General features: G+C 69.9%; 108 protein-coding genes and 1 tRNA gene (2 of these 109 only partly in view). 67 read left to right on the top strand and 42 right to left on the bottom strand.

Annotated features, from left to right (window positions below; all coding sequences use genetic code 11):
- Positions 1-485, top strand: partial view of a class I SAM-dependent methyltransferase gene (locus tag RIC31_RS10680; protein WP_350106408.1) — the 3' portion only. The gene continues 85 nt to the left of window position 1, outside the view; 485 of the gene's 570 nt are visible here — the last part of the coding sequence; its start codon lies off the left edge, out of view; its stop codon occupies positions 483-485.
- 114 nt (positions 486-599) lie between these two features.
- On the opposite strand, the gene RIC31_RS10675 is transcribed toward RIC31_RS10680, so the two are convergent.
- Positions 600-785, bottom strand: a complete 186-nt coding sequence (locus RIC31_RS10675; protein ID WP_350106405.1) for a hypothetical protein — start codon at positions 783-785, stop codon at positions 600-602.
- A 193-nt stretch (positions 786-978) separates the two neighbouring features.
- On the opposite strand from RIC31_RS10675, the gene RIC31_RS10670 reads away from it, so the two are divergent.
- Positions 979-1,191, top strand: coding sequence for a hypothetical protein (locus RIC31_RS10670; RefSeq protein ID WP_350106402.1), 213 nt, complete (start codon positions 979-981; stop codon positions 1,189-1,191).
- Between the two features lie 99 nt (positions 1,192-1,290).
- Here RIC31_RS10670 and RIC31_RS10665 read toward each other — a convergent pair whose 3' ends face one another.
- The 3 genes from RIC31_RS10665 to RIC31_RS10655 form a co-directional block, all read right to left on the bottom strand.
- On the bottom strand, positions 1,291-1,764 hold the full coding sequence (locus tag RIC31_RS10665; protein ID WP_350106399.1) for a helix-turn-helix domain-containing protein: 474 nt from the start codon (positions 1,762-1,764) through the stop codon (positions 1,291-1,293).
- 277 nt (positions 1,765-2,041) lie between these two features.
- Positions 2,042-3,379 (bottom strand): NAD(P)/FAD-dependent oxidoreductase, encoded by a 1,338-nt coding sequence (locus RIC31_RS10660; protein WP_350106396.1) that lies wholly within the window; start codon positions 3,377-3,379, stop codon positions 2,042-2,044.
- Positions 3,380-3,463: 84 nt separating this feature from the next.
- Positions 3,464-4,483 carry a fatty acid desaturase gene (locus RIC31_RS10655; RefSeq protein ID WP_350106393.1) on the bottom strand — a complete coding sequence of 340 codons (1,020 nt, stop codon included), beginning with the start codon at positions 4,481-4,483 and terminating at the stop codon, positions 3,464-3,466.
- 112 nt (positions 4,484-4,595) lie between these two features.
- On the opposite strand from RIC31_RS10655, the gene RIC31_RS10650 reads away from it, so the two are divergent.
- The 4 genes from RIC31_RS10650 to RIC31_RS10635 all read left to right on the top strand — a co-directional run bounded on the left by RIC31_RS10650 (position 4,596) and on the right by RIC31_RS10635 (position 7,425).
- A complete protein-coding gene (locus RIC31_RS10650) occupies positions 4,596-5,477 on the top strand; it encodes a helix-turn-helix domain-containing protein (protein ID WP_350106390.1) in 882 nt (293 codons plus the stop codon).
- The gene (locus tag RIC31_RS10645) at positions 5,474-6,295 is read left to right on the top strand and encodes a phosphate/phosphite/phosphonate ABC transporter substrate-binding protein (RefSeq protein WP_350106387.1); all 822 of its coding nucleotides are present in this window, start codon (positions 5,474-5,476) and stop codon (positions 6,293-6,295) included. Before RIC31_RS10650 ends, RIC31_RS10645 begins: the two co-directional genes overlap by 4 nt.
- 72 nt (positions 6,296-6,367) lie before the next feature.
- On the top strand, positions 6,368-6,748 hold the full coding sequence (locus tag RIC31_RS10640; protein ID WP_350106384.1) for a VOC family protein: 381 nt from the start codon (positions 6,368-6,370) through the stop codon (positions 6,746-6,748).
- 11 nt (positions 6,749-6,759) lie between these two features.
- On the top strand, positions 6,760-7,425 hold the full coding sequence (locus RIC31_RS10635) for an HAD family hydrolase (protein ID WP_350106381.1): 666 nt from the start codon (positions 6,760-6,762) through the stop codon (positions 7,423-7,425).
- Here the strand turns inward: RIC31_RS10635 and RIC31_RS10630 are convergent.
- From RIC31_RS10630 to RIC31_RS10610, 5 genes are all read right to left on the bottom strand, one after another.
- Positions 7,422-8,537, bottom strand: coding sequence for a sulfotransferase (locus tag RIC31_RS10630; protein ID WP_350106378.1), 1,116 nt, complete (start codon positions 8,535-8,537; stop codon positions 7,422-7,424). The genes RIC31_RS10635 and RIC31_RS10630 overlap by 4 nt on opposite strands.
- Complete coding sequence (locus RIC31_RS10625; RefSeq protein WP_350106375.1) at positions 8,534-9,262, bottom strand: hypothetical protein; 729 nt, start codon at positions 9,260-9,262, stop codon at positions 8,534-8,536. Before RIC31_RS10625 ends, RIC31_RS10630 begins: the two co-directional genes overlap by 4 nt.
- The gene (locus RIC31_RS10620; RefSeq protein ID WP_350106372.1) at positions 9,259-9,525 is read right to left on the bottom strand and encodes a hypothetical protein; all 267 of its coding nucleotides are present in this window, start codon (positions 9,523-9,525) and stop codon (positions 9,259-9,261) included. The genes RIC31_RS10625 and RIC31_RS10620 overlap by 4 nt, the downstream gene beginning before the upstream one ends.
- Before the next feature lie 44 nt (positions 9,526-9,569).
- Positions 9,570-10,913 (bottom strand): arylsulfotransferase family protein, encoded by a 1,344-nt coding sequence (locus tag RIC31_RS10615; RefSeq protein ID WP_350106369.1) that lies wholly within the window; start codon positions 10,911-10,913, stop codon positions 9,570-9,572.
- A 110-nt stretch (positions 10,914-11,023) separates the two neighbouring features.
- Positions 11,024-12,205: an iron-containing alcohol dehydrogenase gene (locus RIC31_RS10610; protein WP_350106366.1), complete on the bottom strand. Its 1,182-nt coding sequence runs from the start codon at positions 12,203-12,205 to the stop codon at positions 11,024-11,026.
- On the opposite strand from RIC31_RS10610, the gene RIC31_RS10605 reads away from it, so the two are divergent.
- Entirely contained in the window at positions 12,189-12,464 is a 276-nt protein-coding gene (locus RIC31_RS10605) for a hypothetical protein (RefSeq protein ID WP_350106363.1), read from the top strand. The genes RIC31_RS10610 and RIC31_RS10605 overlap by 17 nt on opposite strands.
- Before the next feature lie 179 nt (positions 12,465-12,643).
- On the opposite strand, the gene RIC31_RS10600 is transcribed toward RIC31_RS10605, so the two are convergent.
- Positions 12,644-13,558, bottom strand: a complete 915-nt coding sequence (locus RIC31_RS10600; protein WP_350106360.1) for a fatty acid desaturase — start codon at positions 13,556-13,558, stop codon at positions 12,644-12,646.
- 424 nt (positions 13,559-13,982) lie between these two features.
- On the opposite strand from RIC31_RS10600, the gene RIC31_RS10595 reads away from it, so the two are divergent.
- Positions 13,983-14,528 (top strand): hypothetical protein, encoded by a 546-nt coding sequence (locus tag RIC31_RS10595; protein WP_350106356.1) that lies wholly within the window; start codon positions 13,983-13,985, stop codon positions 14,526-14,528.
- A gap of 472 nt (positions 14,529-15,000) precedes the next feature.
- On the opposite strand, the gene RIC31_RS10590 is transcribed toward RIC31_RS10595, so the two are convergent.
- Positions 15,001-15,738, bottom strand: coding sequence for a hypothetical protein (locus tag RIC31_RS10590; protein WP_350106353.1), 738 nt, complete (start codon positions 15,736-15,738; stop codon positions 15,001-15,003).
- Between the two features lie 190 nt (positions 15,739-15,928).
- On the opposite strand from RIC31_RS10590, the gene RIC31_RS10585 reads away from it, so the two are divergent.
- The gene (locus RIC31_RS10585; RefSeq protein ID WP_350106350.1) at positions 15,929-16,600 is read left to right on the top strand and encodes a Fe2+-dependent dioxygenase; all 672 of its coding nucleotides are present in this window, start codon (positions 15,929-15,931) and stop codon (positions 16,598-16,600) included.
- A gap of 84 nt (positions 16,601-16,684) precedes the next feature.
- Positions 16,685-17,584, top strand: coding sequence for a lysophospholipid acyltransferase family protein (locus RIC31_RS10580; protein WP_350106347.1), 900 nt, complete (start codon positions 16,685-16,687; stop codon positions 17,582-17,584).
- Positions 17,585-17,586: 2 nt separating this feature from the next.
- Here the strand turns inward: RIC31_RS10580 and RIC31_RS10575 are convergent, their stop codons facing one another.
- From RIC31_RS10575 to RIC31_RS10565, 3 genes are all read right to left on the bottom strand, one after another.
- On the bottom strand, positions 17,587-18,900 hold the full coding sequence (locus RIC31_RS10575; RefSeq protein WP_350106344.1) for a phenylacetate--CoA ligase family protein: 1,314 nt from the start codon (positions 18,898-18,900) through the stop codon (positions 17,587-17,589).
- Complete coding sequence (locus RIC31_RS10570; protein WP_350106341.1) at positions 18,897-19,904, bottom strand: hypothetical protein; 1,008 nt, start codon at positions 19,902-19,904, stop codon at positions 18,897-18,899. The genes RIC31_RS10575 and RIC31_RS10570 overlap by 4 nt, the downstream gene beginning before the upstream one ends.
- Positions 19,905-20,173: 269 nt before the next feature.
- Entirely contained in the window at positions 20,174-21,298 is a 1,125-nt protein-coding gene (locus RIC31_RS10565; protein WP_350106338.1) for a hypothetical protein, read from the bottom strand.
- Positions 21,299-21,416: 118 nt separating this feature from the next.
- Between RIC31_RS10565 and RIC31_RS10560 the strand changes: the two genes are divergently transcribed.
- Entirely contained in the window at positions 21,417-22,025 is a 609-nt protein-coding gene (locus RIC31_RS10560) for a winged helix DNA-binding protein (protein ID WP_350106335.1), read from the top strand.
- Positions 22,026-22,028: 3 nt separating this feature from the next.
- On the opposite strand, the gene RIC31_RS10555 is transcribed toward RIC31_RS10560, so the two are convergent.
- The gene (locus RIC31_RS10555) at positions 22,029-22,628 is read right to left on the bottom strand and encodes an NUDIX domain-containing protein (RefSeq protein WP_350106332.1); all 600 of its coding nucleotides are present in this window, start codon (positions 22,626-22,628) and stop codon (positions 22,029-22,031) included.
- Positions 22,629-22,724: 96 nt separating this feature from the next.
- On the opposite strand from RIC31_RS10555, the gene RIC31_RS10550 reads away from it, so the two are divergent.
- The 4 genes from RIC31_RS10550 to RIC31_RS10535 are packed head-to-tail and all read left to right on the top strand — an operon-like array spanning position 22,725 to position 25,966.
- Positions 22,725-23,717 carry a zinc-dependent alcohol dehydrogenase gene (locus tag RIC31_RS10550; RefSeq protein WP_350106328.1) on the top strand — a complete coding sequence of 331 codons (993 nt, stop codon included), beginning with the start codon at positions 22,725-22,727 and terminating at the stop codon, positions 23,715-23,717.
- A 7-nt stretch (positions 23,718-23,724) separates the two neighbouring features.
- The gene (locus RIC31_RS10545; RefSeq protein WP_350106325.1) at positions 23,725-24,123 is read left to right on the top strand and encodes a 6-pyruvoyl trahydropterin synthase family protein; all 399 of its coding nucleotides are present in this window, start codon (positions 23,725-23,727) and stop codon (positions 24,121-24,123) included.
- Positions 24,124-24,131: 8 nt separating this feature from the next.
- A complete protein-coding gene (locus RIC31_RS10540) occupies positions 24,132-25,190 on the top strand; it encodes a glycosyltransferase family 4 protein (protein ID WP_350106322.1) in 1,059 nt (352 codons plus the stop codon).
- Positions 25,187-25,966 carry a methyltransferase domain-containing protein gene (locus tag RIC31_RS10535; protein WP_350106319.1) on the top strand — a complete coding sequence of 260 codons (780 nt, stop codon included), beginning with the start codon at positions 25,187-25,189 and terminating at the stop codon, positions 25,964-25,966. The genes RIC31_RS10540 and RIC31_RS10535 overlap by 4 nt, the downstream gene beginning before the upstream one ends.
- Here RIC31_RS10535 and RIC31_RS10530 read toward each other — a convergent pair whose 3' ends face one another.
- The 3 genes from RIC31_RS10530 to mdoH all read right to left on the bottom strand — a co-directional run bounded on the left by RIC31_RS10530 (position 25,967) and on the right by mdoH (position 29,732).
- Positions 25,967-26,743 (bottom strand): RibD family protein, encoded by a 777-nt coding sequence (locus RIC31_RS10530; RefSeq protein ID WP_350106316.1) that lies wholly within the window; start codon positions 26,741-26,743, stop codon positions 25,967-25,969. It lies immediately after the preceding gene.
- Positions 26,740-27,525 carry a creatininase family protein gene (locus RIC31_RS10525; protein WP_350106314.1) on the bottom strand — a complete coding sequence of 262 codons (786 nt, stop codon included), beginning with the start codon at positions 27,523-27,525 and terminating at the stop codon, positions 26,740-26,742. Before RIC31_RS10525 ends, RIC31_RS10530 begins: the two co-directional genes overlap by 4 nt.
- Before the next feature lie 317 nt (positions 27,526-27,842).
- Positions 27,843-29,732: a glucans biosynthesis glucosyltransferase MdoH gene (gene mdoH, locus RIC31_RS10520; RefSeq protein ID WP_350106311.1), complete on the bottom strand. Its 1,890-nt coding sequence runs from the start codon at positions 29,730-29,732 to the stop codon at positions 27,843-27,845.
- Positions 29,733-30,003: 271 nt separating this feature from the next.
- On the opposite strand from mdoH, the gene RIC31_RS10515 reads away from it, so the two are divergent.
- Together RIC31_RS10515 and RIC31_RS10510 are read left to right on the top strand one after the other, a co-directional pair.
- The gene (locus RIC31_RS10515) at positions 30,004-31,224 is read left to right on the top strand and encodes an OpgC family protein (protein WP_350106308.1); all 1,221 of its coding nucleotides are present in this window, start codon (positions 30,004-30,006) and stop codon (positions 31,222-31,224) included.
- Positions 31,221-32,105: an alpha/beta hydrolase gene (locus tag RIC31_RS10510; RefSeq protein WP_350106305.1), complete on the top strand. Its 885-nt coding sequence runs from the start codon at positions 31,221-31,223 to the stop codon at positions 32,103-32,105. The genes RIC31_RS10515 and RIC31_RS10510 overlap by 4 nt, the downstream gene beginning before the upstream one ends.
- A gap of 7 nt (positions 32,106-32,112) precedes the next feature.
- On the opposite strand, the gene RIC31_RS10505 is transcribed toward RIC31_RS10510, so the two are convergent.
- Together RIC31_RS10505 and RIC31_RS10500 are read right to left on the bottom strand one after the other, a co-directional pair.
- Positions 32,113-32,280 carry a hypothetical protein gene (locus RIC31_RS10505; RefSeq protein WP_350106302.1) on the bottom strand — a complete coding sequence of 56 codons (168 nt, stop codon included), beginning with the start codon at positions 32,278-32,280 and terminating at the stop codon, positions 32,113-32,115.
- 62 nt (positions 32,281-32,342) lie between these two features.
- Positions 32,343-32,921, bottom strand: a complete 579-nt coding sequence (locus RIC31_RS10500; protein ID WP_350106299.1) for an RT0821/Lpp0805 family surface protein — start codon at positions 32,919-32,921, stop codon at positions 32,343-32,345.
- A 141-nt stretch (positions 32,922-33,062) separates the two neighbouring features.
- Between RIC31_RS10500 and RIC31_RS10495 the strand changes: the two genes are divergently transcribed.
- Together RIC31_RS10495 and RIC31_RS10490 are read left to right on the top strand one after the other, a co-directional pair.
- The gene (locus RIC31_RS10495; protein WP_350106296.1) at positions 33,063-34,091 is read left to right on the top strand and encodes a trans-3-hydroxy-L-proline dehydratase; all 1,029 of its coding nucleotides are present in this window, start codon (positions 33,063-33,065) and stop codon (positions 34,089-34,091) included.
- 76 nt (positions 34,092-34,167) lie between these two features.
- Positions 34,168-34,386 carry a hypothetical protein gene (locus RIC31_RS10490; protein ID WP_350106293.1) on the top strand — a complete coding sequence of 73 codons (219 nt, stop codon included), beginning with the start codon at positions 34,168-34,170 and terminating at the stop codon, positions 34,384-34,386.
- 72 nt (positions 34,387-34,458) lie between these two features.
- Here the strand turns inward: RIC31_RS10490 and RIC31_RS10485 are convergent, their stop codons facing one another.
- From RIC31_RS10485 to RIC31_RS10475, 3 genes are all read right to left on the bottom strand, one after another.
- Positions 34,459-35,040, bottom strand: coding sequence for an RNA polymerase sigma factor (locus tag RIC31_RS10485; RefSeq protein ID WP_350106291.1), 582 nt, complete (start codon positions 35,038-35,040; stop codon positions 34,459-34,461).
- Positions 35,041-35,404: 364 nt separating this feature from the next.
- On the bottom strand, positions 35,405-36,031 hold the full coding sequence (locus RIC31_RS10480) for a glutathione S-transferase family protein (protein WP_350106288.1): 627 nt from the start codon (positions 36,029-36,031) through the stop codon (positions 35,405-35,407).
- A 74-nt stretch (positions 36,032-36,105) separates the two neighbouring features.
- The gene (locus tag RIC31_RS10475; RefSeq protein ID WP_350106285.1) at positions 36,106-36,804 is read right to left on the bottom strand and encodes a class I SAM-dependent DNA methyltransferase; all 699 of its coding nucleotides are present in this window, start codon (positions 36,802-36,804) and stop codon (positions 36,106-36,108) included.
- A gap of 111 nt (positions 36,805-36,915) precedes the next feature.
- Here RIC31_RS10475 and arfB point away from each other — a divergent pair, with 111 nt between their 5' ends.
- The 6 genes from arfB (at position 36,916) to RIC31_RS10445 (ending at position 40,564) form a co-directional block, all read left to right on the top strand.
- Entirely contained in the window at positions 36,916-37,341 is a 426-nt protein-coding gene (gene arfB / locus RIC31_RS10470) for an alternative ribosome rescue aminoacyl-tRNA hydrolase ArfB (RefSeq protein ID WP_350106282.1), read from the top strand.
- A gap of 99 nt (positions 37,342-37,440) precedes the next feature.
- Positions 37,441-37,845, top strand: coding sequence for an STAS/SEC14 domain-containing protein (locus RIC31_RS10465; RefSeq protein WP_350106279.1), 405 nt, complete (start codon positions 37,441-37,443; stop codon positions 37,843-37,845).
- Between the two features lie 135 nt (positions 37,846-37,980).
- A complete protein-coding gene (locus RIC31_RS10460) occupies positions 37,981-38,289 on the top strand; it encodes a YkgJ family cysteine cluster protein (protein ID WP_350106275.1) in 309 nt (102 codons plus the stop codon).
- 70 nt (positions 38,290-38,359) lie between these two features.
- Complete coding sequence (locus RIC31_RS10455; RefSeq protein WP_350106272.1) at positions 38,360-39,904, top strand: HAL/PAL/TAL family ammonia-lyase; 1,545 nt, start codon at positions 38,360-38,362, stop codon at positions 39,902-39,904.
- Positions 39,905-39,935: 31 nt separating this feature from the next.
- Positions 39,936-40,178, top strand: coding sequence for a type II toxin-antitoxin system Phd/YefM family antitoxin (locus tag RIC31_RS10450; RefSeq protein ID WP_350106269.1), 243 nt, complete (start codon positions 39,936-39,938; stop codon positions 40,176-40,178).
- On the top strand, positions 40,175-40,564 hold the full coding sequence (locus RIC31_RS10445; protein WP_350106266.1) for a type II toxin-antitoxin system VapC family toxin: 390 nt from the start codon (positions 40,175-40,177) through the stop codon (positions 40,562-40,564). The genes RIC31_RS10450 and RIC31_RS10445 overlap by 4 nt, the downstream gene beginning before the upstream one ends.
- Before the next feature lie 47 nt (positions 40,565-40,611).
- Here the strand turns inward: RIC31_RS10445 and RIC31_RS10440 are convergent, their stop codons facing one another.
- The gene (locus RIC31_RS10440) at positions 40,612-41,148 is read right to left on the bottom strand and encodes a peroxiredoxin-like family protein (protein WP_350106262.1); all 537 of its coding nucleotides are present in this window, start codon (positions 41,146-41,148) and stop codon (positions 40,612-40,614) included.
- Positions 41,149-41,238: 90 nt separating this feature from the next.
- Here RIC31_RS10440 and RIC31_RS10435 point away from each other — a divergent pair, with 90 nt between their 5' ends.
- The 11 genes from RIC31_RS10435 (at position 41,239) to RIC31_RS10385 (ending at position 53,098) form a co-directional block, all read left to right on the top strand.
- Complete coding sequence (locus RIC31_RS10435) at positions 41,239-42,006, top strand: AraC family transcriptional regulator (RefSeq protein WP_350106261.1); 768 nt, start codon at positions 41,239-41,241, stop codon at positions 42,004-42,006.
- 98 nt (positions 42,007-42,104) lie between these two features.
- Positions 42,105-43,709, top strand: coding sequence for an ABC transporter substrate-binding protein (locus tag RIC31_RS10430; RefSeq protein WP_350106258.1), 1,605 nt, complete (start codon positions 42,105-42,107; stop codon positions 43,707-43,709).
- A 58-nt stretch (positions 43,710-43,767) separates the two neighbouring features.
- Positions 43,768-44,709: an ABC transporter permease gene (locus tag RIC31_RS10425; protein WP_350106255.1), complete on the top strand. Its 942-nt coding sequence runs from the start codon at positions 43,768-43,770 to the stop codon at positions 44,707-44,709.
- Between the two features lie 11 nt (positions 44,710-44,720).
- Entirely contained in the window at positions 44,721-45,650 is a 930-nt protein-coding gene (locus RIC31_RS10420; protein WP_350106252.1) for an ABC transporter permease, read from the top strand.
- Positions 45,651-45,675: 25 nt separating this feature from the next.
- A complete protein-coding gene (locus RIC31_RS10415; RefSeq protein ID WP_350106249.1) occupies positions 45,676-47,313 on the top strand; it encodes an ABC transporter ATP-binding protein in 1,638 nt (545 codons plus the stop codon).
- 59 nt (positions 47,314-47,372) lie between these two features.
- On the top strand, positions 47,373-48,014 hold the full coding sequence (locus RIC31_RS10410; RefSeq protein ID WP_350106247.1) for a hypothetical protein: 642 nt from the start codon (positions 47,373-47,375) through the stop codon (positions 48,012-48,014).
- A gap of 259 nt (positions 48,015-48,273) precedes the next feature.
- Entirely contained in the window at positions 48,274-49,404 is a 1,131-nt protein-coding gene (locus tag RIC31_RS10405; RefSeq protein ID WP_350106490.1) for a TRAP transporter substrate-binding protein, read from the top strand.
- A gap of 84 nt (positions 49,405-49,488) precedes the next feature.
- Positions 49,489-50,133 carry a TRAP transporter small permease subunit gene (locus RIC31_RS10400; RefSeq protein WP_350106245.1) on the top strand — a complete coding sequence of 215 codons (645 nt, stop codon included), beginning with the start codon at positions 49,489-49,491 and terminating at the stop codon, positions 50,131-50,133.
- Entirely contained in the window at positions 50,130-51,551 is a 1,422-nt protein-coding gene (locus tag RIC31_RS10395) for a TRAP transporter large permease (protein ID WP_350106242.1), read from the top strand. Before RIC31_RS10400 ends, RIC31_RS10395 begins: the two co-directional genes overlap by 4 nt.
- On the top strand, positions 51,541-52,893 hold the full coding sequence (locus RIC31_RS10390; RefSeq protein WP_350106239.1) for an amidase: 1,353 nt from the start codon (positions 51,541-51,543) through the stop codon (positions 52,891-52,893). Before RIC31_RS10395 ends, RIC31_RS10390 begins: the two co-directional genes overlap by 11 nt.
- Before the next feature lie 31 nt (positions 52,894-52,924).
- On the top strand, positions 52,925-53,098 hold the full coding sequence (locus RIC31_RS10385) for a hypothetical protein (RefSeq protein WP_350106236.1): 174 nt from the start codon (positions 52,925-52,927) through the stop codon (positions 53,096-53,098).
- Here RIC31_RS10385 and RIC31_RS10380 read toward each other — a convergent pair.
- Both RIC31_RS10380 and RIC31_RS10375 read right to left on the bottom strand, forming a co-directional pair.
- Entirely contained in the window at positions 53,095-59,622 is a 6,528-nt protein-coding gene (locus RIC31_RS10380) for a DUF4347 domain-containing protein (RefSeq protein ID WP_350106233.1), read from the bottom strand. The genes RIC31_RS10385 and RIC31_RS10380 overlap by 4 nt on opposite strands.
- Positions 59,623-59,991: 369 nt before the next feature.
- Positions 59,992-60,714, bottom strand: a complete 723-nt coding sequence (locus RIC31_RS10375) for a phage tail protein (protein ID WP_350106228.1) — start codon at positions 60,712-60,714, stop codon at positions 59,992-59,994.
- Between the two features lie 292 nt (positions 60,715-61,006).
- On the opposite strand from RIC31_RS10375, the gene RIC31_RS10370 reads away from it, so the two are divergent.
- The 4 genes from RIC31_RS10370 (at position 61,007) to RIC31_RS10355 (ending at position 67,352) form a co-directional block, all read left to right on the top strand.
- A complete protein-coding gene (locus RIC31_RS10370; protein WP_350106225.1) occupies positions 61,007-61,912 on the top strand; it encodes a polysaccharide deacetylase family protein in 906 nt (301 codons plus the stop codon).
- Between the two features lie 117 nt (positions 61,913-62,029).
- Complete coding sequence (locus RIC31_RS10365; RefSeq protein WP_350106222.1) at positions 62,030-64,072, top strand: hydantoinase/oxoprolinase family protein; 2,043 nt, start codon at positions 62,030-62,032, stop codon at positions 64,070-64,072.
- A gap of 3 nt (positions 64,073-64,075) precedes the next feature.
- Positions 64,076-66,070, top strand: a complete 1,995-nt coding sequence (locus RIC31_RS10360) for a hydantoinase B/oxoprolinase family protein (protein WP_350106219.1) — start codon at positions 64,076-64,078, stop codon at positions 66,068-66,070.
- A gap of 61 nt (positions 66,071-66,131) precedes the next feature.
- A complete protein-coding gene (locus RIC31_RS10355; protein ID WP_350106217.1) occupies positions 66,132-67,352 on the top strand; it encodes an MFS transporter in 1,221 nt (406 codons plus the stop codon).
- Positions 67,353-67,407: 55 nt separating this feature from the next.
- Here RIC31_RS10355 and RIC31_RS10350 read toward each other — a convergent pair.
- Positions 67,408-67,482, bottom strand: a tRNA-Val gene (locus tag RIC31_RS10350).
- A gap of 267 nt (positions 67,483-67,749) precedes the next feature.
- Between RIC31_RS10350 and RIC31_RS10345 the strand changes: the two genes are divergently transcribed.
- Together RIC31_RS10345 and RIC31_RS10340 are read left to right on the top strand one after the other, a co-directional pair.
- A complete protein-coding gene (locus RIC31_RS10345) occupies positions 67,750-68,724 on the top strand; it encodes an N-formylglutamate amidohydrolase (RefSeq protein ID WP_350106214.1) in 975 nt (324 codons plus the stop codon).
- Between the two features lie 60 nt (positions 68,725-68,784).
- Positions 68,785-69,648 carry a lysozyme family protein gene (locus RIC31_RS10340; RefSeq protein ID WP_350106211.1) on the top strand — a complete coding sequence of 288 codons (864 nt, stop codon included), beginning with the start codon at positions 68,785-68,787 and terminating at the stop codon, positions 69,646-69,648.
- A gap of 164 nt (positions 69,649-69,812) precedes the next feature.
- On the opposite strand, the gene betB is transcribed toward RIC31_RS10340, so the two are convergent.
- Complete coding sequence (gene betB, locus RIC31_RS10335) at positions 69,813-71,309, bottom strand: betaine-aldehyde dehydrogenase (protein ID WP_350106208.1); 1,497 nt, start codon at positions 71,307-71,309, stop codon at positions 69,813-69,815.
- A gap of 108 nt (positions 71,310-71,417) precedes the next feature.
- Between betB and bluB the strand changes: the two genes are divergently transcribed.
- From bluB to RIC31_RS10295, 8 genes are all read left to right on the top strand, one after another.
- Positions 71,418-72,068, top strand: coding sequence for a 5,6-dimethylbenzimidazole synthase (bluB, locus tag RIC31_RS10330; protein ID WP_350106205.1), 651 nt, complete (start codon positions 71,418-71,420; stop codon positions 72,066-72,068).
- A 79-nt stretch (positions 72,069-72,147) separates the two neighbouring features.
- Positions 72,148-73,089 (top strand): choline ABC transporter substrate-binding protein, encoded by a 942-nt coding sequence (locus RIC31_RS10325; protein ID WP_350106202.1) that lies wholly within the window; start codon positions 72,148-72,150, stop codon positions 73,087-73,089.
- Between the two features lie 194 nt (positions 73,090-73,283).
- On the top strand, positions 73,284-74,147 hold the full coding sequence (choW, locus tag RIC31_RS10320; RefSeq protein ID WP_350106199.1) for a choline ABC transporter permease subunit: 864 nt from the start codon (positions 73,284-73,286) through the stop codon (positions 74,145-74,147).
- A 39-nt stretch (positions 74,148-74,186) separates the two neighbouring features.
- Positions 74,187-75,257 (top strand): choline ABC transporter ATP-binding protein, encoded by a 1,071-nt coding sequence (gene choV, locus RIC31_RS10315; RefSeq protein WP_350106196.1) that lies wholly within the window; start codon positions 74,187-74,189, stop codon positions 75,255-75,257.
- A complete protein-coding gene (locus tag RIC31_RS10310) occupies positions 75,254-75,964 on the top strand; it encodes an HAD family hydrolase (RefSeq protein ID WP_350106193.1) in 711 nt (236 codons plus the stop codon). The genes choV and RIC31_RS10310 overlap by 4 nt, the downstream gene beginning before the upstream one ends.
- Before the next feature lie 125 nt (positions 75,965-76,089).
- Positions 76,090-76,863 carry a sulfotransferase family protein gene (locus RIC31_RS10305; RefSeq protein ID WP_350106190.1) on the top strand — a complete coding sequence of 258 codons (774 nt, stop codon included), beginning with the start codon at positions 76,090-76,092 and terminating at the stop codon, positions 76,861-76,863.
- 29 nt (positions 76,864-76,892) lie between these two features.
- Positions 76,893-78,158 (top strand): glycosyltransferase, encoded by a 1,266-nt coding sequence (locus tag RIC31_RS10300; RefSeq protein WP_350106188.1) that lies wholly within the window; start codon positions 76,893-76,895, stop codon positions 78,156-78,158.
- A 130-nt stretch (positions 78,159-78,288) separates the two neighbouring features.
- A complete protein-coding gene (locus RIC31_RS10295; RefSeq protein ID WP_350106185.1) occupies positions 78,289-79,389 on the top strand; it encodes a DegT/DnrJ/EryC1/StrS family aminotransferase in 1,101 nt (366 codons plus the stop codon).
- On the opposite strand, the gene RIC31_RS10290 is transcribed toward RIC31_RS10295, so the two are convergent.
- The 6 genes from RIC31_RS10290 to RIC31_RS10265 form a co-directional block, all read right to left on the bottom strand.
- Positions 79,355-80,038 (bottom strand): WbqC family protein, encoded by a 684-nt coding sequence (locus RIC31_RS10290; protein ID WP_350106182.1) that lies wholly within the window; start codon positions 80,036-80,038, stop codon positions 79,355-79,357. The genes RIC31_RS10295 and RIC31_RS10290 overlap by 35 nt on opposite strands.
- Positions 80,035-81,027 carry a GNAT family N-acetyltransferase gene (locus RIC31_RS10285; protein ID WP_350106180.1) on the bottom strand — a complete coding sequence of 331 codons (993 nt, stop codon included), beginning with the start codon at positions 81,025-81,027 and terminating at the stop codon, positions 80,035-80,037. The genes RIC31_RS10290 and RIC31_RS10285 overlap by 4 nt, the downstream gene beginning before the upstream one ends.
- A complete protein-coding gene (locus tag RIC31_RS10280) occupies positions 81,024-81,908 on the bottom strand; it encodes a methionyl-tRNA formyltransferase (protein ID WP_350106177.1) in 885 nt (294 codons plus the stop codon). Before RIC31_RS10280 ends, RIC31_RS10285 begins: the two co-directional genes overlap by 4 nt.
- Positions 81,890-83,341 carry an MBL fold metallo-hydrolase gene (locus tag RIC31_RS10275; RefSeq protein WP_350106174.1) on the bottom strand — a complete coding sequence of 484 codons (1,452 nt, stop codon included), beginning with the start codon at positions 83,339-83,341 and terminating at the stop codon, positions 81,890-81,892. Before RIC31_RS10275 ends, RIC31_RS10280 begins: the two co-directional genes overlap by 19 nt.
- A 29-nt stretch (positions 83,342-83,370) precedes the next feature.
- Positions 83,371-84,075, bottom strand: coding sequence for a class I SAM-dependent methyltransferase (locus tag RIC31_RS10270; protein ID WP_350106171.1), 705 nt, complete (start codon positions 84,073-84,075; stop codon positions 83,371-83,373).
- Positions 84,076-84,208: 133 nt separating this feature from the next.
- Positions 84,209-86,650, bottom strand: a complete 2,442-nt coding sequence (locus RIC31_RS10265; protein ID WP_350106168.1) for a GcvT family protein — start codon at positions 86,648-86,650, stop codon at positions 84,209-84,211.
- 290 nt (positions 86,651-86,940) lie between these two features.
- On the opposite strand from RIC31_RS10265, the gene RIC31_RS10260 reads away from it, so the two are divergent.
- From RIC31_RS10260 to RIC31_RS10235, 6 genes are all read left to right on the top strand, one after another.
- Positions 86,941-88,029 carry an ABC transporter ATP-binding protein gene (locus RIC31_RS10260; protein WP_502990117.1) on the top strand — a complete coding sequence of 363 codons (1,089 nt, stop codon included), beginning with the start codon at positions 86,941-86,943 and terminating at the stop codon, positions 88,027-88,029.
- A gap of 150 nt (positions 88,030-88,179) precedes the next feature.
- The gene (locus tag RIC31_RS10255) at positions 88,180-89,250 is read left to right on the top strand and encodes an ABC transporter substrate-binding protein (RefSeq protein WP_350106162.1); all 1,071 of its coding nucleotides are present in this window, start codon (positions 88,180-88,182) and stop codon (positions 89,248-89,250) included.
- 103 nt (positions 89,251-89,353) lie between these two features.
- Complete coding sequence (locus tag RIC31_RS10250) at positions 89,354-90,619, top strand: ABC transporter permease (protein ID WP_350106158.1); 1,266 nt, start codon at positions 89,354-89,356, stop codon at positions 90,617-90,619.
- A gap of 10 nt (positions 90,620-90,629) precedes the next feature.
- Positions 90,630-91,493, top strand: coding sequence for an ABC transporter permease (locus tag RIC31_RS10245; protein WP_350106153.1), 864 nt, complete (start codon positions 90,630-90,632; stop codon positions 91,491-91,493).
- A 72-nt stretch (positions 91,494-91,565) separates the two neighbouring features.
- A complete protein-coding gene (locus tag RIC31_RS10240) occupies positions 91,566-92,102 on the top strand; it encodes a hypothetical protein (RefSeq protein ID WP_350106149.1) in 537 nt (178 codons plus the stop codon).
- Positions 92,103-92,104: 2 nt separating this feature from the next.
- A complete protein-coding gene (locus RIC31_RS10235; protein ID WP_350106145.1) occupies positions 92,105-93,022 on the top strand; it encodes an NHL repeat-containing protein in 918 nt (305 codons plus the stop codon).
- Here RIC31_RS10235 and RIC31_RS10230 read toward each other — a convergent pair.
- From RIC31_RS10230 to pdxH, 7 genes are all read right to left on the bottom strand, one after another.
- Complete coding sequence (locus RIC31_RS10230) at positions 92,991-93,743, bottom strand: glutamine amidotransferase-related protein (protein WP_350106142.1); 753 nt, start codon at positions 93,741-93,743, stop codon at positions 92,991-92,993. The genes RIC31_RS10235 and RIC31_RS10230 overlap by 32 nt on opposite strands.
- Before the next feature lie 10 nt (positions 93,744-93,753).
- On the bottom strand, positions 93,754-94,494 hold the full coding sequence (locus tag RIC31_RS10225) for an SDR family NAD(P)-dependent oxidoreductase (RefSeq protein WP_350106139.1): 741 nt from the start codon (positions 94,492-94,494) through the stop codon (positions 93,754-93,756).
- Between the two features lie 67 nt (positions 94,495-94,561).
- Complete coding sequence (locus tag RIC31_RS10220) at positions 94,562-94,930, bottom strand: hypothetical protein (protein ID WP_350106136.1); 369 nt, start codon at positions 94,928-94,930, stop codon at positions 94,562-94,564.
- A gap of 21 nt (positions 94,931-94,951) precedes the next feature.
- On the bottom strand, positions 94,952-95,848 hold the full coding sequence (locus RIC31_RS10215; RefSeq protein ID WP_350106133.1) for a putative universal stress family protein: 897 nt from the start codon (positions 95,846-95,848) through the stop codon (positions 94,952-94,954).
- Positions 95,849-95,887: 39 nt separating this feature from the next.
- Positions 95,888-97,480: a bifunctional aminoglycoside phosphotransferase/ATP-binding protein gene (locus RIC31_RS10210; RefSeq protein ID WP_350106130.1), complete on the bottom strand. Its 1,593-nt coding sequence runs from the start codon at positions 97,478-97,480 to the stop codon at positions 95,888-95,890.
- On the bottom strand, positions 97,467-98,417 hold the full coding sequence (locus RIC31_RS10205; protein ID WP_350106127.1) for a cation diffusion facilitator family transporter: 951 nt from the start codon (positions 98,415-98,417) through the stop codon (positions 97,467-97,469). Before RIC31_RS10205 ends, RIC31_RS10210 begins: the two co-directional genes overlap by 14 nt.
- Positions 98,418-98,425: 8 nt before the next feature.
- Positions 98,426-99,022 (bottom strand): pyridoxamine 5'-phosphate oxidase, encoded by a 597-nt coding sequence (gene pdxH, locus RIC31_RS10200; protein ID WP_350106124.1) that lies wholly within the window; start codon positions 99,020-99,022, stop codon positions 98,426-98,428.
- 320 nt (positions 99,023-99,342) lie between these two features.
- Between pdxH and RIC31_RS10195 the strand changes: the two genes are divergently transcribed.
- Both RIC31_RS10195 and RIC31_RS10190 read left to right on the top strand, forming a co-directional pair.
- Positions 99,343-99,822: an RT0821/Lpp0805 family surface protein gene (locus RIC31_RS10195; protein ID WP_350106121.1), complete on the top strand. Its 480-nt coding sequence runs from the start codon at positions 99,343-99,345 to the stop codon at positions 99,820-99,822.
- A gap of 55 nt (positions 99,823-99,877) precedes the next feature.
- The gene (locus RIC31_RS10190) at positions 99,878-100,873 is read left to right on the top strand and encodes a DnaJ C-terminal domain-containing protein (protein ID WP_350106119.1); all 996 of its coding nucleotides are present in this window, start codon (positions 99,878-99,880) and stop codon (positions 100,871-100,873) included.
- A 12-nt stretch (positions 100,874-100,885) separates the two neighbouring features.
- Here the strand turns inward: RIC31_RS10190 and RIC31_RS10185 are convergent, their stop codons facing one another.
- Entirely contained in the window at positions 100,886-102,304 is a 1,419-nt protein-coding gene (locus RIC31_RS10185; RefSeq protein WP_350106116.1) for a YihY family inner membrane protein, read from the bottom strand.
- Between the two features lie 178 nt (positions 102,305-102,482).
- Here RIC31_RS10185 and RIC31_RS10180 point away from each other — a divergent pair, with 178 nt between their 5' ends.
- The 9 genes from RIC31_RS10180 to RIC31_RS10140 form a co-directional block, all read left to right on the top strand.
- On the top strand, positions 102,483-103,067 hold the full coding sequence (locus RIC31_RS10180) for an adenylyl-sulfate kinase (RefSeq protein ID WP_350106113.1): 585 nt from the start codon (positions 102,483-102,485) through the stop codon (positions 103,065-103,067).
- Positions 103,064-105,466 (top strand): PEP/pyruvate-binding domain-containing protein, encoded by a 2,403-nt coding sequence (locus tag RIC31_RS10175; protein ID WP_350106110.1) that lies wholly within the window; start codon positions 103,064-103,066, stop codon positions 105,464-105,466. The genes RIC31_RS10180 and RIC31_RS10175 overlap by 4 nt, the downstream gene beginning before the upstream one ends.
- A 12-nt stretch (positions 105,467-105,478) precedes the next feature.
- Entirely contained in the window at positions 105,479-106,120 is a 642-nt protein-coding gene (locus RIC31_RS10170) for a gamma-glutamyl-gamma-aminobutyrate hydrolase family protein (RefSeq protein ID WP_350106107.1), read from the top strand.
- Positions 106,117-106,887 (top strand): phosphocholine cytidylyltransferase family protein, encoded by a 771-nt coding sequence (locus RIC31_RS10165; protein WP_350106104.1) that lies wholly within the window; start codon positions 106,117-106,119, stop codon positions 106,885-106,887. Before RIC31_RS10170 ends, RIC31_RS10165 begins: the two co-directional genes overlap by 4 nt.
- A gap of 7 nt (positions 106,888-106,894) precedes the next feature.
- A complete protein-coding gene (locus tag RIC31_RS10160) occupies positions 106,895-107,677 on the top strand; it encodes a class I SAM-dependent methyltransferase (RefSeq protein WP_350106101.1) in 783 nt (260 codons plus the stop codon).
- A 42-nt stretch (positions 107,678-107,719) separates the two neighbouring features.
- The gene (locus RIC31_RS10155; RefSeq protein ID WP_350106098.1) at positions 107,720-109,036 is read left to right on the top strand and encodes a hypothetical protein; all 1,317 of its coding nucleotides are present in this window, start codon (positions 107,720-107,722) and stop codon (positions 109,034-109,036) included.
- Positions 109,037-109,139: 103 nt separating this feature from the next.
- Positions 109,140-109,952, top strand: a complete 813-nt coding sequence (gene fabI / locus RIC31_RS10150; RefSeq protein WP_350106095.1) for an enoyl-ACP reductase FabI — start codon at positions 109,140-109,142, stop codon at positions 109,950-109,952.
- 20 nt (positions 109,953-109,972) lie between these two features.
- Positions 109,973-111,067 carry a chorismate synthase gene (gene aroC, locus RIC31_RS10145; protein WP_350106091.1) on the top strand — a complete coding sequence of 365 codons (1,095 nt, stop codon included), beginning with the start codon at positions 109,973-109,975 and terminating at the stop codon, positions 111,065-111,067.
- A 93-nt stretch (positions 111,068-111,160) separates the two neighbouring features.
- Positions 111,161-112,344, top strand: partial view of a S49 family peptidase gene (locus RIC31_RS10140; protein ID WP_350106088.1) — the 5' portion only. It continues 571 nt past the right edge of the window; the window shows 1,184 of its 1,755 coding nt (coding positions 1-1,184); the start codon lies at positions 111,161-111,163; its stop codon lies beyond the right edge, outside the window.

The following is a 112,344-nucleotide window of genomic DNA, read 5'->3' as shown; positions in this document are numbered from 1 at the left end:
TCGTCGCGGACCTGCTGGCTCCGCAGGGACTGCCGTTCGCCGACAACACCTTCGACGAGATGCTGATGTCCCACGTGCTGGAGCATCTCGATAAGCCGCTCTTCATCATGGAGGAGCTCCACCGGGTGGCAAAGCCCGGCTGCACCCTGATCGTGCGCGTCCCCTATGGCTCGAGTGACAATGCCTGGGAAGATCCGACCCACGTCCGATTGTACTTCTTCCGAAGCTTCACCTACTTCGAGCAGCCGGTGTACTCTAAGAACGACTACAAATACCGGGGTGACTGGATGACGACCCGGATTCGCCTCAGCCTGGACAAGCGACGCTTCGAGGGCGTTCCGGATTCCGAATTCTCGAACATCATCCACCGCGAACGGAACAACGTGCGCGAGATGGAGGTTGAGCTCCAATGCGTGAAGCCGATCCGCCCGCGCCTGGCAGCCCTTGCGACGAAGCACACCAAGCTGGAATACCTCATGGTCTAGGACCGGCGCGGCAGTGCCGGTTCCGGCGGGCCGCGACGGGAGTCCGGTCAACCACGATCAGTCGGGGCGGGTCGCAGGTTGCGGCCCGCCCCAACGCTTGTGCCCGGCCTCGGGTCAGAAGAAGTCCGTATAGGACAGACCCGCGGTAACGACGCCCTGGAGGGTCAGGATCTGCCCACCACCCAGCGCGATCTGCACGTCCGAACCGACATCGGTCGCCGCCGCCTCCAGCGCGGCCTGATCCGCAAAGCTGGCATCCGTGTCGATCTGATCGGTCCCCGAGACGAAGTCGGCGATCATGTCGTCACCCGATGTTCCGTATAGGGTGGCCATCCGCCCCTCGATACGTTTGGTCGTATTATTATGGTACCTTTCCAGATCAGATTGGTCGCAGTTGGACGATCGCCGACACTCTGCCGCGAGGCGTCTTAACACCTTGTTCACCTGTCCCGGATAAGCTCACCGGCGCCCAAGCAAGGCACGGAGAAATATGATGGCCATCGACGGAATCAGCAGCGGCGTTGCCGGGCTCAGCGTCGCCGGCGTAAAGGCGCAGAACGAGCAGGTTCGCACGCTCGGGGCCGGGTTCTCGCAGCTGCTCCAGGGTGCGGCCGAGATCGCGGGGGGCGCCGCCGCGGCGACGTCCAGCGGCCCGGCACCGTCGATCGACCCGAATCGCGGCCAGACGGTCGACATCCTCGCCTGACGCGATACCGGCCGAAGCGGCCCCGAGATCGATCCCGGAAAAGCAAAGGGCGCGCCGCAGAATGCGGCGCGCCCGTTTCGCGTGCGAGTGCGAAGAGGATCAGACCTCTTCGGGAATCGCCGTCGCAACCGACTTCACCATCTCGGTGATGCGCTTGCGCAGGTTCGGGTTCTTGATCGAGTAGTAGGCGCGCACCAGCTCGAGGGTCTCGCGGCGGGCCATCGGGTCCGTCGGGTTCTCCTCGTACTCGTCCTTCACGCCGCCGGCCTTCATCCGGCGCGGCGAATGCGCGGCGGTGTCGTCCGACATGTCGTCGAAGAAGAAGCTGACCGGCACGTCGAGAATCTGGCCGATGTCCCAGAGCCGGGAAGCGCTGATGCGGTTGCTGCCGCGCTCGTACTTCTGGACCTGCTGGAAAGTGATGTTCAGGGCATCGCCAAGTTGCTCCTGGCTCATGCCCAGAAGCGTGCGGCGCAGGCGCACGCGGCGGCCGACATGCACGTCGATCGGGTTGTTGTTCGTGATCTGGTAGTTCGGGTCATCACGCCGGTTCTCGGCTTTCGCTTGGGCCATGTGACGGATCTAACCTCCTCGTCGCCAGTGCTATGCAAGTCTAAATACCAGCATATGCCGAAAATTCGGTTAACGGTAGCGCGCCCGGGGTGGGCAACTCATCCGTATTTTCCACAGTTCCGGGCCGACAACGGCTCGACTGTTTTTGCCTTTCCCAAACGGCGAGGGCCCGACCGGCGATCCGGGCGGGCCCTCCTGCAACAACCGTGGCGAGCGCTCTTCGGTTCCCTGATTCAGTGCGCGGCCAGAACGACGTCCGTTGGCCCCGGGATGCCGGTCAGACCCAGGGGCAATGGCTGTTGGAGGCGCCGAAGGTCGCGCCCCCGGCGAAGCGGGACAACGAGAACGGCGCCAGTTCGCCGACGGTCTCGCCGCGCACCAGCTGGCGGGCCAGCAGCTTGCCGACTCCGAGCATCTTGAAGCCGTGATTGGAGTCCGCGACCATGTAGACGTTGTCCGCGACCCAGTCGAAGATCGGCACGTTGTCGGGCGTGAACGCCCCGATGCCGCCGTTGCGGCGGTCGCGGAACTTTCCGCGGTTGCCCTCGAACCGGCCCATGAGCTGGCCCATCGACGCCGTCATGTAGTCGGCGAACCTGGCTTCCGCCTGGTACTCGTCGCTGGCATGGCCGTAGGGCTCGACCGCCGCCCGCGGCCCGATCTTCACCGGGATGGTGCCGCCCTGGATGCCGGGCGCGTCCATGCGCTCGGCGCCGTTCTTCCAGTAGACGTAGAGGTGGTCGTCCAGCTCCTTGCCGGTGCGCGGGTCGATCACCGGGGTGTTCATCAGCTCGACGTGCAGCACCGGCGGGTCGCGGTCGTCGGCAGTCCGATACGGCCCGTCGGTGTAGACCTCGCCCTCCAGCAGCCGCCAGTAGGTCCACATGTCCTTCTCGACGGTGTTGCCGTCCGGATAGGTGCAGGCGATGCGGTCGCCGCGGCCGAGCATCTCCCAGTGCTTGGGCGTCCAGGCGCCCAGGCCCCAGACGATCACGTCGGCCGCCACAGCGCCTTCCGGGGTCAGCACCCTGGTGACCCGGCCGTTGGCGGTGTCGTAGCCGGTCACCTCGACGCCGGCGTAGATCCGCACCCCGCGCTCGCGGCACTTCTCGGCGAGCCCGGAAATCGCCTGCCGGGTGCCGGCATAGCCGCTCGGCTGCTCGAAGTGGCAGACGTCGATGCCGTCGGTCTTGAAGTCCGGCCACAGCTTCTTGAGGAAGGCGCGGGCCTCCTTGCCGACATACAGGTCGGAGCGGTAGCCGACGGCGTTGTGGTGGGCGACCATCTTCTCGTAGTCGGGCAGCTGGTTGCCCTCGCCGGCCGAGATGTAGCCGACCTGCTGGAAGCCGAAGCGCACCGGGTCGGCCATCCAGACGTCGACCGAGTGCCGCAGGATCGCGTGCAGCGGCTCGGTCATGTACATGTTGCGCACGCAGCCGCAGGCGATGCCCGAGGCGCCGGCGCCGGGCGCGGTCTTGTCGACCACGATCACGTCGCGGCCGGAGCCGCGGCCGGTCGCCTCGAGCTCCATCGCCAGGTGCCAGGCGGTCGACAGGCCGTGCACGCCGGCCCCCACCACCATGTATCCGATCGAGGACGGCAGCGCTTCGGTCATGGTCATTCCCCTGTTCGGTTGGCCCCGGCCCTGCGCGGACGGGAGTCGTGATTGCCGGTCGGGCGGTTGCGGACAGGCCGGCTCTCAGTCGGTCCAGCCCGGATGCCGCGGATGATCGCGTGGCGTCAGCAGCCAGCGTCGCGCGACCTCGCGGTAGCCGTCCAGCCGATAGCCGCCGTTGCGGGTCAGAACCGCGTCGCGATTGGCGTCGTAGATCTTCGCCAGCACGAACCACGGCAGGCCCGGCCGCTCGTGATGCAGCGCGTGCAGGTTGTTGGACAGGAACAGCCAGGCCAGCGGTCCGCGGCTCTCGACGATCGCCGAGCGGTGCGCGGGATCCCCGGCCGTCCGGTGCTCCGCGAACGACCGCAGCAGCATCAGCGCGGTCCCCGGCCACGCCACGGCCAGGACGTAGAGCCACACCGGCAGCCCGAGCAGGCCCTGCAGCAGCGCGACGACGGCCGCCGCCTGCAGCAGGTGCCGGCCCCAGGCGCGCCGCAGCGCCCGGTCTCCGCGGCGAATCCCCCGGGCCTCGGTCAGCAGGAAGCGCGCGACCACCCAGGGCGGTCCGAGCAGCAGCCGCCCGGCGAGCGTGTTGAGGGCGTACAGCATGGCCCGGTGCAGCGGGCCGGCGCGGTCCCACGCATCGGCGGTGACGTAGAAGCTCTCCGGGTCGTCCAGCGGATCGGTCAGGCGCTCGTCGACATGGTGCTGAAGGTGGGTCGCCCGGTAGCGCTCGTAAGGCAGCCACAGCGCCAGCGGCGGGCCGGCGATCCAGCGGTTCAGGGCGGCGTTCGGCGTCGGATGGCCGTGCAGCACCTCGTGCTGGAGCGAGGCCTGCCAGGCGACGCACCACGCCGCCAGCGGCGCCCAGGCCCAAACCGGCACCAGTTCCAGACCGCCGGCCAGCACCGCTGCCAGCCAGCCGCCGTAGATCCCGGCCGCCAGCGCCACGGTCCGCCATTCCACCCGCGCCGCCAGGCGCGGCGCCATCGGCACGGCGGCAGTCGCGGCGACGCCGGGGACGCCGGAGAAATGGTCCGCCACCGGCACCGTGGCCGCCGATGGCGCGTCGAACCGGGTCGCTTCACGTTGATGTGACATGCCGTCGACGCTAGTCGTCACGCCGGCGTGGTGGCAACGCGCCTACGCACAACTTGCGTTTACTATGGTGACCAATCATCCTATGCGGTGACTAAACGCAACAGAGGGGATCATGACCTCGACTGCCGGGCCCACCGACAAGCGCTTCACGGTCCAGCTGTTCCGGGAGCGGCTGGAGCAGGCCATGGACCGGGCCGGGACCACCCGCGCCGGCCTGGCCCGCCGGATCGGCGTCGACCGCTCGACCCTGTCGCAGATCCTGTCGCCGGAGAGCGTGCGGCTGCCGCGCGCCGACACCGTCGCCGCCATGGCGGTGGCGCTGCAGGTCAGCCTGGACTGGTTGCTCGGGCTGACCGAGGGCAACCAGCTCGGCGCCGACATCCTGGAGCGCGCGCCCGAGATCTCGCCGCGCCGCCGGGCGCCGGAGGACGAGAACCTGCGACGCTGGTACACCGAGTCGTCCGGCTACAAGATCCGCCTGGTGCCGACCAACCTGCCCGACCCGCTGAAGACCAACGAGGTGGTCGAGCACGAGTACCGGGAGGCCCAGGGGCTGAGCGCCGAGCAGGCGATGCGGCGCTCGATGGACCGGCTGGACTACGCCCGCCAGCCGGAGACCGACATCGAGATCTGCACCTCGATCCAGATGCTGCGCGGCTTCGTGCTCGGCCAGGGCATCTGGGAGGACCTGCCGCGCGAGGTCCGGATCCGCCAGTTGGTCCACATCGCCGACCTGACGGACGAGCTGTATCCGAGCATGCGATGGTATCTGTATGACGGCCGGCACGAATACGCGGTGCCGGTGACGATCTTCGGCCCGAAGCGGGCCGCCCTCTATGTCGGGAACATGTACCTGGTGTTCACCACGACCGAGCATATCCGGGTGCTGACCCGGCGCTTCGACGACCTGATCCGCCGGGCGGTGATCCAGGCCCACGAGGTGCCGGGCTTCGTGCGCCGGCAGATCGCGGAGTTGGAAGGAGCCGAGCAATGACCGGTACCGCAACCGGGGTCGTCGCCCTCGGCATGTACGACCTGCCGGAACTGCGGGCCGCCACCGACGCCTGGTGGGCGGCGATCGCCCGCGCCCTGCGGGCCGAGGGCGTGGCCGGGGTCCCCGAGTCGCTCGACCGGTCGCGGCCCTATCACGAGGTCTGGCGCGATCCGGCGCTGCTGCTGACCCAGACCTGCGGCTACCCGCTGACCCATGGCTTCGCCGACACGCTGACCGCGGTCGCGGTGCCCAGCTATGACGCCGAGGGCTGCGGTCCCGGCCGCTACAGCAGCGCCTTCCTGGTCCGCGACGACGACCCGGCCGGCGATCTCGCCGGCCTGCGGGGACGCCGCGCCGCGGCCAACGGCCCGGATTCGCAGTCCGGCTGCAACGTGCTGCGCTCCGCCGTCGCCCCGCTGGCGGCGGACGGCCGGTTCTTCTCCGAGGTCGTCTGGGCCGGCGCGCACCGCCGCAGCCTCGCCGCCGTCCGGACCGGGGACGCAGACATCGCGGCGATCGACGCCGCTACCTTCGCCCTGATCTCCCGGCACGCCCCGGAGGAAATCCGGGGAATCCGGGTGCTCGGCTGGAGCCCGGCAGCGCCGGCCCTGCCCTATGCCGTCCGCCGCGGTATCGACGCGGGCACCCGCGCGCGGATCGCCGCCGCCCTGCTGCGCGCCGCCGCCGATCCGGACGCCGCCGCCGCTCGCGAGACGCTGCTGATCGCCGGCCTGTCGCCGGTCGACGACGCCGCCTACGCGGTCATGCCGGAGATGCGCCGGGCGGCGGAGCGGCTCGGCTACCCCGAACTCGCCTGACCCCGCCGACCCCGGTTTCGCCGGCGCGCGGCCGGCGCCATACTGCCGGCCGATCAACCGGAGGACGCAGACATGCACAAGAGCCGCCTGGGGGCGCTGGTCATCGACTGCCGGACCGAGGACTTGGCCGAGGCCACGGCGTTCTGGACCGGCGCCCTCGGCTACGACGTGGCCCCGGGCGAGCCGGACCCGGACGACCGCTATGTGAGCCTGGCCGGCCCCGGTGGCGAGGTGAAGATCATCCTGCAGAAGGTCGACCACGACAGCCGCGTGCATCTCGACATCGAGAGCGACGACATCGACGCCGAGGTCGAGCGGCTGGTCGGCCTGGGCGCCACCGAGGTCGCCCGGATCAAGGGCTGGGTGGTGCTGGAGGCCCCCAGCGGCCATCGGTTCTGCGTGGTCAAGCCGCAGCGCGCCGACTTCGCCGCCAACGCCAACCCGCACGCCTGAGGCGCCGGCCCGTGCTGCTGGTATTCGACGTCGACGGCACGCTGATCGACAGCCGGGCCGCCATCGTGGAGTCGGCGCGCCGGACCTTCGCGACCGGCGAGCCGCCGCATCCCGGCGACGCCGCCTTCCTGGCGACCATCGGCCTGCTGCCGGAACGGATGATGGACCGGCTGTTTCCCGAGCGTCCGGAGGCGGAGCGCCGGGCGATCGCCCGGCGCTACGTCGAGCAGGTCCAGGCCATGCGGGGCGAACAGGCAGCCGCCGAGTCGCCCTATGACGGGGTCGACGCGCTGCTGGCCGGCGTCGCCGAGGCCGGGTTCACCCTCGGCATCGCCACCGGCAAGCGGCGCGCGGGCGTCGACCACATGCTCGCGCAGACCGGCTGGTCGGGCCTGTTCCGAACCCTGCAGACCGCCGAATCCGGCCCCGGCAAGCCGGACCCGACGCTGATCCGCAACGCCATGGCCGAGACCGGCCACGGCCCGGAGGCCACCGTGATGATCGGCGACTCGGTGTTCGACATGGAGATGGCCCGGGCCGCCGGGGTAATCGCAATCGGCGTCGACTGGGGTTACAACGGACGCGCCGCCCTCGCGAGCGCCGGGGCCGACCACCTGGTGGACAGCGTGCCGGCGCTGGGGCATCTGATCGCGGCACTGCGGGATCGACTGCCCTAGTAGCCGAAGCGCGCCGCGACCGGCCCGGTATGCTCGCGAATCAGCCGGATCGCCGGCTCCCCGAACGGCGGGCGATAATATGACGGCTCGCGGATCCGTTCCTCCGCCAGGGCCGGCAGCCGCTCGCCGGGCAGCGCCGCGTGCCCCTGGATCCGGCGCATGGTATCGGCCGGCGCCCGGCAGAGATCCTCGAACCGGACCAGCAGCGTGCCGTCGCGCACCGCCGTGTCGCGCTCCAGGAGGTCTGCGACGTAGCCGTAGACCATCGCCCAGTAGCGAGCCCAGGCCTCGACATCCGCCCCCGAGGCCCACAGCCGCCGAATGCGCTGCGTCGCCCCGGAATCGCCGGTGTTGATCGGCCGCAGGTCGAGGCCGAACTCGAAGTGGCCGGCCCGGCGCATGTGCCGCCGGGCCCGCGGGTTGCGCCGACCGACCCGCCGGAACAGGTCGTGCTGGCGCATCAGCGAGGCGACATGCGCGACCGGGTCGCGGATCGGCAGGACGATCCGGGCATCCGGGAACATCCGGCACAGGTAGCCCAGGCGGGTGACGTTGTAGTTGCCCTTCGCGAGATACCGCGTGCCGCCGCGCAGCAGCAGCAGCTTGCGGATGTGGTCGCGGTAGAACGCCTCGAACTCCGGGTGCTCGACGATGCGCTCGAGCACGTTGGGGACGCCGGGCTCGTGGATGTCGGGGAAGAACGACATCCAGATGATCTCCTCGAACGCCTCCGGGCTCTCCGGCGTCACCGCGATGCCGTCGCCGTGGGCCCGTTCGCGCGGTTCGCTGTCCTCGGTCACCGCGGCGTCCACGAACCGATTCCAGGTCCACGGGACGTGCAGCATCGGGAAGTCGCGGTAGCGGTGGGTCGCCACGTCCGGGTGCTGCGACAGCAGTTCCAGCAGCACCGTGCTGCCGGCCCGCGCCAGCCCGGTGACGTAGACCGGCTGCCGGATCGCCGACCCCGCGAGCCGGTCGCGGATCCGCCGGGTCTCGGCATCGCCAAGGCGCCGCCAGGTCTCCGGCCAGTGCTCGACCATGTAGCCCAGAACGTCGAGCCAGCCGGGCACGCGGAACCGATCGTCGGGCGCTCGTTCGGTCGGCACGGTCACACCACCCTCCGCGCCCGCCTGGCGACCAGAGCGAACACCGTGAACAGCAGCAGGAACGGCACCTCCCACCCGCGCATCCACGGCGGCCCGACCCCGACCAGCTCGTTGCGCGGCAGGTCGATATCGACCCGCTCGACCGGTGCCGCCGGCGGCAGGTATCCGGCGGGGTTGCCGACCAGCAGGTTCCACCATCGCCATTTGTGGATGCTGGTCACCGGCGCCTGCACCGCCGCCCGGGCGACCTCGCGCGGCCCGTCGGTCACCACCACCGCGCCGTCGCGGCCGCCGGCGGCATCGACCCAGCGGGCTTCCAGGCCGGCCGGTTCCGCCTTGACCGCTACCGGCTGACCGGGGTCCGGCAGCCTTGCGCCATACGCGCCGTCCAGCCAGACCAGCAGCGCCAGGATCGGCAGGGCGGCCGCGATCGAGGCCGGAAACACCATCGCCAGACGACGTCCCGCCGCCGCCATCGTTCGCCGCATCAGCGGCAGGGCGTCGCGGAACTCGCCGTCGAACGACGCCAGGGCGCCCTGGGCCCGGCGCAGATCGGCCGCCGCGGCGGCGATCCGGCGCTGCGGCGACAGCATCCGGTACAGCTCGATCGAGACGAGCGCGGCCAGCGCCGCCCACAACCCCAGCCGCCACAGCGGCGGGACATGGCCGGCCAGCACCTCCTCGACCGCGCCGAACAGCGGTGCGGGCAGATCCAGCAGCCCGGCGGTCACGACCGGGCCTCGCCGTCGGCGGCCGAGCGGCCGTCGGCCCCGGCCTGGGTACGCTGCGAGGCACGCGCACCGCGCCGGCGCAGCAACCGGCGTATCGGCCACAGCAGGGTGAAGCCGACGATCGTGCCGACCGCCACCAGGATCGCCCAGAAGGCGGCCGCCAGGCTGAGTCCGGCGCCCGGCCCGACATAGGCGTGCGCCACCGACGGCAGGCCGGCTGCCAGAACGGCGACGACGAACGGAACGATGTTTCGGATCCTCATGGTCATACCTCCGTTGCGTGATCCCACCCGCAGCAGCCGGGCGCTCAGGGCGAACCGGGCATCTCGAATTCAGGGCGCAGCCGGCGCGCGGACGCGACGATCGGGATCCACTGGTCGCGGTCCCCGGTCCGCTCCGGATTGACGTATTCCCAGACCACCTCGCCGGCCGGCGTGACCTCCAGTATCCGGCCGCCGCTGGATTCGTTGATCAGGGTGTTGCCGTTCGCCAGGCGCTGCTGGTCGCCGCGGATCTCGCTCTCCAGCGGCCGCTCGGCGGTCCCCTGGTAGCGCCACATGACCGCACCGCTGCGCGGGTCGACCTCGATGACGCGCGTGCGGCCGCCGGGGTTGCGGAATGCGCCGAGGTTGTCGAACACCAGCAGGTTGCCGTTCGGCAGCAGGTCGGGATCGTGCTGCCCGTACCACGGCCCCCGCAGGGCCCACACGATCTCCTCGCGCTCGAGGTCGAGCACCGCGACCGCGCCGATGTCGCGGAACGACAGCAGCACCTGGCCGGGTGCGGTGCCGGGCAGCGCGGCGGCCATCTCGGGCGTCAGGACCTTGAGCGTGTTGGTGTGCAGCGGATCGCCGACCGACGGGGCCGGTACCGTGTAGATCAGGTGCTCGAACCGGGAGCGCGCCAGCGCCTCCAGCAGCGACACCCGCCGCAGCGGCACGCCGTCCGGCGACAGGATGTCGAGGAAGTCGTCCAGCCGGGTCTTAGCGAGGTGATCCATGCGGGCCATCGGCTTGCTGCGGCTCTCCTGGGTCAGCACATAGATCCGGCCGTCGCGGTCGATGTCGAAGTCGTGGTGGGCGTGTCCGAAGTAGCGCCACCTGATCCCGGACTCGCGATCCAGCATGACCATGCCGTAGCCGTAGGGCGTGTCGCCGGCGCCCTCGTAGAGCGCAAGGAGATCGCCGTTCGGAAACGCCTCGACCTTCCGGAAGTAGACGTTGCGGTCCGGCAGCGGGTCGCGCACCGGCGACTGCGATGTCCAGACCGAGCTGTAGGGCCGCCGCCAGGCGTGGACCACGGTGCCGTCAGCGGCCATCAGGAACGCCGCCGCCTCGTGGCCGGAGCTGTACAGGGTGTAGCCGGGCTGGATCCGGCCGGCCTGGTTGACGGTCACGCCGCGCGCGTCGGTCCGCGCCGGCTGCCACAGGTCGGTCCGAGTCACGTCCTGGTACTGGGTCCAGCGGCTGTAGAGCGCCACGCCGCCGCTGTAGGCGTCCTTCAGCAGTTGCGACGGGAAGACGTCCACTATCGCGATCAGCGCCCCGCCCAGGAACAGGAGGATCGCAAGCCCGGCGAACGACAACACGCGCAGCGCGCGGTCGACTCCGGGGTCAGCCTGGTCCGGGTAGCCATCGGTCCGGAAGGACATGGTCGCATCCGCGCAGTTGTCTCCTGCAGCCAACGACCTCTCGAGCCTCGGGTTCGTTCCCGGGAGCCCAGATTTGTCACCGTCTCACGACTTTGACACGCCCCGCCGTCCTACGCGGCGGTCAGGATCGCCCGGGCCAGGGTCACCAGGTCCTCGTCGGTTGGCCGGACCGCGTTGGAGTCGACCATCGGCCGGTTTTCCGGGGCCACCGTCACCGTGACCAGCCGGGCGACGTCGGCCTCGCCCAGGCCGTCGCCGGCAAGCGAGACCGGCAGGCCGACCGACCGCAGCAGGGCCTCGAAGCGGGCCGCCCCGGCCATCGCCAGTTCCAGATCGCCGGCGGTGCCGCGCGGGTCGACGCCGAGGGCGAGCGCGACCGGCGCGTACAGGTCGGGACGGGCGACGCAGGCCCAGGGCAGCGCCACCCGCATCGCCAGGGTCACGGCCCGGCCATGATGGACATGGGCGAGCGTCCCGAGCGCGTGGCCGAAGGCATGGGCGATGCCGGTGCCGCAGGCGTCGATCGCCACCCCGGCCAGGGCCGAGCCGAGCGCCATCCGCCCGCGCGCCTCCAGATCACCGGGCTCGGCCACCACCCGCTCCAGGTTGCCGGCGACCAGCCGGATCGCCTGCAGCGCCATGCCCTCGACCACCGGCGTGCTGCGGCGGTGGGTACAGGCCTCGATGGCGTGCACCAGGGCGTCGAGCCCGGTGGCCGCGGTCATCGGCCCCGGCAGGCCGCGGGTGACCACCGGGTCGAGGATCGACAGGTCGGCCTTCAGGGTCGGCCCCCAGGCCCAGACCTTGCGGTCGTCGGCGGTGCCGTAGACCGAGGTGCGGGTCATCTCGGCCCCGGTCCCCGAGGTGGTCGGGATCAGGATCTTGCGGATCGGCTTGTCAGGGAGCGGGCGGCCCATCACCGCATAGGCCTCGGCCGGCGCCTCGGCGACCGCCACGCAGGCCGCCAGCTTGGCGACGTCGAGCGGCGAGCCGCCGCCGAGGCCGACGATCAGGTTGGCCTCGATCGCCCGGGCCCGCGACGCGGCGGCATCGATCGACGCGGCGGTCGGGTCGCTGCGGACCTCCGCGAACAGCTCGACCCGGTGGCCGGCGGCGCGCAGCCCGGCGGCGACGGCCTCGGGCAGCCCGGTGGCCATCAGCCCGGGATCGGTGACGATCAGCACCCGTGCTGCCGGCCCGGCGAGCGCGACCACGTCCTCGGACAGCCGGGACAGCCGGTCGATCCCGAAACTCATCGACGGGGACGGGTCGTGGGTGAACGCCTCGAGCATGGCCGGTCTCCGGATCGCGACCGCAGGACAGTGCGGCATCGCGGGAACAGTTTCACGCGCAGACACTCCGTCGGAGGTCGCATTCAGCGTTGACGGGAATCCGCGACGGGAATCCGGCCCCAACGCCGCCCTGACCGGAGGGGTCGGCGGCCTGAAGCCGATCGCCGCCCCGCGGGACGGGGTGCTGGTGCTGCCCGGCGAGTCCGGCCTGGGCGTCGCCCTCGACGAGGACCGGCTGGCGGCGACGCGGATCGGATAGCCGCGGATCCGAAGCCCGTCGTTCCGTGGGTTCCGGCTCGATCCGGACCGCTTTCGCGGACCGTCCCGTCCGGAATGACGACAAGGAATGGGAATGGCCCCGCCCTTGTCGTCATTCCGGACGGACGCGCCGCCCTCTGCGCGGCCGAGCCGGAACCCACGGAGCGACGGGCGCCAGTGCTACACCGGCCCCGCCCGCCCGGCCGCGACGTCGGCGATCCGGCCGGCGTGGAACGGCGCGTAGCCACGGGCCTCGTGTACCCGCGCGCCCTTCATCAGCGCCGCATAGGCCGGCAGGGCGTGGAACGGGATCGCCGGATTTGCGTGGTGCTCGGCGTGGTTCGGCATGTTCCAGGCGAGCCAGCGCACCGGCGCCAGCGAGACCGTCGACCGGGTGTTCGCCCAGTAGTCCTTCACCGTCGGGCAGCCCCAGTGCTCGCTCAGCAGATACAGCCGCAGGAAAGGCTGGCCGAGCAGGGCCGGCACCACCCAAAGCCTGAGCACGAGGTCGCTGCCGAGCGCCAGCGATCCGGCCGCCAGGGCCGCATAGATGGCGAGGTAGACCCGCGCCTCGGCGATCGCGCGGGCCCGCAGCCGGTCGTCCAGAAAGCCGTCCGGGGCGATTCCGACGGCGCGGCGCAGCAGGCCCCGGATCGTCCGGTGCCAGTACTCGACGCCCGAGACGATCCAGGCATAGCCGGCCAGGGTGGTCGGCTTGGGAGAGGCCAGTTCGGGATCGCGGTCGGGATCCTGGGTGAAGCGGTGATGGGCGAAGTGGAAGGCGGCGAACCAGCGCGGCGGCAGCACCAGGACGAGTCCGGCCAGGTCCCCGACGAGCCTGTTCAGCCAGCCGCTGCGGAACGCTGTGCGGTGCACACTCTCGTGCAGGGGCGCGAACAGGAACATCAGGACGATCCCGTGCGCCACCGCCGCCAGCAGCCACCAGGCGCCCGGGGCCGCGAGGATCGCCGCGCCGGTCGGCACCAGCAGGGCGAGATGCGCAGAAATCCGCCGGATCCCGGGCCCGTTCCGGCGCTCGGACAGGGCCTTTAGAACACCTGGATCGGGGCTCCGCCGTTGTTGCAAATCAGTCACATCAAGCTCGCTTCCGACCATCCAGGAACTTTTTTGCGCCCGCACACAAATTTTGTACTTGCCATACGCAGGGCGGGAGACCAGATTTTGCAGTGCAGCACGACTGCCCAACGTGCTGCTTCACTTCTTGGGCGTTTCCTCCCTTAACTCGGGCCGCCGTCAGGCGGCCCTTTTTTCTTGTCCGGCCGGCGCAGTCCCGGTTCCGGAGGGCTTTCGGCGTGGATGCTACCCGTCCGACACCCCCTCTGCCTACCGCCGACCGCGGTGCGGCAGGGCTTGCCGGGGCCGTCCCGGCAAGAACTGCCGTCGGATCCGAGATCGTTTCCGTAACCACCTGACTTTCCACAAAATTTCGGCCTTCCCGTCGATGGCCCGCCGATTGCGACGTTCGCCGCGAACGAACAGCAATACCGGGAGCGACCGAATGTCCGACTACGATCCGCGCACCACCGAGGACGCCGCCGCCGTCGACGCCTCGAACGACTGGCCGGCCGTCGTCGAGGGCCCGGTGCCGAGCGTGCCGACCCGCTCGCCGGCCAGCCTGTGCGGCCGCGCCGCCGGGCCGATCGAATTCGCGCCCGCCAACCAGAACGCACCGCTCGCCGACGACGAGGCGGCGTCCGGCTGCCAGCTGTTCGACCAGCTGCCGCGGGTCATCCGCGACGCGGTCGACGAATGGGCGGTCAAGCTGATGGCGCAACCCTGGCGGTTCCGGCGCGAGATCATGGGCCACTTCGCCAAGGTCTTCGCCGACCAGTTCGAGGCCAACATCCCGGACATGACCGAGGAGGCCTATGAGGGCCTGCGCGAGATCGGCTTCACCTGCCTGCTGGAGCGCATGGACGACGGCCGTCCGGTCGCCGACCTGCACCAGGCCCGCATCTACCTCGAGAGCGTCCACGACCACCACAAGCACGCGGCCCGCGCCTTCCTGGGCCACACCGCGCCGCGCCAGCTGGCGCTCCACTGACCGGTTTCGCCTGCCCGCCTCCTCCGGGGCGGGGTTTCCTCCAGAGCAACACTTCGGCCGCTCCTCCGGGAGCGGCCGCTTTCTTTTGGACCCACCGCAACCAGCGGAACCGGGGAACGCGGCCGCCGGCCCACGTCTTCCGTCCCGCGCGGGCAAGCTGTCGCACCCGACATGGCCCACCCTGCGATCCGTAACGGCCGTGCCGGTCAGCGTTCCGGGGAACCCGCCATGTTTCTCGTCGAGCGGGCCGGCAGTGCCCGACACGCCCGGCCTCCTTGCGACGGATCAGTCCACCGTCCGGCGGCCGGCGCGCGTTTCCGGTGCGGGCGCCAAGGCAACGGCCGGCTCACGCCGCGGCGACGGCGACCCGGCCGTTATGGCCGGATCAACCAGCCGGCCTCCGGTGAAAAAAAGGGCCGCCCGGAAGCGGCCCTCGAAGTTGGGGGGGAATGAAAAAGGTCCGGCGCGATACTCAGCGGCGGACCATGCCGGAGACACCAACGTCCCCGGCCTCGATCGCGACCTTGAGCATGTCGAGGCCACGGGCGAGCTCTTCGTAGGTCTCGCGGTAGCGGGTCAGCTCGCGGACCTCTGTGTCCTGTATGGTGCCCTTCGTCGGATTGCCGAGGTCGAGCAGCTTGGCGAGGTAGCGCCCCTTGATGCGGGCGGCCAACTTGGCCACGCCCTCGATCTCGCCGGGGTTCACGTCCATCACCGTATCGGCGACGGCGCGGCGCGATTCCTCGGCGGCGAAGCGTTCCAGCTCGCGGATGTACTGGGCAGCGTTTACCCGGCCGTGCTGCGGCAGGCCGTCATGCAGCCAGGAGGCCTTGCCGCGCGACTTCTGGGAAGCGGCCGGGCGGGCGGCAGGCTTGCCGGACGGCGCCGCGGCACGGGCCTGGGCAGCGCGTGCCTGGGCGGGACGGGCGGTCGGGCGGTCGAAGTCGGCGAGTTCGTCCATGTCGGGGACCGCGCGAAGCTGGCCCTGGGGCCGCCCCTGGGAGCCCGACGCGGCGCGCTCGGCGGCCGCGTTGACGTTGGCCGGGACCGCACGGTCCGAGCCCGCGGAAGCGCGGACCGGCCGGGCCGGGCGTGCCGCCGGGAGCTTGGCCGGCGCCGCACTCTCACCGGCCGGCTCCTGGAACGGATCCCAGCTTCCGAGGGTGTCCATGGCGGCCTGGCCCTTCTTCAACGCTGCGGCAAGCGACATCTGCGTCTCCCTGGTCTCGCCGGCGCGGCAGCCGATTCCGCCACACCGTCTCTCGGGATCAGATAAGCAATCGGCGTGCCATTCATGCCGACAACGCTGAACCGTCGCCCGGGGTTCCGTGGTCTGCTAGGTTCCGCGCCGGCCGGGCGACCCCGGCCGGAACCACGGGTGCCGAGCCAGGGAGGAAGCGATGGTCGCGGTCATCGAGGGGCTGCTGTCGAAGGACCAGGTGCAGACGATCGCCAAGCGGCTGTTCGGCGCGCAGTTCGTCGACGGCAGCATGAGCGGCGGCCCGCTCGGCGAGACCATCAAGAAGAACACCCAGGTCTCGCCGCAGAGCCCGGAGTACCGGGAGCTGGCGCAGCTGGTGCTCGGCGTGCTGCGGCAGAACGACAAGGTGGCGATCACCGCCCTGCCGCGCCGCATCCTGTCGCCGATCTTCGCGTCCTACGTCGAGGGCAACCGCTACGGCGAGCACGTCGACGCCGCCCTGATGGGCCCGTATCCGGGCATGCGGACCGACCTGTCGATCACCATATTCCTGAACGAGCCGGGCGCCTACGAAGGCGGTGAGCTGGTGCTGAAGACCGCCTTCGGCGAGCAGGTCTACAAGCGCCCGGCCGGCGACGCCGTGCTGTACCCGACCCACTACGTGCACCGCGTCAACCCGGTGACCCGCGGCCGCCGGCTGGCGATCGTCACCTGGATGGAGAGCATGGTGCGCGATCCGGCCCGCCGCGAGATCATCGAGGACCTGGCCGAGGTGATGGACCGGCTGGTGCGCGAGAACGCCGACGGCGAGAGCATCCGGCGGGTCGAGAAGGCCCGCCTGAACCTGCTGCGGATGTGGGCCGAGACCTGACCGCCGCGCCTTGACCCGATGGCGGTCAGGCGCGAGCATTCCGACGGGGAACGGACGGCAAAACGCCGTTGACGAGGGCAAGAGATGGCCGCTGGCCGAACATCGGCACTGTTCAAGCGTCTGACCGGGTCGAACCGGGCCGTACCGGCCGACCTGCCGCACTTCTCCTACGCCACCGGCGAGCACACGCTGCTGAAACGCGCGGTGATCCAGCTGGTCGAGCGGCTGACCGGTCAGCCCAAGCTGAAGCGGCTGTATCTCGAGCACCGGCTGAACCCGGTCCCGGACGAGGACTTCTGGAGTGCCGCGGTCCGCAAGCTGCAGCTCAACCTGGTCTACGACCGGGCACGCTGGGACGCGGTGCCGAAGGACGGCCCGCTGGTGATTGTCGCCAACCATCCGTTCGGGGTGCTGGACGGCATCATCATCAGCTACCTGACCTCGCAGATCCGGACCCGCTTCAAGGTGCTGACCAACTCGGTGCTGTTCCGCGCACCCGAGGTGCAGCCGTTCCTGCTGCCGATCGACTTCGCCGAGACCCGGGCGGCGCTGGCGACCAACCTGGACTCGCGGCGCCAGGCCCTGCAGGAGCTGAACGAGGGCGGGGCGGTGGTGGTGTTCCCCGGCGGCACGGTTTCGACCGCGACGCCGCCGTTCGGGCGCGCCTACGACCCGGACTGGAAGCCGTTCACCTCCAAGCTGATCGTGCAGGCCCGCGCCAACGTGGTGCCGGTGTTCTTCGAAGGCCAGAACAGCCGGCTGTTCCAGATCGCCAGCAACCTCAGCCAGACCGCCCGGGAATCCCTGCTGTTCAAGGAGATCGCCCGGCGCATCGGCAGCGACGTGCCGATCCGGATCGGCGAGGTGCTGCCCTACGCCAATCTCGAGCGCTACAAGGACCGCAAGGAACTGATCGAGTACCTGCGGCGGATCACCTACGAACTCGGCGGCGCCGACCCGGCCAGGCGGATGAAGGTAAAGTAGCCTCAGCCGCGCCGGTCGACGATGCGCGGGGCCTTGATCGCGGCCTCGAACTCCTTGGCGAGCGTGCCGGCCGGCAGCAGCTCGACCTCCGGGGTCAACTCGAACACCCGCTTGATGTCGGCGGCGATGCGCTTCAGCGCGGGGGCCGGTTCGACATCGCGCTTCAGCTCCACGAACACCCGCAGCACGTCCAGGTCGCCGACGGTCACCGCCTCGCACTTGAAGTCGTTCACCGTGGCGTCGCGGAACACGAAGTCCTCGAACTCGCCGTGGCTGATGTTGATGCCGCGGATCTTGAAGAAGCCGCTGGTGCGGTGCGCGTGCCTGACCACCGGGAACACCGAGAACGGGCCGTCGCCGTCGACCTCGCGGTGCATGGTCACCAGGTCGCCGGACAGCCAGCGCAGGAACGGCGTGCAGTTGTTGGTGAACAGCGGGGTGACGACCAGGGCGCCGACCGTGCCGTCGGGCACCGGCTCGCGGGTGCCGGGGTCGACGACCTCGACGTGGAACAGGTCCGACCAGACCCGGAAGCCGTCGACCACCCCGTCCTCGGCCGCCATCATGCCGGCCTCGGTCATGCCGAAGGTGTCGCGGACCTTGGCCCCCCAGAGCCGGCCCAGCTTCTCGCGCTTGGCGGCCGACAGCGGCTCGGCCGAGCAGATCATCAGGTCGACCGGCCCTGCCGCCAGGTCCCGGCCCTGCTGGTCGGCCAGGTTGGCCAGGTGCAGGCCGTAGCTCGACATGCCGATCCACACGCTGGGCATCAGGCGCTCGATCAGTTCGAGCTGCAGCAGCGACGGGGTGGTGGTGCCGGCGCCGGCCATCAGCATCGACATGCCCAGCCGCTCGGCAGCCCGTACCGTCATCTGCCCGACCGGATGGATGCCGAGCGGGAACGAGCAGTGGGCACGCGCCGCCGGCGGCGTCCCCGCGCAGGCGAACACCCGCGAGAAGCCGGTCATGGCGGCCCCCAGGTCGCGATGGGTGCGCGGATAGAACAGCGGCCGTCCGGTGGTCCCGCCCGAGCGCCAGAACTCCGACACCGCGTCGCCGTCGTCCGGCGTCACGCAGAAGCCGTCGTAGAACTCGGCGTCGGACAGCTCGCGCAGCATGTCCTTGTCGAGGATCGGAACCCTGGCCCATTCCTCGGGCCGGTCCAGGCGATCGAGGTCCAGGTGGTCGAGCCGGCCCCTGAAGAACGCCGAGCGCATGGCCCGGCGCACCGCCTCCGGCTTGCGCGCGGCCTGGATCGCGGCGATGTCGGCCCGCGTCCTCGGCAGCCGCAGGTCGGCCACCTGCCCCGCACCGGTCACGAGACCACCCCGCCGGCCGCGCTCAGCTCGCCGATCCAGCGGCGCTGGGCGTCGTAGCCGGCGGGCAGTGCCCCGTCGGCCTCGGCCCGCACCATGTCGGCCAGCCGCAGGCGCTTGGCCTCGTCGTCCTCGGCGATGACGTCGAGCGCGTCCCGCAGCATGCCGGCATAGTCGTCGCCGACCGGACAGACGTCGGCGCAGCGCCGGCAGCCGGTGATCACGCCGGAGCCGCGCAGGATGCTCTGCCACAGATTGAAGAAGGTCTCGGTGCGCAGCAGGTCCTTCTTGGCCTGGGCGGTCGGCGCCTCCATGACCGTCGCGATGTGCTCGGTCAGCTTGGCGAAGCCGTAGGGCGAGCGGTGGGTGTCGCAGGCCTCCCAGTCGCGGTCCCAGTGCCGCACCGCGTCGGCCGGGCAGGCCGACAGGCAGCGCCCGCAGGACGGGCCGAGACACAGCGCATCGGCCCGCGGCCGGTCCGGCTCGACGTCGACCGAGCACATGACGGCGGTCAGGATCACCCGCGGCCCGAATTCCGGGGTCAGCAGCTGGCGGTTCAGCCCGAGGGTGCCGAGCCCGGCCTCGACCGCGGCGTGCGGCAGCGACAGAAGGGTCGACTGGTGCTGCGCCGGGTCGTCGTCGTAGCGCCACGGGTCGACATGGGTCGGCGGGACGATCACCGCCGGATAACCCAGCTCCTCGAGCCAGAACACCAGCTCGAGCGAGACCTCCTCGAGGGTCGAGAGCGCGAGTTCGTCGTTGTAGAACTTGGTGCGGTCGCCCCAGTGCGGGATCCGCGCGACCCCGTTGCTCAGCCGCTTGGCCAGCACGATCACCCGGCCGGCGTCCAGGTCGGTCACGTCGCTCGGCCGGCGCGGGTCGGCCGGGTCCGGCGGGTGCCGGTCCATCGCCTCGCCGTCGGCGATCCCCACGAGATCTGCGCCGAGTTCGCGGGCCCGCGCCTTGATGTCGTCCGCGGTCACCGGCTGCCGGAAGATCCCGACCATCGCGACACTCCCCTGTTCAACGTCCCGAACGGCCGCGCGACGCGGCTTGCGCCGACCACGGCCGGGCTTTCTCCTCTGCCGTCATTCCGGACCGCCGCGCGTCGGCGCGGACGAGCCGGAACCCACGGTGCGACAGGCACCGTCCACCATTTTGGAGGCGGCTGGGTTCCGGACCCGTGCCGCCGATGGCGACCCGGTCCGGAATGACGGCGAGGGAGAAGGCCGCCGGTCGCTCGAAGCACCGCCGGGTCATCCGGCCGAGGTCGAACTCAGTCATCGCCGTCCCGCTCGGCCGCTGCGGCGCGCTCGCGCTGGCGCTGCTTGAAGGCCTGCACCTGGCGGGCGACGATACCCTTGTATCCTTCCGGCCCGACCCAGCGGACGTTCCAGTCGTCCAGCCCGGCGACCGGGTCGCCCTGGCGCCGGGCCTGCTGGAACGCCTTGGCCAGGGTCACCTTCTCCGGGGTCTTCTCGGGGATCGCCTTCTGATGCTCGGCCAGATGCGCGTGGTAGTCGTCGCCGACCGGGCAGACCGCCAGGCAGCGCGGGCAGTCGCCGAACGACCCGACCACCCGCAGCAGCCCCTGCCAGAACCCGAACAGGTCGCGCGACCGGGCCATTGCCGCCAGCTCGTCGGTCGTCGCCCCGGCCTCCTGGGCGTCGAACACCTGGCCCAGGAACTTCATGATCTGGCCGAAGCCGAACTCCTGGGCGTGCTCGGCGCAGGCCCGCTTGTCGATCCCGAAATGCAGGACCGCGTCGCCCGGGCAGGAATGCAGGCAGCGGCTGCAGGACTCGCCGATGCAGACCTGCTCGGTCATCGGCGCGTCGGGCTCCAGCTCCAGTTCGGTCAGGATACCGGTCAGGTACAGGCGCGGCCCGTATTCCGGGGTCAGGATGTTGACCTCGAGGCCGAGGGTGCCGAGCCCGGCCTCGACGCCGAGATGGCGGGTCGACAGCCGGCCGTAGCTGGCCCGCTTGTACGACCACTCGGTCTCCTGCGCCGGCACCGCGAAGGTCGGGTGGCCGGCCGCCTCCAGTTCCTCGGCGATCCGGTAGGCCACCTTGTCCATCTTCCGCAGCACCAGCATGTCCATGTACTGGACCGGGATGTTGGTCTTGCAGCGGAACGCGCCGGCCGGGATGTGCTGGACGATGACGATGCAGCTCTTGACGTAGGGCGAGATGCGATCGGGCGTCTGCGGCCAGCGCGGGTCCGGTGGGAAGGCGTTCAGGGTCCGGGCCGAGGCGATGCCCACCAGATCGGCGCCCAGCGCCTTCGCACGCGCCTTGACGGTCTCGGCGGTGATCGCGGCGCCTGCCCGGAACGGCGACGGCCCGGCACCCGCACCATTCCATCGCGTGCGGCCGGAGGGTCTGGCCTGCTGGTTCATGCGCGACCAACCTGATAATTTACTGAGTAATTTACCGGCACGCACGAATGTGTCAATCGTTGCGGATGCCCGGAACCTTTGCCAAAGGGCAGGCCACATCGGAGCGGGCCGGATCGCCATGACCGACGACGACAAGCAGGGCCGAACGGCCCCGGACCCCGGCGGCAAGGTCGCCCGGCACCTGGCCGGCAACCCCCGGGAGTTCGCGGTCACCCAGTTCGAGCAGGGCCTGATCTGCGCGGCCGAGGCGTTCTACCGGTTCTATGGCGCGCTGCTGGGCCGCGAGGGCCGGATGCGCGGGATCTCCGGCCAGGACAACGTGGTGCTGCAGCAGATCCTGGCGGCCAGCCGGCCGCTGTCGGTCGCCGACATCGCCCGCTTCGCCAACCGCGACGATATCGCCAACATCCAGTACAGCCTGAAGAAGCTGCTGCGCGCCGAACTGATCCGCAAGGCCGGCCGGACCTCGGCGCGCGAGACCAGCTACGAGGTCACCGGGCTGGCGCGGGAATGGACCGCGGCCTTCGTGAACTTGCGGCGCGAGCTGTTCACCGACCCGAGCGCGCAGATCCTCGACTTCGACGCCCAGCTCGCGACCTGCGGCAAGCTGCTGAACACCATCGCCGGGTTCTACGATCACGGCACCCGGGTGATGTCCGGGCGCGAGCAGATCGCCCCGGACGCCGTCGCCCCGAGGGCACGGCCGGGACCGCCGACTCGGCGGTGACGCCTAAGTCGCGTAGCCCAGCAGGACGGCGACCGCCGGCGGCAGCCGGCCGCGCCGGCCCAGCGCGTCGACCTTCAGCAGCATCATCTGGCTGAAGGCATCGCGGATGGTGCCGTCGAGGACCATCTCCAGCGCCTCGGCGAACGGCAGGCGCCGGATCTCAAGCATCTCGCCGTCGTCCGGGTCGGCGGTGCCGGGCTGCAGGCCCCAGGCCAGGAATCCGAAGCCGATCTCGTCGGTGACCGCGTTCGAGAAGTCGGTCCGCAGGAACTCATGCCAGTGCGCCGCCGCCAGCCCGGTCTCCTCGCGCAGCTCGCGGCGCGCCGACTCCACCGGCGGCAGCGCCGGGTCGCCGCCGCCCTCCGGCAGCTCCCAGGAATAATAGTCGCGCGGGAACCGGTGCTGGCCGACCAGCCAGGTCGAGCCGTCGGCGTCGATCGGCACCGCGCCGACGGCGATCCCCTTCATGTCGCACACGCCGTAGATGCCGGGATTGCCGCCGGGCCGCAGCACGTCGTGCTCGGTCACCCGGATCCAGGGGTTGTCGTAGACCTGCCGGCTGGCCCGGATGGTCCAGGGCCCGCGCCGCTGCTCGTCCGCCATGCCGAACTCCGCTATGGTGCGGCGCGACCCTAGCCCGCGACCGCCGTCTCCGGAAGGTCCCGGCAAGGGGCAGATCGACGCCCCAGGGAGGCCGCGATGGCGACCGACGACACCGCGACCGCGTTCTGGCTGGCCCGCCCTGGACGGGCGGAGCTGCGCCGCGAGGAGTTGCCCGCCCGCAGGGCCGGCGAGGTGCTGGTCGAGACCCTGTTCACCGGCATCAGCCGCGGCACCGAGACCCTGGTGTTTTCCGGCCGGGTGCCGGACAGCCAGCGCGACGCCATGCGCTGCCCGTTCCAGGCCGGCGAGTTCCCGGGGCCGGTGAAATACGGCTACTGCTCGGTCGGACGGGTGCTGGAAGGCCCGGACGGGCTGGCCGGGCGGGCGGTATTCTGCCTGCACCCGCACCAGGACCGCTACGTGGTGCCGGTCTCCGCCGTCACCACCCTGCCCGATGCCCTGCCGCCCGGGCGCGCCGTGATGGCCGCCAACATGGAGACCGCCCTGAACGCGGTCTGGGACGCCGCCATCCGGCCCGGCGACCGGGTCTGCGTGATCGGGCTCGGGGTGGTCGGGCTGCTGGCCGCCCGACTGGCCGCGCGGGTTGCCGGCGCCGAGGTGCTGGCCCTGGACCTCGATCCGGCGAAGCGGGTTCCGGCGGAGGCGCTCGGCCTCGCCTTCGCCGAGGCGCCGCCGGCCGGTGCCGACTTCGACATGGTCCTGCACGCCAGCGGCCATCCGGACGGGCTGGTGACGGCGCTCGGCATCGCGGGTTTCGAGGCAACGGTCCTGGAGATGAGCTGGTACGGCTCGACCCCGGTCACCCTGCCACTCGGCGAGGCCTTCCATTCCCGGCGGCTGACCATCCGGTCCAGCCAGGTGGGATCGGTCGCGACCGCCCAGCGCAGCCGCTGGAGCCATGCCCGGCGGATGGCCAAGGCCCTGGAACTGCTGTGCGACCCGGCGCTCGACGCGCTGGTCGACGGCGAGAGCCGGTTCGCCGACCTGCCCGAGACCATGGCGGCGCTTGCCGAGGGCCGGCTCGCCGCCCTATGTCATCGGGTCCGCTTTCCCGCCGCCGAAGGATAGGCCACCGATGTTCAGCGTCACCGTCCGCGACCACGTCATGATCGCCCACTCGTTCCGCGGCGAGCTGTTCGGCCCGGCCCAGGGGCTGCACGGCGCCACCTACGTGGTCGACGTGACCTTCCGGTCGCGCGAACTGGACCCGAACGGGGTGGTGATCGACATCGGCGCCGCCCACCAGGCGCTCAAGGACATCCTCGGCCCCTGGGCCTACAAGAACCTGGACGAGCTGCCGGAGTTCGCCGGCATCAACACCACCACCGAGTTCCTGGCCAAGGCGGTGTTCGACAAACTGGCCGCCGGTGCGCGCGCCGGCCTGCTGGGCCGCCCGGGCGGCGAACTCGCCGAGATCGAGGTGGTGCTGAACGAGTCCCACGTCGCCTCCGCCGGCTACGTCGGCCCGGTCTAGGCGCAGGCGTGGCGGCGCCGGTCTTCTTCCTGGTCCCGGGCGATCCGGAGACGCCGACCGGCGGCTTCGTCTACGACCGTCACGCGGTCCGCGGCCTGGCCGGGGCCGGGCGGCTCGGCGGCGTGCTGCGGGTCGACGGCCCGTTCCCGGAAACCGACCCCGATACCCTGGCGCGGGCGGCCGCCGCACTCGCCGGGGTTCCGGACGGCGCCGTCCTGGTGGTCGACGGCCTGGCCTATGCGCCGCTGGTCGAGGTGGTCCGGCCGCATGCCGGTCGGCTGACCCCGGTCGCCCTGGTGCACCATCCGCTCGGCGACGAGACCGGGCTGGACGCGGCGACCCGGACGCGCTGGCTGCGCGACGAGGTCGACGCCCTGCGGCTGGCCCGGCGCATCGTCACAACCAGCCGGACCACCGCCCGGCGGCTCGCCGAACTCGGCGTCGATCCGGTTCGGGTCGTCGCCGTGCCGCCGGGAGTCGACGGGCCGGTCGACCTGTCGTTCCGCGCCCCGCCGGCGCCGGGCGCGGCGTTGCGGCTGCTGACCGTCGCCACCCTGATCCCGCGCAAGGGCCAGGACCTGCTGGTCGAGGCATTGTCCCGCCTGTCCGATCGCGCCTGGACCCTGGACCTGGTCGGCGACGCCCGGCATCCGGCCTACGCCCGGACCGTCGAGGCCCGCATCGCCGCGCTCGGCCTCGGCGACCGGATCACGCTGCACGGCGCGGTCCGGCACGCCGAGCTCGACCGGTTCTGGCGCGCCGCCGACCTGTTCGTGCTGCCGAGCCGGCACGAGGGCTGGGGCATCGCCTATGTCGAGGCGGTGCGCTGGGGCCTGCCGGTGATCGGCACCGATGCCGGGGCGATCCCCGAGGCCGTGCCCGAGGGCGCCGGCGTGCTGGTCCCGGCGGGCGACGCCGACGCCCTGGCCGCCGCCCTGGCCCGGCTGCTGGACGACCGGGCCGAGTACCGCCGGCTGGCCGCCGGGGCGGTCGCGGCCGCCGCCACCCTGCGGCGCTGGTCGGACACCGCCCGCGACTTCACCGCCGCCGTGACGGAGGGCCTGTGAGCTTCTCGGAGACCTGGCTGATCCTCAGGGCCGGCTTCGACGCCGCCGCCCGATCGCGCGCGCTCGAAGACAGGCTGGCCACCTGGGCCGCCACCCGAACGCTGGCGACCGGCAGGCCGCTGGCGGTGGTCGACCTGGGCGCCGGGTCCGGCAACAACCGCCGGCACCTCGCGCCACGGCTGCCGGCGGCGCAGGCCTGGACCCTGGTCGACGCCGACGGCGCGCTGCTGGCCGCCGCCGCCCGCAACGACCCGGCGGTCGCGGTCCGCCGGGCCGACCTCGCCGCCGAGTTGGAGGCCGCCCTGCCCGACGGCACCGACCTGGTCACCGCCTCCGCCCTGATCGACCTGGTCTCGGCCGAGTGGCTGCAGCGGCTGGTCGCGCGTGTCGAGGCGATCGGCGCCGCCCTGCTGGTGGTCCTGACCTATGACGGCCGGACCGCCTGGTGGCCCGCCGATCCGCTCGACAGCCGCGTGCTGGAACTGGTCAACCGGCACCAGCGCTCCGACAAGGGGTTCGGGCCGGCCCTCGGCCCCGATGCCGGACCGACGCTGGCCCGCCTGTGTGGCGGCCGGCTGGTCCAGGCGACCAGCGACTGGGCGATCGGGCCCGGCGACGACGCGATGCGGGCGGCGCTGGTCGAAGGCTGGGCCGCGGCGGCAATCGAGCTGTCGCCGGGCGAGGCAGGCGGGATCGCCGCCTGGCGCGACCGGTCGATCGGCCGGGCGGCCCGGCTGACGGTCGGCCACCTCGACCAGCTGCTGCTGCCGGACTGATCAGGCCGCCGGGGTGAGGTCGAACAGGGTGTCTTCGCCCAGCGCATAGCGCCGGGCTTCGAACCGGCGGGCGCCGTCCATGGTCGCCGCCTCCGGCAGCACGATCCCGGGACGGCCGGAGCCGAGCAGGGTCGGCGCGACCAGCAGGTGCAGGCGGTCGATGCGGCCGGCCTCCAGGAAGCGCGAGACCGTCCCGGCACCGCCTTCCACCAGCACCACGTCGAGCCGACGGGCCGCCAGCGCCGCCAGGATCGCCGCCGGCGAGCTGTCGCCGCCCGGCAGCTCCAGGCTCCCGGCCCCGGCCCGCGCCGGGCCGACGGTCAGGGTCGGCGCCGCGCCGTCGCGGAACAGCCGGCGGTCGCCCGGCACCCGGCCGTTCGGATCGAGCAGCACGCGCACCGGGTTCGGGCCTGCTACCCGACGGGTGGTCAGCGACGGGTCGTCGTCGACCGCGGTGCCGGCGCCGACCGCCACCGCGTCCACCAGCGCGCGCAGGCGGTGCAGGTGGTCCAGGGCCTCGGGCCCGTTCACATAGTGCGAGTGGCCGGTAGCCGTGGCGATCCGGCCGTCCAGGGTCTGGCCGAGCTGGGCGACGACCACCGGGCCGGCGGCGGCACGCTCGACCAGGTCCAGCAGCGCCGGGCCGGCCGGCGGCAGGTCGTCGCGGTCGCGCAAACCGGCCAGCGCCGCGTCCAGGGCCGCACGGGACTCCGCACCGTGCCGGACCGCCCGGGCCGTCGCCATGGCCTCCCGGATCGCCGCCCAGGCGTCGCTCACCGGGCGATACCCGCGTAGCCGTGCAGTTCGGCGAGCACGGTCGCCAGCCGGCCGGCGATGCCGTCGAGCAGCCGCCGGCCGATCGCCTCGGTGGCGGCGGCGGCGTTGCCGGTGGCACCGGACGGGCTCAGGTCCCCGGCCAGCCAGCCGAGCCCGGCCGGCCCCTCGACCCGCAGTTCGCGATGATTCGCCGCCACGTCCTCGGCCGCCGAGCGGAAGTCGCCGAGCCGGTCGCGGCGCACCAGCCCCGGCTGGATCGCCAGCACCAGCGCGGTCTCGACCAGGCCGCCATGCCAGCCGAAGGCGCGCTCGCGCGCGTCGACCGCCGGGTCGTCGCCGATCAGGTCGAAATAGGTCACCCGGGCGACCGTCATGCCGGTTTCGGAGCGCAGCCGCAGGGCCACCAGGTCGACCGGCGCTGTCTGGCCACCATGGCCGTTCAGCAGGACCAGCCGGCGGATCCCGGCGCGCGCCACCGACCGCCCGATCGCCGCCCATTGCGCGATCACGGTCTCGGCGTCCAACGTCAGGGTGCCCGGGAAGCTCGCATGCTCGGGGCTCAGCCCGACCCGCTGGGTCGGCAGTCGCAGCACGTCGACCGCCTCCGGCAGCCGGCCGAGGGCGGCGTCCAGCACCCCGTCGGTCAGGATCGCGTCGGTGCCCAGCGGCAGATGCGGGCCGTGCTGCTCGACCGCGGCGACCGGCAGCACGGCCACGGCGTCGCGGCACGCCCCGTCGGCGAGCTCGGTCGTCGTCAGATGTTCCCAGTACCGCCAGGCCATGCGCGACAGAACGCCGAGGACGGCCCGGCGTCAAGCCGGCCGGTGGGCGCCTGAGCAGCCTGTGGATTGCGGAGTACTCGTCGCGCCGGCGAGAACCGGGCTGTCCATCTCCCCCTGGTCGTCATTCCGGACGGCCGCGCCGCCCCGGCGCGGCCGATCCGGAACCCACCGTCCGCCATGCGCCGGTCGCCGCGATGGCAGCGGCAAGGCCGAAGCGGCGGCTGGGTTCCGGCTCTTCGCGACGTCGTCGCTACGGCCGGAATGACGACAAAAAGGCGGGGTGGATCGCCGGCAGCCGGTCTTGGCCAAAGTCGAACTCAGCTGTCCGGGCTCGACGGCACAGCGTGCCCGAGAGTCATGGTCGGCGCCAGGGCCGCCCCGCCGGCCAGCACCGGCAGCGGCGTCGGCGCCATCACCTCGGCGACCTCGGCGGTCGGCTCGATCTCCTCGGGCACCGCGCACAGGCCGACATGGCGCAGCAGCCGGCCGAGGCGCGCGCTCGAGGTCAGGACCGCGAACGGCACCGCCAGGATCCAAGCGGCCAGCAATGGGATCGCCCAGGGCAGCGCGCCCGGCGCCCAGGCCCACAGCGCCGCGCCGAACAGCACGCCGCACAGCGTCTGCAGCCACAGCCCGCGCACCGCCCGGCTCCAGGCCACGGTCTTCAGGTCGCGGGCCTGGACGTTCCAGGCGACCTTCTTGCCGAACATCAGGCCGATCACGAACACCGTCTGCGCGACCGCCACGATCGGCGCCAGCAGCGCCCCGAAGGTCATCTCGACGGCGGTGCCGGCCAGGGTCCGGAGCGCGCCGCCGTAGCGCCGGCGCTTCGCGGCCGACAGCATGACGTCGATCACGCCGAAGATCTTGGGCGCGAAGATGATCGTCATCATGGTGCCGAACAGCGCCACGCCCTCGCCCGACGCCACCCGCTCCCAGACCGCCGGCATGAAGGCGAAATCGGTGCCCGGGAACAGCGCCGTCGCCATGGTGCGCAGCAGGCCGGCGAACAGGAAGCCCATCCACATCACCGGCGACAGGTACATCAGGATCGCCAGGGCGAGCTGCAGCCGGCCGAGCGGCCGCCAGACCTTCCAGCCGATCAGCCGGACATACTGCATGTTGCCCTGGCACCAGCGCAGGTCGCGCTTGATGAAGTCCGGCAGGGTCGGCGGGTTCTCCTCGTAGGAGCCGCCCTCGATCGGCAGCACCCGCACGTCGTAGCCGGCAGCCCGCATCAGCGCCGCCTCGACCTGGTCGTGGCTGAGGATCTCGCCGCCCAGCGGCGGCCGGCCGGGCAGCCGCGGCAGCCGGCAGTGCCGGATGAACGGCGCCAGCCGCAGGATCGCGTTGTGCCCCCAGTACGGCCCGCTGTCGCCCTGCCACCAGGCGCTGCCGGTGGTGTAGGAGCGCATGCCGTGGCGCATGCCGAACTGGAACATGCGGGCGAACGGGCTGGCCGCCGGCAGGCCGACCACCAGGGTCTGCAGGATGCCGAGCCGGGGGTTGCGCTGCATCAGCCGGACCAGCCGGACGATCGCCTCGCCCGACATCAGGCTGTCCGCGTCCAGCACCAGCATATGGGCGAACCGGTGGCCCCAGCGGTCGCAGAAGGATTCCAGGTTCCCCACCTTCTGGCGGACGTTGTCGAGCCGGCGGCGGTAATGCAGGCGCTCGGGATGCGCCGAGGTGCGCCGCCAGGTCTCGAACCGCCGCTCCTCCTCCTCGAAGATCTCCGGGATCCGGCTGTCGGACAGCAGGAAGAACTCGAAGGCATCGGCCTGCCCGGTCCGCTCCAGCGACGCCTCGATGGCGCGCAGGTGCTTGAACACCCGCTCCGGGTCCTCGTTGAAGACCGGCATGACGATCGCGGTGCGCGTGACGATCGGCGAGTCCGCGTCGTCCAGGCCGGCCAGCGGCACCACCGCGCGCAGCCAGTCGCGCTTCAGGTAGATCAGCGCCACGCCGATCACCGCGTTCCACAGGCCGATCACAACCCACGGGAGAGTGCCGCCGTACAGCGCCAGGACCAGTACGTCGAACAGGTCGATCCCGTCGGCCCCGACCAGCCGCGTCATCCACCCGAACAGGCCGAGGCAGGTGAGCGAAACCAGGGTGAAGAACACCAGCCGCCGGCGCGCCATGACGCGCGCCCGGTCCGCCGTCGTACCGTCGGCGATCGGTGCCGACAGATCGGTACTGGACATGCCTGACATCCCCTCGAGGCGTTACGGGCGGAGATCGAGTACTCCGTCCGCTGCCGGAATATGTGCGCTTGCCGGGGGTGAATCCAGATACGCCGAAACGGCATGACAGAGTCGTGAGCCGATATGATCCAGGCCGCCTGCCCCGACCGGAAATTCGCCCGATTCAGCCCTCACGTTCCCGTCAGAAGGCTTGATCGGTGTTGATTGGCCAGCGACACCGCCGATCTCTTAGGTTGTCCGGGATGGCACCGGTTCAGGCGAGGAATTCACCATGACGACGAGCGGCCCCAGCTTGGGCGGCCCCGGCCTGGGCGGACCTCGGGTACGCGATCCGCGGCTCGACTTTTTCCGGGGCGTCGCGATGCTCATCATCTTCATCGCGCACGTTCCGAACAATCCGTGGAACGAATACATCCCGGCCCGTTTCGGCTGGTCGGACGCGACCGAGATGTTCGTGTTCTGCTCCGGCTTCGCCGCCGCGATCGCGTTCGGCGGCACCTTCGCCAAGGCCGGATTCGGCTACGGCACCACCCGGATCGGCTACCGGGTCTGGCAGATCTATGTCGCGCACGTCGCGATGTTCTTCTTCATCGCCGCCCTGGTGACCGCCGGCAGCATGGCGCTCGACGGCGACTATATCGAGCAGCTGAACCTCGGCTGGTTCCTGGCGAACCCTGCCGAAGGCCTGGTCGGCCTGTTCACGCTGACCTACGTGCCGAACTACTTCGACATCCTGCCGATGTATATCGGCGCGCTGGTGCTGATCCCGGTGATCGTGGCGCTGTCGCGCATCCACCCCTGGGCCGGCATCACCTTCAGCGCCGCGCTGTACGCCGCCAATTCGCTGTATGGCTGGGGCCTGCCGGCGGAGCCGTTCTCCGACCGCGAGTGGTTCTTCAACCCGCTGGCGTGGCAGCTGCTGTTCTTCACCGGGTTCGGGCTATCGATGGGCTGGATCGCGGCGCCGGCGATCTCGCGGCCGCTGCTGTGGCTGGCCGGTGGCTTCGTCGTGCTGTCGCTGCCGGTGGCGCATTGGGGCACGGCGCAGCATTTCGAGGTGCTGCGCGACCTGCGGGAGAGCATCTGGTTCTGGCAGGAGAAGACCGACTTCGGCCTGCTGCGCTACGCCCACTTCCTGGCCCTGGCCTATCTGGCGGTCGCCCTGGTCAAGGGCCGCGAGCATCGCCTGCTGGAAGCCTGGGCCCGGCCGATCGTGACGGTCGGCCGCAACTCCCTGCCGATCTTCCTGCTGTCGATGGGGCTGGCCCGGGTCGGCGGCATGGTGCTGGACGAACTCGGGCGGTCGGTCGCGACGCTGGCCCTGGTGCATCTGGCCGGCATCGCGATCCTGATCGGCTTCGCCTACTGGTGCACCCTGCTGAAGCACCAGCCCTGGCGGAAGCGCGAGGCCGAGCATGCCGCCCGGCGGGCGGCCGAGCGGGAGCGCGCCGCGGCCCGCTACCAACAGGCCGGGGTCGCCCCCGCCGAATGACCGTCAGGACAGTCCTGGCCTGCCTCGCCGTCGGCGCCCTGGTGGCCGGGGCCTCGCCGTCCCGCTCCGGGGCCGGCACGCTCGAGCGTCGCGGCTTCGCCAGCCCGGCGCTCGGCCGGGACATCCCGGCCCTGGTGTACCGGCCGGCCGCCGCCGACGGTCCGATGCCCGTCCTGTATCTGCTGCACGGCTATGGCGGCGGCGAGCAGGACTGGTCGAACGCCGGGGTGGTCGCCACCGCCGACGCGGTGTTCGCCGAGCCCGATGCCGTCCCGCTGCTGATCGTCATGCCCGGCGTCGGCAATTCCTGGTACGTCGATTCCGAACGCTACGGGAACTGGGGCCGGGCGATCGCCGTCGACCTGCCGGCCGCCGTCGACGCCGCCTATCCGACCGAGGCGCAGAGGTCCGGCCGGTTCGCCGCCGGACTGTCGATGGGGGGATACGGCGCGCTGCGCCTGGGTGTGCGGCATGCCGACCGGTTCCGGGCGGCGGCGGCGCTGAGCCCGGCGATCTTCGAGGATGTGGAGGATGCCGGGGCGTTCCCGGACTTCCAGATCGAGTTCTTCGCGGGCGCGTTCGGCGAGCCGCTCGATCCGGTGGCGTTCAACGGCCGCAACGTGTTCGCCGCCCTGGCCGCCATCGGGCAGCCGGCGACCGGCCGGCCGAGCGACTTCTACCTGATGACCGGCGACCACGACTCCTTCGGCCTGTGGCGCGGCACCCTGCGATTCTTCCAGGCCGCGCGCCGGGCCGGCCACGCCGCCGAGCTGCGGGTCCACGACGGCGACCACGACTGGCGCCTGTGGCGTGACGAGCTGGCGCCGGTGCTGCGCTGGGTCGGCGCCGTCGTCCGGGCCGACCGCGCAGCCGGGCGGTGAGCGCCGGTCAGTGCGCCAGGCTGCCGGGCAGGTCGATCTCGTCGGCATCCTCCAGCGACCAGTCGTCGCCATAGGCGTCGAGCAGTTCGTCGAGATCGCCCGCCAGCACCGCAGTCACCGACAGGTCGTCGGACGCGGCGGCGTAGTCGTCGGAGAACTTCGGCAGGTATCGCATCGCTCCCTCCTGGGTGAGGCGTCTAGTCCTGCAAAGACTGAAGCAAGCCGCGTGCCAACGATCTACTGGCGGACGATCCGCCAGCTGCCGTCGGGCTGCCGGCAGGCGGTGCCGTAGGCCTCCTGGGTGCGGCCGCCGACCCGGGCGCGGGTCGTGTATTCGCGGCAGTAGGTGCCGGAGGCCTGGTAGGTCCGGGTCGGCACCACGCTGTACCGGGCGCAGGCGGCGTCGGCCGCATCCAGCGAGCCGCCGACCTCGGTGCCGAGCAGCACGCCCAGCAGCGCGCCGCCGGCGGTCGCCGCCAGCTTGCCGGAGCCCTGGCCGAACTGCGCCCCGGCGACGGCGCCGCCGGCCCCGCCGAGGATCTGCGCCAGCAGGGTCTTGTTGCCGGTCAGCAGCGAGCGGTCGCAGCCGAAGGACGGCCCCTGCTGGACGATCACCGGCTGCCGGTAGCGGTCCGGCTGGTCGTAGTGGTGATAGACATGCACCTCCTCTCGCCTCTTGTGGCGGTGCTTGTCGTGCTTGGCACGCCAGCCATGGGCCGGCGCCCAGGGCGGCGGGTCGGCATAGGCGGTCGCGACCGGGGCGACGGCGAGCATGACGGCCGCCGCGGCGGCCAGGCCGAGTCTGATGGGGCGCATGGACAGCCTCCTGCGAAGTGCGGGCCGGAAACCTCCGGCCGATCTCCCCGGTTCCCTCCCCTGTCAACGGCCCTCCGGCAGAAATCCGTCGCGCCGGGCCCGGCGGCGGGGCATCGTCGGGCTGCGGAAGCGGAGGGGACCATGCGCAGCAACACCCTGATTCACATCGTCGAGTGCCACGCCGAGGGCGAGGTCGGCGACGTGATCGTCGGCGGCGTGGCGCCGCCGCCCGGCGCCACCCTGTGGGAGCAGTCGCGCTTCATTGCCCGCGACGGGGCCCTGCGGAACCTGGTGCTGAACGAGCCGCGCGGCGGCGTGTTCCGGCACGTCAACCTGCTGGTGCCGCCCCGGGACCCGCGCGCCGCCATGGGCTTCATCATCATGGAGCCGGCCGATACCCCGCCGATGTCCGGCTCGAACAGCCTGTGCGTGGCGACCGTGCTGCTGGAGACCGGCATCGTGGCGATCACCGAGCCGGTCACCCGGTTGCTGCTGGAGGCGCCCGGCGGGCTGGTCGAGGCGACCGCGACCTGCCGCGGCGGCAAGGTCGAGCGCGTGCGGATCCGCAACATCCCGTCCTTCGCCGACCGGCTGGACGCCACCCTGGAGGTGGCCGGACTCGGCACCTTGACGGTCGACACCGCGTTCGGCGGCGACAGCTTCGTGATCGTGCCGGCCGGCGACCTCGGCTTCGCGCTGACCCCGGACGAGGCGCGGGACATCGCGACGGTCGGCACCCGCATCACCGCCGCCGCCACCGAACAGCTGCCGTTCAGCCACCCGGACCTGCCGGAATGGACCCACTATTCGTTCTGCCAGGTGGCCGGGCCGGTCGAGCCGCTGGGCGACGGCTTCACCGGAAAGAACGCCGTGGTGATCCGCCCCGGCAAGATCGACCGGTCGCCGACCGGCACCGGCTGCTCGGCCCGCATGGCGGTGCTGCATGCCCGCAGCCTGCTGGCGGTCGGCCAGCCCTTCGTCGCCACCTCGCTGATCGACTCCCGCTTCGACGGCCGCATCGAGGCGGTCGAGCGGCGGGCCGGGCGGACCTGGGTCACGCCGTCGATCGAGGGCCGCGCCTGGATCTCCGGCACCCGCCAGCTGATGGTCGATCCCGACGACCCGTGGCCGCAGGGCTATCGCCTCAGCGACACCTGGCCGGGCGGCTGAAATCCGCCCCCGGCTTAGGAATTCGTTCACCCGAATCGCCGATCATCATGGCATCACCCGGGCCGCGAGAGATGCCATGGCCAGCCTCGACCAGATCACCCTCGACCTGATCCGCGACACCTACCTGGAGACCGCCGAGGAGACCCTCGAGCGCGGCGGCTCCAAGCTGAAGGCGCATATGGAGGGGACGGTCGCAGCCGCCATGTACGTCGCCGCGGCGATCGGCATCGAGGACGAGGAAGCCAAGCGACTGGTCGTGCAGGTGGTCCGCAGCGACGCCGAGATGGCGCTGTAGCCCGGTATTCGCCACCCGGCACGGCCCTTCGGAAGCGAGAAGCACGACCGGCGGCAGCCGGCGGCGGCTGGATCAGCAGTGGGCGGCGGGCTGGAGCATCCGACCATGGCGGATGAATGCCGGGGCCGGAACACGCCCGGCGCATGCCAGGGCGACATCGCTCTTGCTCTCCTGGATCCGGCGCAGCTTGGCCCGGACCCGCGAGACGCGGGACTTTACCGTCCCGGTCTCGACCTCGAGCAGGCCCGCGATGGTCTCGTAGGGCATCTCGTCGACGGTCGCCATGATCAGCAAGGAGCGCTCATCGGCCGTCAGCTTGTCGAAGGCGAGGGCGAATTCGCAGCTCTCGATCCGGGACATCTGTCCGCCGATGGCGGTGCGGTCACCGGGGGCGATGCTGGCAAGGCTCTCCACGGCATGTTGGCGTACGCGCCGTTGGCGGCGGCAGTTCGTGTAGAACCGGTTCCGCATGATCGTGAAGACCCAGGCCTTCAGGTTGGAGCCTTCCTCGAACTGGTGGGAGCGGCCGAGCGCCCGCTCCAGGGTGTCCTGAAGAAGGTCGGCGGAATCGGCGGCGTTGCGCGCCAGCGAATGCGCAAAACGCCGGAGCGTCGGGATCATATCCGTGAGCTCATTGGCCAGATTGCTTCGCATTGCGTTTTCTCTGAAGTAGTTTCTAAACTATTAATACCGTATATTTATGGAATTGCCTATTTATATTTGTATTTTCTAAACACTTCTCAAAAATATATGAAATAAAAATGCATATTTCGTCTTGACGCTTTACAATAGTTCGTGCGTTTACAACGAGGTTGCCGACGGAATATATGAAAATCCTTACTACCCCGAAGTGGTCGGCGGTGCGAAAGCCCGTCTCGGCCCCTTGCAGTCGGGCCCCGGGCATCAGTGTCGGCAGCGGGCGACGAGCGCACGGACCCTTGCGCGAATGGCCGCACCGACCGACCGGACCATGCCGGCGTCGGAAGAACCAAGAAGCCGGTCGGGCCGGCCCCGGTTCTCAGGGCTTCGCCAGTTGCACCGCCAGCGCCGCCTGCACTGCCGGCCGCTCCTGCATCATCGCGCGGTGGGCCGCGACCTTCGGGAATTGCGCCGGGTCGACCCCGTCGCCCTCCATCCACCGCGCCAGGGTGAACAGGTAGGGGTCGGCGATGGTGTAGGCCTCGCCCATGACGTAGGGGCCGGCGAAGGCGTGGCGCTCGACGTAGTCGAAGCCGGCCGCCACGGTCTCCGGCACCTTGCGCTTCATCGCCTCGATCGCCGCCGGGTCGTCGGCCCAGCGGTGGCCGCGCATGCGGTGGGCGTGCGAGACGTGCAGGGTCGAGCACAGGTAGCTGTTGAACGCCTGTACCCGGGCCAGCGCGAACGGGTCGTCGAGCGGCGCCAGCCGGGCGGCCGGGAACAGTTGCGCGATGTAGAGCAGCAGCGCCGGGGTCTCGGTCAGCACGCCGGACGGCGTCACCAGCGCCGGCACCCGGCCCTTCGGGTTGACCGCCAGGTAGGCCGGGGCCTTCTGCTCCTCCTTCGCGAAGTCGATGCGCTCGGCGCGGTACTCGGCGCCGGCCTCCTCGAGGCAGATATGGGAGGCGAGCGCGCAGGTCTGCGGAGTGTAGTACAGGGTCAGCACGGCACGGCCTCGCGGCAGGTGATGGCGGCGCGATCTTCGCGGCGAACCCGGCCGGCGTCCAGCGCGACAACCGCTCAGGCCGGGACCTGCCAGACCAGCGCGAAGCTGGCCGGGTGGTGGCGGTACCGGGCGTGCCATTTCGGCTTCACCGCCGCCCAGTCGTCGTCGACCAGGTTCTCCGCCATCTCCTGCAGCCGGAAGCCGGCGGCGTGGGCGGCCGCGACATGGTCGCTGGTCAGGTGGACATGGCTCTCGATCGCCACCGGCTCGCCCGGCGCCCGGTCGAAATGCGTGGCGATGCCCAGCATCAGGAAGTGCGGGTGGTAGCCGACCAGCACGAACCGACCGCCGGGCGCCAGCAGCCGGAACGCCTCGCGGTATAGCGGGCGCAGGTCGGCCAGGTGCTCGTCGACCAGGCAGGCGGTCGCCAGGTCGTAGGCGCCGGACTCGAAGCCGGTGGCGGCCAGGTCGCCCTGCGCCAGCCGATCATGCGCGCCCCGGGCCCGGGCCCTCTCCAGCATCGCCGGCGTCAGGTCGATGCCGTCGACCCGGGCGACCCCGGCGCGCTTCAGCCAGGCGCCGGTGCGGCCGGTGCCGCAGGCCAGGTCGGCGGCGCACCGGCAGGCCGCCCAGTCGACCGACTCCAGCCGCTCGAACAGCCGGATGTCCAGCAGGTCGAACACCGTGGTCTCGTAGCTGGCGGCCCACTCGTCGTAGCCCTCGGCGACCGGCAGGGTCGGGTAGTGGCGGGTGTCGAAGGGGCTGAAGTCCATGGTTCGCTCGTCCGGAGAGGGTCGGCACGGTTGATAGCGCGCCCTGTGGTCCGCCGCCGCGCATATCTTATGCGCCGTCGATCCGGCAACCGTGCCCCGCTATGATGCGCCATGATCGAGATCGATGGCATCTGCAGCATCCCGGACGAAGAAGTCGAGCTGACCTTCATCCGGGCCGGCGGCCCGGGTGGGCAGAACGTGAACAAGGTCTCGACGGCGGTCCAGCTGCGCTTCGACGTGCGCGGGTCGCCGTCGCTGCCCTCACACGTGAAGGCCCGGCTGGAGCGGATCGCCGGGTCGAAGCTGACCAAGGACGGGGAGATCGTGATCACCGCCAACCGGCACCGCACCCAGCTCGCCAACCGCGAGGACGCGGTGGAACGGCTCGCCGGGATGATCCGCGAGGCGGCGATCCGGCCGAAGTTCCGGGTGCCGACCCGCCCCAGCCGGGCCGAGAAGAAGCGCCGCCTTGAGGGCAAGACCCGCCGCGGCCAGATCAAGGGGTTGCGCAAGGGCGTCGCCGGGCCGGAAGGCTAGGCGGCGGCTGCGAGGGGGACTCGCGCGACCCCTGGCACGCTCCATCGGATGAATTTCCACAAGACGGGGGTCGGGGCACCGGTCAACAATGACCGCGACATGACCCCGCGATACGACATCGAGTTCATCGAGCCGGGCAAGTACACGCAGATCGCCCTCGTCGGGCGCGTGACCCAGGAGGCCGTCCTCACGGTCCTGAACCAGATCAGCGACGATGACCGGCATTCGGGGCGGGTAGGCATCCTCTGGGATTTTCGCGAAGCGAGCTTCGACGAGATGACCCTGTCCGCCATGCGGTCGATGTGGCAGCACCAGATTGATCATAGAATGAATACCAGCCGCCGGGTCGCCCTGGTGTACCGCGACGATGTCAACCGGACCATCCTGGCACTCTGGGTCGAGGTCGCCTCGTCCTCGACCGGCACCGAGAGACGCTGTTTCACCGATATCGGCGATGCCCGAAACTGGCTGACCGGCGTCGACGGGCCGCCGGCGGCCGGGTAGCCGGTGGCCGGGTAGCCGGTGGCCGGGTAGCAGGGCGCATCGGGGCCGGGGTTTCACTGGGAAGCCCGACGGAGCGGCGGTAGTGTCGCCGCGAACGCCGCCGCCGCAGTCGACATCGTCCCCCGGAGGACCGGATTGCCTGCTCCGCCCGAGATCTCGCCCTGCCAGTCCTGCGGCGCCTGCTGCGCCTATTCGCGCGACTGGCCGCGCTTCACCGTCGAGAGCGACGACGAGATCGCCGCGATCCCCCGCTACCTGCTGGACGGCGACGGCAGCGGCATGGGCTGGGTCCGCGGCCGCTGTGCCGCGCTCGACGGCGAGGTCGGGGTCGGGACCGCCTGCGGGATCTACGCGCACCGGCCGGCGGTGTGCCGGGCCTGCCAGCCGGGCGACGAGGAATGCCTGACGGCGCGCCGCCGCCACGGCCTGGGCCCGATCGCATGAGGCCGCCTGGCATCGACATCCGGCACGCGTCCGCCCAGACCCGACTCTCCGGCCGGCGCCGGAGGCCCGTGTGACGGCGACCGTCGTCATCGGCGACGGCAAGCTGACCGCCGCCGACATGGCCAGCATCGCCCGCAGCCGAGCGGAGGTCGCGCTGTCCGACGCCGCCCGCCGGCGCATCGCCGCCAGCCACGCCACCCTTCTGGCGCAGGCCGCGACCGGCGCGGCGATCTACGGCGTCACTACCGGGCTCGGCGCGGTCGCCGACACCGCGGTCGCGGCCGACGATGCCGACCGCCAGCGCCGGGTGATCCTGGGCCGCGCCGTCGGGGTCGGGCGAATCGCCGCCGACGACGAGGTGCGGGCGATGATGGCGGCACGGCTGGCCGGGTTCGCGGTCGGTCGGTCCGGGGTGTCGCCGGCCACCGCCGAGGCGCTGCTGGCCCTGCTCTGCCGCGGGGTCTACCCGGTGGTGCCGATGACCGGCTCGCTCGGCGAGGCCGACCTGGCGCCGCTCGCGCACCTGGCCTCGGTGCTGGCGGCGGCCGGCGAGGCCCGGGTCGGCGACGCGACCCTGCCGGGCGGCGAGGCGCTGGCCAGGGCCGGCATCGCGCCGCCGGTGCTGGCCGGCAAGGACGGGCTGGCACTGGTGTCGTCGAACGCGGTCTCGGCCGGGCTCGGGGCGCTCGCCGTCGTCGATGCGGTCGACGCGCTCGGCGGGCTGGTGGCGGCGGCGGCACTGTCCTTCGAGGGGTTCCGCGCCGGCGTGGCGCCGCTGCGGCCGGAAGCGGTTGCGCTGCGTCCGGCCCCGGGACAGGCGGCGGTGTCCAGCGCCATCCTCGCCCTGCTCGCCGGCGGCGACCTGGACCGGCCCGGCACCGCCCGCCGGCTGCAGGATCCCCTGAGCTTCCGCTGCGTCGGCCCGGTCTACGGCGCCGCAGCGGCGGCGCTGCAAACGGCGACCGCGGCGGTCGAGCTGGAGCTCAACACCGCCGACGACAACCCGGCGGTGGCCCCCGGCGACGGCCCCGACGGCGGCCCCGACGGCGGCATCCTGAAGACCGCCAACTTCGACGCCACCCACCTGGCGCTCGCCTTCGCCGGACTGAACCTGGCGCTTTCGCGCGCGGCGGCGACGGTCGGCATGCGGATCTGGAAGCTGATGTCCGAGCAGGACAGCGGCCTGCCACGTTTCCTGACCCCCCGCCCGGACGGCCGCAGCGGCTTCGCGCCGGTGCAGAAGACGGTGGCGGCCCTGACCGCCGAGATCCAGCACGCCGCCACCCCGATGCCGGCCTGGGTGCTGCCGGTCGCCGACGGGGTCGAGGACGTGGCGGCGCTGACCGTGCCGACCGTCGAGCAGACCCGTGGGATCGTCGCCCGGCTGCGGCTGCTGGCCGGCATCGAGTTGATGGTCGCCGCCCAGGCCTGCGACCTGCGGGGCAGCATCGCGCTGGCGCCCGGCACGGTCGGCATCCTGACCGCCGTGCGCGAGCGGGTCGCGCCGCTGGACGACGACCGGGCGACCGCATCCGACATCGCCGCCCTGGGCGCGCTGGTGGCCGAGAGTCGGTTCAGGGGGATGTCCCCCCGAATTTCAGTAGACCAAACTTGACCAACAAGGGCCGCAGGCGCATTCTCACCGAATGAAGACGGTCAATCTCTACGAGGCCAAGACGCATCTCTCGCAGCTCGTGGATCGTGCCGCCGCGGGGGAGGAAATCGTCATCGCGAAGGCCGGCCGGCCGCTGGCCAGGCTCGTGCCGATCTCGCGGCGAACCGAACGGCGCCCACTCGGCCTGCTACGGGGCCGTGTCCAAGTCTCAGAGGATTTCGACGCTCCGCTTCCGGACGACGTGGCCGATGCGTTCGGCACGCTGGCCGGATGAGGCTGTTGCTCGATACGCACATCCTGATCTGGGCGATGTCCACCCCCGACCGATTGAGCCCGGCCGTCCGCGAAGCGCTCACGGCACCGGGCAACGACGTGCTGGTCAGCGCAGCCAGCGCCTGGGAGCTCTCGATCAAGCATGCCCTGGGCCGGATCGTATTCCCGCTGGCGGAGCTTGCCGAACTACTCGACAGGATGGGACTGGAGGCCTTGCCCATCTCGGTCGCACATGCTGTCGCAGCGGGAGCCCTGCCCCGCCATCACAACGACCCGTTCGACCGCATGCTGGTCGCGCAAGCGCGGTTGAACGACCTGCTCCTGGTCACCGAAGACGCGATGATACGTCGGTACGACGCCCCGATCTTCGGGCAACCGGGTCCCTGACGCCGCCTTTCGTCGGAGGCCGGGACGCCGGACTGCCTGCCGAACCCTCAAACCGGCCCGGTGTACTCGCCGCGGGCCGGATAGTCCTTGGCGATCGCGAAGTCGAGGGCCTTGAGCAGCTCCGAAAAATGCGGACGCACGAACGGCATGGTCTGGACCGAGCCGTAGTAAAGGGAGCATTCCTGCGTCACCATGAACAAGCCGGGCTCGGAGAACAGCGCCGGCTCCTCGATGCCGATCGAGGTGGTGCCGCGCGAGGCCGAGATGTACAGCCCCCATTCCCTGGCCATGGCAAGCGGCAGGCCGTAGCCGATGCGCAGGGCCTTGGCCTCGATCTTCTCGGCCATCGCCTGGGCTCGGTCCTCGCCGTCGGTGCTGACGGCGATGGTGTCGACCCCGCGCGCGGCAAATTCCGGGGTGAGTTTCTCCAGTTCGGTCAGGTAGTTGGCACAGATCGGGCAGTGCAGCCCACGGTAGAAGCACACCACCGTGCCGCGTTCGGAGGTCTGGCCGGCGAGGTCGAAAATGCCCCTCGACAGGGTCTTGACGGTCAGGTCCGGGGTTCTCTGGCGGGGAATCAGCATCGGGTCATCCTTCCGGTGGCGAAAATCATCGTCCCTGTGGTAGCAGATGTTGTAGTCGGAAAGCTCCCGATTAACCGATCACAACCCCCGATGATCCGTTACGACCGCCTGTCCGCCCTGATCGCGCGCTTCGAGATGCGGGTGTCCGACGCCGAGCCGGGCACCGGCAACCTGCGCATCCTGGGCGATGCCGTGACCGGTGCGCCGACCCGCATCGCCCTTGGCCTGCGTGGCCCCGGGCCCGACGGGCGGCCGGGCGAAGCCGTGCTCGTCGAGGCGAGCGCGAGCTGGGGCGGCGACAGCAACCCGCTGGTCGCCGCGCTGCCGGCGTCGGTGAGCCTGCCGGTCGCCGCCGACGACACCGACGACGACACCGCCGCCCTGGTGCGTTTCCTGCTGGCCGAGGCGCGGGCGGCGCGCTGCGGCTCCGGCGTGGTGCTGAGCCGGCTGGCCGAGGTCCTGGTGGTCCGCCTGCTGCGCGCCGAGATCGAGCGCGGCGCCACCGCGCCGGGGCTGGTCGCCGGCCTCTCGGACCCGCGGCTCAGCCGGGCCATCGTCGCGCTCCACGAGGATCCCGGCCGGGCGTGGTCGAACGGCGACCTGGCCGTGGTCGCCGGCATGTCGCTCAGCCGGTTCGCCGACGCCTTCCGGGCCCGGGTCGGCGAGACCCCGATGGCGTATCTCAGGCGCTGGCGCATGACCCTGGCCCGCCAGGACCTGGACCGCGGTCACCGGGTGCAGGCGGTGGCGCGGCGCTACGGCTACGGCAGCTCCGAGGCCCTGGCCCGGGCGTTTCAGCGCCAGCACGGGGTCAATCCGCTGGCGGTGCGGCGGGGCGGCGGGGTGGCGGCAGCCTGAGCGGGCGCTCCTTCCGCATCTGCGAACGCCCCCTGGACCGGCGGGCGAAAACTCCTCTACGCTCCCCCCTCCACAACTCCTTAACAATGGAGGGGCTCATGACCTGGGGACGCTCGTTCGCACGCAGCCTGCTGGCGGCGGCGGCGGCGGTGCCGATGATCGCGGGACTGATGTCCGCGACGCCGGCAGCAGCCGAGACCACGCTGCGCGTGGTGATGCATTCGGACCTGAAGATCGTCGATCCGATCTGGACGACGGCCTACATCACCCGCAACCACGGCTACATGATCTACGACACGCTTTTCGCGATGGACGAGAAGCTGAACGTGACGCCGCAGATGGTCGACAGCTGGAAGGTCAGCGACGACAAGCTGACCTACACCTTCACCCTGCGCGACGGCCTGAAATGGCATGACGGCGCGCCGGTGACGGCCGAGGACTGCATCGCCTCGATCAAGCGCTGGGGTTCCAAGGACTCCATGGGCCAGAAGCTGATGTCCTTCGTCGCCGAGATGAAGGCGGTCGACGCCAAGACCTTCACCATGCAGCTCAAGGAGCCCTACGGCCTGGTGCTGCTGTCACTGGCCAAGCCGAGCTCCAACGTGCCGTTCATGATGCCGAAGCGGGTCGCCGAGACCCCGGGCACCGAGCAGATCTCCGAATACATCGGCTCCGGCCCGTTCGTGTTCTCGAAGGACGAGTGGAAGCCGGGCGACAAGACCGTCTACACCAAGTTCGCCGACTACAAGCCGCGCAGCGAGCCGGGCAGTTGGGCCGCCGGCGGCAAGGTCGCCAAGGTCGACCGGGTCGAGTGGATCTCGATGCCGGACCACCAGACCGCGGTCAACGCGCTGGTCGCCGGCGAGATCGATGTCCTCGAGGCACCGCCGCACGACCTGCTGCCGATCCTGCAGGGCTCGGACGACGTCGCCCTGCTGAACACCAACCCGCTCGGCAACCAGTACATGTTCCGCATGAACTGGCTGCACCCGCCGTTCGACAACCAGAAGGTCCGCCAGGCCGCCCTCGCGGCTCTGAGCCAGGAGCCGTTCCTGCAGGCGGTCATCGGCAACCCCGAGTACTACAAGGTCTGCCCGGCGATGTTCGTCTGCGACACGCCGTTCGCCTTCACCGAGGGCGGCGACAAGCTGCTGAAGTCGGACTTCGAGAAGTCGAAGGCGCTGCTGAAGGAGGCCGGCTATGACGGCACCCCGGTGGTCCTGATGCACTCGACCGACCTGGCGGTGCTGACCAACCTGGCGCCGGTGGCGGCCGACCTGCTGAAGAAGGGCGGCTTCACCGTCGACATGCAGTCGATGGACTGGCAGACCCTGGTGTCGCGCCGGGCCAAGAAGGAGAAGCCGTCGGAAGGCGGCTGGAACGCCTTCCTGACCTCCTGGGTGGCGGCCGACATCCTGAACCCGATCTCGGCGGCCGGCTACAACACCGGCTGCGACAAGGCCTGGTTCGGCTGGCCCTGCGACGCGGAGATGGAGAAGCTGCGCAACGCCTTCGCCACCGAGACCGACGAGGCGAAGCAGAAGGACCTGGCCAAGCAGATCCAGGTCCGCGCCATGGAGATCGGCACCCACGCCCATGTCGGGCAGTGGTACCAGCCGACCGCCATCCGCAAGGACAAGGTCGAGGGCATGCTGAACGGCCCCGCCCCGTTCTTCTGGAACATCTCCAGGAAGGACGGCTGATCGATCGCCGCATCGGGACACGTAGAGCAACAACGGACATCCGAGGGGAAGACCGCGCATGATCGCCTTCGTCGCGCGACGTCTGTTGGCCACCATCCCCGTCCTGGTGATGGTGGCGCTCTTCGTGTTCCTGATGCTGCGGCTCACACCCGGCGACCCGGCGGCGATCATCGCCGGCGACAATGCCACGCCGATCCAGATCGAGGAGATCCGCGAGCGCCTCGGCCTGAACGACCCGCTGCCGACCCAGCTCGCGATCTGGGCCGGCAAGCTGCTGCAGGGCGACCTCGGGGAATCGTTCTTCTTCAAGAAGAAGGTGACGGAGCTGATCCTGCAGCGCGTCGAGCCGACCCTGGCGCTCGCCGCCTCCACCATGATCGTCACCCTGCTGGTGGCGGTCCCGCTCGGGGTGATCGCGGCCTACCGCCAGGGCGGCTGGATCGACCGGGCGGTGATGGGCTTCTCGGTCGCCGGCTTCTCGATCCCGGTCTTCGTGCTCGGCTACCTGCTGATCTACGTGTTCGCGGTCGAGCTGAAATGGTTCCCGGTGCAGGGCTACAAGTCGATCTCGGCCGGGCTGTGGCCGTTCCTGCACCGCCTGATCCTGCCCAGCCTGACGCTCAGCGTGATCTACATCGCGCTGATCGCCCGCATCACCAGGGCCAGCGTGATCGACGTGCTGGGCGAGGACTACATCCGCACCGCCCGGGCCAAGGGCCTGACCAACCGCGCGGTGCTGGTCAAGCACGCGCTGCGCAACGCCGCGGTCCCGATCGTCACCATCATCGGCATCGGCATCGCCCTGCTGATCGGCGGCGTGGTGGTGACCGAGAGCGTGTACAACATTCCCGGCCTCGGCCGCCTGACGGTCGACGCGGTGCTCGGCCGCGACTACCCGACCATCCAGGCGGTGATCCTGGTGTTCTCCTTCGTCTACGTGCTGATCAACCTGTTGATCGACCTGTCCTACACCCTGCTCGACCCGCGCATCCGGTATTGAGAGCCTGAGCGATGGCCACGCCCGACCTCGTCGATTCCGCCGCCCAGGCCGCCGCCGCCGCCGAGCGCCCGGGCATGGTCCGGCAGCTCGCCGGCAACCCCAGCGTGGTGTTCGGCACGGTGGTGCTGCTGTTCATGGTGGTGCTGGGCCTCCTGGCCCCCACTCTCGGCACCATCGACCCGGCTTCGATCGACCCGGTCTGGCGCAACAAGCTGCCGGGCACCGAGCGCACGCTGACCCTGCCGTCCGGCCAGGACGTCGCGTTCGTGCACCGCATGGGCACCGACTCGCTCGGCCGCGACCTGTACAGCCGGGTGATCTACGGCGCCCGCATCTCGCTGATCGTCGGCATCGTCGTCGCGGCGATCTCGATCGCCGTCGGACTGGTCATCGGGCTGCTGTCCGGCTATGTCCGCTGGCTCGACGGCATCGTCATGCGGGTGATGGACGGGCTGATGTCGATCCCGGGCATCCTGCTGGCCATTGGCCTCGTCTCGCTGTGGGGCGCCGGGCTGGCGACGGTCATCATCGCCATCACGGTGCCGGAGATCCCGCGCGTGGTCCGGCTGGTCCGCTCGATCGTGCTGTCGATCCGCGAGGAGCCCTATGTCGAGGCGGCGATCTCGGTCGGCACCCCGCTGGTGCCGATCCTGTACCGCCACGTGCTGCCGAACACCATCGCGCCGCTGCTGGTCCAGGGCACCTATGTGTGCGCCTCGGCGATCCTGCTGGAGGCGCTGCTGAGCTTCCTCGGCATCGTCATCCCGCCGGAGACCCCGACCTGGGGTAACATCATGGCCGAGGGCCGGGTGCTGTTTCAGGTGTTCCCGCACAACATCCTGTTCCCGGGGGTGTTCCTGGCGCTGACCATCCTGGCGGTGAACCTGCTCGGCGACGGATTGCGCGACACGCTCGATCCGCGCATGGCGAAGCGTTTCTGAGAGGGGCCGGGTGGGAGTGATTGGGGTGGCGGATACCGCGTCGGACCGGCCGGTCCTGGAAATCGACGACCTGACCATCAGGCTGCCGAAGGGCGCCGACCGGGCGCATGCGATCGAGAACGTCTCGATCAAGGTGCACCGCCGCGAGATCGTCTGCCTGGTCGGCGAGTCCGGCTCCGGCAAGTCGGTCAGCGCGTTCTCGGTGATGGGCCTGCTGCCGAGCCGCGACATGGGGCCGGCCGGCGGCGCCATCCGGCTCGAGGGCGAGGACCTGCTGCAGGTCGACGAGGCACGGATGCGCGAGCTGCGCGGCGCCCGGATGTCGATGATCTTCCAGGAGCCGATGACCGCGCTGAACCCGACCATGACCTGCGGCGCCCAGATCGAGGAGGTGCTGACCACCCATACCGACCACGGGCCGGAGGAGCGCCAGCGCCGGATCCTGGCGATCCTGGAGCAGGTCCACCTGCCCGACCCGCCGCGCATGGCCGCCTCCTATCCGCACCAGCTGTCGGGCGGCCAGCGCCAGCGCATCATGATCGCCATGGCCCTGGTGCTGGAGCCGGTGCTGCTGATCGCCGACGAGCCGACGACCGCCCTGGACGTCACCACCCAGGCGCAGATCCTCAAGCTCATCAAGGAGATCCAGCAGACCCACGACACCGCGGTGCTGTTCATCACCCACGACTTCGGGGTGGTCGCCGACATCGCCGACCGGGTCGCGGTGATGCAGTGGGGCAAGGTGGTCGAGGAAGGCACCGCCGACGAGGTGCTGCGCCGGCCGAGCCACCCCTACACCAAGATGCTGATCGGGGCGGTGCCCAGCTTCACGCCGCGCCAGCGGCCGCGCGATCCGGCCGCCGTGGTGGTGCTGGCCACCGACGGGCTGTCGAAGACCTATGCCGGCGGCGGCTTCTTCCAGAAGGCCCGCGCCGTGCATGCCGCCGACAGCGTCTCTATCGAGATCCGCCGGGGCGAGACCCTGGGCATCGTCGGCGAGTCCGGCTCCGGCAAGTCGACGGTGGCGCGCTGCATCGCCCGGCTGATCGACCCGACCGACGGCCATGTCTATCTCGACGGCGACGACATCGCCCGGGCGTCGCCGGGACGCCTGCGCCAGCTGCGCCGGCGGGTGCAGATCGTGTTCCAGGATCCCTACCGGTCGCTGAACCCGCGGCGGACGGTCGGCGCCTCGATCGTCGAGGGGCCGATGAACTACGGCACCTCGCAGGCCGAGGCCCTGGCCCGGGCGCAGGAACTCATGACCCTGGTGCGCCTCGATCCCAGCGCCCTCGACCGCTACCCGCACCAGTTCTCCGGCGGCCAGCGCCAGCGCATCTGCATCGCCCGGGCGCTGGCGATGGGACCGGACCTGCTGATCGCCGACGAGGCGGTCTCCGCCCTCGACGTATCGGTCCAGGCCCAGGTGCTCGACCTGCTGGACGACATCCGACAGCGCCTCGACCTCGCCATGCTGTTCATCACCCACGACCTGCGGGTGGCGGCGCAGGTCTGCGACACCGTCGCCGTCATGCACCGCGGCAAGGTCGTGGAGTACGGCATCGCGAGCGAGGTCTTCGGGTCGCCGCGGCACGAATACACCCAGTCCCTGTTCGCCGCCGCCCCCGGCCGCGGCTTCGCGTTCGGAGGCGCGGCAGCGTAGGCCGTGCCGGAGGGGCCCCCGGGCGTGACAATCCCCAGCGCGGGTGGAAAGATCGCGCCATGAACGACCGTGCCGCCGATCCGTCCAGCGTGATGTTCATGTCGGTCGACATGGTGCGCTCCAAGCAGCTGAAGACCGCCTACATGCGGCGGCATGAGTCCTGGCTGCCGCTGTTCCGCGAGCTGTTCGAGGCCTTCCCGCTGATCTTCGTCGGGCGGATCGCGCTACGCTTCGACGACGAGGCCGGAGTACCCGTCTACCGGGTCTGGAAGACCCTCGGCGACGAGATCGTGTTCTCGACGCCGGAGCCGGACGGCCGGGCCCGGACCCTGCTGCTGGCGGCCTTCCACGATGCCATCGTGCAGTTCGACCGGCGCAACAAGGCCCAGGGCGGCTACGGCGTGAAGGGTTGCGCCTGGAACGTGGTGCTGGACGGCGTCAACGAGACCATCGAGATTCCGGAGATGGCCTCCTCCGGCGGCGACGCCTACGAGGACGTGATCGGGCCCGACGTCGACTTCGGCTTCGTGCTGTCCAAGCACGGCCGCGACGGGCAGACGGTGGTCGACGCCGGCCTGGCGGGCATGGTCGGGACCTTCGGCGCGGACGCCGGCCTGCGCACCGTCGAGCACGACCTGGTCGACACGCCGTTCCGGCTGGAGAGCACCGCGAACACCTTCCTGCTGGCAGCCCTGGACTAGTCCTTAGGTTGAAGCAAGCAAGCGTGAGTTGGCCGCGCGTTGCTCTTGTGACATTGTATACATCGGGTGACGTGCATACTTCGCGGCGGATCTTTCTGCGATCCGGCGAAATGTCCGCCCCGCGTCACCCCTGTAGGTTGCCCGGAGAGGCCGCCGGGTCGCGCCGCCATGCGGCTGCGCAGTGCCTCTCCTCGACAACAAGCCTGTGAAAGGCGGGCCCGGATCGGGCCGACAACGCAAGGGGAGGAGTGCCGTGAACATGATCACCGAGAACCATTCCCTGTCGCGCCGCAAGCTGCTGAAGGGCAGCGCCCTGGTGGCCGGGGCTTCGGCCGCGGGGGCGCTCGCCGCCCCGGCGATCGCGCAGAGCCCGGTCGTGGTGAAGATGCAGACGTCCTGGCCGGCGTCCGACATCTGGATGGATTTCGCCCGGCAGTATGTCGAGCGGGTCGAAGCCATGTCCGGCGGGCGCCTCAAGGTCGACCTACTGCCGTCGGGCGCCGTCGTCGGGGCCTTCCAGGTGCTGGATGCGGTCAACGACGGCGTGCTCGACGCCGCCCACACCGTGCCGGTGTACTGGTACGGCAAGCACAAGGCGGCCTCGCTGTTCGGCACCGGGCCGGTGTTCGGCGGCAGCGCCAACACCATGCTGGCGTGGTTCTACGCCGGCGGCGGCGAGGAGCTGTACCGCGAGCTGACCCAGGACATCCTCGGCCTCAAGGTCTACGGCTTCTACGGCTTCCCGATGCCGGCCCAGCCGTTCGGCTGGTTCAAGCAGCCGGTCACCAAGGTGTCCGACCTGGAGGGCTTCAAGTACCGCACCGTCGGCCTCGCCGCCGACCTGATGCAGCGCCTCGGGATGAGCGTGGCGCAGTTGCCGGGCGGCGAGATCGTGCCGGCGATGGAACGCGGGGTGATCGACGCCTTCGAGTTCAACAACCCGTCCTCGGACATGCGGTTCGGGGCCCAGGACGTCGCCAAGAACTACATGCTGTCGTCCTACCACCAGGCCAGCGAGTCGTTCGAGTTCCTGTTCAACAAGGACTTCTACGACGACCTGCCGAAGGACCTGCAGGCGATCCTGCGATACGGCGTCGAGGCGGTCAGCACCTCCAACACGGCGCTGGCGCTCGACCAGTACTCGTCCGACCTGGTCAAGCTGCAGACCCAGCACGGGGTCAAGGTCCACCGCACCTCGAAGGCGATCCTCGACGCCGAGCTGAAGGCCTGGGACGAGCTGATCCCGGAGCTCGAGAAGGACGCCTACATGAAGAAGGTGCTCGACAGCCAGCGCGCCTGGGTCGAGCGGGTGGTGTTCTACGAGCTCATGAACGCGCCCGACTACGCGCTGGCCTACGAGCACTACTTCCCGGGCAAGCTGAAGCTGTAGGGCACGGCGCAAGCGACGAGCCGCCCCGGCGTCCGGTTCGACGCCGGGGCGGTCGCCCGCCGGCCCCACAGTCGTGAGAGCGCGATGATCCGCTGCATAATGTTCGCCGACCGGCTGTCCGCCTGGTTCGGCAAGGCATTCGCCTGGACGATCCTGGTGATGACCTTCGGCGTGGCCTACGAGGTGTTCGTGCGCTACGTGCTGAACGCCCCGACCTCCTGGTCGCTCGACGTCTCGTTCATCATGTACGGCACCCTGTTCATGATGGGCGGGGCCTACACCCTGTCGCGCGGCGGCCATGTCCGCGGCGACTTCATCTACCGGCTGTGGTCGCCCCGCACCCAGGCCCGGGTCGAGCTGATCCTGTACTTCCTGTTCTTCTTCCCCGGGGTGCTGGCACTGGTCCTGGCCGGCTGGAAATATGCCGCCCGCTCGTGGCGCTACCTGGAGGTCAGCGTCAACAGCCCGGCCGGGATCCCGGTGTTCCAGCTGAAGTCGGTGATCGTGGTCGCCGGGCTGCTGCTGCTGATCCAGGGCATCGCCCAGGTCATGCGCTGCCTGCTGTGCATCCGGACCGGCGAATGGCTGCACGCCACCGACGACGTCGAGGAGACCGAGGTTCTGCTGACCCAGCGGTCGGTCCGCGACGTGCTGGAGCACGGCTCCGAGACGATCGACATCGTCCGACCCTCCGACACCGGCGGCGGCCGGGACGGCAGGCGGCCATGACCGATCCGCAAGTCGCCCTGTTCATGCTGGGCATCTTCATCCTGGTGATCTTCCTGGGCTTCCCGATCGCCTTCACCCTGATGGCGATGGGCATCAGCTTCGGCTACTTCGCCTATTTCGACGCCCCGCGGATGTGGCGCGCCTACAACCGGGCGGTCGAGGGCGGCGCCGACGGCTGGACCCAGTTCGAGACCTGGATCGACGGCTTCTTCAACAACCGGATCTTCGACCTGTTCATCAACCAGACCTATTCGGTGATGACCAACGAGGTCCTGACGGCGGTGCCGCTGTTCCTGTTCATGGGCTATGTGGTCGAGCGCGCCAACATCGTCTCGCGGCTGTTCACCACCCTGAACATCGCGGCGCGGCGGATCCCCGGCTCGATGGCGGTGGCGGCCCTGATCACCTGCACGCTGTTCGCCACCGCCACCGGCATCGTCGGGGCGGTGGTCACGCTGATGGGGCTGCTGGCCCTGCCGGCCATGCTGAAGGCCCGCTACGACAACAGCTTCGCGTCCGGCATCATCTGCGCCGGCGGGACCCTCGGGATCCTGATCCCACCGTCGATCATGCTGATCGTCTACGCCGCCTCGTCCGGCGTCTCGATCGTCCAGCTCTACGCCGGTGCCCTGTTCCCGGGCCTGCTGCTGTCCGGCCTCTACCTGGTCTACGTCGTCGGGCGCGCCATGGTGCAGCCCTCAGTCGCGCCGAAGCCGACCCGCGAAGAGGTGCCCGACCTGCCGGTCGGCCAGCTGACGGTCATGCTGCTGACCTCGTTCTTCCCGCTGGCGGTGCTGATCCTGGCGGTGCTCGGCGCCATCCTGTTCGGGCTGGCCACCCCGACCGAGGCGGCCTCGATCGGCGCGCTCGGCGGGCTGGTGCTGGCGGTGTCGTACCGGGCGCTGACCTGGGGCCGGCTGCGCGAGTCGGTCTATCTCACGGTGCGCACCACCGCCATGGTCTGCTGGCTGTTCGTCGGGTCCTGGACCTTCTCCTCGGTGTTCTCCTATCTGGGCGGCGAGCAGGTCATCAACACCTTCGTGACCGGCCTCGACCTCACGCCGCTGCAGTTCCTGATCATGGCCCAGCTGATCATCTTCCTGCTCGGCTGGCCGCTGGAATGGTCGGAGATCATCATCATCTTCGTGCCGATCTTCCTGCCGCTGCTGCCGCATTTCGGGATCGACCCGCTGTTCTTCGGGATCCTGGTCGCGCTCAACCTGCAGACCTCGTTCCTGACCCCGCCGATGGCGATGTCGGCCTACTACCTCAAGGGCATCGCCCCGCCGCACGTGCAGCTGATCCAGATCTTCAAGGGCTGCATGCCGTTCCTGGCCATGGTGTTCGTCGCCATGGCGGTGCTGTACCTCCAGCCGCAGATCGCCCTGTGGCTGCCGGGCATGATCTATGGCCGCTGACCCGCCGGCCGACCCGATCCTCGGGCTCGAGACGGTCGCGCTGCGCGACCGACTGGCCGGCGGTGCCCTGCGCGCCGCCGAGCTGGTCGACGCCTGCCTGGACCGGATCGCCCGGCGCGATACCGAGGTCGGCGCGTGGGCCCGGCTCGACGCCGACTATGCGCGGCGCCAGGCCCGGGCGCTCGACGACCACCGCGCCCGGGGACGCCCCGTCGGTCCGCTGCACGGCCTGCCGGTCGGGCTCAAGGACATCATCGACACCGCCGGCATGGCGACCGAGAACGGCACCGTCGTCGACGCCGGCCGAGTGCCCGACGCCGACGCCTTCGTGGTGCGCCGGCTCCGGCAGGCCGGCGCGATCGTCCTCGGCAAGACCGTCACCACCGAGCTGGCGTTCCGCCATCCCGGCGCCACCCGCAACCCGCACGACCCGTCGCGAACGCCCGGCGGATCGTCGTCCGGATCGGCCGCCGCCGTGGCCGACCGGCAGGTCCCGCTGGCGATCGGCACCCAGACCGTCGGCTCGGTGATCCGGCCGGCCTCGTACTGCGGCGTCGTCGGCTTCAAGCCCAGCTTCGGGGCGATCCCGCGGTCGGGGATCTTGGCCCAGGCGCCGACGCTCGACACCGTGGGCGTGTTCGCCGGCGACCTCGCGGGTGCCGCGCTGCTGGCCGACTGCCTGTTCGGGCACGACGCCGCCGACCCGGCCACCCGGCTGGCGCCGGCCCCCGGCCTGGTGCCCTGCGCCGGCGCCGTACCGCCGGTCCGCCCGACCCTCGCCTTCGTCCGTCAGCCGGCCTGGGACACCGCCGACGACGTCACCCGCGACGGTTTCGCCGAGCTGCGCGACGCGCTCGGCGAGGCCTGCGACGAGGTCGATCTGTCGGCGCCGTTCGCCGAGGCCGGCCGGCTGTGCGAACTGGTCCAGCTGGCCGAGATGGCGAAGTCGTATCATCGCTACGACCGGCACGCGCGGGACCGGCTGAGCCCGGCCCTATGCGACGCGATCGACGAAGGTCGCCGGATCCTGGCGCATGACTATCTCGCCGCGCGCGACTGGCCGGGCGTGCTCAATGCCGGGCTGGAGGCGGTGTTCGGCCGCTACGACGCGATCGTCACCCCGGCCGCCCCGGGACCGGCGCCGGCCGGCCTGGAGTCGACGGGCAACCCGGCCTTCAACGGCCTGTGGACATTCTGCGGCCTGCCGGCCGTCGCCGTGCCGCTGCTGCAGTCGGAAGACGGCCTGCCGATCGGCGTGCAACTGGTCGGCCGCCACGGTGACGACGGCCGGCTGCTGCGAACCGCGGCCTGGCTGACGGGATTTCTGTCCGCCCCGGCGTGACCGGGGAACGCGGGAGAGCAAGGGAGGCAACATGCTCGACAGGACCATCGGCCTCAGCGCCCTGGCACTGCTGATCGGCTTCATGGCGATCCTGATCGGCTTCGTGCCGCACCCCGACCTGATCGCCGTGATCGTCGTGGTGGTCCTGATGGCCGGCTACGACTTCTACCGGTCGCTGTTCGCCGGCCGGGACGGTCGGCGCTAGGCAAACAGGAACCAGCCCGACTGCAGGTCGCTGGCGGTGACCCCGTTCAGCGTGAGCGTATTGCCGCCCCCAAGGGCGATCTCGACGTTGCCGCCGGCGTCGGTCGTTGCCGCCGCCTGCAGTTCGGCGAAGGTGTCGATCGACGTGCCGTTGGCGTTGGCCGTGATCTGCACCCGGTCGCCGGACGCGCCGTCGAAGTCGGCCACCACGTCGACCCCGTTGCTTTTCTCCATGACGATCAGGTCGGCGCCGTCGCCGCCGGATATCGTGTCGTTGCCCAGGTTGCCGTACAGCGTGTCGTTGCCGAGGCCGCCGATCAGCAGGTCGTTGTCCTGGCCGCCGAACAGCGCGTCGTTGCCCTGGCCGCCGAACAGGGTGTCGGCGGCGAGGTTCCCGTACAGGAAGTCGTCGGCGAGGTTGCCGTACAGCAGGTCCGAGTCCTGGCCGCCATACACCGTGTCGGCATCCTGGCCGCCATACAGGGTGTCGTCCTGCTGGTTGCCGTACAGCAGGTCGTCCTGCTGGTTGCCGTAGACCACGTCGGCCTCGGTGCCGCCCCACAGCGAGTCGGCACCGGTGCCGCCGAGCACGGTGTCGGTGCCGCCGTCGCCGAACAGGCTGTCGTTGCCGCCGCCCGAACCGATGGTGTCGGCGCCGTCGCCGCCGTACAGGGTGTCGTTGCCCTCGCCCAGCGAGATGAACTGCGCGTTGTCGTCGCCGGTCGCGTAGTTGTCGCCCGACCCGCCGGTCACCGTGGCGTTGCCGATGATCGAGGCGAACTCGATGTTGTCGAGCTGCAGGGTCTTGCCGCTGATCGACCGCATGTCGATCACGAAGGCCTCCGACTGGCTGCCCCCGGTGGTGCCGATGATCACGATCGGGTCGTCGGTGGTGATCCCGGAGGTTTGGGTCGGGATGATCGTGCGGACATCCAGCGTGGAGGTCGTCGCCAGGTTGTTCAGGAAGGTCTGGGCGTTGCCGACGAGGCCGGGCTCACCGGTCGAGCCGCGGGTCTGGATCGCGGTGATCAGGGTATCGATCGCGCTCTGGCCGGACTGGGCGGTGGCCGGCCCCTCGGAGCTGATGCTGACCGCCGGCGGCAGGGACGCCGTGACGATGTTGCCGTTGTTGCCGGTGTTCTCGACGATCGCCGCACTGCCCGGCGTGGTGCCGTTGTTGGTGATCGTGCGGGCGCCGCCGGTGGTGTTGGTGTTCGAGGTGTCGTTGACGACCAGGGTGCCGCCACCACCGCCACCGCTGTCTCCGCCACCGCTGCTGGGCGGCGCCACCAGCGTGATGGTGGTATTGCCGCCGGAGAGGGCCGCGCTGAAGGTCCCGCTGGCGGAGGTGATCCCGGTCAGCGTGGTCGCGACAGCGCCGCTGATGTCGATCGATGCGCTGGCCGCCGTACCGTTCAGGTTGGTCAGGTCGGCCCCGACGACCACGATGGAGTCGCCGACCGCGAAGTCGGAGATCGTGTCGCCGTTGAAGTCCGACGCGGAGCCGCTGAAGGTGTCGCTGCCGGCGCCGCCCGCCAGGGTGTCGAGCCCGGATCCGCCCGACACCACGTCGGCGCCGGCCCCGCCGGACACCACGTCGTCGCCGTTGCCGCCGATCACCGTATCGGCATCGGCGCCGCCGTCGATGGTGTCGGCGCCGGCGCTGCCGGTGACCGCCTGGCTGCCGGCCGAGCCGGTGATCGCGAAGTGGTCCTGGCCGCTGTCGCCGGCGGTCAGGGTCTTCCCGGCCGCCTGGGCCGCCGTCATGGTGATGGTCTGGGCGCCGGCGTCGGCCGCGGTGGCGATGGTTTCGATGGCGCCGACACTGCCGCCGGCAATCGATCCCGTCGTGGTGAGCGTCACCGTCTCGGTGCCGGCCGCGGTGGTGGTGCCGGTGAACCCGTTCAGCTGCGCCGCCGTCATGGTGACCGAGGCGCCGCTCTCCAGCGTCAGGTTCTCGAAGTTGCTGACCGTGGCACCGGCGATGTTGTCGCCGGTGTCCAGCACCAGGGTGTCCGACCCGCCGGTGCCGCCGTTCAGGGTGCCGGTCAGGGTGTCGATCGACGACGAGGACTGCACCGTCTGGTCGGCGCCGTCGCTGCCGGTAACGTTCTGGCCGGCCGCCCCGAGCGTGAAGGTGTAGGCGCCGTTCAGATTGTAGGTCTCGATGTCGGCGTCGCCGGTGACGTTGCCGTCGCCGTTCAGCGTGGTCAGCGTGATGACCTCGGTGCCGGTGTTGCCGTTGATCGTCGTGAAGCCGTCGTGCTGGCTCTCCGACATCGTCGCGGTCGCGTTCGACGCCAGGGTCAGGGTCTCGAAGTTGCTGAACGCGAACCCGGCCGTCGTCAGGTCGCTGCCGTCGGCCAGGATGATGGTGTCGGTACCGGCGCCGCCGTTCGCCACCGAGGTGCCGGTGATGTGGGCGGAACTGGCAACGGTCAGCGTGTCGTCGGTCGCCCCGAAGGTGGACGCCGGCGTCAGGTTGGTGCCGTTGGTGGTGTTGAACCCGGCGGCGTTGGTGGTCGCCGAGACGCTGGCGCTGCCCAGGGTGATCAGGGTGTTGGCACCGGAATCGGCGACCGAGGCGATGTTCAGCGTGCTGCTGAGGTTGCTGACGGTGCCGATCGTCACTTCCGGCGACGCGAAGGTCGTCGCGTTGGTGTCGATCTCCAGGTTGGTGCCGTTGAACCGGACATTCGCGGTGCTGAGCCCGGTCACGCCGGTCAGCAGGATGGTCTCGCCCACCGCCAGGTCGGCGATGGTGTCGCCGTTCAGGTCGCTGACGCTGCCGGTGAACTGGTCGGTATCGGCTCCGCCTACGAGACTGTCCACCCCGGCGCCGCCGGCGATGGTATCGGCACCCGCGCCGCCGCTCAGCGTGTCGGCACCGGCGCTGCCGGTGATCGCCTGGGCGCCGGCCGAGCCGGTCACCACGAAGTGGTCGGAGCCGGCGTCGCCGGCGGTCAGGGTCTTGCCCGCCGCCTGGGCGGCGGTCAGCGTGATCGTCTGCGCCGAGGCGTCGGCCGCGGTGGCGATGGTCTCGATGGCGGCGAGGCTGGCGGCCGAGACGTCGCCGGTGCTGGTCAGGGTGACGGTCTCGGTGCCGGCGGCCGTCACCGTGCCGGTGAAGCCGGCGAGCTGGGCCGCCGTCATGGTGAACGAGCCGCCGGTCGCCAGGGTCAGGTTCTCGATGCCGCTGACGGTGGCGCCGGAGATGTTGGCGGTGTTGCCGATCGACAGGGTGTCGTTGACCGTGCCCTCGCCGGTCAGCGTGCCGGTCAGGGTCAGCGCGCCGGTATCGAAGGTCACCGCGTCGGTCGCCGAAGTCGCGCTGGCGCTGTGGCCGGCGTTGGTGATGGTGATCGTGCGCGCGTTGGTGCTGTCGTCGCCGACGATGTAGCTCTCGAGGTTCGCGACCGTCGAGAAGTTGCCGTCGCCCGACAGGGTCACGGTCTCGGTGCCGGCGGCCGTGATCGTCCCGGTGAAGCCCGCCAGCTGCGTCAAGGTCATGGTGACCGACGCATTGCCGGCCAGGGTCAGGTTCTCGACCCCCGAGATGGTGGCACCGGCGATGTTCGACCCGGTGGTCATCTGGATCGTGTCGGTGCCGGTCCCGCCCGACAGCGTGCCGGTGTAGGTCAGGCCCTGGAAGGTGATGGTGTCGTTGCCGGTCGAGCCGGTGATGTTCTGCGCGCCCCCGACCACGGTGCAGGCGTTGGCCACCCCGAGGACGTAGTTCTCGATCGCCGAGGCGGTCTGGAAACCGTTGGTGGCGGCGGAGAGCGTGATCGTCTCGGTGCCGGCCCCGGTAATGGAGGAGAACGCGTCGTGCTGCGCCTCCGTCATCGTCACCGACGCGCCGCTGGCCAGCGACAGGGTCTCGAAGCTGCTGATCGTGGCGCCGGCGATGTTGGCGCCGTCGCCGACCGACAGAATGTCGGTGCCGGTGCCGCCGCTCAGGGTCCCGGTCGGCGACAGCGTGCCGACGTTGATGGTGTCGTTGCCGGTCGACCCGGTGACGCTTTGGCCGGCCGCGCCCAGGGTGAAGCTGTTGGCCGTCGAGAGCTGGTAGATCTCGATGTCGGCGTCGCCGGTCAGCCCGTCGGTGGTCGACGAGATGACGATCTTGTTGGTGCCGGTGCCGCTGATGGTCGTGAACGCGTCGTGCTGCGCCTCGGTCATCGTCACCGTGGCGCCGCTGACGACGTCGACCGTGCCGATGGCGGCGATGGTGCCGCCGGCGATGTTGGCATTGTTGGCCAGCGACAGGGTGTCGCCGGTCGTGGCCTCGCCGGTCAGCGTGCCGGTGTAGGTGACGTTCTGGCTGACGCTGAAGGTGACCGCGTCGGAGGTCGAGGTCGCGCTGACGCCGTTCGTGGCGTTGGCGACCGTGACGGTCCGCGCATTGGTGCTGTCGTCGCCGACCGAGAAGGTCTCGACATTGGCCAGCGTCGTGAAGGCGCCGTCGCCGGTGACGTTGATGGTCTCGGTGCCGGCCGCCGTGATGGTGTTCCCGACGAACTGCGACACCTGGCCGGCGGTCATCGTCACCGAGGCGCCGCTCGTCAGTGTCAGGTTCTCGAAATTCGAGACCGTGGCGCCTGCGATGCTGCTGCCGGCGCCCATCTGCAGGGTGTCGGTGTCGCCGTTGCCGTTCAGGGTGCCGGTGGCCGTGAAGGTGCCGACGTTCACCGTGTCGGCGCCGCTGCTGCCGGTCAGGTTCTGGGCCGCCGCGCCCAAGGTGAAGCTGATGCCGCCGGTGCCGAGCACATAGGTCTCGACCGCCGAGTTGCCGGTGGTCGTCGTGTCGCCGCCGGTCGCCGAGAAGGTGATCTGCTCGGTGCCGGCCGCCGTCACCGTGCCGGTGAACGCGTCGTGCTGCGCCACCGTCATGGTGACCGACGCGCCGCTCTCCAGCGTCAGGTTCTCGAAGTTGCTGACCGTGGCGCCGGCGATGTTGTCGCCGGTGTCCAGCACCAGGGTGTCGGATCCGCCGGCGCCGCCGTTCAGCGTGCCGCTCAGGGTGTCGATCGAGGCGCTCGACTGCACCGTCTGGTTGGCGCCGTCGCTGCCGGTCACGTTCTGCCCGGCTGTCCCGATCGTGAAGGTATAGGCGCCGTTCAGGTTGTAGGTCTCGATGTTGGCACTGCCGGTGACGATGCCGTCACCGTTCACCGTCGTCAGCGTGATCGCCTCGGTGCCGGTGTTGCCGTTGATCGTCGTGAAGATCTCGTACTGGAACTCGCTCATCGAGACGGTGGCGTTCGCCGCCAGCGTCAAGGTCTCGAAGCCCGTCAGCGTGTTGAGGTTGCCGAAGTCGGCACCGTCGGGGGCGATGATCGTGTCGGTGCCGCCACCGCCGTTCGCCGTCGAGCCGGTCATGTGGGTGGCGTCGGCGATCGTCAGCGTCTCGTCGGCGCCGCTGAAGGTCAGGGCCGGGGTGAGGTTGGTGCCGTTGGTAGTGTTGAATCCGGCCGCCGTGGAGGTAGCGGCGGTCGGGGTGGCGTCGGCGAACACGAAGGTGTCGAAGCCGGGCGACCAGTTGGCGGTGCCGCCGGAATAGGTGACGGTGAAGCTGTTGACGCTGGTCCAGGTGCTGATCTGGGTCAGGGTGCCAAGGCCGCTCCCGGAAGCGACCGTGGTTCCGGTGTTCGCGGCCAGGTCGACGGCCGAGAACGAAATCGCCGTACCGGAGTCCGGTGTGAAGGTGTAGGTGCCGGAGTCCCGGTTGCTGACCTCGACGAACCGGAACGACGTGAGTCCGACAGCCTGGTTGAAGCTGAAGGTCATCGTCGTGGCGGACGTGATCTGATCGCTGTTGAGCAGCAGGAAATTGCCCGCCGTCCCCGCGAAGCCGCCGCCGGCCGCGACGTCGATGACGCGATCGCCGCCGGTGACCGTGTTCGCATCGATGCTGACCGTCAGCGTCACGCCGTTGTTCGTCGATGTCACGCTGGTGGCGCTCGACGCGTCCTCGAAGGCGATCGTGCCCGACGCCAGCAGCCCGGGATACGCCGCGCGGCCGGCCGCATCGAACGCGCACCCGGCATCGGCAAAGGCCGCCCAACTGCCGCCGAGCGCCGGATTACCGACCGGTACGTCGGAGGCGATGACGGAAACGCCCAGCACCGCCGTCAGCCCGGCGACGAGCCGCGCCCCGGAGGCCCCGGCCGCCACGGAGCATCCGTAGAGAATCATCTCGCCGCCGCCGGCGAGCGCGCCGCGCATCGCGGCCAGGATCGACGGGTGCGCAAGCAGCGCGTGACGATCGATGTCCCGGCCGGCCAGCCGCAGGCAGCCCGGTGCGCCATGCGACAGCACGTGCAGGCGGCGAACGCCGGTCGCACCGCCCAGCGCAGCGGCAATCTGCCCTAGCGGCTCAATGCCGCGGCGCAGCAGTACAACGGTAGTCGCCAAACCGAGCGACCGGAGGAGAATGTCGGCGTCGGCCACTTCCGAGTCGACGACGACAACCTCGCGGCACACCACCTGTCCGCGGGGATTACGCAGATGTTTTTCGCGCATCTAGTATCAGCCTTCCCCCATATCCCCCTTCACGCGACCGCGCCGGAGTGCCGATACGCGCTCGCGGGTCCGGCAACCGCGAATCAGCGCACGAACCATCTATAGATTGTATATATTATGCTGTATGTATAATAAGTATAATCTAATATCCAAAACACAATCACCCGAACCACTCAAATCACTCGAACCCAATCAACGAGAGCTTGCTTGCTATCTCCGGAAACCGTCAATTGTTAATTTGTGACAAAATTTGACGATATTCCTTCAAAGGTATGCTCGGCTGATGAAATCCGGCATCCCCCGCGTCGAGTCGGCAACGAATGAGGCGGCCGTGCGCTGGCATGGCCGCCTCATCCGTTCCGGTTCCCCTCAGCTGCGCGGCGGATAGATGCCCTCGGTTGCGATGCAGTAGGTGAGCGCCGTCACCGGGCTCACGATCGAGAACGGCCTCGACGTGCCGGTATTCCCGACCGTCACGGTCCCGCCGCCGCCCGTCACCTCGACGCCGGACAGCGTGACCGGGTTCCCGGTGCCGGTGCCGTAGAGATTTGCCGTGGCATTGGGCGCGAACGGATTCTCGCCGATCGTCTGCAGAAAACTGTTCTCCGCGCTGGGCGTCGGCGCCGCACCATTGCCGTCGAAGGCCGTGACCGACACGTCGCTCGCACCGAGCGGGGTGAACGTGGCCGTGTGGCTGTGCTCGGCCAGTTCGGCCTCGGTCAGGGTGTGGGTCTCCGCCCCGCGATACTGCCCCAGTTCATAAGGGGTCAGCCCCGGGCCGGTCCCCTGGCCGACCGGCGACCGGCCGCGCATGTCCGGTATCCCGAAGGTCGACCGGCAGTCTCCGCCCCAGGTGCAGCCGAGCAGCGAGAACAGCGCGTTGTTCTCCGAGATCGCCACGATCTGGCCGGACATCGACATGTACCCGCGCGGGCAGAAGCTGATCGCCGTCACGCAGACCGACCCCAGATAGACACTGTCCCCAGGACCGCAACTCGCCCGAGCCTCGGAAACCGGCAGCGACAGCATCGCCGCCACGCCGCACAGCTTGAGCGTCTTCGAGACTGTCCGGCTCAAGAATGAGTCATGCATTCCTTCCTCCCCAACAACATGATTTTCATCGCATAGATTGCATCGCACTGTGCCGTTGACGCTAGAAAAATATTCAATAAATTACAATTTATGGAGGCGTACGAGGCTCTGGCACTCCGCTCTCGTCGAATGTCATATCGACACCCGCATCACTTCACGCGATCGACCGGCTGAAGGGCCTTGCGGGCAGGGCACGGCCCGTGCCGACGCGGCAGGCCCGCCGCGCCGATAGACCTCGGGGGCGATAAGAGGCGAGAATGGGAGGTTCGCAACGCATCGAGGAACGCGCCCGATGTCGACCCCCGAGTCCGCCTCCGAAGACCATCCGTGGCAGTGGGAAGAGGCGCGCTGGCGGCGGGTCGTCGACAAGGTGCGTGCCGGTCGCTCCCTGAAGCCGAAGCATTGGAAGGACGGCAACCGGGTCGCGGTGGCGATCTCCTTCGACTCCGACCACGAGACCAGCACGCTGCGCTGGGGGGACACTTCGCCCGGCAAGCTGTCCCAGGGACAGTACGGCGCACGGGCCGCGATCCCGCGGATCCGCGCGATCCTCTCGCGCTACGGCGTCCCGGCGACCTTCTTCGTCCCGGCCGTGGTCGCCATGCTGCATCCGGACGAGCAGCGGGCCCTGGTCGGCGAGGGCCACGAGATCGGCATCCACAGCTGGATCCACGAGCTGAACAGCAGCCTGCCGCCGGCCGACGAGCGCGAGCTTCAGATGCGGGCCGCCGACACGCTGGAGAAGATCACCGGCACCCGCCCGGTCGGGATCCGCACGCCGTCCTGGGACTTCAGCCAGCACACCCTGGCGATCACCCGGGAGATGGGGCTGCTCTACGACTCGTCGCTGATGGCCGACGACGAGCCCTACGAGCTGCTGGAGGACGGCGAGCCGACCGGCGTCGTGGAATTGCCGGTCGAATGGATCCGCGACGACGCGGTGTATTTCAACATGGACCGGTTCTCGGCCCTGCGCCCCTACACCCCGCCGTCCGCGGTGCTGGAGATCTTCAAGGCGGAGTTCGACGGCGCCCATGAGGAGGGCGGCCTGTTCCTGCTGACCATGCACCCGCACATCAGCGGCCACCGCTCGCGGATCCGCATCCTCGACGAGCTGATCCGCTACATCCGCTCGCATTCCGGCGTGTGGTTCGCGACCCATGCCGACGTGGCTCGGTACTGCAAGGACAACGCCTGAGGGGACGGTGGTCCGGCGGTCCTCGCCGGGTGGGTTCGGAGCCGTTCAAGCCAGCATCGCCGAACAGATCGGGTCGCTTAACCAGGCCGGCGCCGCCCGGCGCAGAGAGGGTTGAACATGGGCTATCGGATCGGCGTCGACATCGGCGGCACGTTCACCGATTTCTGCGTCTTCGACGAGCGGACCCGCGAACTGCAGACCCTCAAGGTGCTGTCGACGCCCGATCGGCCGGGCGCCGAGATGCTCGACGGCCTGGCCGAGCTGCAGCGCCGATACGGCGTCTCGGCCGGGGCGGTGTCGTATTTCACCCACGGCACCACGGTCGGCGTGAACACCGTCATCCAGCGCCGCGGTGTCAACCTCTGCCTGATCACCACCGCCGAGTTCGAGGACGTGCTCGAGGTGGCGCGCCTTAAGATGCCGGACCCCTACGACCTGTTCTCCCGGCGGCCGGCCCCGCTGGTCCCGCGCGAGAAGGTGTTCGGCGTGGCCGAGCGGGTGCTGGCCGACGGCACCGTCGAGCGCGAGGTCGACGAGGCCAGCGTCCTGCGGGCTCTCGACGGCATCCGGGCGGCCGGCGGCGAGGCGGTCGTGGTCGCCCTGCTGCACGCCTATCGCACGCCCGGCAACGAAGACCGGGTCCGCGAGATCCTGAACCGCGAGGCGCCCGACCTCGCGGTGATCTGCTCGAGCCGGGTCTGGCCGGTGATCCGCGAGTACGAGCGGACGGTCACCTCGGTGGTGGCCGGCTATGTCCAGCCGCGGGTCGCCCGCTACCTGGACTCCCTGCAGAAGGCCCTGGCGGAAGCCGGGGTGCCGGCCGAGCCGATGATCACCAAGTCGAACGGCGGGGTGATGAGCGCCGAGCTCGGCAAGACCGAATGCGTGCAGATGCTGCTGTCCGGCACCGCGTCCGGGGTGATCGGGGCCAGCCACGTCGCCCGCCTGACCGGCTCGCGCAATACCATGAGCTTCGACGTCGGCGGCACCAGCGCCGACGTCGCCGTCATCATGGATGGCGAGCCGCAATACGGCGTCGGCGAGATGATCGGCGAGTTCCCGATCTACGTCCCGACCGTCTCGGTCACCTCGATCGGCGAGGGCGGCGGCTCGATCGCCTGGGTCGACCGGCTGGGGGTGCTGAAGGTCGGGCCGGAGAGCGCCGGCTCGGTGCCGGGCCCGGCCTGCTACGGCCGCGGCGGCGAGCGGCCGACCATCACCGACGCCTTCGTGGTCTGCGGCTTCCTCGGCGCCGCCGAGCTCGGCTACAGCGCGGTGCGGATGGACGCGTCGCTGGCCGAGAAGGCGATCGCCACGGTCGCCGGGCCGCTCGGCAAGAGCGTTCGCGAGACCGCCGAGTCGATCATCAGGATCGCGATCTCCGGCATGTATCTGGAGATCAGCAAGCTGGTGTCGCGCTACGGCGTCGACCCCCGCGACTTCTCGCTGCTGGCGTTCGGCGGCGCCGGCCCGATGACCGCCTGCTTCCTGGCCCGCGAACTCGGCATGAAGCGGCTGGTCGTGCCGCTGACGCCGGGCGTGCTCAGCGCCTTCGGCGGCCTGATCGCCGACGTGAAGAACGACTTCATCAGGACCGTGTTCGCCGACCTGGAGCCGGCCGCCGCCGCGGCGCTGCGCGAGACCTTCCGCGAGTTGGCCGGGCGCGCCACCCACTGGCTGCGCGAGCAGCAGGGCTTCACTGGCGAGGCCCGCTACATCTACTCCGCCGACATGCGCTACCGTGGCCAGTCCTTCGAGATCGAGACGCTGCTGGAGCACGACTGGATCGAGACCGGCGACGTCGCGGCCATGGCCGAGGCGTTCCACCGCGCACACGAGCAGCTCTACGAGCACGCCGACCCCGAGGCCCCGATCCAGGTGATCAACCAGCGGCTGGTGGTGGCCGGCTCGTCGCCGAAGCCGCAGGTCGCCGAGATCGAGGCCGCGGCCGAGCCGCCCGAGCCGCTCGACCGGATGCCGGTCTACTACGACGGGCGGCACCACGAGGCCGCCCTGTACCGCCGCGCCGAGCTGCGGGCCGGGCAACGCTTTGCCGGGCCGGCGGTGGTCCTGCAGGACGACTGCACCACCTGCGTGCTCGGCGGCTTCGTCGCCGAGGTCGATTCCTACGGCAACCTGATCCTGACGGCGGAGGGCTGAGCCATGGCGATCGATCCCGTCACCCTGGAGATCCTGAAGAACCACTGCCGGGCCGCCGCCGAGAGCATGGCCTTCACCCTGTACCGCACCGCGCACTCGACCTTCGTGAAGGAGACCGAGGACTTCACCACCGGCCTGACGACGCCGGAGGGGCTGACCTTCGCCACCCCGACCGAGCTCGGCGCGACCTGGTTCGTCGGCCTGAACTACGGGAACGTCATCAAGGCGATCGACCACTACGACGAGGGCGACATCGGGATGACGAACGACCCGTACAGCGGGTACGTCTGCACCCACTCGCCCGACATGCACATCTGGAAGCCGGTGTTCCACGACGGCGAGATCGTCTGCTTCGTGGTCGGCCACATCCACAACACCGACGTCGGCGGCGCGGTGCCGGCCAGCCTGTCGCGCACCCTGTCCGAGGTGCACCAGGAGGGCATCCGGATCCCGCCGACCAAGATCGTCCGCCGGGGCGAGATCAACCAGGAGATCCTGAATGTCCTCCTCGCCAACGTCCGCATGCCCGAGCAGAACTGGGGCGACCTGAAGGCCCAGATCGCCTCGGTGAACACCGGCGAGCGCCGGGTCCACGAGATGATCGCGAAATTCGGCGTCGAGACCTTCCGGGAGGGGATCGCGGGGCTGCTGGACTATGCCGAGGCGCAGGCCCGCGACATCGTGCGCGAGTTGCCGGACGGCCGCTATTTCTTCGCCGACTACCTGGACGAGGACGTGGCCGGCGGCTACCCGTGCCGGATCGCGCTCACCCTCGACATCCACGGCGACGGCTGCACCTTCGACTTCACCGGCAGCGACCCGCAGATCGAGGGCTCGGTGAACATGCCGACCGGCGGCGCCGAACGCCACGCCCTGATGATGGTCGGCCTGGTCTACGTGCTGTATTCGCTGAACCCGCGGCTGTTCCTGAACTCCGGGGTGTGCCGGGTATGCACCTGCATCATGCCGGACGGCACAATCGTGAACCCGCGGTTCCCGGCGGCGGTCGGGCTGCGCACCCTGTCGGTCCAGCGCCTGCAGGGCGTGATCATCGGCGCGTTCAGCCAGGCGGCGCAGGACCGGCTGCCGGCCGGCCCGGCAAGCGGCGGGCCGATCATGAACGTCAACACCATCGACAACCGGACCGGCCGCCGGGTGGTCGCCTCGATCGACCCGATCACCGGCGGCGCCGGCGGCAACCCGCGCGAGGACGGCACCGAGGGGTCGGGCGCCAACTCGTCCTTCCTGAAGAACACCCCGGTCGAGATCAACGAGGCCGAGGTGCCGATCAAGATCCTGCGCTACGGGCTGGCCCGGGATTCCGGCGGCCCCGGCAAGCATCGCGGCGGCATGGCCACCGAGCTGCGGTTCGAGGCCCAGGCGCCGAACACCCGGATCACCGCGCGCAACCGCGACCGCAGCCGCTTCACTTCCTGGGGCATGCTGGGCGGCCGGGCGGGATCGCAGTCGCGCTTCCTGCTGAACCCCGGTACCGACCGCGAGGAGAATCTCGGCAACACCGACATCCTGAAGATCGGACCCGGCGACGTGGTCCATATCGGCTCCGGCGGCGCCGGCGGCTGGGGCGACCCGCTGGAGCGCGACCCCGAGGCGGTGCTGACCGACGTGAAGCGGCACATGGTGTCGGCGGGCTCGGCGGAGCGCGACTACGGTGTCGTCATCGCCGGCGGGACGGTCGAAGCGGCCGCGACCGCGGTGCTGCGCGCCAGGCTGGCGGCCGGTCGGGCCGAAGGCGGGTTCTTCGACTTCGGGCCCGAGCGCACGGCCTATGAGGCGGTGTGGACCGCCGGCAACTACGCCGCCCTCACCGAGCTGCTGGCCGGGCTGCCGGTGCATTGGCGGTTCTTCGTCAAGCACCGGATCTTCGAGGCGGTCGACGCCCTGCCGCCGGAGCGACGGCGCGGCGACGGCTCGGAGGTGCGCGACGGCTACGCCCAGGTGGTCGGACGCTATCCGCAGCTCGCCGCGCTGCTGTAGGACAGGGCCATGCAGATCCCCTTCCGGACGGCGCCGGACTGTCGTGGCGGCGGGTGACCCCATGAGACGCCTGCCGCTCTGGATGACCGCGCTGGGCGCCGCCCTGCTGATGCAGACGTCCAGCGCCTTCCTGACCCGGCTGTTCCCGGTGATGGGACCGGTGCTGACCGACGCCGCCGGGGTGGCGCCGCAGGACATCGGCATCCTGGCGGCGGTCGGGTCGTTCGGGACCATGGCGTATCTCGTGGTCGGCGGCGACCTGCTGCCCCGCCTCGGCCCGGTGCGGACCCTGCAGCTGGGCGGGGTGATCGGCACCGTCGGCCTGCTCGCCGCCCTGGCCGGAAGCTGGGAGGCGCTGGTGCTCGCAGCCTTCCTGATCGGCGTCGGCTACGGCCCGTCGCCGCCCGCCGGCAGCGACATGCTGAACCGCCACGCGCCGGCCGACCGCCGCTCCCTGGTGTTCTCGATCAAGCAGTCGGGCGTGCCGCTGGGCGGGGCGATCGCCGGCGTGTTCGTCCCGGTGCTGCTGCTGGTCGGCGACTGGCGAACCGCCTGCGTCGCGGCCGCCGCCGCGGCCCTCGCCTCGGTCGCGCTGGTGCAGCCGGTCCGCCCGGCGATCGACGCCGACCGCGACCGGCATCATCCGCTGCGGCTGTCGAACGCGTTGCGCCCGCGCAGCCTGGCGCGGCCGTTCGCCGCCGTGGCCGCCAGCCGCGTCCTGCTCGCCACCACCTATGCCGGGTTCTGCTTCGCGATCGCCCAGGGCTGCCTGTTCGCGTTCTTCGTCACCTTCCTGGCGACCGGCCTCGGCCTGTCGCTGGCGCTGGCCGGGCTCGCCTTCGCGGTCATGCAGGTGGTCGGCGTGGTGGCGCGGGTCGCGGTCGGCTGGATCGCCGACAGCGTCGGCTCGGCGCGCGCCACCCTGCTGGTGCTGGCGGTCGCCTCGGCGCTGGTGACCGGGGTCGTCGCCGGCGTGACCGAGGCCTGGCCGACCTGGCTGATCGTGGTGCTGGCCGGCTGCTCCGGCTTCGCCTCGGCGAGCTGGAACGGGGTATATCTCGGCGAGATCGCGGCGCGCGCGCCCGACGGCCTGGTCGGCCAGGCGACCGCCGGCTCGACCTTCCTGACCTTCATCGGCTACGTGGCCGGCCCGATCGCGTTCGGCGCGGTGGTGACCGCGACCGACTCCTACCAGGTCGCCTTCGCGCTGGCCGCCGTGCTGCCGCTGACCGGTGCCGCCGCCCTGCTGTGCGCGCCGAAGGGCGACGGCACGGCGCCCTGAAGCTGCCGTCCCGGCTCGACCGGCAAGCCGCCGGTGGCTGACTGTCGGATTTGAATGGTGGGCGCGACAGGGATTGAACCTGTGACCCCTACGATGTCAACGTAGTGCTCTCCCGCTGAGCTACGCGCCCGCCGACGGCGCCGATCGGGAAGCCCCCGGAGGGGAATGCGGCGCCGCAAGGACGCTCCTCATAATGCCCTCCGCGGCGCAATGCAAGCCCGTGTCGCTCCGCCCCGCGCGGAAAATCCACCCGGCGCCGGCACCGGTCCGGGGTGCGCCGGGAGCGCGACGGGAACCGGTGACAGGGCGGCGGGATTGCTCTAAGTCAGAAGCCATGGACGAGGTTCTCGACCCTGGGCGAGAGACCGCCGGCGGCCTCCACGACCCGGGGCCGTCCGTGCCGCCGCCGCCCGCCCCCTGGACCGGCCGCGGGACCCCGTCGGCCACCCGATCGCCTGCGTCCAACCCGGCCGTCGGGACCCCGGCGGTCGCCACCCCGGCCTTCGACATGCCGGTGACGGTGCTCCGGCCGCCGCGCCAGACCCTGCCGGTGGTGGTGTCGTCGCCGCACAGCGGCCAGCGCTATCCCCAGGACCTGCTGTCGCGCACCGGGCTCGACCAGCTGACCCTGCGCTCCAGCGAGGACACCTTCGTCGACGAGCTGTTCGCGTCGGCCCCCGAGCTGGGCGCGCCGCTGGTGAAGGCCGAGTTCCCGCGGGTCTACGTCGACGCCAACCGCGAGGCCTTCGAGCTCGACCCGGCGATGTTCGACGACCCGCTGCCGGACTACGTCACCACCCAGAACGCCCGGATCGCCGCCGGCCTCGGCACGATCGCGCGGGTGGTCTCGAACGCCGCCCCGGTGTACCGCGGCAAGCTCAGCTTCGCCGACGCGCTGAGCCGCATCGAGACCTGCTGGCGGCCGTTCCACGCCGCGCTCGCCGAGACCATCGAGGCCACCCTCGACCGGTTCGGCTACTGCATCCTGATCGACGCCCATTCGATGCCGTCGAACGTGCTCGCCCTCGGCGCCGACGGCCGCGCCCATCCGGTCGCCGACGTGGTGCTGGGCGACTGCCACGGCGGCTCCTGCTCGACCGTGCTGGTGCAGCGCTGCGAGCGGGTGATGGCGCGCCAGGGCTACCGGGTGCACCGCAACGCCCCCTATGCCGGCGGCTTCGTGACCCGGCATTACGGCCGGCCGGAATCCGGCGTCCACGCGCTGCAGATCGAGCTGAAGCGCGGCCTCTACATGAACGAGCGGCGGTTCCAGCGCACCCCCGGCTTCGCCCGGGTCGCCGCCGACATGCGCCGGCTGATCGCGGTGATCGGCGGCTTCGATCCGCGCCGTCCCTGGGGCGACGCCGACTGACCGGCAGCGCATTTCCGGAATTGGCACGACGGTTGCTTCTCCTTCGGGCGGAGGTGACGCATGACCGTTCGAGTTCTGACCCGCATCCTGGTGCTGATCGCCCTGACCGCCATGGGAATGGCCGTCGGCGCCACCGTGGCGCTGTCGGCGCCGACCCACCGCAGCGCGCCGGCCACGCTGGAGGGGCACACCCTGTGCATCGAGGCGACGCGTGCCGCCGAGCGCAGCCAGCAGCTCGCACCGCACCTGCTGGGCGCGATCTCGCTGGCCGAGACCGGGCGCTGGGACCGGGCGCACCGGGCAAGCTTTGCCTGGCCGTGGACGGTGATGGCCGAGGGCCGCGGGCGATACCTGCCGAGCAAGGCGGCGGCGATCGCCGAGGTCATGAAGCTGCAGGCGCGCGGCGTGAAGAACATCGACGTCGGCTGCATGCAGGTTAACCTGCACTACCACGCCGACGCCTTCGACAACCTGAACGAGGCGTTCGACCCCGGGACCAACGCCAACTACGCCGCCGCCTTCCTGCGCGGCCTGAAGGACGAGGTCGGCACCTGGAAGGATGCCGTCGCCTACTACCATTCGCGCGACGACCAGCGCGGCGACGCCTACCAGGGCCGGGTCTACGACCTGTGGTACGGCCAGCGCACCAACCTGGTGACCGTGGCCGCCGGCTCGGCCGTCCCGGTCACCCCGGAAGCGGTCGCCGCCGACACCCGGCGCGCCGAGATGTCGCGCGACCGGGTCAGGCGCGCCGAGCAGTACCGGATGATCAAGGCGGCGCGCGCCGCCAACGCCGAGTTCCTGCGCAAGCAGCGCGCGATCATCGACGCCCGCAACGCCGCCGCCTTCGAGGCCCGCAAGGCCCAGGTCATGGCCGAGTGGGAGGAACTGAAGCGCAAGCGCGCCGCCCGGGCGGGCGGCTGAGGCCAGCGACAGGTGACGGAGCAGCGGGTGGGTCCCGGAGCCAGCCGCTCACGCGGCTTCTCCGGGATGACGGAATGGAGTGTCGGGTCATTTACCTCGTCATCCCGGAGAGTCCGCGTAGCGGGCGGCTCCGGGATCCACGAAGCGACGGGCGCCCCGGCCGACTACGTGAATGCCGTCGCCACGTCGCCGAGCTGCACGAACACCGACTTGCGCTGGGTGTAGTGCTCGATCGCCGCAAGACCGTTCTCGCGGCCGAGGCCCGACTGCTTGACGCCGCCGAACGGCATCTCGATCGGCGTCAGGTTGTAGTCGTTGACCCACACCGTCCCGGCCTCCAGCCGCGCCGCCACCCGGTGGGCGCGCGCCAGGTCGCGGGTGAACAGCCCGGCCGCCAGGCCGAACGGCGTGGCGTTGGCGCGCGCCACCGCCTCGTCCTCGTCGTCGAACACCAGCAGGGTCATCACCGGCCCGAAGATCTCCTCGCGCACGATGGACAGGGAGTCGTCCGGCGCCTCGAACACCGTCGGCGCCACGAACCAGCCGTCGGCGCAGGCGCCGTCGGTCACCCGGGCACCGCCGCACAGCAGCTTCGCCCCCTGTTTCAGCCCGCTGTCGACGAAGCCCAGCACCTTCTCCATGTGCTGTCGCGAGATCAATGCCCCGATGGTGGTCGCCGGGTCCATCGGGTCGCCGATCCGCATGCGCTGGATGCGCGGCATCATGGCGTCGACGAAGGCGTCGCGGATCCGGCGGTGCAGGAACACCCGGGTGCCGTTCGAGCAGATCTCGCCCTGGGTGTAGAAATTGGCGTTCAGCGCCGCCGACACCGCGTTGTCGATGTGGGCGTCCTCGAACACCAGCAGCGGCGACTTGCCGCCGAGCTCCATGGTGACGTGCTTGAGGGTGGCGGCGGCGGCGGCCATCGCCCGCTTGCCGGTCGGCACCGAGCCGGTCAGCGACACCTTGGCCACGTCCGGATGCCCGACCAGCGCCGCGCCGGTCTCGGCGGCACCCTGCACGATGTTGAACACCCCCGGCGGGGCGCCGGCCTCGGCCAGCGCCCTGGCCAGCTCGATCGCGGTCACCGGCGTGGCCTCGGACGGCTTGAACACCATGGTGTTGCCGCAGGCCAGCGCCGGCGCCGCCTTCCAGCAGGCGATCTGGATCGGGTAGTTCCAGGCGCCGATACCGGCGCACACGCCCAGCGGCTCGCGCCGGGTGTAGGCGAAGGCGCCGCCCCCGCCGGCACTGCCCCCGCCGCCGCCACCCAAATCGATATGCTCGCCGGCGATCGCCGGGGCCACGCCGGCGAAGAATTCCAGGCAGTCGGCGCCGGACGCCACGTCGACCGCCAGCGCCTCGCTGATCGGCTTGCCGGTGTCCAGCACTTCCAGCCGCGCGATCGCGTCGTTGCGCGACCGCAGGATCTGCGCCGCCCTGTGCAGGATCCGGCCGCGCTCGGCGCCGGTCATCCGCGACCAGGCCGGGAACGCGGCCTTGGCCGCGGCGACCGCGGCGTCGACGTCCTCGAGGCCGGCCTCCTGCACCTCGGCGAGCCGCTTGCCGGTGGCGGGATTGTCGGTGGCGAAGCGGCGGCCGGACCGGGCATCGGCCGGGCCGCCGTCGATCCACAGCGGGATGGTTTCGAGTGTCGTCATGACGGCCGTTCTACCGTCCGCGACGCATCCGGGAAAGGCCGGCGGTTCCGGTTCGCCGATGATGCGGGCACAGTGCCGCTCCCGGCGACCAACCGACGGACGACAGGATTGACCGACCCCGAGCCCCTGCCCCGCTTCGACGACGGCTTCCGCGACGGGCTCGAGCGGCTGCTGCGCTGGCGCCGGGACGTGCGGCGGTTCCGCACCGACCCGCTCGATCCGGCGCTGCTCGGCCGGCTGCTGGATCTCGCCGACCTGGCGCCGTCGGTCGGCAACAGCCAGCCCTGGCGGTTCGTGCTGGTCGAGACGCCGGCGGCCCGAACCGCGGTGCGCGCCAACTTCGAGGCCGCCAACGCCGACGCCCTGGCCGCCCAGCCGGGCGAGCGCCGGCACCTCTACGCCAAGCTCAAGCTGGCGGGGCTGGACCACGCGCCGGTGCAACTGGCGGTGTTCACCGACACCGGCACCGCCCAGGGCCACGGCCTCGGCCGCCGCACCATGCCGCAGACCCTGGAGCACTCGACGGTGATGGCGGTCCACACCCTGTGGCTGGCCGCCCGGGCCGCCGGCATCGGGGTCGGCTGGGTGTCGATCCTGGATCCCGACCGGCTGGCCCGCGACCTGGCGGTGCCCGAAGACTGGCGCTTCACCGCCTATCTCTGCGTCGGCCATCCCGAGGAGGAGCATGTCGACCCGGAACTCGAGCGCGCCGGCTGGCAGGCCCGCACCGGTCGCGGACGCGACCTGATCCGACGCTGACGGGAACGCCCGCCTTGCCTTTCCAGCATCAATTGGCATGCTGGTCCTTAACCAGAACGACAGACAGGGGGTTTCAATCATGCGCAGTTCGCTCGGCGCGGCGGTCCTGGCGACCGCCCTTCTCGCCGCCGGCCCGACCCTGGCCGCCGACCCGGAGTCCTGCGAGGACGTGACCTTCTCGGACGTGGGCTGGACCGACATAACCGCGACGACGGCCGCCGCCTCGGTGGTGCTGGACGCGCTCGACTACGATCCCGAGACCCAGATCCTCTCAGTGCCGGTCACCTATGCCAGCCTGAAGAACAAGGACGTCGACGTGTTCCTCGGCAACTGGATGCCGTCGATGGCCGCCGACCTGAAGCCCTACACCGACGACGGCTCGGTCGAGAGCCTGCGGGCCAACCTGGAGGGCGCGAAATACACGCTGGCGGTGCCGGCCTATGTCGCCGCCGCCGGGGTCAAGAACTTCGCCGACCTCGCCGGCCACAAGGACAAGTTCGGCGGCAAGCTGTACGGCATCGAGCCGGGCAACGACGGCAACCGGCTGATCCAGGACATGATCGACAAGGACGCCTTCGGCCTGAAGGGCTGGGAGGTCGTCGAATCCTCCGAGCAGGGCATGCTGAGCCAGGTGGCCCGGGCGGTGCGCGCCAAGGAATGGATCGTGTTCCTGGGCTGGGCGCCGCACCCGATGAACGCCAACTTCGAGCTCGCCTACCTGGCCGGCGGCGACGACTACTTCGGCCCGGACTACGGCGGCGCCACGGTCTACACCAACGTGCGGGCCGGCCTGACCAAGGAGTGCCCGAACCTCGGCAGGTTCCTGGCGAACCTGAAATTCACGCTGGAGATGGAGAACGCCGTCATGGGCCTGATCCTGGACGACGGCATGAAGCCGGAGAAGGCCGCCGAGAAGTACCTGAAGGCGCATCCCGACCTGGCGATGGCCTGGCTCGACGGCGTGACCACCCGCAAGGGCGGCGACGCCAAGGCCGCGCTGAAGAAGGAACTCGGCCTCTGAGGCGGGCCGGTCAGTGAGGAGCCGCCCCCCTACCCGTCGTCATCCCGGACGGACGCGCGCTGGCGCGGCCGATCCGGGACCAACGGTGCGACGGGCGCCGGTGACGTCCGGCATCGCGGCGGCCGGTGGGTCCCGGCTCCATTCCGCCTTCGGCGGCCCGGTTCGGGATGACGGCTTTGGGGGTGGCGGCTGACATGGACCCGATCTCCGCCTTCGTCGAGGACAACAAGCTGACCCTCGGCCGCGGCGTCAAGACCTTCGTCGAGTGGCTGACCGACAACTTCTACGCCCAGTTCCGGGCGTTCTCGGACGGCCTCGGCTGGGCCATCGAGGGTGTGATCTGGCTGCTGTCGGCGGTGCCGCCGGTGCTGCTGATCGCGCTGATCGCGGCGCTGGCCTGGTGGCTGCACCGGTCGCGCGGGCTGGTGGCGCTGGTGGTCGCCGGCCTGCTGCTGATCCTGAACCTCGGTTACTGGGAGGCGACGGTCGAAACCCTGGCGCTGGTGCTCTCCGCCACCCTGGTGTGCGTGATCCTGGGGGTGCCGGTCGGCATCTACGCCGCCCACAACAGATGGTTCTACTCGGCGATCCGGCCGGTGCTCGACCTGATGCAGACCATCCCGACCTTCGTCTACCTGATCCCGACCCTGATGCTGTTCGGCCTCGGCGTGGTGCCGGGGCTGATCTCGACCGTGGTGTTCGCGATCCCCGCCCCGATCCGGCTGACCGAGCTGGGCGTGCGCAACGTGCCGAAGCCGCTGATCGAGGCCGGCGAGGCGTTCGGGGCCACCCGCCGGCAGCTGCTGCTGAAGGTCGAGCTGCCGCACGCCATGCCGACCATCATGGCCGGCGTGACCCAGTGCATCATGCTGTCGCTGTCGATGGTGGTGATCGCCGCCCTGGTCGGCGCCAACGGCCTGGGCAAGCCGGTAGTGCGGGCGCTCAACACCGTGAACATCGCCCAGGGCTTCGAGGCCGGGCTGGCCATCGTGATCGTGGCGATCCTGATGGACCGGATCATGCGACAGTCCGAGCCGCCCTCCGGCGGGGGACACTGAGATGGGGGGGCTCACCGAGATGGTGGGCGGGCACTGACCATGGACGCCATCGTCTTCGAGCATGTCGACGTGGTGTTCGGCACCCCGGCCACCCAGAAGGCGGCGCTCGGCCTGATCGACCAGGGCGCCGACCGCAACCGGGTGCTGGAGGAGACCGGCGCAGTGGTCGGCGTGCGCGACGCCACCCTGTGCATCGACGAGGGCGAGATCTGCGTGCTGATGGGTCTGTCCGGTTCCGGCAAGTCGTCCCTGCTGCGCTGCGTGAACGGCCTGAACAGGGTCAGCCGCGGCCGGGTGCTGATCGCCGACCGGGGCGGCCAGGTCGACGTGGCGAGCTGCGACGCCGCCACCCTGCGCCGGCTGCGCACCGACCGCATCGCCATGGTGTTCCAGCAGTTCGCGCTGATGCCGTGGCGCACGATCCGCGAGAATGTCGGTCTGGGCCTCGAGCTGCGCGGCCTGCCGCGGGCCGAGCGGGACCGCCTGGTGGACGAGAAGCTGGCCCTGGTCCGGCTCGACCAGTGGGCCGACAAGAAGCCGCACGAGCTGTCCGGCGGCATGCAGCAGCGGGTCGGCCTGGCCCGGGCGCTCGCCACCGACGCCGACATCCTGCTGATGGACGAGCCGTTCTCGGCCCTCGACCCGCTGATCCGCGAGCACCTGCAGGACGAGCTGATGGAGCTTCAGCGCGCCCTGAAGAAGACCATCGTGTTCGTCAGCCACGACCTGGACGAGGCCCTGAAGATCGGCACTCACATCGCGATCATGGAGGGCGGCCGGATCGTGCAGTACGGCCGGCCCGAGGAGATCGTCACCCGGCCGGCCAACGACTACGTCCGCGCCTTCGTCGCCAACGTGAACCCGCTGAACGTGCTGTGCGCGGTCTCGCTGATGCGCCCCGCGCGCGACGGCGAGGACCTCGACCGCGGGCGCGCCGTCGGGCCGGACACGCCGATGCGCGAACTGGTGTCGCTGGCGCGCGAGCGCGGTGGCCCGTTCCCGGTACTGGGCCCCGACGGGGCGGTGCTGGGCGTGGTCGGCGAGGCCGAACTCTACGACGGCCTGCTGCGGCGGCGGAATGGCGAAATGGCCGGGGAACGCGACGCATGACTGCCGGAATCCGCGGGATCGTGTTCGACAAGGACGGCACGCTCATTCATTTCGAGGAGACCTGGACGCCGGCCTATGTCGAGAGCGCCGAGGCGCTGGCCGGGCAGCTCGGCCGGCCGGAGCTGGCCGCGACCTGGCTGCACGCCACCGGCCTCGACCCGGCGACCGGCCGGGTGCTGCCGGGTACGCTGCTGGCGTCCGCGACGGTCGACGTGATCGCCGCCGAATGGCATGCGCTGAGCCCGGAACTGCCGGCCCTGGACGGACTGATCCCCTGGCTGGACGAGTTCTGGGAGCGCCGGGCGCTGGAGCTGCTGGCGCCGGTCGGCGACCTGCCCGGGCTGTTCGACCGGCTGCGCGGCGACGGCCTGCGGCTGGGCGTCGCGACCAACGACTCCGCCCAGGCGGCGCACGCGACGGTCACCCGGCTCGGCCTCGCCGAGCGTGTAGACTTCGTCGCCGGCTACGATTCCGGACACGGGGCCAAGCCGGGCCCGGGCATGATCCTGGCATTCTGCGCGGCCATGGGCCTGGCCCCCGGGCAGGTGGCGATGGTCGGCGACTCGCCGGCCGACCTGGCCGCCGGACGGGCCGCCGGCTGCGGCCGGGTGGTCGGGGTGCTGACGGGGACGTCGCCCGCCACGGTGCTGGCGCCGCTGGCCGACGTCGTGGTAGCGGACGTGCACGCGCTGCCGGGGATGCTGTGAAACACCACTGCCTGACCGCCTGTTCGCGCCGGTGACATTCCTTGCCACTTGACGAAGGCGACCGTCCCGGTACTTCTGGCCGAAACTGATTGATTTCGCCAATGTATATTGTTCGAAAGCCTAAGGTGGTGAACCGTGCGCCGCGGCTTGATCTCGCGCGTGGTGATCGTCGTGTACATTTCCTGCATGTTCCGAAATGCGGCGGCACCACGTTGCGCTACGTGCTGGAAGGCTACGCCGCCATGCACGGCCTGACCTCTGCCAACGAGGCTCGAAGGAAAAACGGTGTATCGCCGGATCTCTCGGCCTCCCAGATCGTGATGGGACATGACCGTCCGGTAGAAGGGCTAACCCGGTCCGACACCTGCTATATGACCGTACTGCGCGATCCGGTGCAGCGCCTGCGCAGCCTGGTGGCGATGATTGCCCGTCTCCAGAAGCGACCAGCGGATATGATCGTCGAAGATCTTACCTGGGTTCAGGCGAACTGGGCGGTTCACCTGCTTACAGGCGCCGAAGGTCCCGAGGGAGACCCAGCTTCGGACGCCAAACGGCAGCTCGAAACCCATGTTCAGCTATTTGGATTCCAGGAGCAGCTTGACGAGTTCATGGCACTGCTGGCGTCGATGCTGGAAGTCGATGGCATTATTTATCCGAGCTTCCAGTACACCATCAACAAGCAGCGCCTGGACCACCGGTTCGACGCCGAATTCGAGGCCCGCTCGGGAGCCGACAGGAAGTTGTTCGAGTTCGCACGTGATCTGTACCGCGACCGATTTGGCTCCCCGATGGAAGCCAGAGACATCGAACGTCGCATCCCGGGTCACTCCTATCTACGGATCAAGGCAGAACAGGGCGGCACCGAAATCGACGTGTCCGAGGTGCGTTTCACCGCATGAGCGCCGGTCGCCAGGCAACGGGCGGGCAGATGAGCGAGCATTCCCCGCAGCAAGCAAGCGGCGGCGCGCTCCTGGTGCTGCCGACACTGGAATCCAGGCTCGATCCGCACCGGCTCCACGAGGTTCACTATGATTGCTCGTATCGCGCGCTTGCCAAAGCCGGCCGGAAGGTCACGGTCGCCGATCCACGAAATGCCGTTGAATTCCGCTCCCTGGTGTCGTCGGACGACTACGCTTTCGTCATAACGGAGCGCAGTCAGGCGCCGTTCTGGCCACTGCCCGCGGAGGGCACACCGGAATACGCCCGGGCGATCGGGAAGATCTTCATCACCTTTGCCGGCAATCCCCCATTCTATGAGGGATCGTTCGGGTTCCACCAAGCCGCGTTCGAGCGGAAGATAGCCATCGTCCACGACCATGACTCGCTGCCGTATGCCGAGGCCATCAACGTCTCCGGCGCCCGGTTGCTCCCGGGGCGGCCGATGTATCACGACTTCGACCTGGGCGACGAAGCGACGTGGCTCAGGGCGTCACGCCGGCGGATTCCGATCCTGTTTGTCGGCAGTTATACCGATCCGGAGACTTTTCGCGCGGCATGGCGGCATGGTTTCAGGCAGTTCCCGATGCCGCTCGAATCGATCGAAGCAGCCGCGGAACTGCTGGCGAGCAATCCACGGCTGCCGGTGTGGCGGGCGATGGAACAGACCATCGAGACGCTAGGCATCCAGTTCGACCTTCGGAGCCGGGCGGGACGGACCGCGCTGGAGCTGCTCTCGCGGTTCGCCAACCATCGTGCGCGCCAGGCGGTGCTTGACCGCGTCTCGCGATACCCATCACGGATAATCGCGACCGAATTTCCGCCCCTACGGTCCCGCCACCCGGACTGCGTCCTGGCACCGGTCGCGAGCTTCCCGAACTTCCTGAATACGCTGAAGGAGACCGCCTGCCTGGTCACGACCAATCCGAACGGCATGACCGGCTCAGTCAGCGAGCGCGTTCCGAACGCGATGCGGCGCGGTGCGGTCGTTCTGCACAGCCCAAACAACAATCTTGAACGCCTGGAGAACGCGGGTGTCGTTGTCCTCGACAACAGCCTGGACGAGCTCGACGAGCGCCTGGAGGCAGCTGCCGCGCGAGACACGAAATTGGACGAATTGAGCGAAGCTGCCCGCGCCTACGCCGAGCGGCACTTCCGCATGGACGAGATGTACGACGAGCTGCTTGATGCCGCCGCCGGTCCCCGCGACTGGTTCGACCGAGACGATGGTACCCAGGCTGGAACGGGCTGGCAGTAGAAGCGGGATATCGCTATAGGAATCGATCTCGACACCCGGCGATCTGTCGACGAGGAAGCATGCCCACAGTCCTTCGATTCGGTCGATCGGATGCCGCTCCCAACGGCGCACCCCGACGTTCGTCCGCCGCATGACATCGGGCCTTCTCCCCGTCTGCCGGCCACTGCTGCCGACACAAGCCGACATTGCGCCGTACATCGCGGAGATCGACGCGACCCGGTGGTACTCCAACTATGGCCCACTCTATGATCGATTTGCCGCGCGGCTCGGCGAGCAACGGGGCCTTTCCACAGGCCAAGTGGCACTGGTGGGTAACGCCACCATTGGTCTGACCTTGTCGCTGCGAGCCTCCGGTGCGTCCGACGGCTACTGCATGCTTCCGGCATGGACCTTTCCGGCATCACCGATGGCGGCGGCGGCCGCCGGCCTGACTCCCTGGTTCGTCGACATTGACCCGGACACCTGGGCGCTTACGCCGGAGATTGCCGAGCGCTCGCTCGCTGGCACGCCGGGCCGCGTGGCGGCGGTGATGCCGGTGGCACCCTTCGGTGCACCGCTGCCGACTGCGGCATGGGACGACTTCACGTCCCGCACCGGTATTCCTGCAGTCATCGACGCCGCTGCCGCCTTCGACTCGCTGACGGTCGGCAGGACACCCTCGGTGATCAGCCTGCATGCGACCAAGGCCCTGGGGATCGGCGAAGGCGGTGCTATTTTCAGCACGGACGCCCACCACATCGAGGCGATCCAAGGCCTCGCCAATTTCGGGCTGCGTGGCTCCCGGCTTGCATCAGTGGTCGGTATGAACGGCAAGCTGAGCGAGTATGCCTGCGCCGTTGGCCTCGCCGCGATCGACCAATGGCCGACGCGGCGGCAGCAATACATCGAGCGCGCCGAGCGATATCGGGCCGCTCTGTCCGGCGACGTGCAGTTCCAGCCGGACTTCGGCTCCTTCGCTTCGGCGACCTGCGTCGTGTCCTCGGCGGCGACCGATGCCGATTCTCTGCAAAGGGCTATGTCCGCCGCCGGCATCGAGACGCTGCGCTGGTGGCCGGCCGCCTGTCCGGATCATCCGGCGTTCCGGCACGCCGAGACGACGGACATACCCGCCGCCCGCCGGGCCGCGGCGCATACGCTCGGCCTGCCGATGTCGGTCACGCTGTCGCTCGACGACATCGACCGGGTTGCCAACGCCGTCAAACGTCACCTGCGCCGCAACGTCCCGAATTGATTGCCAGCTCGTCCTGCAGCGCCGAAACGGGCTCAACGGCGGTCCGCTCGAGCGTGCTCGCGTAGGAGCCGGACCAGTCGGGGAGGAACGACAGCTCGATCCCAGCGGCCGCGAACCGGGTCGGGTCGTAGAGCTCCCTGCCGTTGGGGGCGTTCAGGTAGCGGTCCGCGTCGAGGCGTCGACAGATCTCGATGATCCGCGCCTCGCCACGCATCTCCGCCGGCAGGCCGAAGTCACGGGACCGGACGACCCGTGCCTGGAGACCGAGCAGATCCCGCATTCGCGTCAGCTGGTCCACGAGGTAGTCCGCCACGCGGTCACCCGGCCGAAACCCGCCGGCCAGGGACATGGCCGCCGAGGCCCCCGGCGACCGCAAGGCGGGGAACCGCCGGGCCGCGGCGTCCCACCATGTCTCCGCCCGGTGGTCGAATACGAGCTCGTCGATCGCGATGCTGCGGTGCCCCGGCCGGATCGGCAGCGTCAGCCAAGCGAGTTCACCGTTCCCGCCGTGCAGGCGGTTTCGATGGACCCAGCCCCGCCGTGGAAACTGCACGCAGTCGAAGGCCACGAAGACGTCGGCCTGATGCAGCAGCCGATAGTAGCCGAGATACGGCATGAAGTAGGGCTGCATCACGGCGATGGAGGTCACGGCCCGCTTCCCTGTCGCTCGGCTCGGCTCGGCCCGAACCTGTACGGCGGGAACCGCCCGAAATCCTGCGGAACTCCGGCCCGCGCGCACAGCGCCGCGAAGGTCGGCCCGTCGTAGACTTGGCGGACTCCGCACAACGGGAACCTGCGCCCCCCGAAGCGCCTCTTGAAGACCGCCAGCCCGTCATCGCGCTGGATGCCGCCACCGAGGTTGAGCGTCACCGCGCCTAGTTCCGGCAATCGGGCGAAGGCGTTCTCCAGGAGGAGCGCGGCCAGCCCCCGTCCCGCTTCCGTCGAGGCGTTGAGGTGATACTCGGCAACGCCGGCATGCACCAGGAACAGGGACACTGCTTCGATCTGCCCGTCGATGGCCGCCCCGACCAGCATGGCGCCCGGCATCGTCGCCCAGGTCTCGAGGGTTCCGGCGGAGAACATTGCCGGAGCACCGACCCGGGCCATCGTCGCCGGATACAATGCCACCAGCGCCGACACGAGATCCCGCTGGTCGTGGCGCAATTCCGCCCCCTGGGCCAGGGCGGCGTCGATCTTGTCGCGCAGGTTTCGGGAACTCGTCGACGGCGCCCCCTGCCCCAGGCTCGCCACGAACATCTCGTTGTGGGCGGGAGCCTCGATATCCGGCATCGCCTCCGCGAGCCCCGGCGCCAGTTGCAGATAGCCGGCAACATACCCCTGGGCGGCGGCGCAGCAGCGCCAGGTCTCGAACAGTCCGGGGTCCGGGTCAGACATCCATGCTCCCGTAAGCCCATATCCCGTCACGACATCGACGGTGCCTTCCCACTCCCGTTCGACCGCACAGAACACCATGCGGGAGTCAGGATGGCGGACCTCGACCAGCATCGGCGATGCCCCGGACAGCGAGAGCCCCCGGGCGTATTGCGGCGCCAGGCCAGGGCCACCGATTCCAGCCACAATCTGCGCCCATCGGGCCGGTTGGTCGATGGATACGATGCTGACGCCCGTCCCGCTCATGACAGGAGCGTCCCCGGCGCGAGTTCGATGTCCGTCCGCAGTTCGATCACGCCGTCCACACATGCGATCGCGTACCAGCCGCCATCGATCGTTGCGACAACCGTACCGGCGGGAGCGTCCTGACGGCTCGCGACCGGCGGCCGGAAATCCAGGAACCGAACAGTCCGATCTCGCCCGAGGAATGCGAAGGGTGGTGGTAGAGGCGGCCGCAGGGCGCGGCAAAGGTCGTAGACGCCACGCGCAGACCTCGACCAGTCGACACGGCCGTCTTCGGGCCGCCGGCGAGGCGCCCGCGAAGACACGCCGGTCTGCGGGCGGCCGGGCGGCAGGCGGCCGGTACGGTGCGCCTCCTCCATCACCTCGGCGACCGCGACCGCCGAGGCAGCGTCCAGTTTGGCCGTGAGGGTCCAGATGTCGTCATCGGAAGCGACCGGCACCTCGATGCTGGCCAGTATCGGGCCGGTATCAACATTGGCGTCGATCCGGTGCACCGTCACCCCGGTGATCTGCTCGCCGCGGACAAGGGCCCAGGCCACCGGGTGGACCCCGCGGTAGAGCGGCAGCAGCGACGAATGGACGTTGATCGCCCCGAGCCGGGGCGCCTCGAACACCGCCGGCTTGAGCAGGCCGAACCGGCAGGTCAGCAGCAGATCGAACCTCGCCAGTTCCTCGATCCGCTCCTCCAATGTCGATGACGACGCGGTCGGGATCTCGGCGCTGTCCGCAAGTCCTCTCAGCGCCGCCAAATCGGCAGCCGGCAGTTCAGGCGGCCAGACGATCAGATCCGGTGGCCAGCCGCATTCGATCGCATGCTGCAGCACGCGGATCCCCTGCGGCTTTCCGCCGGCAAACACCCATCGGATCAATCGCCCTTCAGCCAAGCCAGATCCCACTCGTTGTCGATCTCGAACACGCCCTTCCTCGGATCGACGCCGATCTGCCGGTCGGGATGCATCTTGCCGCCAAGGTGAATCTGGGGCGCCGGCGGGTTGAGGTCCTCGACGTAGTATTCCAGCCAGAAGAAGAACCGGCCCATTTCCGGGCGATAGGGAACCGGCTGCTCCGCCTCGGCGACCCACTGCAGGAGGGACCAACGGATCCGACCGTCCACGATCGCCGCCCAAACCGGCTCCGAGACGTGCAGGATCTGATCGACCGGATCGTCGTCGCCCCAGACGATCCGGAAACCGTCATCGGGGTTGGCGACCAGGCAGAACGAGAACGAGGTCTCGCCTTCGACCGAGATCCGGAACCGTGCACGGAAGTCGATCGAGTCCCGGACGATGTAGCGTTCGACCCGCTCCGTCAGCGTTCTCGTCCGAGCTTCCAGATCCCGGCGCGGCGCCGAGTGCAGGTAGGCTCGGATCGCCTCGACCCGCGGCCCCATCACCGCGCCGACCCGGCGGATCTCGTCGAGGTAGTTGCCCCAGTCGATCGGCGGGTGCCGCTTGTCGTGACCGGTGCCAGGGGACCAGGTGTCCGATGGCGACATCGTGATCAACTCCGGCGCCCGGTCAGCATACTCCCGCGCCAGCATGTCCTCGAACAGCCTTGGCGTCCCGCGGTTGGCCCAGTTCTTGTGGAAATGGGCATCGTCCAGCCAGCAGAAGTCGCCCGCGAACGGCACGATACGCTTCGGCTTGACCCAATCCAGCATCCGCCGCTGATCGGCCATGCCGACCTGCCGCTCCGCCGCCGCGGCACGCATTTCTGCCTCGCTCATCCGGAAGCAGCCGGGGAACATCGTGACGCCCAGCGACTGGATGAACGCGATGTCGACCCGAGGCCAGCGCGCAGCGATCCTGCGGCACATCGGCACGTCGGTGAGGTTGTCGTTCATGTTCAAGAGGACGCAGTCGTGATGCTCGATCACAAAACCGGCGTTCTCCCAGTCGTGCCAGCGCGTATCCGCCGACGGGACGTAGACCAGCGGCGTATTGCCGCCGAGAAGGAAGGTCTGCCAAGGATCCAGCCGACGGATGTTGTAGAAGCCCATCTCCCGCAGCGCCCGCTCGGACGAATGGGCGCGCAACCGGGCGTTGTTGGAATAGCTGGGCAGCAGGATGTTCACATCCCTCGAGAAGTAGTCGAGCGAGGGGATATGAAAATGGTCCTCGTGGGTGTGCGTGATGAACAGATAGTCGACCTCTCGGACAACCTCTTCCGGGGGAACCACCGCCGCCGGAAACTTCCAGGTCGACATGTTGAACACCGGGTGGTTGAGCATCCAGGGATCGCACACGAGGGTGCCGAACTCGCCCGTGATCTTCAGGCAGGCATGCGAGATGAACTGTACGACGAGGTCCCTGGCCATCGGGCGAAATACTCCGAGTGTGCTTCGGTTCAGACAACGTTGGGTGTACGGAAGACGTAGGTCGTGAACTCGTAGAGCCCGTAGTCGGCACGGAACCGATAGTGCCGCGACAACCGCCCCACGAATTCCGCCATGCGATCATAAGGAACGTGGAACAGGTCCTCACGCTCCCAGTCCACATGTTTCGACATCACGTTGAATGCCGCCCCGATCCGACAGCGATCGAATGCGCGTTCGACCATCCGGGTGAAGAAATCCCACATCTCATCTTCCGTCATGCCTACACGTTCGGTGAACACACCGTTCATAACGACATAGTCGAAAGTCTCGCCGAGCCGGTCGTCCACCAGCAGGTCGAGACACTCGAAGCGATGCTCCGGAAATTTGCGCCGGCAGAGATCGATGAAGGCCGGCGAGATATCGAGCCCGCTGTAGTCGATCCGATGGTCGTGGCGCCGAATGTGCTCCAGCAGGTGCCCGGCCCCGCAGCCGACATCCAACAGCGACGCACCCTCTCGCTTTTCCGCCAGCAGGTCGAGCATGACTGTGTAGCGGGTCTCGGCATCCTTCCAGTCGGGCCAGTCGACGCCACGATTCGAGTCTCCGTGGCGGTTCAGACACGCCTCGTAATGGCGCATGAGTTCAAAATATGCAGGGCCAGCCGACACCGATGCCTCACTTTGAACACGCGCAGCCCGGCCCACGCGTCTCCCAAAGTGGAAGCGAACGCGCATGAGGGTTGGCTCCCACCGCCGACCAAGCTGGCACCCAACTCCTTGTAGGGCGGCGTTGTCGCCACCGCAACGCCGCCAAGCCAAACCATGCCTGACTCTGGAGCGTCAGCCCTCGGGTACGAAAGAGGAGAAGCTACCCCCTGAGCGCCTCGTTGTCCGGGTCGTAGGGGCTTTCCGGCACGATCCGGGCCGGGCGCAGCTCGCCCATCAGCCGGACCTGGCATTCGCGGCCGATCTCGGCGAATTCGGTCTTCACGTAGCCCAGCATCAGCGACTTCCCGACGTGATGGCCGAAGCCGCCGGCAGTGCCGCGGCCGACCACCTGGTCGTCCATGAACACCGGCTCGTTGCCGAAGCTGTCGGCGTCGTCCGCGTCGATCTCGATCGTGCAGTAGGTGTTCGGCACGCCGTCGGCCTGCTGGCGGACCAGCGCCTCGCGCCCGGTGAACTCGCCCTTGTTCAACCTGACGAAGCGGCCCAGCCCGGCTTCCAGGACCGAGTTCTCGGCATTCAGGTCGGTGCCCCACAGCCGGTAGCTCTTCTCCAGGCGCATCGAGTCCATCGCCCGCATGCCGACCAGCCCGATGTCGTACTCCCGGCCGGCCGCCATCAGCGCGTCGTACAGATGCGCCTGGTACTCGATCGGATGGTGCAGCTCCCAGCCCAGCGAGCCGACGAAGTTCACCCGCAGCGCCCGGACGTTCGGGCAGTAGCCGACCGGGATCTCCTGCATGGTCAGCCACTTGAACGCCTCGTTGGTGACGTCGGCATCGGCCAGCTTCTCCAGCACCCTGCGCGAGCCCGGCCCGGCCAGCACCAGCACGCCGTACTGGGTGGTGACGTCCTTCAGATACACCGAGCCGTCGCGCGGCAGGGTCTTCTGCAGGAAGTCCCAGTCGTAGTCGTGGCCGGCGCCGGGACCGACCAGGTAGAAGCGCTCGCCCCACGGGCCGTCGGCCATGCGGGTGATGGTGAACTCGGACCGGATCGAGCCGGACGGGTTGAGCGCGTGGCTCAGGCTCATGCGGCCGACGCCCTTGGGAATCGCGTTCGCGACCATCCGGTCCAGCCACCCGCGCGCACCGGGTCCCTCGACCTCGTATTTCGCGAAGGACGACAGTTCGATCACCCCGACCCGCTCGCGCATGGTCCGGACCTCGTTGCCGACATGCTCGAACCAGTTCGAGCGGCGGAACGAGTAGACGTCGGCACGCTCGATCCCGGCTGGCGCGAACCAGTTCGGGCGCTCCCAGCCGAAGCGCGCGCCCCAGACCGCCCCCGCCTTGTCCAGGCGGTCGTAGGCCGGGGTCGTCTTGGCCGGGCGGCCGGCCGGCCGCTCCTCCATCGGGAAATGGTTGAAGAAGACGTGCTCGTACGCCTCCTCGTTCTTGATCCTGGCGAAGTGCTTGGAGACCACGCCGAAGCGGCGCGGGTCGACGCCGATCATGTCGACCGACGGCTCGCCGTCGACGATCCAGTTGGCGAGCTGCCAGCCCGCTCCCCCGGCCGCGGTCACGCCGAAGCTGTGGCCCTCGGACAGCCAGAAGTTCGGCAGCCCGAACGCCGGGCCGACCATCGGGTTGCCGTCGGGGGTATAGGAGATCGGGCCGTTGACGATATCCTTGATGCCGGCGCTCTCGAACGACGGGACCCGGTTCAGGCAGGCCTCGACATGCGGCATCAGGCGCTCGAGGTCGCCCGGGAACAGATCCTTCTCGAAGGTCGACGGAACGCCGTCCACGAAGCAGGCCGGGGCGTGCCGCTCGTACGGTCCGAGAATCCAGCCCATCCGCTCCTCGCGGAAATAGTACTGGCTGTCGGATTCGCGCAGCACCGGCAGCTCCGGATTGCCGGCCTCGCGATAGGCCTTCAGGGTCGGATCGACGTCGGTGACGATGTACTGGTGCTCGACCGGAATCGCCGGGATCTGCAGCCCGACCATCAGCGCGGTCTGGCGCGCGTAGTTGCCGGTGGCGGACACCACGTGCTCGCACCGGATCGAGCCCTTGGTGGTGTGCACGGCCCACTCGTTGTTGTCGCGCTCGATGCCGGTCACCTCGGTGTGCTGGTAGATCGTCCCGCCATGGTTGCGGGCGCCCCTGGCCATCGCCATGGTGACATCGACCGGCGCGATGTGGCCGTCGGTCGGGTGCCAGAGCGCGCCGACCAGGCCCTCGTCGTTGATCAGCGGCCACAGCCGGCGGATCTCGTCGACCCCGATCAGGTGGCACTCCACGCCGATGGTCTCGGCGGTACACTGGTAGTTCCGGTACTCGTCCATCCGGTCGCGGTTGGTGGCCAGCCGCAAATTGCCGACACCGTGGAAGCTGACGTCCTGGCCGGTTTCCGCTTCAAGTTTCTTGTAAAGCTCGACCGAGTACTGGTGGAGCTGGCCGACCGAGTAGCTCATGTTGAACAGCGGCAGCAGGCCGGCGGCGTGCCAGGTCGAGCCGGCGGTCAGCTCGGTGCGCTCCAGCAGCACCACGTCGGACCAGCCGCGCTTGGCCAGGTGGTACAGGGCGCTCACGCCGACGACGCCGCCGCCGATCACCACGACCCGAGCCGTATCCTTCATGTCCCGTCCCCTCGACGCATGCGCTGGCGCGGCCTCCGGCCGCTCGGGGACAGAGTGACGAAATCGCCGCCGGGCCCGTGCCGAAACGCGACGACGGCGTGTCGCATTCAGCGCAAAGGCCATGCAGCGACGGTGTCACCCTTGTTGTGCGCCGCAAAAACCGTGGGTTTACACCAGTGGCGGGGTTGATCTAGGCTTCGCGCAAACGGGGGTGGGGAAATACTCCACCGAACGAGGACGGCCAGCGACAGGGAGCGCGGAGCCGTCGACAGAGGATGGTATGGGGGACTATGGCGGAGAATAAGACGCCGTTCGTCCAATTCTCGGAGGTCCAGAAAACCTACGACGGTGTGATACTCGTCGTTAAGGATCTCAACCTAGACATCGAAGCGGGTGAATTCGTTACGATGCTCGGACCTTCCGGGTCCGGCAAGACCACCTGCCTGATGATGCTCGCCGGCTTCGAGACGCCGACCGAGGGTCGGATCATGCTGGGCAACAAGGAACTGAACAACGTGCCTCCGCACAAGCGCGGCATCGGCATGGTGTTCCAGAACTACGCCTTGTTTCCGCACATGACGGTGGCCGAGAATCTGGCGTTCCCGCTCGAGGTGCGAAAGCTCTCGAAGGCGGAAATCGAGACCAAGGTGCAACGCGCCCTGGACATGGTCGAGCTGGGGGCCTTCGGCGGCCGGCGGCCCGGACAGCTCTCGGGGGGGCAGCAGCAGCGCGTGGCCCTGGCCCGGGCCCTGGTGTTCGAGCCCGACCTGGTGCTGATGGACGAGCCGCTGGGCGCGCTCGACAAGAATCTGCGCGAGCAGATGCAGTACGAGATCAAGCACATTCACGAGCGGCTCGGGACGACCGTGGTGTACGTCACCCACGACCAGTCCGAAGCCCTCACGATGTCGGACCGGATCGCCGTGTTCAACGACGGCCGTGTCCAGCAGCTGGCGACGCCGGCGGACCTTTACGAGCGGCCCGAGAACGCCTTCGTCGCCCAGTTCATCGGCGAGAACAACCGGCTGCTCGGCAAGGTCGAGGAGGACGACGGCACCCATTGCGCCGTCCGGGTCGACGGCCGTGTCATCCGGGCGGTCAGCGTCAACCACGCCGGCCGCGGCTCCGACACCACGCTCTCGCTGCGCCCCGAGCGGGTCACGCTGAACCCGGAAGACGGAACCTTGCCGAACATCTTCGACGCGAAGGTCGAGGAGCTGATCTATCTCGGCGACCACATTCGCGCGCGGGTCAGCACCTGCGGCGACGACGAGTTCATCGTCAAGGTGCCCAACGCGCACGGGCACGCGGCTCTGGCCCGAGGCGCGGAAGTCCGCGTCGGCTGGGCCATGGAGGACTGTCGGGCGCTCGACGCCTGATTCACTTGAACGAAGGTCGCGTGCGCCGAAGCGGGTATCGCGCGATCTGTCGAGGGCCCCGGGACCGTCGCATCCCCCAATCGACGCCCGGGAGCCGCCTACAGGGGGAATCGCCGGCGGTGCCGGCATAGATCAGGGAGACTGACAACAATGAGACATCTGCTGAAGAGCGCGGGGGTCGCGGCCATCGGCATGGCCGCGTTCGGCTTCGCCGGGGCGGCGTCGGCCGAGACGTTGACGATCGTGTCGTGGGGCGGCGCCTACACCAAGAGCCAGCTCGAGGCCTATCACAAGCCGTGGATGGCGAAGACCGGCGACACCTTGAATTCCGAAGACTACAACGGCGGTCTCGCCGAGATCCGGGCGCAGGTCGAGGCCGGCAACGTCACCTGGGACCTGGTCGACGTCGAGTTGTCGGACGCGGTCCGCGGCTGCGACGAGGGCATTCTCGAGGTGCTCGACACCGCCGACCTGCCGAAGGGCGACGACGGCACTCCTGCGGCCCAGGACTTCATCCAGGGCGCCGTGCACGAGTGCTCCGTCGCCACCATCGTGTGGTCGACCGTCTATGCCTACGACAAGACCAAGTTCAAGGAAGGCCCGACGACCATCGCCGACTTCTTCGACCTGAAGAAGTTCCCGGGAAAGCGCGGCATGCGCAAGACCCCGAAGGCCAACCTCGAGTTCGCGCTGATGGCCGACGGCGTGCCGGCGGACAAGGTCTACGAGACCCTGGCGACCCCGAAGGGTGTCGAGCGTGCGTTCGCCAAGCTGGCGACCATCAAGAACGACACGATCTGGTGGGAGGCCGGCGCGCAGCCGCCGCAGCTCCTGGCCGACGGCGAAGTCGTCATGACCACCGCCTACAACGGCCGCCTGTTCAACGCGATCGCCAACGAGAAGAAGCCGTTCGAGATCGTCTGGGACGGCCAGGTCTGGGATCTCGACCTGTGGGCGATCCCGCGCGGCGCGAAGAACAAGGCTCGGGCGTGGGAGTTCATCAAGTTCTCCACCGACACCCAGCGCCTCGCCGACCAGGCCAAGTGGATCTCCTACGGTCCCGTCCGCAAGTCGTCGTTCCCGAAGGTCCTGCCGGAAATGCAGCCGCACATGCCGACGGCTCCGGGTAACTTCAAGAACCCGCTGCAGAACGATTTCGAGTTCTGGGCCGACTACGGCGACGAGCTGAACGAGCGCTTCAACGCCTGGCTCGCCAGCTGATCGATCCGGGGCGGAGTGCCGGCGGCGCTCCGCCCCACCCTTGTTGGATTGACGACCTCTTTCATTCGTCCATTTTCAGGTGATCGGGAGCCAAGGGCAGGCGATGGCGCAATTGACCGAGACGGCCGGGCCGATCCTGACCACCGCCGACGGGACGCCGCTCAAGCAGGCGCTGGCCCGGGCAACCCGCCGCAGCAAGATGCGCGCGCTGATGCTGGTAGCGCCGCTCGTGGTCTTCATCCTCGTCACCTTCATCATCCCCATCGTGGACATGCTGGCGCGCAGCGTGTCGAATCCAGAGGTCCAGGCGGCCATCCCCGAGACCGCCGCACTGCTGGCGGAGTGGGACGGCACCGACCTGCCGCCGGAGGCGGTGTTCGCGGCCCTGGCGAAGGAACTGGCCGACGAGGGCAAGCGCCGGGACATCGGCCGCATGGCAGGCCGCCTGAACTTCGAGGACAGCGGGTTCCGATCCCTGTTCAACAAGACCCAGCGCCGGATCGACCGCGTCAAGAGCGCCCCCTACAAGGAAGCTCTGATCGCCATCGACAAGGACTGGGGCGAGACGTCGACCTGGAAGGTCATCCAGCTGCTGTCGCCGCCGACCACGTTCAGCTACTACCTGAACGCCGTCGACCGGACCTACGACGAGAACGGCAACGTGGTCATGCAGCCGGAATGGAAGCAGATCTACGTCCAGCTGTTCCTGAAGACCATCTACGTCTCGCTCGGCGTCACGCTCTGCTGCCTGATCCTGTCCTACCCGATCGCCCACCTGCTGGCGGTCCTGCCGGCCGGCAAGGGCAACCTGCTGCTGATCCTGGTGCTGCTGCCGTTCTGGACCTCGCTGCTGGTCCGGACGACGTCCTGGATCGTGCTGCTGCAGACCAACGGCGTGATCAACGACACCCTGGTCTGGCTCGGCGTCATCAGCGACGACAACCGGATCACCATGATCTACAACATGACCGGCACGGTCATCGCGATGACCCACATCCTGATGCCGTTCATGGTGCTGCCGCTGTACTCGGTCATGAAGACGATCTCGCCGAGCTATCTGCGGGCCGCCCGCTCGCTCGGCGCCAATCCCGTCGTCGCCTTCGTCCGGGTCTACATGCCGCAGACCGTGCCCGGCGTCGGCGCCGGCTCGATTCTCGTGTTCATCCTGGCGATCGGCTACTACATCACGCCCGCTCTGGTCGGCGGCCAGGACGGCCAGCTGATCTCGAACTTCATCGCCTACCACATGCAGAAGTCGCTGAACTGGGGCCTCGCGGCCGCGCTCGGCACGATCCTGCTCGCCGGCGTGCTGGCCCTGTACTGGCTGTACGACCGCATCGTCGGCATCGACAACATGAAGCTCGGGTGAGGAAGCGACGATGGCTGTTCCAAGCTATGCGGGCCCGGTCGAGCGCATCTGGTACTACGCCTACCGGATCATCTGCGCGGCGATCTTCTTCTTCCTGATCGCGCCGATCCTGGTGATCATCCCGCTGTCGTTCAACGCCGAGCCCTACTTCACCTTCACGCCCGAGATGCTGGCCCTGAAGCCGAGCGCCTTCTCGCTGCGCTGGTACGCGGACATCGTCAACAACGAGCAGTGGCTGCACTCGATCAAGAACAGCTTCATCATCGGCTTCGCGGCCACCATCCTGGCCACCGCCTTCGGGACCGTCGCCGCACTCGGCCTGTCGCGAGCCGAACTGCCGTTCAAGCGGATGCTGATGGCGGTGCTGATCTCGCCGATGATCGTGCCGCTGATCATCTCGGCGGCGGCGATGTTCTTTTTCTACTCGGCCCCGTTCGGCAGCGACTATGCACTGACCCACACCTTTGCCGGGGTGATCCTGGCGCATGCGGCGCTGGGCACGCCGTTCGTGGTGATCACGGTCACCGCCACTCTGGTCGGATTCGACAGGAACCTGATCCGGGCCTCGAACAGCCTGGGCGCCGATTCGGTCACCACCTTCTTCAAGGTGATCATGCCGCTGATCCTGCCGGGGGTGATCTCCGGCGCGCTGTTCGCCTTCGTCACCTCGTTCGACGAGGTGGTGGTGGTGCTGTTCATGGCCGGCTTCGAGCAGCGCACGATTCCGCGCCAGATGTGGGCCGGCATCCGCGAGCAGATCAGCCCGACCATCCTGGCCGTGGCGACGCTGCTGATCTGCCTGTCGACCGTGCTGCTGGCGACCATCGAGTTGCTGCGGCGGCGCAACGAGCGGCTGCGCGGCGTCACCTACTGAGGCGGCGGACACCCTGGACAAGAGGCCTCCGAGGCCTCACCTTTTGGGTGGGCACGACGCCCGGAGGCCGACATGTACCGCGACAATTCCCTGGTTCCGAAGGAAGCCATCCGCCTCGCCGCTCTCGGGCTGCTGGCCGAAGGTGACCGTCCCTATGGCGACCTGGCGCGCGAGGTGCGCGAGTTCGCGACCCGGATCGTCGGCCCCTCCCTCGACCTGCTGGGAACCTCGATCGAGCTGCTGCGCTTCGAAGGCCTGATCGAGCCGGTCGACGGCCGCGGGATGGAGGACAACGCGGTCCTGCGCCTGACCGACTCCGGCCGGACGGCGCTCACCGAATACCTCACCTCGACCATGCGCCCCGGGGTCTCCGACCTGAACAAGCTGGTGCTGGCGCTGAAGCTGCGGTTCATCGACCTGCTGTCGGACGAGGATCGCGAGGAACAGCTGGCGGCGCTCGAGATGATGTATGCCGGCGAGAAGGCGCGCCTTACGGACCTCCGGGACCGCGCCGACCGGGGCGCCGGCCTGCTGGCCGCCTGGCTGGACCTGGAGATCGACCAGGTCGATCGGCGTATCGCCTGGTGCCGGGATCTCATCTCCAACTGATCATGCGACCGACGATTCGGGCCGTACGGGCGATCGCCGCAGCCGGCGTCCTGCTGGCGGCACCGGCCAGCGCCACGCGGGCTGCGGAGCCGGTCCTCGGGTCCCCGCCGTCCTATGCCAGCGGGCGGGACCTGACCGAGGGTCCGAACGCCGACGCGGTGGACCTGCGGATCTGGCTGCCGGACCTCGATGCCGGCGACGTGCCGCAGGGACTGACCGTGCTCGGCGGCAGCGTCCTGGTGGCCGCCTACCGTGAGGACCGGGCGGGCCCGCAGGACTGCCGCATCCACCGCTTCGACGCCGCCACCGGCACCCACACCGGGACTGCCGAGATACCGGCCGCCTGCAGCCACGCCGGCGGCATGGCGGTGGCCGGCGGGCGGCTGTTCCTGACCGACACCTGGGCGCTGATCGAGCTCGACGCCGACGCCCTGTTCGACCCGCAGCGCCACGACCGCGGCGTCCTGCGACGGGTCTCTCTGCGGTTCCCGCTGCGCGGCTCGTTCGCCGCCGGGACCGCGGACGGCCTGTGGGTCGGCGAGTACAAGCGCACGGCCGGCGCCGCTCTGCGGTTCGTGACCCTGGACACGATCGACGCCGCCGACCAGGTCGCCGGGCTCGGCCCGGACGCCATCGCACGGGAGATCCCGACCCCCGCCCGCTCCCAGGGCGCCGCGGCCGGACCGGACGGCGCCCTGTGGGTATCGGCCTCGTCCAGCCAGTTCGGCAGGCTCTACCGGCTCGACCCGGCCACCGGCGACGTGCTCGCGGAATTTGCCGCACCGGTCGGGACCGAGGACCTGGGCCTCGACGCCGACGGCCGGCTCTGGACGGTCTCGGAGGCGGGCTCGGCGAAATACCTGAACTGGGCCGCCTTCAACCCGCTCGTCATGCGGCTCCGGCCCGAAGCTCTGCGCTGAGGTCCGGCGCCGCCGCCAGGGCGACCCGGATGAAGCCGGCCAGCCAGCCGGCCATCGCCTCGTGGTCGAGGGCCCGGCCGAGCGACCCCTTGCCTTCGGAGAACACCGCCTCGCCGACCTTGTCGCGCCGCATGTCCAGGATGCGGTCGACCGTCGGGACGTTCATCTCCGGATGGCCCTGCATGGTCAGGATCCGGTCGCCAATCCGCAGCATGGCGTTCGGGCAGAACTCGCTGGACGCCAGCACCACCGCCCCTTCAGGTGGTCGGATCACCTGGTCCTGGTGGCTGACCAGCACGTTGACCGCATCGGGGCCGCCGCGCATCCAGGCCTCGCGCCCGGTCAGGGCGTGGCGGTGCACGCCCATGCCCCAGCCGCGCTCCGACTTCCGCACCTCGCCGCCCAGCGCCTGGGCGATCAGCTGGTGGCCGAAGCAGCCGCCGATCAGCACCTTGCCGGCGGCCGCCGCGCGCCGCACGAAGGCCTCCGACTCGCGGATCCAGGGCAGGTCCTCGTACACGCCGTGCGGGCTGCCGGAGAAGATGTAGACGTCGTGGTCGTCGACCGAGCGCGGGAACTCCCCGTCGATCGCCGAGCAGCCGGCGAAGGCCGCCTCCGGTAGCTGCGGCGCCAGCAGCGCCCGAAAGCTCTCGAGATAGGGCGGCATCACATCGGCCAGAGGCTCCGCGACCCGGCCGCAAACCACCACGCAAATCCGCATTCGCCTCTCCTCAGAGCAGGTGCTGGCCACCGGTGACGAAGATCTCGGTTCCGGTGACGTAGGCACTGTCGTCGGAACAAAGATAGTAGATGGTCGAGGCGACGTCCTGCGGCTTGCCCAGCCGGTGCAACGGGATGCGCGGAATCAGAACCTCGGTCTCGGGCGACAGCATGGCGGTCTCGATCTCGCCCGGCGCCACCGCGTTCACCCGGACCTCGAGCTCGGCGAACTCGTTCGCCATCTCGCGCGTCAGGGCCGACAGCGCCGCCTTCGAGGTCGAATAGGCCGAGCCGGCGAACGGGTGGATGGCGTGACCGGCGATCGAAGTGACGTTGACGATCGCGCCGCGCCCGCGGTGCAGGGCGGCGCCGAAGCCGCGCGCCAGCTTCAGCGGCGCGAAGAAGTTCAGCTCGAACACCTGCCGCCAGGCATCCAGGTCGCCGTTCAGGACGCCCAGCCGCTCCTTGTAGGGTGTCTTGGGCGACCAGCCGGCATTGTTGACCAGCGCGTGCAGCGGCCGGCCGCCGAGCCACCGGTTGGCCTCCTCGACGAAGCGGTCGAGACTGGCCGGGTCGGCCAGGTCCGCGGCGATGTGGTGGACCCGGGCATGGTCCATCCGGCACTCCGGCGGCGGGGTGTCGCGCGAGCAACTGAGCACGCGCCAGCCCCGTTCCAGGAACAGCGCTACGGTCGAATGCCCGATCCCCCGGCTGGCGCCGGTGAGGAGCAGAAGTTTGCCGTCTTCAGACATGGCGCGGACGATAGCCGAGCCGGCGCGGCAGCGAAAGGCTCTGGCCCGTCGCCGCCGGCGGGGCCGGTCAGCGGACGCTCACCACCCGGAAGGTCCGCAGTTCGCCGTCGTGCTCGGTGATCGAAACGTACTCGCCTTCGACGAAATGGTGCCGGTCGAAGCGAAAGATCGGGTCGTCGTGATCGTCGTCCTCGCCGGGGTGGTCGTAGTGGAACAGCCAGCGCTGCCCACGGGTGTGCACGAGCAGCCCTGACTCGTCGGGCTCGCCGTTCCAGAACCGGCGCACCGTGCATTTCTCGCGCAGGTCCCGCCAGTTCTCGTGGTCAAGCGTCCCGTCCGCGGTCAGGGGCGCCCGGAACTCGTACCCGCGCGCCGCGCTCCCCTCGGGGAACTCGGCGTTGCGCGCGAGTTCCAGACGGATGGTCTTCAACGGCATTCCTGTGTTCCTCCTGCCAACTCAGCGGGCGAGCAGCATCGCGATGGATGAACCCGCGAGCGCGTCGTCGGTGACACCGCCCATGACGAATTCGCGCACCCGGCTGTGGCTGTACGCCCCGAGAAGGACCATGTCGGCGCCATCGGCCGCGGCCTCGGCCTCGAGCGTCGACGCCACGCCCTCCTTGGAAACCTTGACCGTCCTTCCCGATGCGGCAATGCCCCACAGGGTCAGCGTACGCACGAGATCGTCCGGTGTCACGGTCACGTCGCCGTCGTCGACCACCAGCACGGTGACGGCGTCGGCAGTGGACAGCAGGGGCATCGTCATCGCAACCGCCCGGGCCGCCTCGGCCGATCCGTTCCAGCCGACCAGGACGCGCCGGCCGACCTCGCCGCCGCCGTCGGAAGCGGCCAGGAGGACCGGACGGCCGGACTCCAGCATGGCGATCTCGATCAACCCGCTGCGCTCCTGACTGCTGTCACCCTTGCCTCGGGAGAACACCACGAGATCGGCCGCCCGAGCCGGCAGCGCGACCGCATAAGGCAGGTGGCCGGTCACGGTCGAGAAGGTCGCGGACGGTCGGCTGCCGGCGGCGTCCTCGGACACCCCGGCCGCCTCGCGCCAGCTGGCATAGGTTGCACGCGCCGCGGTCGCGCGCTCGCTGGCCTGGGCCTCGGCAGCCTGAACGATGCTGTCGATCATCGCCGCGTTGAACCCCTCGCCGACCAGCGGGATCATGTCGGTGGCGTCGCGGCTGAACAGCATGGCGTCGATGTGCGCCCCGCGGCGCCGCGCGAGCGCTGCGGCCAGATCCAGGGCTGGCCGGTCGCCTTCGTCACCGAGCAACGGAACCAGGATTCTCTTCATTGCGGAACCTCCACTGTTCGACGTGGGCGCTCCGCCCGGCGTCTTCAACAGTAGGCTCCGGGACGGCCGCCCCGGCATTGAGCCAAATCAACTGCCGGCAACCGCGGCGAGCACCGCCGAGACGAGGTCCGGCACAGGCCGACCGGCGTCGAGGCGTAGCCAGTCGTGTGGCGCCGTGATGGTGTCGGCCTGGTGCTCGACCACCTCGCGCGTCGCATCGGAGGCATCGCCGGTCCGGGCCGACACCCGCGCGCCCGCCTGCTCGGCCGGCAGTTCCAGCCAGACGCCCACGAACCGGACCCCGGCCCGGCGCGCCGCCGCCGCCACCGCCCGCCGGTCCTCGGGCCGGCCGTAGACGGTGTCCGCGACCACCGCCGACCCCAGTCCGGCCAGGCGCCGGGCCCTGCGATGCACCGTTGCCATCACCCGCCGGCTGACCTCCGACCGGTACGCCTCGGGCGGCAGGTGAACCGTCTCGGCGACCCCGAAGGCCTGCTTGCGGATGACGTCGGAGCGCAGCACCGCGGCACCGGGCATCCGGCCGAGCGCCGGCGCCACCGCCCGCGCCAGGGTGGTCTTGCCGGTCCCGGAAATCCCGCCGATGGCCACCACCACCGGGGCCACCTCGTCGAGATAGCGGCGGGCCTCCGCCAGATAGCGGCCGGCTTCCGCCGCCCGCGCCCGGTCGAGGCCGTGCTGCGTGGCAGCGGTGGCGCCGACATGCGCCCGCACCGCCGCCCGCATCGACAGGAACAGCGGCATCATTCCGGCGGCCTCGTCGTCGCGCGTGGCCGACAGCCAGCCGTTCCACACCCGGTTGGCGCCTGCGTCGAGCCCGCGATGCAGCAGGTCCATCAGCAGGAAGGCGAGGTCGTAGGCCACGTCGACGGTCGCCAGTTCCTCGTCGAATTCGAGGGCGTCGAACAGCACCGGGTCGCCGTCCGGGCCCCGGAACACGTTGCGCAGATGCAGGTCGCCGTGGCAGCGCCGGACCCGGCCCCGGCGCCCGCGGGCGTCCAGGTGGTCGCCCAGGGCATCCGCCATCGCCGACGTGCGGGCCAGCAGGTCGCGCACCGCCGCGGCGTCGAAGACCGTCGGTACCGCCGACTCCAGCCCGGCCCGGTTGATCGCCAGCACGTCGGCGACCAGGGTCGACCCGGCGGTGCGCCGCCGCTTCGGCGCGCCGGCATGTGCCTCCGCGACCGCGGCGGCCAGGCGGTCGAGGTCGCGATCCGCAAGCTCGCCGCGCTCGGCCAGGCGGTCGAACAGCATGTCGCCGTCGAAGCGCCGCATCACGACCACCGGCTCGATCGCCCGTTCGCCCTCGCCGGGCTCGTCCTCCGGGCCGCACAGACGCCATCCGCCATCCCGGCCCACGACCACCTCGCCGACGCCGAGATAAAGCTCCGGCGCGGTCCGCCGGTTGATCTCCACTTCCCGCCGGCAGATCCGGCGGCGGCGGGCCACGGTCGAGAGATCCATGTATGGCAGGTCGACCGGCTTCTTGATCTTGTAGGCACGGTCGCCGGCCAGGACCACCACCGCGCCGTGGGTCTCGATCGGCTCCGACACCGGGCCGGCCGCGAGCCCGTGGGTGGCGGGGTCGCCCAGGAAGCGGATCAGCCGGTCCAGGCGGTCGCCGTCGTGGTCCCGGGATTCGCTGCGGTCAGACGGTTCCATGTCGGCTACCCGGCCGACGGGCCGTCGACCGCTCCTCCGGTAGTTGCTCGGGTTCCTCGTGAATCAGGACCTCGACGCTCGGGAACGCCTTGCACACCGCCCGCTCGACATCGTCGACGATACGGTGCGCCTGGTTGACGCTCAGCGCGCCGTCCACCACCAGGATCATCTGCACGAAGGTATCCGTGCCCGACCGGCGGGTGCGCAGGTCGCGCACCGCCTTCACGTCCGGATGGTCCAGGGCAACGCCCCGGATGCGAGCCCGTTCCGAGTCGGGAAGCTCGCGGTCCATCAGCAGGTCGACCGCGCCGTAGCCGATCCGCCACGCGCTGTGTCCCATCCAGGCGGCGATCACGCCGGCGATGATCGGGTCGAGCCACACCCAGCCGCCGAGACCGGCAACCAGGAACGACACGATCACGCCGGCATTCACCACCAGGTCGGCGCTGTAGTGCGCCCGGTCGGCGGCGATCGCCAGCGAACCGGTCCGGCGGATCACCTGGCTCTGTATCCAGACCAGGGCGACGCTGAGGACGATCGCGAAGACGGTCGTGAGAATGCCGACCCACTCGTGGCGGATCGGCGCCGGATCGACCAGCCGACGGGCACACTCGACCAGCACCAGCGCTGCCGATCCGCCGATGAAGGCGGCCTGGCTCAGCGCCGCGACCGACTCGGCCTTGCCGTGACCCCAGCGATGTTCCCGGTCGGCCGGCTTGGCCGCCTTCTGGACGGCCAGCAGGGTCACCACCGACATGCCGACGTCCAGCAGCGAGTCGACGAGGCTCGACAGCATCGCAACCGAATCGGTCGTCCACCAGGCGCCGGTCTTGACCAGGATCAGCACCGTCGCCACCGCCGTGGCCCCGAGCGCGGTCCGCCGCGTGAGACGGGCGATCTCCGGCGCCTGCGCGATCGGGTCGAGCGGCGCTGACATCGGCATCGTCAGGGAAACAGCCGCTGGACCGTCCAGGGGGCGCCCTCGCCGGAGCGCGTGAACAGGAAGCGGTCGTGCAACCGGAACTCGCCGTCCTGCCAGAACTCGACGCGCAACGGGGTCAGCCGGTAGCCCGACCAGTAGGGCGGCCGCGGCACGTCCTTGCCATCGTACTCCGCCTCGAACCGCGATACCGCCGCCAGCAGCGCCGGACGGTCGGCCAGCGGCCGCGACTGCTGCGACGCCCAGGCGCCGATCCGGCTGCCGCGCGGACGGCTCGCATAGTAGACGTCGGCCTCGTCGTCGCCGACGCTGGTCACCGCCCCTTCGATGCGGACCTGCCGGCGCACCGACTTCCAGTGAAAGCACAGCGCCGCGAACGGATTCACCTCGAGTTGCCGGCCCTTCTGGCTCTCGGTGTTGGTGAAGAACGCGAAGCCCCTGGCGTCGAAGTCCTTGAGCAGGACGATCCGCGCCGACGGCCGACCGTCGGAATCGGCGGTCGCCAGGGTCATCGCGTTGGCGTCGTTCGGCTCCGACGCCTCGGCCTCGGCGAACCAGCGACGGAACTGCTCGAACGGATCGTCGGTGTCAGGCTCGAACATCACTTCTGCCTCTCATGCGCCCTGTCATTCACGCGCTCCGGCACACATGCGCCCTCGCGTTGGAATCTGCCATCAGCCCGCCATATCCTGCGAGCCCAGTACCGCCTGCCGCATCGTTCGGCAAGGAGGGAACCGTGACCTCCCGACAACGTTGCGACGGAATAGTCGAGCTCGGGCGTTGGTACTGTGACTTGGATCAATTCGCCGCGACACTGGGCGGGAACAGATGCGGATGGCATCGCCTTCGACCACGGCGACCGGATAACATGGGGACGAGGCCGGCCGCGTGCGGCGGGTCCAGCGGAAAGGACGGGAATACCATGATGCGCAAGATGGCAGTCGTTGCCGTGCTCGCAGTCGGACTGGCGGCGTGCAGCAACACCGGCACGGGCCCCGGCCCGAAGCAGACGGGCGGTGCGATCCTCGGCGGCATCGGCGGCGCCGTCGCCGGCGCCCAGTTCGGCCAGGGTACCGGCAGGCTCGCAGCGGTCGCCGCCGGCACCCTGCTCGGCGCGCTGATCGGCAGCGAGGTCGGCTCGTCGCTCGACAAGGCCGACAAGGCGGCGATGGCGCAGACCACGCAGACCACCCTGGAGACGGCGCCGAGCGGCAGCAGCTCGACCTGGCGCAATCCCGACTCCGGCCACTACGGGACGGTCACCCCGACCAGCACCTATCAGAACAACAACGGTCAGTACTGTCGGGAATTCTCTCAGACGGTTAACATTGGCGGTCGCACCGAGGAGGCGTATGGGACCGCATGCCGTCAGCCCGATGGAACCTGGCAGATCGTGAACTGACGCGGCGCCGGCCTGCCGGCGCCGCCCTGGCGGATTCGGGTCGGGGTCGGCGATCGTGAGCGATCTCTACAGAACCCTGGGCGTCGGCCGGACGGCGGATCAGGCGGAAATCAAGTCGGCCTACCGCAAGCTCGCCAAGAAGTATCACCCGGACCTCAATCCGGGCGATGCCGGCGTCGAGCGCCAGTTCAAGGAGGTCAACGCCGCTTATGACGTGCTGGGCGACCCGGACAAGCGGGCGCGCTACGATCGCGGCGAAATCGATCCCGAAGGGCGCGAACGCGGCGGGTCGGGCTTCTGGCGCAACTGGGCCAAACGCAGCAGCACGGGTGCCGGAACCGGTTCCTCGGGCGCCGGCGGGCGGTCCCGATTCGACTTCGGCGACGACTTCGAGGCCGAGCAGGATCCGATCGACGACATTCTCAAGGCCTGGCGCAGCGCCAAGGCCCGGCAGGGCATGGGCGACCCGCCCGGCGGCGACGGCGCCGGAACCGGCGCGCGGACCGGCCCGCGCCGCTCGCCGCAGGATCTGCGCTACCGGCTGAAGGTGCCGTTCGTCGAGGCGGTCGCAGGCATCAAGAAGCGGGTCACCCTGTCCGACGGCAAGGTCGTCAACCTGACCATCCCGCCGGCGACCGAAGAGGGCACCGTCCTGCGGCTGAAGGGCCAGGGCCGCCCGGCCGCCGCCGGCAAGCCGTCCGGCGACGCTTACCTGGAACTGCAGATCGAGCCGCACCCGTTCTTCCGGCGCGACGGCCGGGACATCCGCCTCGACCTGCCGGTCACCCTCAAGGAAGCCGTGCTGGGAGCGTCGATCACCGTGCCGACCGTGCACGGCAACGTCACCCTCAAGATCCCGAAGGCCGCCAACAGCGGTCAGGTGATGCGGCTGCGCGGCAAAGGCGTCCCGAGCACCGGGTCCGAGCCGCCGGGCGACCAGTACGTCACCCTGAGCGTGGTCCTGCCGCCGGAGCCCGATGCGGCGCTCGAGGCGTTCGTCGAGAACTGGAAGTCGGCGACACACAACCCGCGCCACAAGATGGGTGTCTAAACGCGGCAGCGCTCAGGAACGAGAGGTCGGGGCCGCGCCGTGGGGCAGTTTCACGACCGCCGGGTCGGCCCCCTCGACCGGCGCGCTCAGGCCGAGCGACTCGGCGATCGTCAGCCCGAGCACCCGCTCCTCTGCCCGGTAGAGATCGGTGAGCCGTTCGGCGAGCCGCCCGGTGGCCGCGTCCAGTCGGCGAACGGTGCGGCGCTCGGCCGCCTCCTCGGGCTCCTGCGCGTCCAGGCCGAGCGTCAGGCCCAGGTCGCGGGCCAGACGCGCGAGCGGGGTGGCGTGCAGATCGCGCGCCAGGGCATAGCCGCCCTCGTCGGTCGTCACCAGATAGCCGCTGCTCCGCAGCGATTCGATGACCGCGTCGCGCCCGTCGACCGGCAACGCGCGAGCCAGTGCCGTCGGCGCGACGCTGCCGCCGGTGCGGGCATGCTCGGCCAGCACCCCGAGCAGGACCACCGCCGCCTCCAGCCGGCGGGGCGCGTCCAGGGTCACGTCGATGCGCCCGACCCGGGTGGACTGCCACTCGGTGAAGGACGCCGCGAACACCGCGCCGATCAGCACCACGGTCCAGGACAGATAGATCCAGATCAGGAAGATCGGGAAGGTCGCGAGCGCGCCGTAGATCGTCTGGTAGCTCGGGAAGCTCACCAGGTAGTACCGGAAGCCCAGCTTCAGGACCTCGAGCGCCACGCCGGCGAGCGCCCCGCCGACCAGGGCGTCGCGCAACCGCACCGGTCGCGCCGGCACCAGCATGAACAGAACGGTGAACGCCACAGTCTGCAGGATCGCCGCCAGTACCCTGCCACCGACGAAGGCCCAGCCCGGGCTGTCGATGACGATCGGCATGTAGGCTGAACCCTCGACCGCCAGTTCCCCGATACGGTCGAACACGCCGGTGGTCAGCGAGAAGCTGATGCCGAACAGCACCGGGCCGAGCGTGAGGACGGTCCAGAAGATCAGCAACCGGGTCACCAGAGGCCGGTCGCGCTCGACCCGCCAGATCGTATTGAACACCGACTCGATGGTCGACAGCAGCAGGATCGCGGAGACCGCCAGCGCCGCCACGCCGACCGCCGTCAGGTTGGTGGCGTTACGGATGAACTCGGTCAGGTGCGAGCGGACGATCAGCCCGACCTCGGGCACGAGGTTCTCGAACAGCAGGATCTCGATCCGGTCCTGCATCGCCTGGAAGGCCGGGAACGCCGAGAAGATCGAGAAGGCGATCGTCAGCAGCGGCACCAGCGCCAGCAGGGTCGTGTAGGTCAGTGCGCCGGCCGCCTGCAGGCCGCGGTCCCGGTAGAACCGATGCGCGGCGTAGAGGACGTATGCCGCCACGTTCCGTGCCAGCAGGACGGCCCGGGCCCGGCTCACCTGTCGCCACGCTGTCGGTCGATCGGTCATGTGCGTCAGCATAGCATGCAGCATCGCACGCTCCGACCGTCGCCGCTCCCGCCCATGCCGGCACCGTGGAGGACACCCGCCGGCTTGTCGCAGGAGAACCGAGGTGAAAGAATAAAATACGAGGTTTCAGCGCGAGGGGTCCGCGACTCCGGGACATTCCGCGCCTCCGGGACATACGGTGGTAACATGGCGGCTCGGTCAAATGACGCGTGACATCGACGCCGCCGACCCGTCTCGGCCAGCCGGCACGGTGTTCTGGATCACCGGGCTGTCGGGCGCCGGCAAGACGACGATCGCGACCGCGCTTTCGCGTGCCCTCGACCGGCTCGACCGCCCGCATGTGCGGCTCGATGGCGACGAACTCCGGGAGATCTTCGCCGACGTCGACCGCCACGACCAGCAGGCACGCAGGATGCTGAGTCGGCGATACGCCGGGCTTTGCAGGCTGATATCCCGTCAGGGCCTGGACGTCGTCTGCTCCACGATCTCGCTGTTCCACGAGATCCACCGCTGGAACCGGGACAACATCGAGAACTATGTCGAAGTGTTCCTCGATGTCGACCGGTCGGTGCTCGCGGCCCGCGACCCCAAGGGCATCTACCGCCGGGCGGGCGCCGGCGAACTGGACAACGTCGCCGGACTGGATCTCGCCGTCGAGTTGCCGACGGCGCCCGACCTGACGGTGCACAACGATGGCCGCCAGGCCCCCGAGCAGGTCGCCCGGGCGATCCTGGACGCCGCCGATCGCGCCCCGGGCAGAGCGCGGCCGCGGGAGTCGATCGGATGATCGTGCAGATCAGCCGAACCAAGCTCCTCGGGACCAAGGCCGAGACCCTGGAGCGGCTGGGCCCGCACCAGGGCTACTTCCAGATCCCGGCGTTCCTGTACTTCACCGTCGGCGACTGGGAAGATCGGTCCGACGCCCTCGCCGATGCGATCGCCGGGCGGTTCGGCGGCACTGCCGTGGCGGTGCGGTCGAGCGCCCTGCGCGAGGACTCCGATACCTCGTCCATGGCCGGCGCCTTCGCCAGCGTTCTGCACGTCGCCGTCGACGACCGGCCGGCGATACGCGAGGCCGTGGAATCCGTCATCGCCTCCTACGACGCCCGCCATTCCGAGGACCAGGTCCTGGTCCAGCAGATGGTCACGGATGTGGCGATCAGCGGTGTGGCGATGACCCACGGGCTCGACGACGGCAGCCCCTACTACACCATCGAGTACGACGACGAGAGCGGCGAGACCGACGCGGTGACGGCCGGCCTGCGGATCAACAAGTCGCTGCGGCTGCATCGGGACGTCGGCGAGGCCGACCTGGCGTCGATCCGCATGCGGCGCGTGCTCCGGCTGATCCGCAACCTCGAGGGCGTGTTCGGCCGGGTTCCCCTCGACATCGAGTTCGCGCTCGGCCGCGACGGCACGGTGTATCTGTTCCAGGTGCGGCAGATCACCTCCCACTCGAGCTGGGACCACGGACTGGTGCTGCGGGTCGACGCGGCCCTGCACGGCATCGCCGGCTACCTGGCCGACCGGCTGGGCCCGCGTCCCGAGGTATTGGGCGGCCGGGGAATCCTCGGGACGATGACCGACTGGAATCCGGCCGAGATGATCGGCTCTGCCCCGAGGGGGCTGGCGCTGTCGCTGTACCGGCATCTGATCACCGACGAGGTGTGGGCGGCCGCCCGGGCGTCGATGGGGTATCGCCCGATGGTCGGCGAGCATCTGATGGTCGAGCTGGCCGGCCGGCCCTACATCGACGTGCGGAACTCGTTCAACTCGTTCCTGCCCGCCGACCTGGACGACGACCGGGCCGCGCGCCTGGTCGACGCCGCGCTGGACCGCCTGGCCGACCGGCCGGAGCTTCACGACAAGGTCGAGTTCGAGGTCATGCCGACCGGGATCGACTTCCGGTCCGGGCAGTTCCTGGAAGCCGCCTATGGCGACGCCCTCGACGCGGACGACCGGCAGGCGATCCTCGAGGCGTATCGCCACCACATGAACCGGATGGTCGGCAACGGCGACGCCGGGACGCTGCAGGCCGCCGACCGGCAGATCGCCGTGCTGGCGGCCCGCCAGCAGAGCAGACCGTCGGTGTTCGAGACCCTCGCGGTGCCGCCGCTGCGAAAGCTGGCGGCTGCCCGACGGCTGCTCGAGGAGGCCCGCCAGCTCGGAACCCCGGCATTCTCCGTCATGGCCCGGCACGGGTTCCTGGCCGAGGCCCTGCTGCGGTCGCTGGTCGAGCGCGATGCGCTGTCGCCCGATCGCCTGGCGGCGTTCAAGCGCTCGATCCGCACGGTGGCCGGCGACCTGATCGACGCCATGCGGGACGTGGCCCGCGGCCGGATGACCGCCGATGTGTTCTTCGCGCGCTTCGGTCACCTGCGGCCGGGCACCTACGACGTGCTGTCGTCGCGCTACGACCGGCGCGCCGACCTGTTCGCCGGGAGCCACCTGCCGCAGGTCGACGTGGTCGACGGCTTCACCCTGGCCCCGGCGGAACGGCGGTCGATCGGGCTACTGATCGGCGAAGCCGGGCTGGACCTCCGGGACGCCGAGGCGCTGCTGGCTTATGCACGCAAGGCGGTCGCCGGCCGGGAACTCGGCAAGTTCGTGTTCTCGCGCAACATCTCGGATGCATTGGAGCTGCTGGCGGCCTGGGCCGAAGACAACGGCCTCAGCCGGGACGACCTGAGCCACCTGGACGTCGTCCCGCTTCTGGATCAGGTCGCCGGCCGTCACCCCGAGCGCGAGGGCTTCTCCCTGCGCGACCGGGTCGAACAGGCGCGCCGGTCCCATCAATGCGCCGCATCGCTGCACCTCAGCTTCATCCTGCGGTCGGTCGAGGAGGTCTACATCGCACCGCAGCAGCGCACCGAACCGAACTACGTCACCAAGGGTCGGGCCGCCGGGCCGCTCGTGCGCCTCGACCCGCAGAGCGACACCTCATCGCCGATCGCCGGTGCCGTCGTCTGCATCGAGAGCGCCGACCCCGGCTTCGACTGGATCTTCACGCACGGCATCGCCGGGCTCGTGACGAAATACGGCGGCGCGAACTCGCACATGGCGATCCGCTGCGCCGAGTTCGGCATCCCCGCCGTCATCGGCTGCGGCGAGGTACTGTTCGACCAGGTGGTGCGCGCCCGAAGCGTCGAGATCGACGCGGCGAACCGCCACTTCTTCCTGCACTGACCCGGTGGCTTCATGCGCATCGGCATTACGCAGCGGATCGTCTACGACCCGGAGCACGGCGAGCGGCGCGACGCCCTGGCCAGCGACTGGTATCGTTTCCTCACGGCGGTCTGGCCGGACGTGGTGATCGTGCCGATCCCGAACCTGCCGGAACACGCGGCGCGCCTGCTGGAAGCGCTTGCCGTCGAAGGCCTGCTGCTGACCGGCGGCAACGACCTCGGGACCGAGCCCGACCGCGACCGGACCGAGAGCGACTGCCTGACCTACGCCGCCCGGCACGGCCTGCCGGTCATCGGAGTCTGCCGGGGGTTCCAGATGATGGTCGCCGCCGAGGGCGGACAGGTGGTCCGAACCGACCGAGGCGTCCATGTCGCCACCAGACACCCGGTCCGCTGCCTGTCGGACACCGACTGGGGCTGGACCGGCGGCGGTCGGCTCGACGTCAACTCGTTCCACGGGTTCGCGGTGCCGGGAGACGGCCTTCCGGCGGGCTGGTCGGCTCTGGCGGTCGGCGAGGACCGGACGGTCGAGGCCGCCCGCTCCGCCGACGGGCGCTGCACCGCCGTCATGTGGCATCCCGAGCGGGAGCCGGCGCCGGCCGCCGCCGACGTCGCCCTGTTCCGCCATCGTCTGGAGTCGAAGCGAGTCCCATGAGCAGCCCCTACCGTGCCCTGATCCTGGCCGCCGGCCGCGGAAGCCGCATGCGCGACGCCACCGCCGATCGGCCGAAATGCCTGGTGCCGCTGGCCGGCCGACCGCTGCTGGACTGGCAGCGCTCGGCGTTCCAGCGCGCCGGCGTCGACACGATCGCCGCCGTCGGCGGCTACCGTGCCGAGCGGCTGGCCCGTGAGATCGAGGTGCCGTTCGTCAATCCCCGCTGGGAGACGACCAACATGGTGCGGTCGTTGACCTTCGCGGCACCGTGGCTCGGCGAACGCGACAGCCTGATCTCGTATTCCGACATCGCCTTCCGACCGTCGGCGGTCGAGCGGCTCGCCGCCGCCCCAGGCGACATCGCCATCACCTACGACCGGCAGTGGGCCGCGCTGTGGCGCGGCCGCTTCGAGGCGCCGCTCGAGGATGCCGAAACCTTCCGGGTCGAGGGCGGGCGGGTCGTCGAGATCGGCGACCGGCCGAACAGCATGTACGAGGTCGAGGGGCAGTTCATGGGACTGCTGAAGTTCACGGTCGCCGGGTGGCAGGCCGTCAGCGGCTATCTGGACGGGCTCGGCGATGCCGCAACCGACCGGCTGGACATGACCGGGCTGCTGCGCCGGCTGATCGCCGACGGCCACGAGGTTCGCGGGGTACCGGTCGAGGGCGGTTGGGTGGAGGTCGACTCGGAGTCGGACCTGGCCTATTACGAGAGCATGGTGGGCGCCGCGGCACATTCGGGTCCCTGGGCACATGACTGGCGGTGATCGGGCGATGTCACGCGGAAATCTGGTGCATGGAGACTTCTCCGGACTGGCCTCGTCCTACGCGTCGCATCGACCGGGCTACAGCCCCCATGCGATCCGCCTGATCCTCGGCGCGATCGACCGTCCGGCTGCCGAGCTCGACGCCGCCGACGTCGGGGCCGGCACCGGCATCTGGAGCCGGCAGGTGCAGGAAGCCGGATTTCGCCGGGTGACCGCCGTCGAGCCGAACGACGAGATGCGGCAGGCAGGCCGCGAGACGTCGACGGGCTTGCCGATCGAGTGGAAGGCCGGTTCGGCGGAGCGCACCGGCCTGGCCGATGCGTCGACCGACCTGCTGACCATGGCGTCGTCGTTTCACTGGGCGGATTTCGATACCGCGCTCGCCGAGTTCCGCCGGGTCCTGCGCCCCGAGGGCTGGTTCGCCGCGCTGTGGAACACCCGTTACCTGGACCGCAGCCCGCTGCTGCTGGAGTTCGAAGCCGAGTTGAAGCGGCTGGTGCCGGACATGAAGCGCGTCTCGTCCGGCAACTCGGCCTTCACCGACGGCCTGGTCGCCCGTTTCATGGATGCCGAGGGCTGGGCCGACCCGGTCTACGCCGAGTGCTTCCACGTCGAGCGGATGAGCCGCGAACGCTATATCGGTGCCTGGCGCTCGGTGAACGACGTGCAGGTGCAGGCCGGGCCCGAGCGCTTCGCCGCCTTCATCGACTTCGTCGAGAAGCACCTCGCGGACCACCCGTTTCTCGATTGCCAGTACCGCACGCGGATCTGGTTGATCCAACGTCTCTAGCGACCCGGCCGCAACGGCCTCCGGCACCAGTTCTTCGGCATCATGAACGTCAGAAACAAGATCCCACTCAGGCATCCCTTCCTCGAAGACATCGCACCGGGACCGGAAGTGCCCCGCGAGCGGGCGGCGTTCTTCCTGGGACTGGGCGAATGGGCGCACGCCGTCAGCGCCCTCATGGAGGCCGGGCGGCGCGGAGCAACCGATGGGCTGAGCGAAAGCCTGGAGGAAATCCGCGAGAAATGGCGGAGCAACGACTGCAATGCCGATGCGGTCGAGCGGCTGGGATCAGTCGACTTCAAGAAACTGTTGGCGGAGATCAAGAACCGCGATCAGGCCGAAGGCACCGACATGGAGCGGAACGCCTTCTATCTGCGCGAAGCCTATCGTCGAAACCCCGAAAACCAGATCGTCCAGCATCTTCTGTCGATCACCTATCTGGGGCTCTTGGACGCCGGCAAGCCCGCCGCCGGGGATCCTGCCTACCACCGCTACCTGATGGTCGACGACGTTGCCGAGTTGACGGCCCGCGTCGATCACCTCGTGGCGCGACGGCGGCATATCCCGCACTGGCTGGTTGTCTGTCCGAATTCGTCCGGCACATGGCAGCTTCGGAACTACGTACTGCATCTGCAACAGCGCGGTCTGAGTTGCTTTCTGCTTGAAACGCACAAGTTCCGGAAAGAGCGGACGGTGCCGCTCCAGCGGCCAGACCGGGCGATGGCCTGGCAGACATTTTCCCATCTGAGCGCCCACACCGTCATGCGGTTCGTGGTGGCCGGCAACCTCCACGACCCGGTCCAGGCTCTGACCTACACCCTCGTCAGGAAATCCCTGAGGTCCCGGATGCAGGAGAAGAGCGCCGGCGCGCCGGTTTCCTGGGCGACGATCCCGGACGACGACGCGGACGCGGTCTGTACCAACGTCCAGGGCACGCTCGACGCGCAGACTTTCGAAGACCTGGCCGGGTACTTCCGTCTGAACTACGAGCACGCCTTCGGGCTACCGATCGCCGCCTACCAGATACGCCAGCAGGAGCGCGGATATTTCATCGGATTTCGGGACAACGTCACGCTCATGCTGTTCCGCCTCCGCGAGATGGAAGCCATCCTGCCGGAGATCCTCCGGGATGTGCTGTCCGTCGATACGAGCGGATGCCAGCCGCCCAGCGATTTCCGGGTGACCAGCCATCCGGCGCTGAGCGATCAGATCCGCACGCTCGCGAAGCGGATCAGGGTTCCCCGCTCGCTGGCGGAAGGAATGATCAACACGGCGTTCATGGAGGCGCATTTCCTGCCCGAGCAGTTGCAGGAGATGCGAGACCGCTGGTACGCGAACGCCGAACGCCCGGTCGACGGCTGATCGCCACGATCGCGGCGGGCCCGCACGTCCCGCTCGCTTGCCCACCCCCGGTGTTCGTGTAGGATGCGGCAGTTATTGAACAATCGGGCGCGCAGAGGACAGGATGGCCGACGATCCCCGCATCATGGCGGGCAAACGGGGTCTTATCATGGGGGTGGCCAACGACCGGTCCATCGCCTGGGGAATCGCCAAGGCTGCCGCCGACCAGGGCGCGCAGCTTGCCTTCACCTATCAGGGTGAGGCGCTGGAGAAGCGCGTGCGCCCGCTGGCGGAACAGGTCGGCTCGTCGCTGGTCGAGCCGTGCGACGTCACCGAGGACGGCAGCATCGACCGGGTGTTCGAGAGGGTCGGCGCCGCCTGGGGCGGCCTCGACTTCGTGGTGCACGCCATCGCCTACTCCGACAAGGAGGAGCTGAAGGGAAAGTACGTCGCCACGTCGCGCGACAACTTCCTGCGCACCCTCGACATCTCCTGCTACTCGTTCACCGCCGTCGCCAAGCGCGCCGCCGACCTGATGCCGAACGGCGGCAGCCTGCTGACCCTGACCTATTACGGGGCCGAGCGGGTGATGCCGCACTACAACGTCATGGGCGTGGCCAAGGCGGCGCTGGAGGCCAGCGTGCGCTACCTGGCGGTCGACCTCGGCGGCCAGGGCGTGCGGGTCAACGGGTTGTCGGCCGGGCCCATGAAGACCCTGGCGGCATCCGGCATCGGCGACTTCCGCTACATCCTGAAGTGGAACCAGTACAACTCGCCGCTGCGCCGCAACGTCACGCTGGAGGATGTCGGCGGGGCCGGCCTGTACCTGGTCTCCGACCTGTCGGGCGGCGTGACCGGCGAGGTCCACCATGTCGACTGCGGCTACAACATCGTCGGCATGAAGGCGGTCGACGCCCCCGACATCTCGGTGGTCTGACCGCCGCGGGAGACGCCGCCATGGCGAGCAACGGTTTCGGCGAAGCGTTCCGGGTCACCACCTGGGGCGAGAGTCACGGCCCGGCGATCGGCTGCGTGATCGACGGCGCGCCGCCGCAGATCGAGATCAGCGAGGCCGACATCCAGCACGACCTGGACCGCCGCCGGCCGGGCCAGTCGCGCCACACCACCCAGCGTCGCGAGCCGGACGAGGTGAAGATCCTGTCCGGAGTGTTCGAGGGCCGGACCACCGGCACGCCGATCTCGCTGGTGATCGAGAACCAGGACCAGCGCTCCAAGGACTACGGCGAGATCAAGGACCGCTACCGGCCGGGCCACGCCGACTACACCTACGACGCCAAATACGGCATCCGCGACTACCGCGGCGGCGGCCGCTCGTCGGCCCGCGAGACCGCCATGCGGGTGGCGGCCGGCGCGATCGCCAAGAAGATCCTGGCGCGCCGGCTCGGCAACGCCTTCGGGGTGCGCGGCGCCCTGGTGCAGGTCGGCCCGCACCGGATCGACCGCGGCCGCTGGGACTGGGACGAGGTCGACCGCAACGCGTTCTTCTCGCCCGATCCGGTGGCAGCCGCCACCTGGGACGGCTATCTCGACGAGGTCCGCAAGTCCGGCTCGTCGGCCGGCGCGGTGATCGAGGTGGTGGCGACCGGCATCCCGGCCGGCCTCGGCGAGCCGGTCTACGGGAAGCTCGACACCGACCTCGCCGCGGCGATGATGAGCATCAACGCCGTCAAGGGTGTCGAGATCGGCGACGGATTCGCGGCCGCCGGGATCCCGGGCCACGAGGCCGCCGACGAGATGCGCATGGACGGCGACCGCCCGACCTTCCTGTCCAACCACGCCGGCGGCATCCTCGGCGGCATCTCGACCGGCCAGGAGGTGGTGGTGCGGTTCGCGGTCAAGCCGACCAGCTCGATCCTGTCGCCGCGCCGCTCGATCGACCGCTTCGGCGCCGAGGTCGAGGTGATCACCAAGGGCCGCCACGACCCCTGCGTCGGCATCCGCGCGGTACCGGTCGGCGAAGCCATGATGGCCTGCGTGCTGCTCGACCATCTGATGCGCCACGAGGCGCAGTGCGGGCCGTTGCGGACATAGGCCGGCGCCGATCCCCGACCGCCCCGCCCGGTTCGACAACGCCGGGCGTCGCCGCTAGACTCCGCGCGTCTTCACCAACACGCCGGACGTTCCATGATTCGCCGCTTCCTGGTCGGCCTGCTCGCCACCGTCGGGGCCCTGTCGCTGGTCGTGCTGCTGGCCTCGGGCGGTGCCCTGTGGTGGTGGATCGACACCTTCGACGACCCCGAGCCGCTGCCGGACCGGATCGTGCTTACGGTCGCGCTGTCCGGATCGCTCGACGAGGGCTCGCCGCTCGACCCGCTGGCCGAGCTGTTCCCCGAGGAGGCCGGCCTCGGCCTGGTCGACCTGGTGGACGCCCTCGACCGGGCGACCGCCGACCCGCGGGTGGCGGCGGCGGTGTTCGACCTGTCCGGGGCGGAGCTCGGCCTGGCGCAGACCCAGGAGCTGCGGGCCGCGGTGTTCCGCTTCAGGGCCGCCGGCAAGACCGCGGTGGCGTTCGCCGACAGCTACGAAGGCGGCAGCATCGGCCCCTACTACCTGGCGAGCGCGTTCGACCGGATCTGGATGCAGCCGTCCGGCCTGCTCGGCATCACCGGGGTCTCGATGGAGATGCCGATGGCGCGCGGCCTGCTGGAAAAGGCCGGCCTGCTGCCGGAGTACGAGCAGCGCTTCGAGTTCAAGGGGGCGATGGCGACGCTGACCGACAGCGCGATGCCGCCGGCGGTCCGCGACAACCTCTCGCGGGTCGCCGACTCGATGTACGGCCAGGTGGTGAGCGGCATCGCCAGCACCCGCCGGCTGGGCGGCACCGCCGTCGCGGCCCTGATCGACCGCGGGCCGCTGCTGGCCAACGAGGCGCGCAGCAACGGGCTGGTCGACGAACTCGGCTATCTTTCCGACGCCGAGGCCGCGGCCGGCATGACGACCGGTTCCGGGATCCCGGCCGCCCGCTACCTCGCCAGCGCCGGCCGTCCCAATGCCGAGGGCACCCGGGTCGCGCTCATCCATATCGACGGCGAGATCGACCGCGGCGGCGGCGGTGGGTTCGGCGGCCGGCTCGGGACCGGTTCGCAGGGCGTCGCGGCGGTGGTGGACGAAGTGCTCGAAGACGACGCGGTCCGGGCGGTGATCCTGCGGATCTCCAGCCCCGGCGGAAGCTACGTCGCGTCGGACACCATCCGTCACGATATCGAGCGCCTGCGCAGGGCGGGCCTGCCGGTGGTCGCCAGCTTCGCCGACGTGGCGGCATCCGGCGGCTATTTCGCGGCCCTGCCGGCCAACCACATCCTGGCGCA

The organism is Thalassobaculum sp. (assembly GCF_040219615.1).
Classification (GTDB): Bacteria; Pseudomonadota; Alphaproteobacteria; order Thalassobaculales; family Thalassobaculaceae; genus Thalassobaculum_A.
The sequence above is the reverse complement of the archived record's forward strand: the minus strand, read 5'-3'. Positions and strand labels throughout refer to the sequence as shown.

Bases quoted from the DNA above. Each gene is read 5' to 3' on its own strand.
- RIC31_RS10675 (WP_350106405.1), bottom strand. From the start codon at position 785: ATGATCGCCGACTTCGTCTCGGGGACCGATCAGATCGACACGGATGCC.
- RIC31_RS10670 (WP_350106402.1), top strand. From the start codon at position 979: ATGGCCATCGACGGAATCAGCAGCGGCGTTGCCGGGCTCAGCGTCGCC.
- RIC31_RS10665 (WP_350106399.1), bottom strand. From the start codon at position 1,764: ATGGCCCAAGCGAAAGCCGAGAACCGGCGTGATGACCCGAACTACCAG.
- RIC31_RS10660 (WP_350106396.1), bottom strand. From the start codon at position 3,379: ATGACCGAAGCGCTGCCGTCCTCGATCGGATACATGGTGGTGGGGGCC.
- RIC31_RS10655 (WP_350106393.1), bottom strand. From the start codon at position 4,483: ATGTCACATCAACGTGAAGCGACCCGGTTCGACGCGCCATCGGCGGCC.
- RIC31_RS10650 (WP_350106390.1), top strand. From the start codon at position 4,596: ATGACCTCGACTGCCGGGCCCACCGACAAGCGCTTCACGGTCCAGCTG.
- RIC31_RS10645 (WP_350106387.1), top strand. From the start codon at position 5,474: ATGACCGGTACCGCAACCGGGGTCGTCGCCCTCGGCATGTACGACCTG.
- RIC31_RS10640 (WP_350106384.1), top strand. From the start codon at position 6,368: ATGCACAAGAGCCGCCTGGGGGCGCTGGTCATCGACTGCCGGACCGAG.
- RIC31_RS10620 (WP_350106372.1), bottom strand. From the start codon at position 9,525: ATGAGGATCCGAAACATCGTTCCGTTCGTCGTCGCCGTTCTGGCAGCC.
- RIC31_RS10615 (WP_350106369.1), bottom strand. From the start codon at position 10,913: ATGTCCTTCCGGACCGATGGCTACCCGGACCAGGCTGACCCCGGAGTC.
- RIC31_RS10610 (WP_350106366.1), bottom strand. From the start codon at position 12,205: ATGCTCGAGGCGTTCACCCACGACCCGTCCCCGTCGATGAGTTTCGGG.
- RIC31_RS10595 (WP_350106356.1), top strand. From the start codon at position 13,983: ATGTCCGACTACGATCCGCGCACCACCGAGGACGCCGCCGCCGTCGAC.
- RIC31_RS10590 (WP_350106353.1), bottom strand. From the start codon at position 15,738: ATGTCGCTTGCCGCAGCGTTGAAGAAGGGCCAGGCCGCCATGGACACC.
- RIC31_RS10585 (WP_350106350.1), top strand. From the start codon at position 15,929: ATGGTCGCGGTCATCGAGGGGCTGCTGTCGAAGGACCAGGTGCAGACG.
- RIC31_RS10580 (WP_350106347.1), top strand. From the start codon at position 16,685: ATGGCCGCTGGCCGAACATCGGCACTGTTCAAGCGTCTGACCGGGTCG.
- RIC31_RS10570 (WP_350106341.1), bottom strand. From the start codon at position 19,904: ATGGTCGGGATCTTCCGGCAGCCGGTGACCGCGGACGACATCAAGGCG.
- RIC31_RS10565 (WP_350106338.1), bottom strand. From the start codon at position 21,298: ATGAACCAGCAGGCCAGACCCTCCGGCCGCACGCGATGGAATGGTGCG.
- RIC31_RS10560 (WP_350106335.1), top strand. From the start codon at position 21,417: ATGACCGACGACGACAAGCAGGGCCGAACGGCCCCGGACCCCGGCGGC.
- RIC31_RS10555 (WP_350106332.1), bottom strand. From the start codon at position 22,628: ATGGCGGACGAGCAGCGGCGCGGGCCCTGGACCATCCGGGCCAGCCGG.
- RIC31_RS10550 (WP_350106328.1), top strand. From the start codon at position 22,725: ATGGCGACCGACGACACCGCGACCGCGTTCTGGCTGGCCCGCCCTGGA.
- RIC31_RS10545 (WP_350106325.1), top strand. From the start codon at position 23,725: ATGTTCAGCGTCACCGTCCGCGACCACGTCATGATCGCCCACTCGTTC.
- RIC31_RS10525 (WP_350106314.1), bottom strand. From the start codon at position 27,525: ATGGCCTGGCGGTACTGGGAACATCTGACGACGACCGAGCTCGCCGAC.
- mdoH (WP_350106311.1), bottom strand. From the start codon at position 29,732: ATGTCCAGTACCGATCTGTCGGCACCGATCGCCGACGGTACGACGGCG.
- RIC31_RS10515 (WP_350106308.1), top strand. From the start codon at position 30,004: ATGACGACGAGCGGCCCCAGCTTGGGCGGCCCCGGCCTGGGCGGACCT.
- RIC31_RS10510 (WP_350106305.1), top strand. From the start codon at position 31,221: ATGACCGTCAGGACAGTCCTGGCCTGCCTCGCCGTCGGCGCCCTGGTG.
- RIC31_RS10505 (WP_350106302.1), bottom strand. From the start codon at position 32,280: ATGCGATACCTGCCGAAGTTCTCCGACGACTACGCCGCCGCGTCCGAC.
- RIC31_RS10500 (WP_350106299.1), bottom strand. From the start codon at position 32,921: ATGCGCCCCATCAGACTCGGCCTGGCCGCCGCGGCGGCCGTCATGCTC.
- RIC31_RS10495 (WP_350106296.1), top strand. From the start codon at position 33,063: ATGCGCAGCAACACCCTGATTCACATCGTCGAGTGCCACGCCGAGGGC.
- RIC31_RS10490 (WP_350106293.1), top strand. From the start codon at position 34,168: ATGGCCAGCCTCGACCAGATCACCCTCGACCTGATCCGCGACACCTAC.
- RIC31_RS10485 (WP_350106291.1), bottom strand. From the start codon at position 35,040: ATGCGAAGCAATCTGGCCAATGAGCTCACGGATATGATCCCGACGCTC.
- RIC31_RS10475 (WP_350106285.1), bottom strand. From the start codon at position 36,804: ATGGACTTCAGCCCCTTCGACACCCGCCACTACCCGACCCTGCCGGTC.
- arfB (WP_350106282.1), top strand. From the start codon at position 36,916: ATGATCGAGATCGATGGCATCTGCAGCATCCCGGACGAAGAAGTCGAG.
- RIC31_RS10465 (WP_350106279.1), top strand. From the start codon at position 37,441: ATGACCCCGCGATACGACATCGAGTTCATCGAGCCGGGCAAGTACACG.
- RIC31_RS10450 (WP_350106269.1), top strand. From the start codon at position 39,936: ATGAAGACGGTCAATCTCTACGAGGCCAAGACGCATCTCTCGCAGCTC.
- RIC31_RS10445 (WP_350106266.1), top strand. From the start codon at position 40,175: ATGAGGCTGTTGCTCGATACGCACATCCTGATCTGGGCGATGTCCACC.
- RIC31_RS10440 (WP_350106262.1), bottom strand. From the start codon at position 41,148: ATGCTGATTCCCCGCCAGAGAACCCCGGACCTGACCGTCAAGACCCTG.
- RIC31_RS10435 (WP_350106261.1), top strand. From the start codon at position 41,239: ATGATCCGTTACGACCGCCTGTCCGCCCTGATCGCGCGCTTCGAGATG.
- RIC31_RS10430 (WP_350106258.1), top strand. From the start codon at position 42,105: ATGACCTGGGGACGCTCGTTCGCACGCAGCCTGCTGGCGGCGGCGGCG.
- RIC31_RS10425 (WP_350106255.1), top strand. From the start codon at position 43,768: ATGATCGCCTTCGTCGCGCGACGTCTGTTGGCCACCATCCCCGTCCTG.
- RIC31_RS10420 (WP_350106252.1), top strand. From the start codon at position 44,721: ATGGCCACGCCCGACCTCGTCGATTCCGCCGCCCAGGCCGCCGCCGCC.
- RIC31_RS10410 (WP_350106247.1), top strand. From the start codon at position 47,373: ATGAACGACCGTGCCGCCGATCCGTCCAGCGTGATGTTCATGTCGGTC.
- RIC31_RS10405 (WP_350106490.1), top strand. From the start codon at position 48,274: ATGATCACCGAGAACCATTCCCTGTCGCGCCGCAAGCTGCTGAAGGGC.
- RIC31_RS10400 (WP_350106245.1), top strand. From the start codon at position 49,489: ATGATCCGCTGCATAATGTTCGCCGACCGGCTGTCCGCCTGGTTCGGC.
- RIC31_RS10395 (WP_350106242.1), top strand. From the start codon at position 50,130: ATGACCGATCCGCAAGTCGCCCTGTTCATGCTGGGCATCTTCATCCTG.
- RIC31_RS10390 (WP_350106239.1), top strand. From the start codon at position 51,541: ATGGCCGCTGACCCGCCGGCCGACCCGATCCTCGGGCTCGAGACGGTC.
- RIC31_RS10385 (WP_350106236.1), top strand. From the start codon at position 52,925: ATGCTCGACAGGACCATCGGCCTCAGCGCCCTGGCACTGCTGATCGGC.
- RIC31_RS10380 (WP_350106233.1), bottom strand. From the start codon at position 59,622: ATGCGCGAAAAACATCTGCGTAATCCCCGCGGACAGGTGGTGTGCCGC.
- RIC31_RS10375 (WP_350106228.1), bottom strand. From the start codon at position 60,714: ATGCATGACTCATTCTTGAGCCGGACAGTCTCGAAGACGCTCAAGCTG.
- RIC31_RS10370 (WP_350106225.1), top strand. From the start codon at position 61,007: ATGTCGACCCCCGAGTCCGCCTCCGAAGACCATCCGTGGCAGTGGGAA.
- RIC31_RS10365 (WP_350106222.1), top strand. From the start codon at position 62,030: ATGGGCTATCGGATCGGCGTCGACATCGGCGGCACGTTCACCGATTTC.
- RIC31_RS10360 (WP_350106219.1), top strand. From the start codon at position 64,076: ATGGCGATCGATCCCGTCACCCTGGAGATCCTGAAGAACCACTGCCGG.
- RIC31_RS10355 (WP_350106217.1), top strand. From the start codon at position 66,132: ATGAGACGCCTGCCGCTCTGGATGACCGCGCTGGGCGCCGCCCTGCTG.
- RIC31_RS10340 (WP_350106211.1), top strand. From the start codon at position 68,785: ATGACCGTTCGAGTTCTGACCCGCATCCTGGTGCTGATCGCCCTGACC.
- betB (WP_350106208.1), bottom strand. From the start codon at position 71,309: ATGACGACACTCGAAACCATCCCGCTGTGGATCGACGGCGGCCCGGCC.
- RIC31_RS10325 (WP_350106202.1), top strand. From the start codon at position 72,148: ATGCGCAGTTCGCTCGGCGCGGCGGTCCTGGCGACCGCCCTTCTCGCC.
- choW (WP_350106199.1), top strand. From the start codon at position 73,284: ATGGACCCGATCTCCGCCTTCGTCGAGGACAACAAGCTGACCCTCGGC.
- choV (WP_350106196.1), top strand. From the start codon at position 74,187: ATGGACGCCATCGTCTTCGAGCATGTCGACGTGGTGTTCGGCACCCCG.
- RIC31_RS10310 (WP_350106193.1), top strand. From the start codon at position 75,254: ATGACTGCCGGAATCCGCGGGATCGTGTTCGACAAGGACGGCACGCTC.
- RIC31_RS10300 (WP_350106188.1), top strand. From the start codon at position 76,893: ATGAGCGAGCATTCCCCGCAGCAAGCAAGCGGCGGCGCGCTCCTGGTG.
- RIC31_RS10295 (WP_350106185.1), top strand. From the start codon at position 78,289: ATGACATCGGGCCTTCTCCCCGTCTGCCGGCCACTGCTGCCGACACAA.
- RIC31_RS10285 (WP_350106180.1), bottom strand. From the start codon at position 81,027: ATGAGCGGGACGGGCGTCAGCATCGTATCCATCGACCAACCGGCCCGA.
- RIC31_RS10275 (WP_350106174.1), bottom strand. From the start codon at position 83,341: ATGGCCAGGGACCTCGTCGTACAGTTCATCTCGCATGCCTGCCTGAAG.
- RIC31_RS10270 (WP_350106171.1), bottom strand. From the start codon at position 84,075: ATGCGCGTTCGCTTCCACTTTGGGAGACGCGTGGGCCGGGCTGCGCGT.
- RIC31_RS10265 (WP_350106168.1), bottom strand. From the start codon at position 86,650: ATGAAGGATACGGCTCGGGTCGTGGTGATCGGCGGCGGCGTCGTCGGC.
- RIC31_RS10260 (WP_502990117.1), top strand. From the start codon at position 86,941: ATGGCGGAGAATAAGACGCCGTTCGTCCAATTCTCGGAGGTCCAGAAA.
- RIC31_RS10255 (WP_350106162.1), top strand. From the start codon at position 88,180: ATGAGACATCTGCTGAAGAGCGCGGGGGTCGCGGCCATCGGCATGGCC.
- RIC31_RS10250 (WP_350106158.1), top strand. From the start codon at position 89,354: ATGGCGCAATTGACCGAGACGGCCGGGCCGATCCTGACCACCGCCGAC.
- RIC31_RS10245 (WP_350106153.1), top strand. From the start codon at position 90,630: ATGGCTGTTCCAAGCTATGCGGGCCCGGTCGAGCGCATCTGGTACTAC.
- RIC31_RS10240 (WP_350106149.1), top strand. From the start codon at position 91,566: ATGTACCGCGACAATTCCCTGGTTCCGAAGGAAGCCATCCGCCTCGCC.
- RIC31_RS10235 (WP_350106145.1), top strand. From the start codon at position 92,105: ATGCGACCGACGATTCGGGCCGTACGGGCGATCGCCGCAGCCGGCGTC.
- RIC31_RS10230 (WP_350106142.1), bottom strand. From the start codon at position 93,743: ATGCGGATTTGCGTGGTGGTTTGCGGCCGGGTCGCGGAGCCTCTGGCC.
- RIC31_RS10225 (WP_350106139.1), bottom strand. From the start codon at position 94,494: ATGTCTGAAGACGGCAAACTTCTGCTCCTCACCGGCGCCAGCCGGGGG.
- RIC31_RS10220 (WP_350106136.1), bottom strand. From the start codon at position 94,930: ATGCCGTTGAAGACCATCCGTCTGGAACTCGCGCGCAACGCCGAGTTC.
- RIC31_RS10210 (WP_350106130.1), bottom strand. From the start codon at position 97,480: ATGGAACCGTCTGACCGCAGCGAATCCCGGGACCACGACGGCGACCGC.
- RIC31_RS10205 (WP_350106127.1), bottom strand. From the start codon at position 98,417: ATGTCAGCGCCGCTCGACCCGATCGCGCAGGCGCCGGAGATCGCCCGT.
- pdxH (WP_350106124.1), bottom strand. From the start codon at position 99,022: ATGTTCGAGCCTGACACCGACGATCCGTTCGAGCAGTTCCGTCGCTGG.
- RIC31_RS10195 (WP_350106121.1), top strand. From the start codon at position 99,343: ATGATGCGCAAGATGGCAGTCGTTGCCGTGCTCGCAGTCGGACTGGCG.
- RIC31_RS10185 (WP_350106116.1), bottom strand. From the start codon at position 102,304: ATGCTGCATGCTATGCTGACGCACATGACCGATCGACCGACAGCGTGG.
- RIC31_RS10180 (WP_350106113.1), top strand. From the start codon at position 102,483: ATGACGCGTGACATCGACGCCGCCGACCCGTCTCGGCCAGCCGGCACG.
- RIC31_RS10175 (WP_350106110.1), top strand. From the start codon at position 103,064: ATGATCGTGCAGATCAGCCGAACCAAGCTCCTCGGGACCAAGGCCGAG.
- RIC31_RS10170 (WP_350106107.1), top strand. From the start codon at position 105,479: ATGCGCATCGGCATTACGCAGCGGATCGTCTACGACCCGGAGCACGGC.
- RIC31_RS10165 (WP_350106104.1), top strand. From the start codon at position 106,117: ATGAGCAGCCCCTACCGTGCCCTGATCCTGGCCGCCGGCCGCGGAAGC.
- RIC31_RS10160 (WP_350106101.1), top strand. From the start codon at position 106,895: ATGTCACGCGGAAATCTGGTGCATGGAGACTTCTCCGGACTGGCCTCG.
- RIC31_RS10155 (WP_350106098.1), top strand. From the start codon at position 107,720: ATGAACGTCAGAAACAAGATCCCACTCAGGCATCCCTTCCTCGAAGAC.
- fabI (WP_350106095.1), top strand. From the start codon at position 109,140: ATGGCCGACGATCCCCGCATCATGGCGGGCAAACGGGGTCTTATCATG.
- aroC (WP_350106091.1), top strand. From the start codon at position 109,973: ATGGCGAGCAACGGTTTCGGCGAAGCGTTCCGGGTCACCACCTGGGGC.